This is a genomic window from Pelagibaculum spongiae (assembly GCF_003097315.1).
In the GTDB taxonomy this organism is placed as follows: Bacteria; Pseudomonadota; Gammaproteobacteria; order Enterobacterales; family Pelagibaculaceae; genus Pelagibaculum; species Pelagibaculum spongiae.
Genome location: NZ_QDDL01000002.1, coordinates 288,356 through 403,698 on the forward strand (window position 1 = coordinate 288,356; position 115,343 = coordinate 403,698).

93 protein-coding genes and 2 tRNA genes (1 of these 95 cut by a window edge) are annotated in these 115,343 nt (G+C 43.3%); 45 read left to right on the forward strand and 50 right to left on the reverse strand.

Translation table 11 applies throughout. From position 1 onward, the window contains the following. A protein-coding gene (locus DC094_RS07265) for a hypothetical protein (protein WP_116686460.1) crosses the window boundary here: on the forward strand, positions 1-773 show its 3' end. 1,075 nt of this gene lie to the left of the window's left edge; the window shows 773 of its 1,848 coding nt (coding positions 1,076-1,848); the start codon falls outside the window, past its left edge; it ends in the stop codon at positions 771-773. Positions 774-877: 104 nt separating this feature from the next. On the opposite strand, the gene DC094_RS07270 is transcribed toward DC094_RS07265, so the two are convergent. Next, entirely contained in the window at positions 878-4,774 is a 3,897-nt protein-coding gene (locus tag DC094_RS07270; protein ID WP_116686461.1) for a UvrD-helicase domain-containing protein, read from the reverse strand. A 182-nt stretch (positions 4,775-4,956) separates the two neighbouring features. On the opposite strand from DC094_RS07270, the gene DC094_RS07275 reads away from it, so the two are divergent. Continuing rightward, positions 4,957-6,642 (forward strand): AMP-binding protein, encoded by a 1,686-nt coding sequence (locus DC094_RS07275; RefSeq protein ID WP_116686756.1) that lies wholly within the window; start codon positions 4,957-4,959, stop codon positions 6,640-6,642. Positions 6,643-6,683: 41 nt separating this feature from the next. Here DC094_RS07275 and DC094_RS07280 read toward each other — a convergent pair whose 3' ends face one another. Together DC094_RS07280 and DC094_RS07285 are read right to left on the reverse strand one after the other, a co-directional pair. Then, the gene (locus tag DC094_RS07280) at positions 6,684-7,298 is read right to left on the reverse strand and encodes a hypothetical protein (protein WP_116686462.1); all 615 of its coding nucleotides are present in this window, start codon (positions 7,296-7,298) and stop codon (positions 6,684-6,686) included. A gap of 48 nt (positions 7,299-7,346) precedes the next feature. Beyond that, on the reverse strand, positions 7,347-7,955 hold the full coding sequence (locus DC094_RS07285; protein WP_116686463.1) for an HAD family hydrolase: 609 nt from the start codon (positions 7,953-7,955) through the stop codon (positions 7,347-7,349). 370 nt (positions 7,956-8,325) lie between these two features. On the opposite strand from DC094_RS07285, the gene DC094_RS07290 reads away from it, so the two are divergent. The 7 genes from DC094_RS07290 to DC094_RS07325 all read left to right on the forward strand — a co-directional run bounded on the left by DC094_RS07290 (position 8,326) and on the right by DC094_RS07325 (position 16,608). After that, complete coding sequence (locus tag DC094_RS07290; protein ID WP_116686464.1) at positions 8,326-9,438, forward strand: MBL fold metallo-hydrolase; 1,113 nt, start codon at positions 8,326-8,328, stop codon at positions 9,436-9,438. 350 nt (positions 9,439-9,788) lie between these two features. After that, positions 9,789-10,862, forward strand: coding sequence for a hypothetical protein (locus DC094_RS07300; protein ID WP_133245494.1), 1,074 nt, complete (start codon positions 9,789-9,791; stop codon positions 10,860-10,862). Between the two features lie 750 nt (positions 10,863-11,612). After that, positions 11,613-12,578: a helix-turn-helix transcriptional regulator gene (locus DC094_RS07305; RefSeq protein WP_116686467.1), complete on the forward strand. Its 966-nt coding sequence runs from the start codon at positions 11,613-11,615 to the stop codon at positions 12,576-12,578. A gap of 10 nt (positions 12,579-12,588) precedes the next feature. Then, complete coding sequence (locus DC094_RS07310; RefSeq protein ID WP_116686468.1) at positions 12,589-13,203, forward strand: hypothetical protein; 615 nt, start codon at positions 12,589-12,591, stop codon at positions 13,201-13,203. Positions 13,204-13,212: 9 nt separating this feature from the next. Then, positions 13,213-14,706 carry an AI-2E family transporter gene (locus DC094_RS07315; RefSeq protein WP_116686469.1) on the forward strand — a complete coding sequence of 498 codons (1,494 nt, stop codon included), beginning with the start codon at positions 13,213-13,215 and terminating at the stop codon, positions 14,704-14,706. Positions 14,707-14,805: 99 nt separating this feature from the next. Further along, on the forward strand, positions 14,806-15,882 hold the full coding sequence (locus tag DC094_RS07320; RefSeq protein WP_116686470.1) for an ion transporter: 1,077 nt from the start codon (positions 14,806-14,808) through the stop codon (positions 15,880-15,882). Between the two features lie 303 nt (positions 15,883-16,185). Continuing rightward, the gene (locus DC094_RS07325; protein ID WP_116686471.1) at positions 16,186-16,608 is read left to right on the forward strand and encodes a hypothetical protein; all 423 of its coding nucleotides are present in this window, start codon (positions 16,186-16,188) and stop codon (positions 16,606-16,608) included. 358 nt (positions 16,609-16,966) lie between these two features. Here the strand turns inward: DC094_RS07325 and DC094_RS07330 are convergent. After that, positions 16,967-17,056 (reverse strand) — tRNA-Ser (locus DC094_RS07330). A 402-nt stretch (positions 17,057-17,458) separates the two neighbouring features. Here DC094_RS07330 and DC094_RS07335 point away from each other — a divergent pair. Then, positions 17,459-18,073: a glutaredoxin domain-containing protein gene (locus DC094_RS07335; protein ID WP_116686472.1), complete on the forward strand. Its 615-nt coding sequence runs from the start codon at positions 17,459-17,461 to the stop codon at positions 18,071-18,073. Between the two features lie 251 nt (positions 18,074-18,324). Here DC094_RS07335 and DC094_RS07340 read toward each other — a convergent pair whose 3' ends face one another. The 4 genes from DC094_RS07340 to queG all read right to left on the reverse strand — a co-directional run bounded on the left by DC094_RS07340 (position 18,325) and on the right by queG (position 23,216). Further along, complete coding sequence (locus tag DC094_RS07340) at positions 18,325-18,876, reverse strand: hypothetical protein (RefSeq protein WP_116686473.1); 552 nt, start codon at positions 18,874-18,876, stop codon at positions 18,325-18,327. A 543-nt stretch (positions 18,877-19,419) separates the two neighbouring features. Then, the gene (locus DC094_RS07345) at positions 19,420-19,866 is read right to left on the reverse strand and encodes a serine protease external chaperone (protein WP_116686474.1); all 447 of its coding nucleotides are present in this window, start codon (positions 19,864-19,866) and stop codon (positions 19,420-19,422) included. A gap of 36 nt (positions 19,867-19,902) precedes the next feature. After that, positions 19,903-21,984 (reverse strand): S8 family serine peptidase, encoded by a 2,082-nt coding sequence (locus DC094_RS07350; RefSeq protein ID WP_158527249.1) that lies wholly within the window; start codon positions 21,982-21,984, stop codon positions 19,903-19,905. A gap of 53 nt (positions 21,985-22,037) precedes the next feature. Continuing rightward, positions 22,038-23,216, reverse strand: a complete 1,179-nt coding sequence (queG, locus tag DC094_RS07355) for a tRNA epoxyqueuosine(34) reductase QueG (protein WP_241503988.1) — start codon at positions 23,214-23,216, stop codon at positions 22,038-22,040. A 45-nt stretch (positions 23,217-23,261) separates the two neighbouring features. On the opposite strand from queG, the gene DC094_RS07360 reads away from it, so the two are divergent. The 14 genes from DC094_RS07360 to rlmB all read left to right on the forward strand — a co-directional run bounded on the left by DC094_RS07360 (position 23,262) and on the right by rlmB (position 39,565). Further along, positions 23,262-24,785: an NAD(P)H-hydrate dehydratase gene (locus DC094_RS07360; RefSeq protein WP_158527250.1), complete on the forward strand. Its 1,524-nt coding sequence runs from the start codon at positions 23,262-23,264 to the stop codon at positions 24,783-24,785. Next, positions 24,779-25,252, forward strand: a complete 474-nt coding sequence (gene tsaE, locus DC094_RS07365; protein ID WP_116686477.1) for a tRNA (adenosine(37)-N6)-threonylcarbamoyltransferase complex ATPase subunit type 1 TsaE — start codon at positions 24,779-24,781, stop codon at positions 25,250-25,252. Before DC094_RS07360 ends, tsaE begins: the two co-directional genes overlap by 7 nt. Positions 25,253-25,258: 6 nt before the next feature. After that, the gene (locus DC094_RS07370) at positions 25,259-26,578 is read left to right on the forward strand and encodes an N-acetylmuramoyl-L-alanine amidase (RefSeq protein ID WP_116686478.1); all 1,320 of its coding nucleotides are present in this window, start codon (positions 25,259-25,261) and stop codon (positions 26,576-26,578) included. Positions 26,579-26,617: 39 nt separating this feature from the next. After that, positions 26,618-28,540 (forward strand): DNA mismatch repair endonuclease MutL, encoded by a 1,923-nt coding sequence (mutL, locus tag DC094_RS07375; RefSeq protein WP_116686479.1) that lies wholly within the window; start codon positions 26,618-26,620, stop codon positions 28,538-28,540. A 183-nt stretch (positions 28,541-28,723) separates the two neighbouring features. Continuing rightward, positions 28,724-29,665: a tRNA (adenosine(37)-N6)-dimethylallyltransferase MiaA gene (miaA, locus tag DC094_RS07380; protein WP_206605598.1), complete on the forward strand. Its 942-nt coding sequence runs from the start codon at positions 28,724-28,726 to the stop codon at positions 29,663-29,665. Positions 29,666-29,796: 131 nt separating this feature from the next. Beyond that, positions 29,797-30,051, forward strand: coding sequence for an RNA chaperone Hfq (hfq, locus tag DC094_RS07385; RefSeq protein ID WP_116686480.1), 255 nt, complete (start codon positions 29,797-29,799; stop codon positions 30,049-30,051). 17 nt (positions 30,052-30,068) lie between these two features. Further along, the gene (gene hflX, locus DC094_RS07390) at positions 30,069-31,385 is read left to right on the forward strand and encodes a ribosome rescue GTPase HflX (protein WP_116686481.1); all 1,317 of its coding nucleotides are present in this window, start codon (positions 30,069-30,071) and stop codon (positions 31,383-31,385) included. 178 nt (positions 31,386-31,563) lie between these two features. Then, a complete protein-coding gene (gene hflK, locus DC094_RS07395) occupies positions 31,564-32,760 on the forward strand; it encodes an FtsH protease activity modulator HflK (RefSeq protein ID WP_158527251.1) in 1,197 nt (398 codons plus the stop codon). A gap of 2 nt (positions 32,761-32,762) precedes the next feature. Continuing rightward, positions 32,763-33,641: a protease modulator HflC gene (gene hflC, locus DC094_RS07400; RefSeq protein ID WP_116686483.1), complete on the forward strand. Its 879-nt coding sequence runs from the start codon at positions 32,763-32,765 to the stop codon at positions 33,639-33,641. Between the two features lie 113 nt (positions 33,642-33,754). Continuing rightward, a complete protein-coding gene (locus DC094_RS07405; RefSeq protein WP_116686484.1) occupies positions 33,755-33,937 on the forward strand; it encodes a DUF2065 domain-containing protein in 183 nt (60 codons plus the stop codon). 2 nt (positions 33,938-33,939) lie between these two features. After that, positions 33,940-35,130 carry an ATP phosphoribosyltransferase regulatory subunit gene (locus DC094_RS07410; RefSeq protein ID WP_116686485.1) on the forward strand — a complete coding sequence of 397 codons (1,191 nt, stop codon included), beginning with the start codon at positions 33,940-33,942 and terminating at the stop codon, positions 35,128-35,130. Between the two features lie 15 nt (positions 35,131-35,145). Then, positions 35,146-36,438, forward strand: a complete 1,293-nt coding sequence (locus tag DC094_RS07415; protein WP_116686486.1) for an adenylosuccinate synthase — start codon at positions 35,146-35,148, stop codon at positions 36,436-36,438. Between the two features lie 78 nt (positions 36,439-36,516). Then, positions 36,517-38,766, forward strand: coding sequence for a ribonuclease R (gene rnr, locus DC094_RS07420; protein ID WP_116686487.1), 2,250 nt, complete (start codon positions 36,517-36,519; stop codon positions 38,764-38,766). Between the two features lie 61 nt (positions 38,767-38,827). Further along, on the forward strand, positions 38,828-39,565 hold the full coding sequence (gene rlmB, locus DC094_RS07425; protein ID WP_116686488.1) for a 23S rRNA (guanosine(2251)-2'-O)-methyltransferase RlmB: 738 nt from the start codon (positions 38,828-38,830) through the stop codon (positions 39,563-39,565). Between the two features lie 33 nt (positions 39,566-39,598). Here rlmB and DC094_RS07430 read toward each other — a convergent pair whose 3' ends face one another. The 6 genes from DC094_RS07430 to DC094_RS07455 form a co-directional block, all read right to left on the reverse strand. Beyond that, positions 39,599-40,582, reverse strand: a complete 984-nt coding sequence (locus tag DC094_RS07430; protein ID WP_116686489.1) for a hypothetical protein — start codon at positions 40,580-40,582, stop codon at positions 39,599-39,601. Beyond that, positions 40,579-41,694, reverse strand: coding sequence for a DUF3696 domain-containing protein (locus DC094_RS07435; RefSeq protein WP_116686490.1), 1,116 nt, complete (start codon positions 41,692-41,694; stop codon positions 40,579-40,581). Before DC094_RS07435 ends, DC094_RS07430 begins: the two co-directional genes overlap by 4 nt. Continuing rightward, positions 41,694-42,776 (reverse strand): DUF262 domain-containing protein, encoded by a 1,083-nt coding sequence (locus DC094_RS07440; protein WP_158527252.1) that lies wholly within the window; start codon positions 42,774-42,776, stop codon positions 41,694-41,696. Before DC094_RS07440 ends, DC094_RS07435 begins: the two co-directional genes overlap by 1 nt. Positions 42,777-42,932: 156 nt before the next feature. Further along, complete coding sequence (gene arfB, locus DC094_RS07445; RefSeq protein ID WP_116686492.1) at positions 42,933-43,352, reverse strand: alternative ribosome rescue aminoacyl-tRNA hydrolase ArfB; 420 nt, start codon at positions 43,350-43,352, stop codon at positions 42,933-42,935. Positions 43,353-43,493: 141 nt separating this feature from the next. Continuing rightward, complete coding sequence (locus DC094_RS07450; protein ID WP_116686493.1) at positions 43,494-43,859, reverse strand: DUF2956 domain-containing protein; 366 nt, start codon at positions 43,857-43,859, stop codon at positions 43,494-43,496. Between the two features lie 50 nt (positions 43,860-43,909). Then, complete coding sequence (locus DC094_RS07455) at positions 43,910-45,082, reverse strand: GGDEF domain-containing protein (RefSeq protein ID WP_116686494.1); 1,173 nt, start codon at positions 45,080-45,082, stop codon at positions 43,910-43,912. Positions 45,083-45,385: 303 nt separating this feature from the next. On the opposite strand from DC094_RS07455, the gene DC094_RS07460 reads away from it, so the two are divergent. The 4 genes from DC094_RS07460 to DC094_RS07475 all read left to right on the forward strand — a co-directional run bounded on the left by DC094_RS07460 (position 45,386) and on the right by DC094_RS07475 (position 52,072). Continuing rightward, positions 45,386-45,994, forward strand: a complete 609-nt coding sequence (locus tag DC094_RS07460; RefSeq protein ID WP_133245495.1) for a hypothetical protein — start codon at positions 45,386-45,388, stop codon at positions 45,992-45,994. A gap of 434 nt (positions 45,995-46,428) precedes the next feature. Continuing rightward, positions 46,429-48,921, forward strand: coding sequence for a nitrite reductase large subunit NirB (nirB, locus tag DC094_RS07465; RefSeq protein WP_116686496.1), 2,493 nt, complete (start codon positions 46,429-46,431; stop codon positions 48,919-48,921). 31 nt (positions 48,922-48,952) lie between these two features. Beyond that, positions 48,953-49,303: a nitrite reductase small subunit NirD gene (gene nirD, locus DC094_RS07470; protein ID WP_116686497.1), complete on the forward strand. Its 351-nt coding sequence runs from the start codon at positions 48,953-48,955 to the stop codon at positions 49,301-49,303. A gap of 78 nt (positions 49,304-49,381) precedes the next feature. Further along, positions 49,382-52,072 (forward strand): nitrate reductase, encoded by a 2,691-nt coding sequence (locus DC094_RS07475; protein WP_116686759.1) that lies wholly within the window; start codon positions 49,382-49,384, stop codon positions 52,070-52,072. A gap of 19 nt (positions 52,073-52,091) precedes the next feature. Here the strand turns inward: DC094_RS07475 and DC094_RS07480 are convergent, their stop codons facing one another. The 13 genes from DC094_RS07480 to murJ form a co-directional block, all read right to left on the reverse strand. Further along, positions 52,092-52,523: a type IV pilin protein gene (locus tag DC094_RS07480; RefSeq protein ID WP_116686498.1), complete on the reverse strand. Its 432-nt coding sequence runs from the start codon at positions 52,521-52,523 to the stop codon at positions 52,092-52,094. A 1-nt stretch (position 52,524) separates the two neighbouring features. Continuing rightward, a complete protein-coding gene (locus tag DC094_RS07485; protein WP_116686499.1) occupies positions 52,525-52,968 on the reverse strand; it encodes a type IV pilin protein in 444 nt (147 codons plus the stop codon). Between the two features lie 46 nt (positions 52,969-53,014). Further along, positions 53,015-57,481, reverse strand: coding sequence for a pilus assembly protein (locus tag DC094_RS07490; protein WP_116686500.1), 4,467 nt, complete (start codon positions 57,479-57,481; stop codon positions 53,015-53,017). Between the two features lie 5 nt (positions 57,482-57,486). Next, positions 57,487-58,005 (reverse strand): pilus assembly PilX family protein, encoded by a 519-nt coding sequence (locus DC094_RS07495; RefSeq protein WP_116686501.1) that lies wholly within the window; start codon positions 58,003-58,005, stop codon positions 57,487-57,489. Further along, on the reverse strand, positions 58,005-59,045 hold the full coding sequence (locus DC094_RS07500; RefSeq protein ID WP_116686502.1) for a PilW family protein: 1,041 nt from the start codon (positions 59,043-59,045) through the stop codon (positions 58,005-58,007). Before DC094_RS07500 ends, DC094_RS07495 begins: the two co-directional genes overlap by 1 nt. 6 nt (positions 59,046-59,051) lie before the next feature. Then, positions 59,052-59,588: a type IV pilus modification protein PilV gene (gene pilV, locus DC094_RS07505; protein WP_116686503.1), complete on the reverse strand. Its 537-nt coding sequence runs from the start codon at positions 59,586-59,588 to the stop codon at positions 59,052-59,054. A 21-nt stretch (positions 59,589-59,609) separates the two neighbouring features. After that, positions 59,610-60,122 (reverse strand): GspH/FimT family pseudopilin, encoded by a 513-nt coding sequence (locus DC094_RS22375; RefSeq protein ID WP_206605610.1) that lies wholly within the window; start codon positions 60,120-60,122, stop codon positions 59,610-59,612. A gap of 464 nt (positions 60,123-60,586) precedes the next feature. Further along, on the reverse strand, positions 60,587-61,570 hold the full coding sequence (gene ispH / locus DC094_RS07515; RefSeq protein ID WP_241503989.1) for a 4-hydroxy-3-methylbut-2-enyl diphosphate reductase: 984 nt from the start codon (positions 61,568-61,570) through the stop codon (positions 60,587-60,589). Continuing rightward, positions 61,567-62,028, reverse strand: coding sequence for an FKBP-type peptidyl-prolyl cis-trans isomerase (gene fkpB, locus DC094_RS07520; RefSeq protein WP_116686504.1), 462 nt, complete (start codon positions 62,026-62,028; stop codon positions 61,567-61,569). The genes ispH and fkpB overlap by 4 nt, the downstream gene beginning before the upstream one ends. A 106-nt stretch (positions 62,029-62,134) precedes the next feature. Next, on the reverse strand, positions 62,135-62,617 hold the full coding sequence (gene lspA / locus DC094_RS07525; RefSeq protein WP_116686505.1) for a signal peptidase II: 483 nt from the start codon (positions 62,615-62,617) through the stop codon (positions 62,135-62,137). 290 nt (positions 62,618-62,907) lie between these two features. Further along, complete coding sequence (gene ileS, locus DC094_RS07530) at positions 62,908-65,733, reverse strand: isoleucine--tRNA ligase (RefSeq protein WP_116686506.1); 2,826 nt, start codon at positions 65,731-65,733, stop codon at positions 62,908-62,910. Positions 65,734-65,753: 20 nt separating this feature from the next. Beyond that, the gene (gene ribF, locus DC094_RS07535) at positions 65,754-66,695 is read right to left on the reverse strand and encodes a bifunctional riboflavin kinase/FAD synthetase (RefSeq protein ID WP_116686507.1); all 942 of its coding nucleotides are present in this window, start codon (positions 66,693-66,695) and stop codon (positions 65,754-65,756) included. Positions 66,696-66,764: 69 nt separating this feature from the next. Further along, positions 66,765-68,357, reverse strand: coding sequence for a murein biosynthesis integral membrane protein MurJ (gene murJ / locus DC094_RS07540; protein WP_116686508.1), 1,593 nt, complete (start codon positions 68,355-68,357; stop codon positions 66,765-66,767). A gap of 160 nt (positions 68,358-68,517) precedes the next feature. Between murJ and rpsT the strand changes: the two genes are divergently transcribed. After that, positions 68,518-68,781: a 30S ribosomal protein S20 gene (gene rpsT, locus DC094_RS07545; RefSeq protein ID WP_116686509.1), complete on the forward strand. Its 264-nt coding sequence runs from the start codon at positions 68,518-68,520 to the stop codon at positions 68,779-68,781. An 84-nt stretch (positions 68,782-68,865) separates the two neighbouring features. On the opposite strand, the gene proB is transcribed toward rpsT, so the two are convergent. The 4 genes from proB to rplU all read right to left on the reverse strand — a co-directional run bounded on the left by proB (position 68,866) and on the right by rplU (position 71,826). Next, positions 68,866-69,990, reverse strand: coding sequence for a glutamate 5-kinase (gene proB, locus DC094_RS07550; RefSeq protein WP_116686510.1), 1,125 nt, complete (start codon positions 69,988-69,990; stop codon positions 68,866-68,868). Between the two features lie 168 nt (positions 69,991-70,158). Next, the gene (cgtA, locus tag DC094_RS07555) at positions 70,159-71,178 is read right to left on the reverse strand and encodes an Obg family GTPase CgtA (protein ID WP_116686511.1); all 1,020 of its coding nucleotides are present in this window, start codon (positions 71,176-71,178) and stop codon (positions 70,159-70,161) included. A gap of 63 nt (positions 71,179-71,241) precedes the next feature. Next, positions 71,242-71,499, reverse strand: a complete 258-nt coding sequence (rpmA, locus tag DC094_RS07560) for a 50S ribosomal protein L27 (protein WP_116686512.1) — start codon at positions 71,497-71,499, stop codon at positions 71,242-71,244. Positions 71,500-71,514: 15 nt separating this feature from the next. Continuing rightward, positions 71,515-71,826, reverse strand: a complete 312-nt coding sequence (gene rplU / locus DC094_RS07565) for a 50S ribosomal protein L21 (RefSeq protein ID WP_116686513.1) — start codon at positions 71,824-71,826, stop codon at positions 71,515-71,517. 494 nt (positions 71,827-72,320) lie between these two features. On the opposite strand from rplU, the gene ispB reads away from it, so the two are divergent. Beyond that, positions 72,321-73,289, forward strand: a complete 969-nt coding sequence (gene ispB / locus DC094_RS07570) for an octaprenyl diphosphate synthase (RefSeq protein WP_116686514.1) — start codon at positions 72,321-72,323, stop codon at positions 73,287-73,289. Positions 73,290-73,416: 127 nt separating this feature from the next. Then, positions 73,417-73,740, forward strand: coding sequence for a MarR family transcriptional regulator (locus DC094_RS07575; RefSeq protein WP_116686515.1), 324 nt, complete (start codon positions 73,417-73,419; stop codon positions 73,738-73,740). A 241-nt stretch (positions 73,741-73,981) separates the two neighbouring features. Here DC094_RS07575 and DC094_RS07580 read toward each other — a convergent pair whose 3' ends face one another. The 6 genes from DC094_RS07580 to DC094_RS07605 all read right to left on the reverse strand — a co-directional run bounded on the left by DC094_RS07580 (position 73,982) and on the right by DC094_RS07605 (position 83,768). Further along, a complete protein-coding gene (locus tag DC094_RS07580) occupies positions 73,982-77,494 on the reverse strand; it encodes a pilus assembly protein (RefSeq protein ID WP_116686516.1) in 3,513 nt (1,170 codons plus the stop codon). A 94-nt stretch (positions 77,495-77,588) separates the two neighbouring features. Continuing rightward, on the reverse strand, positions 77,589-81,071 hold the full coding sequence (locus tag DC094_RS07585) for a pilus assembly protein (RefSeq protein WP_116686517.1): 3,483 nt from the start codon (positions 81,069-81,071) through the stop codon (positions 77,589-77,591). 41 nt (positions 81,072-81,112) lie between these two features. Further along, the gene (locus DC094_RS07590) at positions 81,113-81,625 is read right to left on the reverse strand and encodes a pilus assembly PilX family protein (protein WP_116686518.1); all 513 of its coding nucleotides are present in this window, start codon (positions 81,623-81,625) and stop codon (positions 81,113-81,115) included. Next, the gene (locus DC094_RS07595; protein ID WP_116686519.1) at positions 81,622-82,689 is read right to left on the reverse strand and encodes a PilW family protein; all 1,068 of its coding nucleotides are present in this window, start codon (positions 82,687-82,689) and stop codon (positions 81,622-81,624) included. Before DC094_RS07595 ends, DC094_RS07590 begins: the two co-directional genes overlap by 4 nt. A gap of 18 nt (positions 82,690-82,707) precedes the next feature. Then, entirely contained in the window at positions 82,708-83,208 is a 501-nt protein-coding gene (gene pilV / locus DC094_RS07600; protein ID WP_116686520.1) for a type IV pilus modification protein PilV, read from the reverse strand. Then, entirely contained in the window at positions 83,196-83,768 is a 573-nt protein-coding gene (locus DC094_RS07605) for a GspH/FimT family pseudopilin (protein ID WP_116686521.1), read from the reverse strand. The genes pilV (DC094_RS07600) and DC094_RS07605 overlap by 13 nt, the downstream gene beginning before the upstream one ends. Before the next feature lie 222 nt (positions 83,769-83,990). Between DC094_RS07605 and DC094_RS07610 the strand changes: the two genes are divergently transcribed. Continuing rightward, entirely contained in the window at positions 83,991-84,212 is a 222-nt protein-coding gene (locus tag DC094_RS07610) for a hypothetical protein (RefSeq protein ID WP_116686522.1), read from the forward strand. Between the two features lie 16 nt (positions 84,213-84,228). Here the strand turns inward: DC094_RS07610 and DC094_RS22570 are convergent, their stop codons facing one another. Both DC094_RS22570 and DC094_RS07620 read right to left on the reverse strand, forming a co-directional pair. Then, positions 84,229-84,663, reverse strand: a complete 435-nt coding sequence (locus DC094_RS22570) for a type IV pilin protein (RefSeq protein WP_304598349.1) — start codon at positions 84,661-84,663, stop codon at positions 84,229-84,231. A 2-nt stretch (positions 84,664-84,665) separates the two neighbouring features. Then, positions 84,666-88,898, reverse strand: a complete 4,233-nt coding sequence (locus DC094_RS07620; protein ID WP_116686523.1) for a PilC/PilY family type IV pilus protein — start codon at positions 88,896-88,898, stop codon at positions 84,666-84,668. 825 nt (positions 88,899-89,723) lie between these two features. On the opposite strand from DC094_RS07620, the gene folE reads away from it, so the two are divergent. The 3 genes from folE to DC094_RS07635 all read left to right on the forward strand — a co-directional run bounded on the left by folE (position 89,724) and on the right by DC094_RS07635 (position 92,823). Then, a complete protein-coding gene (gene folE, locus DC094_RS07625) occupies positions 89,724-90,278 on the forward strand; it encodes a GTP cyclohydrolase I FolE (protein WP_116686524.1) in 555 nt (184 codons plus the stop codon). Between the two features lie 7 nt (positions 90,279-90,285). Then, positions 90,286-90,642 (forward strand): dihydroneopterin triphosphate 2'-epimerase, encoded by a 357-nt coding sequence (folX, locus tag DC094_RS07630; protein ID WP_116686525.1) that lies wholly within the window; start codon positions 90,286-90,288, stop codon positions 90,640-90,642. Positions 90,643-90,753: 111 nt separating this feature from the next. Continuing rightward, entirely contained in the window at positions 90,754-92,823 is a 2,070-nt protein-coding gene (locus tag DC094_RS07635) for a carboxy terminal-processing peptidase (protein ID WP_116686526.1), read from the forward strand. A 43-nt stretch (positions 92,824-92,866) separates the two neighbouring features. Here the strand turns inward: DC094_RS07635 and DC094_RS07640 are convergent, their stop codons facing one another. The 3 genes from DC094_RS07640 to DC094_RS22690 form a co-directional block, all read right to left on the reverse strand. Beyond that, on the reverse strand, positions 92,867-95,701 hold the full coding sequence (locus DC094_RS07640; protein WP_116686527.1) for a bifunctional diguanylate cyclase/phosphodiesterase: 2,835 nt from the start codon (positions 95,699-95,701) through the stop codon (positions 92,867-92,869). Between the two features lie 10 nt (positions 95,702-95,711). Continuing rightward, positions 95,712-96,185 (reverse strand): hypothetical protein, encoded by a 474-nt coding sequence (locus DC094_RS07645; RefSeq protein WP_133245496.1) that lies wholly within the window; start codon positions 96,183-96,185, stop codon positions 95,712-95,714. A 113-nt stretch (positions 96,186-96,298) separates the two neighbouring features. After that, entirely contained in the window at positions 96,299-96,424 is a 126-nt protein-coding gene (locus DC094_RS22690; protein WP_255420877.1) for a hypothetical protein, read from the reverse strand. On the opposite strand from DC094_RS22690, the gene DC094_RS07650 reads away from it, so the two are divergent. Then, positions 96,410-96,775: a SirB2 family protein gene (locus DC094_RS07650; protein WP_158527253.1), complete on the forward strand. Its 366-nt coding sequence runs from the start codon at positions 96,410-96,412 to the stop codon at positions 96,773-96,775. The two genes, DC094_RS22690 and DC094_RS07650, sit on opposite strands and share 15 nt — an antisense overlap. A 15-nt stretch (positions 96,776-96,790) precedes the next feature. Here the strand turns inward: DC094_RS07650 and DC094_RS07655 are convergent, their stop codons facing one another. The 3 genes from DC094_RS07655 to DC094_RS07665 form a co-directional block, all read right to left on the reverse strand. Continuing rightward, entirely contained in the window at positions 96,791-98,788 is a 1,998-nt protein-coding gene (locus tag DC094_RS07655) for an EAL domain-containing protein (protein ID WP_116686530.1), read from the reverse strand. An 86-nt stretch (positions 98,789-98,874) separates the two neighbouring features. Then, the gene (locus DC094_RS07660; RefSeq protein WP_116686531.1) at positions 98,875-99,648 is read right to left on the reverse strand and encodes an ABC transporter permease; all 774 of its coding nucleotides are present in this window, start codon (positions 99,646-99,648) and stop codon (positions 98,875-98,877) included. Continuing rightward, a complete protein-coding gene (locus DC094_RS07665; protein WP_116686532.1) occupies positions 99,648-100,706 on the reverse strand; it encodes an ABC transporter ATP-binding protein in 1,059 nt (352 codons plus the stop codon). Before DC094_RS07665 ends, DC094_RS07660 begins: the two co-directional genes overlap by 1 nt. A gap of 185 nt (positions 100,707-100,891) precedes the next feature. On the opposite strand from DC094_RS07665, the gene DC094_RS22575 reads away from it, so the two are divergent. Next, entirely contained in the window at positions 100,892-101,179 is a 288-nt protein-coding gene (locus DC094_RS22575) for a winged helix-turn-helix transcriptional regulator (protein WP_241503990.1), read from the forward strand. A gap of 233 nt (positions 101,180-101,412) precedes the next feature. Here the strand turns inward: DC094_RS22575 and DC094_RS07675 are convergent. Next, positions 101,413-101,489: transfer RNA gene (locus tag DC094_RS07675), tRNA-Arg, on the reverse strand. 248 nt (positions 101,490-101,737) lie between these two features. Here DC094_RS07675 and DC094_RS07680 point away from each other — a divergent pair. Then, positions 101,738-102,160: a c-type cytochrome gene (locus DC094_RS07680; protein ID WP_116686533.1), complete on the forward strand. Its 423-nt coding sequence runs from the start codon at positions 101,738-101,740 to the stop codon at positions 102,158-102,160. Positions 102,161-102,413: 253 nt separating this feature from the next. Here the strand turns inward: DC094_RS07680 and crp are convergent, their stop codons facing one another. Together crp and DC094_RS07690 are read right to left on the reverse strand one after the other, a co-directional pair. Then, positions 102,414-103,064 (reverse strand): cAMP-activated global transcriptional regulator CRP, encoded by a 651-nt coding sequence (gene crp / locus DC094_RS07685; protein WP_170114591.1) that lies wholly within the window; start codon positions 103,062-103,064, stop codon positions 102,414-102,416. Between the two features lie 218 nt (positions 103,065-103,282). After that, positions 103,283-103,684 carry a flagellar basal body-associated FliL family protein gene (locus DC094_RS07690; RefSeq protein WP_158527254.1) on the reverse strand — a complete coding sequence of 134 codons (402 nt, stop codon included), beginning with the start codon at positions 103,682-103,684 and terminating at the stop codon, positions 103,283-103,285. A 224-nt stretch (positions 103,685-103,908) separates the two neighbouring features. On the opposite strand from DC094_RS07690, the gene DC094_RS07695 reads away from it, so the two are divergent. The 7 genes from DC094_RS07695 to DC094_RS07725 all read left to right on the forward strand — a co-directional run bounded on the left by DC094_RS07695 (position 103,909) and on the right by DC094_RS07725 (position 112,344). Next, positions 103,909-104,496, forward strand: a complete 588-nt coding sequence (locus tag DC094_RS07695) for a chorismate--pyruvate lyase family protein (protein WP_206605600.1) — start codon at positions 103,909-103,911, stop codon at positions 104,494-104,496. Positions 104,497-104,538: 42 nt separating this feature from the next. Beyond that, a complete protein-coding gene (ubiA, locus tag DC094_RS07700) occupies positions 104,539-105,396 on the forward strand; it encodes a 4-hydroxybenzoate octaprenyltransferase (protein ID WP_116686535.1) in 858 nt (285 codons plus the stop codon). A 39-nt stretch (positions 105,397-105,435) separates the two neighbouring features. Next, entirely contained in the window at positions 105,436-106,629 is a 1,194-nt protein-coding gene (locus tag DC094_RS07705) for a BaiN/RdsA family NAD(P)/FAD-dependent oxidoreductase (protein WP_116686536.1), read from the forward strand. A 161-nt stretch (positions 106,630-106,790) separates the two neighbouring features. Continuing rightward, positions 106,791-107,795 (forward strand): NAD(+) diphosphatase, encoded by a 1,005-nt coding sequence (nudC, locus tag DC094_RS07710; protein ID WP_116686537.1) that lies wholly within the window; start codon positions 106,791-106,793, stop codon positions 107,793-107,795. Continuing rightward, positions 107,792-108,031, forward strand: a complete 240-nt coding sequence (locus tag DC094_RS07715) for a YheU family protein (protein WP_116686538.1) — start codon at positions 107,792-107,794, stop codon at positions 108,029-108,031. The genes nudC and DC094_RS07715 overlap by 4 nt, the downstream gene beginning before the upstream one ends. A gap of 233 nt (positions 108,032-108,264) precedes the next feature. Beyond that, a complete protein-coding gene (locus tag DC094_RS07720) occupies positions 108,265-109,197 on the forward strand; it encodes a transporter substrate-binding domain-containing protein (protein WP_116686539.1) in 933 nt (310 codons plus the stop codon). Positions 109,198-109,392: 195 nt separating this feature from the next. After that, on the forward strand, positions 109,393-112,344 hold the full coding sequence (locus tag DC094_RS07725; protein WP_116686540.1) for a DEAD/DEAH box helicase: 2,952 nt from the start codon (positions 109,393-109,395) through the stop codon (positions 112,342-112,344). A gap of 68 nt (positions 112,345-112,412) precedes the next feature. Here DC094_RS07725 and DC094_RS07730 read toward each other — a convergent pair whose 3' ends face one another. Together DC094_RS07730 and DC094_RS07735 are read right to left on the reverse strand one after the other, a co-directional pair. Further along, positions 112,413-114,686: an FG-GAP-like repeat-containing protein gene (locus tag DC094_RS07730; protein WP_116686541.1), complete on the reverse strand. Its 2,274-nt coding sequence runs from the start codon at positions 114,684-114,686 to the stop codon at positions 112,413-112,415. Between the two features lie 230 nt (positions 114,687-114,916). Next, complete coding sequence (locus DC094_RS07735; RefSeq protein ID WP_116686542.1) at positions 114,917-115,255, reverse strand: hypothetical protein; 339 nt, start codon at positions 115,253-115,255, stop codon at positions 114,917-114,919. Positions 115,256-115,343 lie beyond the last annotated feature (88 nt).

The window sequence follows — 115,343 nt, forward strand, 5'->3', positions numbered from 1 at the left end:
CACTATCAAATGAAACACCTCCTGTAATTGATAGAATACGCTTCGATTTTGAAATTGAAGACAAGGAATCTCTAGATCCAGAAAGATTGCGTGCACTAGGAATATCTCCAGTCGATATTCTTTATCTATATAGAAATGATGAAATCAAAAGCATTCGCGATAAAATGTGCCTTTCGAAAAGAGGTAATCCCCGCCAATTAATACTTGAAAGTTTTGCAAGTGCAAACGATAAATTAATTGAGAACTATGAGTTACTCGCCAGACGAGACTTAGCAGGTTTATCTTCAGCTGGAATAGAAATCAAAGAGGCTGAGATTGGTAGCAAATTTGAAGAAATTACTCGAACTCTTTTAGAACAACTCGGCCTTAATGTAGATGAAGATCTGAGAAAACAAATTAATACTGCCAAAGATAAAACAGATATTATCATTTCACTCGGAAGTGATGACGTCATTATTGGTGAAGCCAAATCTTTCAAAAACGGTCAGTTTTCTAAATATTCGACGACATCAAGACAAGTAAAAGCCTATGCTAGCTGCTGTGAATCAAGCGGCAGTCGAGTTGCACAAGTATTGATTATTGCTCCAGAATTCTCTCAAGATTTTATCGATTCTGCTGAAATGGATACTGATATAAACATTTCTCTACTAGAAGCAGAAGGACTGAAAAAGATTCTTGAAGCATACAAATCAAGAAGAAACCCAAAGTTTTCAGCTAAACTATTTACCAAAGGTGGTTTGCTTAAAGCTGATTTAATTGCCAAAACAATTTAACTTTCTATTTTAATCAAAAATTATAATGAAGGGAGCTTTTTTTCAGCTCCCTTCATTATCTTGATAACAGTTCGACAAAACCTAAAAGCTTTAGCGCTTTAAGGCTATCCCACCAAAATCTGCTCTAAATTCTCCAGTACAACCTTGTCGGTTCGAGCAAAATAAATACCGGTATTTCCGGAGCCATCCATGCCTCTTAAGTAAAGATATAACGCGCCACCAAAGTGCTTGTCATAGTCATAATTCTCACCCAATCGATATTGCAGGTAGCGATTCAAAGCAACGGTATAAACGGTGTACTGCAAGTCATACCCTGCTTCTTGCATCGCAACATGCAAATTATCAGGTAAATAATCACTGACGTTATCACCTAGATAATTGGATTTATAATCGAGAATATACCAGCGTTCTTCATGAACAAAAATCAAATCAATAAAGCCTTTTAAAAAACCATGCAAGCCTTTATTCAATTTATTTTGCAAAGCTTGTCTGTTTTTATTTCCAGTCAATGCCAAATCGAAAATCTCTTTTAATACTTCTGGTTTTTCTAATGGCGTTGGATAAACAAACTCTAATTCGTTAAGCCTTTGCTGGCAGGTCAAGTCTGCCAAACACAGGTTTTCAACGTCTGGCTGTTGATTTAAAAGCGGTGTTGATAGCATGGTGTCAAACCATTGTTCAGCGACGGCTTGCCATTCTGCATCAATGGCAAACTTCTCGAGCTGAATCGGAATTTGTTCTGCTACCGATTGCCGATCTGTGAAGTCACTAAACTCAAAAATTGCGTGCAAACAGCTACCAGGGTTAGCACCGCGTGGAAAGCTGAATTGATCTGCTAGCAACTCTTGTTGTTCTTGTTGGCGCTGGTTAACCGGTTCTGCATCATAATCGGGTGACTCAACATCAACTGCATGCCCACTGCTATGGCTCGTTGCTGCATGCAATGAACTAAATGAATGCAACATGCGCTGGCTTTGTAAATACCGCTTAAATTGCAACGGCGCTAGCAGTTGTTGATTTAAATCTTCACCCAGTGGCAATTCTGTCAGGATTGGCCGATCTTCAATTCTAATTGCCGCTTGAGCATAAGATGAATCACGAGCCGCTGGCGATTGACCTACTAGTTCTTGCAGTCGTAATATTATTTCTGCTTGGGATAGTTCTTTACCTAAAGCTTTTAATTTTTTCACTGGCTCTTCTATTAGTTTTTGTTTTTTCTGCTGATTGGCCAGTGTGTCATCAGCAAAAGCATCATCGGCAAATAACAAACAGCCCAACGCAGTTGCTAGCGAGCTAGTGCTAGCGTTATGCACCCACCCCCACCATAACCAGCAGCCATTAATTGGCCGAGTTAATGCGACATAAAGTAATCGTAAATCTTCTGCCATTGCTTCTGCTTGGCCAATCGCTGCTAACTGCTTTTTACCTACGCCATTTTTATCGGTGCCATCCATCCATATTTTCATTTCACCATCAGGGTCGTGTGCCGATGGAAAATCTGGCTGCATCGCCGATGAAAAACTACTGCTCCATAAAAATGGACAAAATACTAAAGGATATTCCAGACCTTTACTTTTATGGATGGTGACAATTCTTACTAGCGCTTCGTCGCTTTCTAGCCGCAATTGTTGGCTATCTGCCGTTTCGCTATCGAGCCGTTGTTGGCGTAACCAGCTCACCAAGCCACCTGGGCCAAATTTTTGCTCGTGGGCAGTTTGCTGCAGTAATTCACTCAAGTGACGAATGTCGGTTAAGCGCCGTTCACCGTCAGATAATGTGGCGATTCTTGGTAACATTTTTTCCTGCTGCAGACAGAAACGCAGCATTGCTGCAACGCCATCTTTTTGCCAACGATTATGGTAATCAAGAAATCGTTCTTGCAGCTGCTCTAGCATTTGTTCGTCTAACGGATCGAGTTCAGCTGCCGTCAACTGATAAAGTGGCGTTGCCAGCAATGCATAAAGGTTTCTGCTGCGACCGGCATCTAATACCGCCTGCAACAACCATTGAATATCTCTTGCTGCAGCCGATTGAAAAACACTTTGCCTAGATTGAATCACCGAACGAACACCTAAGCGAGATAACGCCTGGCGCATTAATTCTCCCTCTTGGTTTTTGCGCACTAGAATCGCAATATCACCGGCTTTTAATGCCTGAGAGACAAACTTTTTACTAGGTTGTTTTTCATATGTCTGACGAAATTCAGCTCGCCTCGGCGACAATAACCAATGAATTCTTGCGGCAGCTGCCTCGGCAACACCACGGCGGCTTTTATCTGCTTTATGATCAAAGCCATTACCGTCGACTGGGCAGATATTTAATCCACCAGCCGCTTGTCCATCAACAAATAATTGCCAATGGTTTTTGTCGGAAGCTTTTACCGGATGAAATTCAATATCAGAAAACAAAAATGGATTGTTATTGCTGGAGAATAACTGATTAACCCCTTCGATCAATGCCGGTTCAGAACGCCAGTTAGTACCTAACTGCCAGCGATAGGTCGCAGATTGAACGGCTTGTAAATAGGCAAAAATATCAGCATTACGGAAACTGTAAATCGCTTGCTTTGGATCACCAATTAAAAACAGACAGTTTTTATTTTCCACTGACAGCGGCTGATTTTCTGCATCTGATTCTTTTACGACTTCTACAGCGGTTAACTCTGCAATTGAACCTGAGTTTAAAGCTGAATCTAAAGCAGTAGCGTCACCTGAAGCATTTGCGCCGTCTAAATAAATGCGGGAAAAAATTTCAAACTGTACCGGGTCAGTATCTTGAAACTCATCAATCAAAGCTGCTGGATATTGCTGCTTTACTGCTTGAGCTAGCCAGTCACCGGCAATATTTCTGCGTAATCCATCGCGTACTTGAAGTAGCAAATCATCAAAGGTCATTAAATGCTTTTGCGTTTTCAACTGCGGTAATTGCTGCATTGCATGCTGCAATAAGTGCCAACGCAAACCAGATAAGCCTGCTTCTAATTGCTCAATTAACTGATCTGCCAGCAAACTAAATGGGTTATCTGGCCACCAGTCATTTTTATCTGCCGACTTACTACGTGCCTTTATTAATCGAGCTTGGCCAAATGCTTCAAGCGCGGTTAAATCGGAAAATTGGCTTTCGCCGGCATTTTCTAGCAGCCAATGATCTAAGCCTGTTATCCAGCGCTCAACATTGTCGGCTTTGTAGTTATCTTTACTGGCAGATAAGAACTTCTTGCCGGTAGCAAACTGCAACATTTCTAGAACCGAATCTCGCTGCTTAGCCCAGCTGACTGCAAGCTGCTTCGTGTCGATTTTTAGCTGTTCTGGCGCTGGTAAATCTGGCCGGTGAATAATTGCATCTAACCCATGATGGACTGCTCGTGATAGCAATCCGCCAACCGATTTTTGCAATTGATCTGCAGTGACCCTAGGTGAATGGTTAAACAGGTAACCAACAAACAGTGGATGCCACCGCTGATTATGACTTCGCCAGTAGTCATCAATAATCTGCCCCAGCAATGCCCGGTCACTTTCTTCAAGGTTGGCTTCAAATAGCACCCCTGACTCAAAAGCAAAATCTTGCAGTAGCCGGTTACAAAAACCATGAATCGTCGAGATCGCTGCTTGGTCTAATAGCCGAATCGCATGATCCAGCCGAAGTCTGGCCAGCTTGCGTTGCTCCGCTGTGGAAAACTTTTCCGACAAACTTTGTAGTAACGGGTCTACCAGTGTCTGAGCTTTTTCTGGTTCTTCAGATAACAGCTCAAAATAACGCAAGGCACTGGTGATACGGCGGCGAATCCGATCTTTTAGCTCTTGGGTCGCATCTTCAGTAAAGGTCACCACCAAAATCTGCTCAGGCGTCAGCTGGCTTTCCAGCAGCAAACGCAAATAAAGGCCGGTGATGGTCCATGTTTTCCCGGTACCAGCACTGGCTTCAATCAGGTGACTTCCTGTCAGGGAACAGCCCAAGAGATCCAATGGTCGGGAAGAATTAGCAGGCGATATATTATTCATAACGAATAATCTACCCAACTTTGCCTTTGCGAGCTATCCAATAAGGGTGCGAAATATTTATTATGTAGATTTTTGTCGGCAAACTGACACTAACATCAAGCACAATAAATTTGATGCTTTGGGTTTTGCCGCTACTGATTGACCAAGCTAAAACGTTTTCTAACCCTGCCGGGAGATTCAATATGCAAGCAGATTTCTGGAATGGCCGCAGAGCACCTGGTGTTCCTGATCACCTGGAAGCCTCAGAATTCGCTTCGATCACTGAATTATTTGAAGATTCCTGCCGCAAGTTTGCCAATCGGCCTGCCTATTGGAACATCGGCGTAACCATTAGCTATCGCCAGCTCGATCAGCTCAGTAAAGATTTCGCCGCCTGGCTGCAAAATCGCACTGACTTAAAACCAGGCGACCGAATAGCGATTCAAATGCCCAATATGATTCAGTTTCCAATTGCGGTATTTGGTGCTTTACGGGCTGGCTTGGTCATCACTCCCACTAACCCACTCTATACGGCAGCAGAAATGCGCCACCAGTTTAAAGATTCCGGCGCAAAAGCATTGGTATTTATGAATACCTTTGGCCACTCGGTGGAACAGGTGCTTAAGGAAACCGAAATTGAGCAGCTCATTGTTGCTGAATTGGGCGACATGCAGCCATCATTTTTCAAGCGCACTGCCCTTAACTTTGCAGTTAAACACGTTAAAAAGCTGGTTAAGCCTTATAACCTTCCACAAGCAGTTAGTTTTCGAGATGTTTTATCAGCCGGTGAAAACCTGCCATTTACCCCAGTTAAAAATACCGAAAATGATATTGCCATTTTACAATATACCGGCGGAACCACCGGTGTAGCTAAAGGCGCAATGCTAAGCCATGGCAACCTGCTGGCAAATATGCAGCAAATGAAAGCCATGACTTCCCAGCTAGACCAACATGGAAAACCATTACAAATACCCGGCGAAGAGTCAGCCATTTGCCCGTTACCGCTGTACCATATTTTTGCCTTTACTGTGCACTGCCTGTGCATGACCGCAATGGGCAATAAGAATATATTGGTCACCAATCCTCGTGATACTTCTATGTTTATTAAAATTATGTCGCGGCATAAATTTACCGGCATCAGCGGCGTAAATACCTTATATATTTCATTACTCAATCATCCAGATATTCATAAGGTCGACTTTAGCCATTTACGGCTTGCTTTGGCCGGTGGCATGGCTTTGTCTCGCGATACATCAATACGCTTTCATCAATTAACCGGTGCTGAAATTGTCGAAGGCTATGGCCTGACTGAATGCGCACCGATAGTGTCTTGCAATCCTTTGGGTGATTTTTGCCAGCGAGGCACTGTTGGCTTACCAGCACCCGGCACCGAATTAAAAGTAATTGATGAAGATGGGAAAATACTCGAGCTAGGCGAGCGCGGTGAATTATGTGTGCGCGGGCCACAAGTAATGAAAGGGTATTGGAACCGCCCTGAAGCTACCGCTGAAGTCATTGACAGCGAAAGCTGGTTGCATACTGGCGACGTGGGCGTGATTGACCATGATGGTTATATTCGAATTGTTGACCGGATTAAAGATATCATTATTGTCTCAGGTTTTAATGTTTACCCCAATGAAATTGAAGATTTGGTTAATCGTCATCCAAAGGTAGTTTGCTCGGCGGCGGTTGGTGTTAACGATGATTTAACCGGAGAAGCCGTGCAATTATTTGTTCAATCGCAAGATGCATCATTAACAGAAGCGGAATTAAAAACCTGGTGCGCTTCAGAATTAACCGGCTATAAACGGCCAAAGAAGATTAAAATTGTTGATGAATTGCCGATGACACCAGTGGGCAAAGTATTGAGAAGATTGTTGCGGGAGTGACTACTTTAGAAAAACCTGGGATTTTAGAAAAACCTGAAATTTTAGCAAAAACTAAAGTCTGGCTCTTCTCTTCCGGTTTCTTTTTCCATTTGTTCAATTGCGCGTCTTTCTTCGTCACTTTCCCAAATGATTCCATAACAATTATCAAATGGGATTACTATTTTGATAGACGCTATTTCTTTTGTCGTGTCTTCGCATACAATCCAGAGGGTTGCGCCAGGTATTTCTTCCGGATTTAAATAGGTGTGGCAAAACAGAAGAGATTCTCGAATAAACCTATGACTATCAGGATATCGAGAAGGATATTGAATTTCTCTAGCTCTAATGTTTTCAGAGACTGAATTAAATTGATTGCCGGTATAATCAAATGAAAAAACTCGTTTTTTTTCACGCAAACTTATTATTTCTGAATAATAAGCCTTCAAAGAACAGTCAGCTCCGAACTTATGAATATTTAGATCTCGATTAAACGTATCTCTTATCTTTAATCTTGTCGCAATCATTAAAGACCTAGCTCGCTCTCTAAAATAGACTTTCCTCATTCTATCTGGAGTTCCCGGAGGCGATGCAACTCCCAACTCATCACCAAGAGAAAGCGGCCGAGCTTTTAGCTTCGATTTCGACCTAGGCTTCGGCCTTTCACTAGAAAAATCCATACTCCATCCATGAAGTGATAATTATTGGATTGATTCTAGCAGGATAAATTAAGCAGGATAAATCTCACCACAGCGACCTTTATTGATCAGCACGCAATCCATACCACCACTATGAGCTGCCTCACGGCCAATTTCAGTATCTTCAAAAACCAGACATTTTTTTGGTTCAATACCCAGCTTTTCTGCAGCTAACAGGAAAGTATCAGGATGTGGTTTATGGTTTTCAACATCATTGGCAGTCACCACCGCATCCATATACTGCTCAAGCCCGGTATTACGCAGCACACGATCGGCATTAGTTCTTGGAGAACCAGTGCCAATCGCCATGGGTAACTTGCCATGATAATGGCGCACCAGATTCAACATACTGGCAAAGCTGTCAGCACGATTAATGTTTTGCAAGTAATGGGCTCTTTTCGCCTTGGTGGCAGCAAGCGTATCGATACGCAACCCTTGCTCCTTGTTGATGATCGCTGCAATTTTACGAGCAGGTACACCACCCAGCTGATTGAGCCGAACCGGGTCAAACTTAAAACCAAACTCATCGGCAATCGATTGCCAGGCATTTAAGTGCAATGGCATGGAATCAACCAATGTGCCGTCTAGGTCGAAAATCAAAGCATCGTAAGCGGTTAGGTCGAGCGTCAAGGGATCCATCAAAATTACCGTTGATTGGCTACATTCACAGTGTACTGACCCAGAGATTATGCCGTTACTTGCTCCTGTCAGTCAGATTCTATCTTAGCGGATTAATTCGACTGCCTGACGGAAAAAATCTCTGTCGTGAAAGCCAAGCGACCACTAAAGCCAGTTAGCCCTATTAAAATTTCTAGCAAAATGTTTGGCAAAATTACAAGCATCGGCCGCTGATACAAATAAGCAGTAAGAACACCAATCCCCTTGAAATTACTGTGGTAATTGGTTGGAGTGAGCGACTACTTCAAAAAATGTCATAGCAAACATACCGTGACAGCTCGATCGGTTTCTGGCACAAAGTAACTATTCGCTATTCATAAGACTAATAACAATGTTGCGATCATTGGTTAAAGAAACATTTAACAGCAGCGCCCAGCTGCCACGACCTATCCTTTCTGGCATTTTACTCACAGCAATCTTAATAACCGGCTGCGCTAGTCAGGTTAGCCACCTTCCGATATTAAAAAACTCACCAAAACACGCAAAAGTGCTTGCCAGAGCTAATGTAAACGCTCCAACCGAACAAGCCTCAAGCAAGTTGCAAGTTCAGTACCTTGGGGTTAGCGGATTTAAGCTCAGCTACAATGGCAGCTCAATTCTGACTGCACCTTCATTTTCAAATCCGGCATTTTGGGGCTTTCCACCCGCTCCTTTTATGGCATTTCAGCCTGACACCCAACGAATCGACCGGTTAATGCAGCAAGTAGATGCCCAACAAGCCAGCATGATTCTGGTCGGCCATGCCCATTACGACCATTTAATGGATGTGCCCTATATCGCTAATCAGTTTGCCGACAAGGCTATGATCATCGGCTCAAAAACCACCAAGCACAGCATTGCTTCCCAAGTCAGCTCACAGCGAATTATCCCGGTGAATAAAATTGCTGCCAAAGACGATCAACCCGGTCAATGGATTTATAGCCAAGACAAAAAAGTACGGGTGATGGCAATTGAATCAGAACATGCGCCACATATTCTGGGCATTAAATTTCTGCAAGGCAGCTATCAGAAAGATTTACCTCAGCTTCCAAAAACTATTGGCGGATGGGTAGAAGGTAAAACCTACGCTTATTTAATCGATTTTTTAGAGAACAATGGCGAGATAGCCTACCGAGTGCATTTCCAAGATGCCGCCAGCACACCACCTTTAGGTTTTGTTCCCAACTTGCCACAAAGCCAGCAAAAACGTGTTGATGCCGCGATTCATTGCGTCGCCGCCTATGACCAGGTCGATGATTATCCCAACCTGCTGGTACAAAAAATGCAGCCAAAAATCAGTATTCTTGCTCATTGGGAAGATTTTTTTGGCAACCAACCCGATGGTGAACAGCAAGGTGTTCGGCTGACTTCAATAGAAGGCTTTATCGGTGAACTGGAATCGGTTCAGGCAAAAGACGCCAAATGGATTATGCCAAAACCGATGGTGACGTTTGAGGTGGAGTAACATTAACCAGATGATCTTCAAAAGAGCCAACTAATTTATATGAATTAATCGTTGCATTTAATCTTGCATTATTTGACGGATATAGCGCATATAACTCCCTGGTGCGCCCACAGGCTTACCTAGGCTACGAAAACCAATCAGTTTTAATTAATAAATCTCTGATATTTAAATTAATGCTGTACTAAACGTAGGTTGGGTAAGCCTTAAGGCGCACCCAACAATCACTTAAAACAAAGAGCTGTCTTCTACTACCACTATTATATTCTGACAAGCTTACCAAACCGGCAGCTTTCATTTGTAGCAAACAGTTCTTGCTGGTTTTTAAATATAAAATAATAAGGAATAACAAGATGATCAGTAAAGTTCGCGGCTTCAGCAAATACCAAAAAGACATAGTAAAATCGCTCAACAAAGAACTAGGAACCGGCACCCCCTTTAGCTTTGAGAAAACCAACAACAACCATTTAAAAATACTCATCAATGGCATAGCCAAACCGCTATACACTTCTAGCACACCTTCCGATAGAAAAAGTGCCATCAACTTTATGGCTGACGTGAAAACCGCCATTAAAAATGCATCACTCCCCCGACCCAGCCGACCAGCTAATAACGTGCCCCCACCCGGTCAGGCACGAAAACAATTCTATTTCGACAAACTATATGATGCTGCAGTAAAAGCATTACGCAATAAAATTGATGAATTCGCAGAAAATGAATCGAAAATCATTTGTTCAGAAAACGACTTGGAAATGTTAAAGCCCAGCCGGTTGGCATTGGCCGAACAATTACTTTCTTATGCAAAGAACAATGATAAGCGCAGCGCTTACTTAACCAACAAAGATATCAAAGAATTAACCACTAAAATACTTAAGCATATTAATTTCATGCTGCCAAGCGCTGCCTTTTACAGTGAACAACTACAACAGATTCAAGAAAATGAAATGTCAGAAAAACAACCTATCACCGTGCTAGCTAAACCATTAACTAAAAAATCAGCAGAAGTAGTACAAGCAACCGTGCAAACAACAACACAAGCAGCAGCACCGATACTAGCCACAACACCGCCAACCAAACCCAAGAATCTAACCGAGCAGCAAACTAATAATACCGATTTGCAAACAGGCACATTGCCGCAAACTCATGTTCTACAGCCCCACACACAGCAACAACAGGATGACTCAATCGACAACCCAGCAATCCTGCTGGCAGGCAAAAATGCTGAGTCTCAAATACATTGGTTGCAACAGCTAGATATGCTGCAATTACAGCAGTTACAAGAAAACATTCAACAAGCCATTATTCAAAAAACCGAAAAAAATATCGAGCAAGTCGTCGCCTTAATAGAACAAAACGACCTACCGATTGACGTCATCTTACAAAAGCTGGCTGAGCGTAATATTCAACCAGCAAAACTTGAAGATTGAAGATTTTTAGTAACGAAGAAATTTCCATAATCGCTATGAATTTAAAACTATTGACTACTCTCGATATTTCCAGGCCATTACTTGGAAGTATCGAGAGTAACAATACACGAGCAATCCTCTAACAAAATGCTTTCAACACACCGAACACAACTCTTCAGCATCCTTTTCAAAGAAAAACAGTCTCGCCAAAGTTAATATTGTTGTATGCCGCAATAGCTTCATTTAACATGCAACAAAAAAGATTGTCATGTTTATTGATGCGACACAAGTTGTCGCATGGCTTTGCATAATAGGCTTATCAACATTGAGGAGCTGAATATGCACCCTGGAGCACCCTACTTCTTTATCTGTTTGAAATGTAAACATCGTTTTACTCGACCTATCAATTTGGGGATATGCTGCCCAAGCTGCAAATCATGGCGAGTCACAAAAGATCATACTGTTTTCAAATAGCTACTTTGGAGTCGCACCAGAATGCCTGCAAAGATGCTATATGGCGCATATTCGACAAATAGATTAAGCAATACGGTTACAGAAACAAACAGAAGTAGATCAACAAAAATCAGACAACGAAAAAGACACATAACTAGCAAGAATAGGCATTATGAAAAACAGTCAAGGATTAAACAGCTATTCGGAAATTTTGATGCCGCAATTTCTCTTATTATTTTCCTGCCGTCCTTGGTTACTGCAATTTGGCTGCTGCTTATTGCCACTGGCAGGGCTTAATGCTCTAAGGCATAGCCACTAATGGCCGCCAACGAAGATAACCTCGAATTCACCTTGAGCTTACTAGCACAGATTCCCAGTCGCCCAAGCAGAACATCAGTATCTGAGCTACTTGATGCTTTATCGGCAGAATATACGTGTAGCGAAAGAAAAATTCAGCGCAAGTTAAAATTTCTAACCGAGCAGGGTTATATCGAACAAGACAATCGAAGCAAACCCTACGGTTATTGGTTAATCAAAAAACCTGATTTTTTAAGCGCTGCAGGGTTAACCGCTCAACAATCGCTATTGCTTAAATTGGCTGAAGACCACCTAACCAATCTATTACCAGTTAGTGTGATGCGTTCGATGAAACCAATTTTTCAGCAGGCCGAATTGCAAGTTAACCAAATTAATTCTGCTGACAAACCAGAGTCTCAATGGCTCAATAAAGTCCGCCTGGTTAGCGAAACCCAGCCTTTGTTAGCACCAGCCATTGCTGATGGTATTTTCGAAACCATCAGCGAAGCGTTGTATCACGACAAATACCTCGACCTTCGCTACAAAAATGCCAAAGGCCAGCAAAAAGATAAACAAGGCATCATGCCACTTGGTATGGCCCAGCAAGGCAAACGAATTTATTTAGTCTGTCGTTTTCCCGGCTACGACAACGAACGCAGCCTGGCATTACACCGAATAGAAAGCGCTAAAAAATCGACGCTAGGCTTTAAACGCCCAACAGACTTCGATTTAAAAAAATACGACAACGACGGCCGCTTTGGATTTGGAGAAGGCAAAAAATGCCGCCTCAGCTTCCATATCAAAAAAAGCGCCGGGCACCATCTATCAGAAACAAAACTTTCAGAAGATCAAACCATCGAACCCTCTAAAGAACACAAAGATTATTTACACATCACCGCCACCGTCATCGACTCCAAACAGCTACACATGTGGCTGAATAGCTTTGGGGAAGATGTGTGGGGCATTACAACTAAGCAAAAAAGTTAAGGAGAAAATTATGAGTTTTTGGAAAGTACTAGGCGGAGCTGCCGCAGGTGTCGCATGTATAGTCGCTCTACCTGTTGCTGGTCCAATTGGGGCAGTTACTGCTGCCGGTGCTGCCATCGCCGGCACTCTTGGTGCAACAGCTGGCGGTATTGCTGAAGCAATGGATGATAGCGAAGAAGAAGCAGAAAAAAGAGGAGAAGAACGGGCAGCAGCAGAATATGATAAAAAATATGAAAAGCTGTTAGTAGCCTTTGAAGATGCAAAGAGTAGAATTAAAGATACTGAAGGATATTTTAATTTAATTATTGCAATGGAAGCTGTTGGGCTAGCTTGTGCTAATTGTGATGGTGAAATTTCTGAGAATGAACGCTTGGAAATAGATACGTTTATCGCTGGATCCGTTGCAGGAAATTTACCAGAAAATATTAAGAAAAAAATCCAAAGTATTGCTGACAACCCACCAAATATCACTACCGCTTTTCACTATGCAAGTAAAGTTGGTTTAAATTCAACAGAGTTATTTGAAGATATCATTGAAATAGTCATGGAAGCTGATGGATACCGCGCTTCAGAAGAAGAGAAGTTCAAATCTCAGTGGAATCAGCTTGTAGAAATGGCATCATAGGAGCTTATCATGTCAAGTAGACTGGATAGATACAAAAAACAAAAGCAGATTATTGAAGCATCGAGAAAGAAAAAATTTATCAAAGAGCTTCCAACACCTAATGAAGTAACTGAGCTTTTATCTCAAAAAGTTGACTTCGAATCGATAAATAATACTCTGCTTGATGATCTTCCAGTCTACAACTTGGAAGTAAGCGAGAAAGAAATCTCTGATTCACTTAAAGAATTAGACAAACAATTCAACAAGGAAAAATACGACATACTATTTCAGTCTAGCAAAGAAGTTTTAATTGATCAGTTACTTACCCCATTAAAGTTAAGTAGGTCAGATTTAGAGAGCACCGACAGAAATTTCAATTATGACAGAAATGAATATACTAAATCACCCAAAAGTGTTGGAGGTGAAGGTGATTCATTTACTACTCAGAGAGACAAGCTAAAACGATCACAAACAAATAGCGCGGGAGAAATCCAAGATACATATACTGGTAAATCTCATAATGAAAAAGAGATGGATCTCGACCATGTTAAATCTTTAAAAGATTTTCATGACGATGGTGGATATATGCTTTCCGATGCTGAGAAACGACAGTTTGCTGCTGACTCCGGCAATCATGAGTTTACACATTCAAGCATAAACAGGTCTAAAGGAGAGAAAGATCTTAATGAATTCGCTCAAAATAATGACAACATAGATAAACGCCGAACAAATGCTGCTCATGATAGAGCAAGCAAGACATCTGAGAAATATGTTCCTCAAGGAAATATTGATAAAACAATATTCATTGCAAAAAAAGGCGCTCAAGATGGAGTTAAGAGTGGCGCTCATCAAGGTATGCAGCATGGGGTAGCTTCTATTCTATCTGAATTGATTTCATCTGTTTTTTATGAAGTACAAGATATTTTCAATAACGGCTGGAAAGGTGGGAAATACAACAATTCTTGGATTGATGCTCTCAAGGAGAGACTATCTCGTATAAAGGATAAGATTTTATCAAAATGGAAAACATTCGTTAAATCTTTTGCAGACGGTGCATTTTCTGGTTTTATTTCTTCGATATTTACTGCAATACTGAATATGTTTATACGAACAGGTTCCAATATTGTCAGAATTATAAGAGAAAGTTTTTTATCCCTCACCAAAGCCTTAAAAGTTTTACTCTCCCCTCCAGATGGGATGACTACACGGCAAGCCGCACACGAGGCTAGCAAGGTTCTGGCTACAGGAATAGTCATCACCGGTGGCGTTATTGCCGGCGAAGCACTTTCAACTCTTTTAAATGGCATACCTTTTTCCGATATTATTTCGATGGTTTTGACTGGAATGCTGTCTGGCCTCGGTTCTCTGCTAGTTGTCTTTTTACTAGATAAACTTGACTTGTTTGGTATCAATAAATCTGAACGTCACAATTTTATTATAGGAACTCTAGATTCTAAAATATCTTCCCACACTGAAGAAATGGAAAAAATAATTGATGACTTAGGTCTAAGTTATGATGGATAGCTAGCCAAAAAACATTCATTGAGCCAATTTAGATAAATTGGCTCAATTTTAAAAATAAAAACTTTTTTAACATTTCCACCATAAATCATAAGTAATCACATGGATACTCAACCAATAAAAATTCTCACTGAAAGCAAGCTGTTTGAAGTTACGGTGCTTTTAGTAATCATGTTAACTGCTATTATTGTCGGCGCTCAGACCTTTCCTGCAGCCCAGCCTTATATGCCGTTACTCAACTGGCTCGACAATATTGTTACGGTTATTTTGCTTGTTGAAATGGGTATGCGCCTTATTTCATCTCCAAGCAAATCTGCATATATAAAAGACCCTTGGAACATACTTGATCTTTTGATTTTGGCTATCTGCCTTGCACCCATTCCTGATGGCGAAATGTCGATGGTTATGCGGTTGCTTCGAGTCTTTCGTGTTGCTCGAATTATTATTTTAGTACCAGAGCTGAAAGTACTACTGAACTCGCTTATGCGTTCTATTCCGCAAATAGGCTATGTTCTCTGTCTTTTGTTTTTATTCTTTTATATTTATGCAGTTATCGGCACAACTGCTTTTGCCAAGGTTAACCCTGAGTTATGGGGAGATATTTCTCTGTCATTACTGACACTATTTAGAATTATGACGTTAGAAGGCTGGACAGATGTGATGTATCAGACCATGGAGGTATATCCACTTTCCTGGACTTATTATTTATCATTCATATTTTTTACTGCTTTTGCGTTTTTGAATATGATCATTGGTGTTTTAGTAAACAACCTGGAGCAGGAAAGTAATAAAGAATCTGGCATGACAAAAGAAGATTACGACCGCATCGAAAGCAAAATCAATCAACTACTAGAGCAACCTGCCAGCTCACAACCGATAAATACCACTTCTGATGTTTCTTTGGAAAGCCCGTTATCGCAAATTGAGGTCAGCTATAACAGCCTCAAAGAACGTGGTGATCAGGGCGATCTTAATTATGACGAAATACTACTCATGAGTGCGCTGAAATACGCAATTGAAAACTATAAATGCCAATGGAAATCTCCTGAAGGCCGAGCTCTAGAAAAATTGATGCAGCAGTACCCTCCTGAGCCACAATTAAAACCAAGCCAACAAGAATTATCTGCAACGCAGATATCTCAAGGCAGCAATTCGTTGGCTACAGATTCTATTGTTTAGAACCTTTTGGATTACCAATAATACTTCACCTCCATGTGACTGGACCCCGCCATTCCCTCACGGGATGACGGCTCCAGTGACATTCTTTAATTCAGCCGCTCCAAGTACAGCTCTATCCAACAGCTACAACCTCTAAACAAGCAAACCTTTTATTTGAAAGTGATGTAACGTTTGGCAAGACGGTGACCGATGCAAAAAATTTTTACTTCGACCTAAGACTTTAGAACCATTGAAGGCTGCACAACATCAAGAGAGAATACATCCAAAACCAATAACAATTACCGCAGTATTCGAGGTGTCGTCATGGAAAGTATTATCAAGCTATTAGCCTACCCTAGTACGACTTTTGCATCCTGGGTTGAAACGGCTGGCGGCCCAACTAGTGTTGCTGTTTTCACTCTGGTTATCGCCATGTTGCCTGCATTGGCGTGCAACCCATTTAGTAAAAGCATTAAGGGCTATCTGGGCTCTACCCTGCTGCTGGGCGGCATCTATTTTTTGTGGTTTTTGCTGTTAACCGTCATGAAGTCTTATAACGCGGGCGTCGGCAATTTATTTTTTGAAATGGCGGCTTTGATGTCTGTCGGTATTGTCGCCACTGGAATCTACCAAGGGTTGCTGGCAGTGACCATGCCCAGGCGGTTACGGCTGGTGTTATTGCCGCACAGCTTATTGCTGGCTCTGGTGATTGCGATGCGCTTGGGCATGCCTTACCTAGGGAAGTAAACAGTCAGAAGATTGGGAGATTTGAATTGGAGAATGAGTTGAAGGGTTGAGTTGGAGAGTAAGCTGAAGGGTTAAGCGCTTCTCATCGACATCCTGACAGATAATTGCTCCCGGCATGATCTGCATTCCTCACATTCATGTGACATACATTTCTTCCTGGTAAATCGTCACACCGGCATCCTGACAGATAATTGCTCCCGGCATTATTTGCATTCCTCACATCCATGTGAGTTCCTCCTTGTGACATACATTACGTCCTGGTAAATCGTCACACCGGCATCCTGCCTCCTTGTGACATACATTACGTCCCTGTAAATAAAAAAGCCGCTGATTCAATGAATCAGCGGCTTTCAGTATTTGGCGGAGGGATAGGGATTTGAACCCTAGAAGGTCGTTAAACCTTGCCGGTTTTCAAGACCGGTGCTTTCAACCGCTCAGCCATCCCTCCTGAGCGGCAGAAATACTACTTCGGCCACTATTCAATGTAAAGATTTTTTCTGGTATTTGCTTTTCAAACCTTCTGAAAAAACTCTTTCCCTTATTTTGTAAAGGGTTTATCAAAAACTATCCCGACGAGCTGTTGCTTCCAAGATCAATCTTTTTACTGCGCTTCAGAGCTAACAGCAGTAAAACGGGCAACTTGTTTTATCTGACCAAAATATCAAAACAGCTTTACCACCAGTCGCTAAGTTACTCGCCTGAGTTGCCGAACATCAGTAGAACTTAATGTAAGCATTTGATCTTATTAAATCCCGCAAGCCAGAACAACCAATGTTTGAATCGCCAACTGAATTGTCTACTTCTATGCTTGTCATAATTTAATAACAGAAACAACAGGCTCAATATAAGCATGAACAACCCAGTCAAAATTACTGTTTTCCGCTGGGCAGGTGCCTGGGGACCTTTCAAAGTGAATATTCCTTGCGGAGAATGTTCACTTACCAAAGACATTATTACTGATTGTATTGAGACTGATCTGGCAGGAATCGATGTCGAATTAGATATGCGCGACTGGCTCACCGAATGGTGGAAGCCGTTAAGCAAAGGTGGCTGGCATGCGCCCATTGTATTAGTGAATGGCCAGCTGGTTTCCCAAGGCGCTGCATTAAATCGTGGGCTATTGACCCAAGCTGCAATTGAAGCTGCCAAGACTGGCACACCGATGCAAGGCAATCATATTTTTGGCAAGGTCAGTTGCCCTCACTGTGTTCGTGCCAAAGAATATTTAACTCAAGCTGGCGTTGATTTTGAATACCACGATGTAGTGAAATCTGAAAAAGCACTTTATGAAATGTTGGCTCGCGTTAAGCCAATTATTGGTCCAAAAACACCGGTTACTGTTCCACAAATCTGGATTAATGGACAATACATTGGCGGCGCTGACGACTTGAAAAAAGTATTGGGACTGGAAAATATCGAAGCTAACCCGGACCGGGGGCAATGCTCTTTATCTCCGAGTCGTTAACTTTAATCTTCCAGTCTATTTATTCATTTCGACTTATGTTTTATTTTCAGAAAAACTGCAAAATTGAACAAATTTAGGAGCTAAAGAATTTAAAGTTTCCCTGGATATTGTAGGTTTAATGAACACTAGCGAAATCAGACATCTGGCGATAGGTTCCAAAAGTGTCTGATTGCGCCGAAGGCTTATCAAACCTACATACAGCATAATGTTCGGTATCTTGGAAAAGAGGATGTTTATTATATTTCACTGCCTTAACCCGGCCAATTTTCTCCGGCGCTGCAATCTTCAACCAATAATTGATTATTTCTTGAATCATTATCGATAAAAACCTGATTGGTTGCAGATTTGGGGTATTGCCATGATTTACATTGCGCACTTTGTCCAGGGCCTACCACGATTTTTTCACCTGTTTTAATTTCACATTGACTGAGCATATTCAATTCGCTCCATGAAGGGCAAATTCCATTTTTAATTCGGTATTCATCGCGCGTTCCCATCGGCTTTTCAAAAGACCACCAGCGGCCATATTTGCTGTAACTTTTATCGCTATTCCAAACCCGATAAACAATTACTGGTTTGGCTGCCTGATACACCTTGCCCATACATAAACCACCTTTACCCGGCTCACCCATTGCGGCCTGTAATAGTTGCGCGTCTTTTACTTCCACCAACCCTTGCGGCATTGCATCAATCTGACCAACACAATCAGCATTTGTGATAGCTACCGGCTGCAGCACGGCACAACCACTACCAAACGCAGTAATGGTAAATAAAAGTACTGCTCTTAATAAAATGGGGCGCATTAGCATCTCCTTGCTTGAATATACTCCGGCCGCAGTTAACGCTGACGGCATTCTTGCCATAGCATAGACAAAGTTACCTACATCAGAGCAGATTGCTGAAAATTATGTTTTTCACTTAGAAGGATCTGATTGTTTTTTGACCAGAACTAGAATGATCGATTACTTTTTGTTTGGCGTTTGTACGTTTTTTGATCAGATTTTTTACTGCTTGTTAAAACGATAGCCGACAGCAACTTGCGAAGTGACTGGCGACTTGCTGACAAGCTAACCACAAAGTTATCCACAGATACTTGTGATAAGTGCGGCATTCCTAAGTACAACACTCGCTTAGCAATGCAACTATTTTTATTTACTGCAACAACAACCAACCGAGAAATATCTAGTAGTAGCAAAGAGATACCACTACATCATGCGGGGCTGTATATACATACAGTTCGATGTAATCCGAACTATAGCGCTCGCTGGCAACAAAGCGGGAGGGTCACACAGAGAAAATTATACCCAAGCATTATTCGCCCAAATTAATCTGTGATTTTGAAAAAACTAATAAGACATTGGTTGTACCCGGGGCAAGATCATATCCGGTTCTACGCTATTAACACCTGCGGTTACCTTAAGTGCTTCGATTAATTGTTGAAGATCGCTTCCCGGCTCAGTCGCCACAATAAATATACCCGGTGCTACTCGTGCTTTAATGCTTAATCGGCTGTCTTGCAATATCACTTGTTCACTCACATCTCGATGCAGTCGAACAATTAAATCGCCGGTGATTGTCGCAATATTCGGCTGATTCGGTAAAAGAATTTGTTGGCCTTTAAACAAACCATGCACTTGCTCACTGCCGCCATTTTTCTGCTGATATAACGAATTATCTTGCATATGATAGGTCGGCATATTGGCTTTGTGATCATCAACCGTTGCTTGAGCACTTGCACAACCCATATTAAATAATTGCACTATGGTGATACCGATAAAAGTTAGCCTTTTCATTTCGACCTCTTGTAGCTTATTTTAAAGTTTTTGAGCTTAATGCCCAAGAACCCGAATTTTCCAGTTGGTTAAAATTCCAGGGGTACTGTTATCTGATACATTCAAAGTTGAACTGCCTCGAAGGTAACTGATTGTTGCCCCACTGGTATCAACTAACTTGATTTTCCAAATACCATTGGCTGACTCACCATAAAAAGCATGGCTTAACATCAGGGTATCATTATATCCCGTGACATCTTGAACATTCGGTATTTGGTTACCCAGAAAAGAATTATTCGGCGTCATAATAATACTTTCTGTACCCGCAGGACTAATCAAAACAATCGCTAAATCTTGAATTCTTTCATGGGTCGCAGTTAATCGAACTTGAACCATCTCCACGGTCAAACTACTCGTGATAGTAGTTTCATCGAAAGCGCCTGTAGTGCTGTTATTTGGAATACTTTGGGTTAATGCACCGCTGTCTATCCAACCTATATTATTAAAAGTTCCTAGGTCGGTATTCCAAGCCTTCGCTGCTGCGACAGCTGCATCAACATTCACTCGACCAAAACCAAATTTATTATTGTAAGAGTAGCTTGCGTCATTAGGCACCCAACCATCGTGAACCACAAAACTAGAACTGCCAACTGTTAGCTCATCATCGGCATCACCACCTTGACCATCCTGAACTTTCTCTGCAGTAGTCAGTAAAATATGCCGAACTTCACGCCAATCCAGTGCCGGGTTCGCATCAAGAATAAGCGCTATTGCTCCGCTAATAATTGGGGTTGCTGCTGAAGTACCATTCATAACATTGCTGTAATTACACTGAGGATTTAAAGCATGTATGCCAGAAAGGAACGGGTAGCGCGTCACACTAGAAAAACTGGATGATCTACTAATACCTGAATTACAGCCGCTTCTATCGGTAGTAATAATTGCTGGCTCACTTCCTTCTGCCTCATTGTTATTGACTAAAAGCGTATTACTCGTTGCGCTACCATATTCACCACCAGGAGCTGAAATAAAAACATTACTACCCCAAGTTGAGTAGCTAGCGATATCTCCAGCTGCATTTATTGCACTAACAACTGTGGTGTAGCCATAAGCATTAAACGGGCTCTGGTTACTATTTTGAAAGGGTAGTTCAGAAGATGCAGATCTTTGATAGTTTGTTTCGTTGAAATAAATACGATCAAACCCATTACCTGACGCTTTAATATAAAAACGCCCCAACCCATCAAACAAATTAGAATTAATCACCTGATCTTCAATATGAGCAAGCTCAGAGTCGTTATGCCCCCCGCCTTGCGGTTCAATATAATTAACACCATAACTCATGTTGTAAATTCTGGCAGTATTTTCTCCACCACCATGGCTAGCAGTAAAATTAGCTAAACTTTGTGCACTCAAATAATTAAATCCAATTAAATTAGCATTGGGAGCAACGCCTCTACCGCCTAAATCATTCCAGCCTTTCGAAGCAATAATTCCAGCCACCGCAGTGCCATGAAAATCTGAAATGCTCGCTGGCGTAGGATCGCTATCACCCCCAACAAAATCACGAGATCCGCTAACAATATTGGGTTGTAAGTCTTCATGAGCAATTTCCAAACCACCATCAACCACCGCAACGGTAATGCCGCTACCATCGATACCTTCTTTAATTGTTTGGGTAAGATTAATGTCTTCACCAGCGGTACCCGCATAAAAAGCAAAAGCTTTTTGCCCGGTATTTTGCAAATGCCATTGCTGAGAAAACAATGGATCATCTTTCATTTTCAGAGTAATAGTTTTATCGACAAGCTGAGTTTGTGAATCGCTATAACGGTAATTAATCACTTGCTCGCCAGAATTTTCAGTTGAAAAATAACTAAACCTGCCATTAGAAGCATCTAGCAGAGTAAATTCAGCAGGTGCGTTTATAACAGAAAAAATATAAGGCTGATTGCCCGCGATAGCACCTGGCAAAGTGCTGTGAAATGTTTGACCAATTGAAACAGAAAAGTCATCAGCAGGCGTGCTTGATGAACCAGAACTGCCACCACAAGCATTAATCAAAAAAGTAATAACTAAAACAATAGATAATTTGGTATTTTTTTTAATTTGATAATAAATATTATTAAGCCGCTGCACTGTCACTCCTGACAAACTTCTCAAAGTAATCAGCAGTTCATCGCTGATTAGATTTACGAAACCTGCTGCAGCGCCCATTGAATATGTTCGTTCACTACAGCAGTACTATTTATTTCAGCTTCTTTAAGCGCTGAAATAATCTGTGGTTGCTGTTGAATGTCTTTCGCCAACGCATTACCCAGTGCAATTGCCAAATTCCGCTGCCAGCGTTCAAAACCAGCACGACGAATCGGTGAGCCTTCGGTATTTTTCAGAAACTGTGCTTCGTCCCATTGGAACAATTCCAGTAACTGAGCGTTGTCGAGTTTTTGCCTTGGCTGGAAGTCATCTTCAACAGACAATTTAGCGAAGCGATTCCAAGGACAAACTAACTGACAATCATCACAACCATAGATTCGATTTCCCATCATTGAGCGTAGCTCAACTGGGATGGATCCAGGGTGCTCAATTGTCAAATATGAGATACATCTTCGTGCATCTAGTTGATAAGGTCCTGTTATCGCTTGGGTCGGACAAATATCAATGCACGCAGAACATTTGCCGCAGTGGCCTTTAACTGGTTGCTCAGTCGCCAATGGCAAATTAATAAATAACTCAGCAAGGAAAAACCACGAACCATGCTTTCGATTGAGTAATAAAGTGTGCTTACCGATCCAGCCCATACCGCCTTGCTCAGCAATTTGCCGCTCCATCACCGGTGCACTATCAACAAATGGCCGGTAAACTAGCTTAAAATCAGCGTTTAATTCAGACAGTTTATTTTCCAGCTGCTTGCCTAAATTGGTTAAGCGCTTGCGAATCAACTTGTGATAGTCACGGCCCAGTGCATAACGAGAAACATAGGCTTTATCTGGCTGAGACAATAATTGAATCGACTGTTTTTCTGGCAAGTAATCCATAGCAAACGAGACTACTCGACAAGTTTCCGGTAGCAATTTAGCAGGCTCGGCTCGCAAGTCGTGATTACGCGCTAGGTAATCCATTTCCCCGTGCAAGCCTTGATCAACCCATTGTTGAAACTTCTCTGACTCTACTGCTAAATCTGGATTACTCACCACTACTTGAGCAAAACCTAATTCGGCAGCTTGCTGCTTTAACCAGCTTTGGATTTCAGATAGTTGTTGTTCGGTAAATGGATTCATTAATTCGGCCTTTGTCTCAATCTTTAGTGCGGCTTTTGGCTCAGCTTTAGATTTAATGTGTGGGTGATGATCGGAACCTGCGGCTGTCATATACTGCCTTTTCAACTAAATATTTTTATGCCTGAGAAGAAACCAATGGCCCAAAACCGATCGACAACTCAGGCGCTCTACCTGAATCATCAGGTCAGAGATATTGATTATACCGCGATTCATCGACTGCCAGCGCATTTGCGTATCGATGGTTACGCTTTGATGTGCCGGGCCGGGCTGGCAGCTTTCAAGCAATTGCGCCAGCACTGGCCTACCTGCCAATCATTACTAGTGTTTACTGGACCGGGTAATAACGGCGGCGATGCTTGGGTGGTTGCAAAACTAGCGCATCAAGCCGGTATCTCAGTCCAAGTGATTTTTATTTCAGCTCCGACGAGTCAATCCTGCATTCAAGCTGCCGCCGATTATCATGCAGCTGGCGGCACCAGCAAAGCTGTCGATTTTCAAATGCTTGATCAAGATTTGGCAAAGGCTGATTGTTTAGTTGATGGTTTGTTAGGCAGCGGCTTTTCTGGTGTGCTTCGTGGTGATTATCCACAACTGATTCAGATGATAAATGCTGCGAATAAACCCTTATTGGCACTCGACATACCTTCCGGGCTAAATGGCGATAACGGCGTAGCATCAGCCAGCACTATTGTTGCCGATCTGACTATTAGCTTTATCGCCGCGACTTTAGGCTTATTCACTGCCGATGCCAGCCATTTCACTGGAAAAGTGATTGTTGAAGATTTGCAGTTGCCCGCGCAGGCATTCCTTGCTCATGTACCAGTTGGCCACTTGCTAGATAGCCAATTACCAAAAAGTCTTATCCAACCGCGTCATGGCAATAGCTATAAAAACCATCACGGCCATTTGTTATTAGCCGGCGGCAGCCAAAATATGGGCGGTGCAATTTTACTAGCTGCCACCGCAGCAGCTAAAACGGGTGCCGGGCTAGTGAGTAGCTTGGTTAATGATAATTATTGCCCGGCATTTACTGCAGCGCATCCGGGCATTATGTTCGCTGGCTGGAAATCGGCTGATCTGCAATTAATGTTGAATAAAGCCAACGCATTGGTGATTGGCCCGGGCATGGGACAAAGCAGCCAAGCGCAGCAATTAGTTTCAGCCTTGATCGACAATGACTTACCTAAAGTGATCGATGCCGACGCCTTAAATTTACTTGCCAGCCAAGCTGCTCTCACCGACAAATTACAAAAGAATGCACCGCTAGTAATCACTCCGCATCCGGGTGAAGCGGCTAGATTGTTAAATATTTCCACGATTGAAGTGCAATCTGATCGGTTATCTGCGGTTAAATTACTACAACAAAAATTCGGCGGCGTTGCGGTTTTAAAAGGTGCTGGCAGTTTAATTTACGATGGCCAGCAACTATGGTGTTGCCCGTTTGGAAACCCCGGCATGGCGGTTGCTGGTATGGGTGATCTGCTAGCAGGTATCATAGGCAGCTTTTTGGCCCAAGGGCATAGCGCACTCAACAGTGCCTGCCTCGGCGTTTTGATTCATGCGCAAGCTGGCGACATCGCCGCAGATGCCGGCCAAATTGGCTTACAAGCCGTAGATTTACTGCCCAGTTTAAGAGGATTGGTTAACCCGACATGTTAGCAAGCAAAACATTTCCCCAGCTCGACCAAGGTTCGATGCTACAACTCGCTCAACTGTTAGCTGAGCAACTGCAGTGGCCGATGGTTATTTTTCTTGAAGGTGATTTAGGCGCGGGTAAAACCACTTTTAGCCGTGGATTAATTCAGTCGCTTGGCCATAAGGGCAATGTGAAAAGCCCAACTTACACTTTGGTTGAGCCCTATGAAGATTTAATCGCTGGGCCGGTTTATCATTTCGACCTGTATCGATTAGCTGACCCTGAAGAGTTGGAGTTCATGGGAATTCGCGACTATCTCGATCATGCGGTATGTTTGGTGGAATGGTCAGAACGTGGGCAGGGTATTTTGCCGCAAGCGGATTTAATTATTCACCTGACCTATGCAGAAAATGGCAACAGTCGCGATCTGACTATCGAAGGCCTTTCAGTTCAAGGCCAACTTATTATTGAAAACTGGCAGGCAATTTAACTTTTAATGAAGCGTCGCGATATTTTACTTGGCCTGGCCCTACTTCCCCAGTTGATCCAACAAGCAACCGCTAAATCGGTTGCATCAAGCAATTTTGCCAAACTCAAAGGGCTTCGTATCTGGAGCGCACCAGATTCGACTCGTTTGGTGTTGGATCTTTCTCGCCCGGTAAAACATCAGGTGTTTCCATTAACCAATCCCGATCGTTTGGTCATCGATTTACAAGATTGCCAATGGAGCGCTTCACTTCCCAACCCGGCGAAAAGTTATATCAACCAAATTCGTTTTGGCGTTCGGCAAAAGCGTGACTTGCGATTGGTGCTCGATTTAAATCAGACAGTTCAGCCAAGAAGCATTGCTTTACGCCCTTCTGGTGAATACGGCCACCGGCTGTTAATTGAATTGAAAAACGCCGAGAAAAAACAAAAACCACTGACCGCACAACAATATGAACAACCTGGCAAACTTCGTGATGTCGTGGTGGCAATCGATGCCGGCCATGGTGGCGAAGATCCCGGTGCAATCGGCGGTAAAGGTTCGCGGGAAAAACATGTCACTCTGGCAATTGCCAAAGCTTTAGCCACCGAAATTAATCGCCGCAGAGGCATGAAAGCGGTGTTAATTCGTAAAAGTGATTACTACATTCCACTGCGAAAGCGAGTCACATTAGCTCGCAAAGCTCGAGCTGATTTATTTATATCGATTCACGCCGATGCATTTAAAGACAAACGCGCCCGCGGCGCTTCAGTATTTGCCCTGTCTCGCAGAGGGGCTTCAAGCGAACAAGCTCGCTGGTTAGCCAAACAGGAAAACAGCTCTGATTTGATTGGCGGCGTCAGCTTGGACGATAAAGATCAAGTATTGGCTTCGGTATTGCTCGATTTATCACAAAATGAATCAATCCGACAAAGTATGGATTTAGCCAGCGGTGTTTTAGGCAAGCTGGGCAGAGTCGGTCGATTGCATAGTAAAAAAGTCGGTCAGGCTGGTTTTGCTGTTTTAAAATCACCTGATATTCCGTCGATTCTGGTCGAAACCGGTTTTATTACTAACCCAACCGAAGAAAAAAACCTCAATAGCCGTAATCATCGAGCAAAAATTGCTAAGGCAATTGCCAGCGGCTTTGACCAATATTTGCAGCGCAACCCAATTGCTGGCACCCGTTTAGCAGCACCGACAGCGACTCGCAGTCAATATGTAGTGTCTGGTGGTGACACGCTTTCGGGGATTGCGGTTAAATACCGGGTTTCGATCGCTAGCCTGAAACGTCATAATAAGCTTCGCTCAGATCGCCTGCGAGTTGGCCAGGTACTGAGAATTCCATAATCCAATGCTTCGCCAGCAATAACAGAAAAGTAAATTCCTGTGACTGAAACTTCTCGAATTCAAAGACTCGGTGCTCGTCTGGCTAACCAGATTGCCGCCGGTGAAGTGGTTGAACGCCCAGCATCTGTGGTTAAAGAGCTGGTAGAAAACAGCTTGGATGCAGGTGCCAGCCGAGTCGATATTGAAATCGAGCAAGGTGGCATTAAGCTGATCCGGATTCGCGATAACGGCAGCGGCATTCATAAAGACGACTTGGCATTGTCTTTATCCCGTCACGCCACCAGTAAAATTGTTTCGCTAGAAGATTTAGAACAAGTAGAAAGCCTCGGCTTTCGTGGTGAGGCCTTAGCTTCAATCAATTCTGTTTCTCGCATGAAGCTCACTTCACGCACCGAAGCTGACAAAACTGCTTGGGAAGTAGAAGCCGAAGGTCGAGAGATGGAAATCTCAATTAAACCGGCAGCGCATCCCAAAGGCACTACTTTAGAAGTTAAAGACTTGTTCTTTAATACGCCCGCTCGGCGTAAATTCCTCAAAAAAGAAAAAACCGAATTCAATCATCTGGAAGAAGTGGTTAAACGATTGGCGCTCAGTCGTTTTGATATTGCGGTTAATTTAAGTCACAACCGCAAAAATATTTTCTCTCTGCCTGCAGTTAAAAAGCACACTGATCAAAATGCCATGGCCGCCAGAATTGGCCGAGTCTGTGGCAGTAAATTCATTCAGGAATCGGTGTATATCGAGCAGCAAGCGCTGGGTTACAAATTATCTGGGTGGATGGGTTTGCCGACCTTTTCTCGCAGCCAGGCCGACATGCAATATTTCTACGTTAATGGCCGGATGGTGCGTGACCGAGTCGTGGTTCACGCAGTCAAACAGGCGTATCGGGATGTGTTGTACCATGGTCGACATCCGGCGTTTGTTTTGTTTTTTGAGTTGGATCCATCGACGGTTGATGTCAACGCACATCCGACCAAACACGAAGTGCGTTTCCGTGAAAGCCGCAGCGTGCATGACTTTCTGTTTCGCAGTCTGCACAAGGCACTGGCCGCACTGCGGCCGGAAGATCAGCCAGAGCCTGCAGCGACCAGCTTTCAGGCGAATACTTCAGGCGAACTAGTCAATCAGCAAACCTTGCCCGAAGAAATCGCTCCAGTGCAAAACAGTATGGATTTATCGGCTCGCCGGGCCAGTTTTTCTAGCGGTGCAAGTAGTGGTGTTAGCAGCGGGAGTTTTTCTAAAACTAGCGGCCCTTCTGCATCTCGGGTTGCTGAAGAAATGCGCAGCTATGGCGCGTTGCATCCACAAGCAGGAAATGCCGCACCGGCGTTCGTTGAGACTGCTCCAGATCCGCTACTCGCTGTTGAAGCCAGAGATATTCCACCACTCGGTTTTGCAATTGCCCAATTGAAAGGCATTTATATTCTGGCCGAAGATGCCGAAGGTTTGGTGCTAGTCGATATGCATGCCGCCCATGAACGCATTACCTATGAACGCATGAAACACGCTTGGCACAGCGAAGGCTTGAAAGTCACCCCAATGCTGGTGCCAATTGAAGTTTCTGTTAGTGAACGAGAGGCCGCGCTAGCCGAAAGTACTACTGACGAATTGCTACAACTTGGGTTGGAAGTGCAGCGATTGGGGCCTGAATCTTTGGCACTTAGATCGATTCCTGCTTTATTACGCGGCGCCAATGGCGAGCAGCTATTGCGCGATATTCTTTCTGACTTGTCTGAGCACGGGCAGAGTCAGCGAATTAAAAATAATATTAATGAATTGCTGGGCACCATGGCTTGCCATGGTTCAGTGCGTGCCAATCGCCGCCTGACCATTGATGAAATGAATGCTCTGCTGCGAGATATGGAAGCCACGGAAAGAAGTGGTCAATGTAATCATGGAAGACCTACCTGGACGCGTTTATCAATGGTAGCGCTGGATAAATTATTCCTTCGAGGGCAGTAGGTTGGATAAGCGCAGCGCCATCCGACATTTTTGTAATTAACGGTGCAGGCGCTTTTCTTGTGCGGCGTTTCTTCTATTTTGAGATGGCGCTGCAATGAGTAAAACATCAACAGTAACACCTGATTTTAGCGGCCAAAAAGCCATGGCCAAGCAACCAAATTTATTCCTTCGGGGACGTTAGCTTTGAGCGAAAAAAAATTACCACCGGCGATTTTGCTGATGGGCCCGACTGCCAGCGGTAAAACCGACTTGGCAATCGAGCTGGTAAAAACCATGCCAGCAGAAATTATTAGTGTCGATTCAGCGATGGTTTATCGCGGAATGGATATCGGTAGCGCCAAGCCTTCTGCAGAAGAATTGGCCGCAGCACCGCATCGATTAATTGATATTTGTGATCCGTCAGAACCTTATTCTGCAGCTCAGTTTCGAGAAGATGCTTTAAAAGAAATGGCCGAGATTTCCAGCCGAGGGAAAATCCCGCTATTAGTCGGAGGTACCATGATGTACTTCAAAGCGCTAATAGAAGGCTTAGCTGAGCTACCCCAATCAGATCCGGAAATTCGTGATCAATTAAGGAAAGAAGCAGAAGAAAAGGGGTTGCAGGCATTGCATTGTGAACTTTCGGTCATAGATCCCGTCTCAGCTGAGAGGATACATCCCAATGATCCACAGCGACTGTTACGTGCTTTGGAAGTGTTTCGAATTTCGGGACAAACCTTGACGCAACACCAGTCCGTTCAGAAGGAAAATCCGCTACCTTATCGCACCCTCGCGATATCATTGATGCCAGAGTGCCGGGCACAACTGCATGAACGTATTGCATTAAGGTTTAACCAGATGTTGGAGCTAGGTCTACTGGATGAAGTTCGCACGTTATACCAACGTGATGATCTACATCCGGAGCTACCGTCAATTCGGTCAGTAGGCTATCGCCAGTGCTGGGAACATCTTAACGGTGAATTGGATTATCAGCAGATGATTGAACGAGGTGTGATTGCAACAAGGCAATTGGCGAAACGCCAACTGACTTGGCTAAGAAACTGGAAGCATCCGCTACACCAAATAACAGCGGGTGACAAAAGCGCAATAAACCAAATCGAGCAGATGTTAGAAAAAGCAGAGTGATTTGCTTTAGCTAATGGCTGCTACACTGTATGCGAGCCAGGCAGCGGTATTCATTTATCGTTGTTGTTTCACGCCCCGGAGGGCACGGCGAGCGCCGAAAAAAAAACAATTAGTTTGAGGAGATGGACACCATGTCAAAGGGGCAGTCCTTACAAGACCCTTTCCTGAATGCGCTGCGTAAAGAGCGTATTCCTGTATCAATTTACCTGGTTAACGGTATTAAGCTGCAAGGTCAGGTTGAGTCTTTCGATCAGTTCGTGATCCTGTTGAAAAATGCTGTCAGCCAAATGGTTTACAAGCACGCGATATCCACAGTTGTACCCGCTCGAAATGTTCGCATGACCGGTACGACTGATGATGACGAGTTCGATCCTGGCAATGCATAATAACCGGTAGTAGGCCTTTGCTATTTTTTGATCGGCCTGCCAGCGGTGAAAAGGCAATACTGGTGCATCTTGATTTTGCACTGGTATCTGACCTTAAAGATCGCCAGGAATTTGAAGAGCTGGTTATCTCTGCTGGTGCCTGCCCCATGGATGTGGTTGGCGGGCGCCGCAGTGCTCCCCATGCAAAATATTTTGTTGGCTCAGGCAAGGTGGAAGAAATTCGCAGTGCGGTTTCTGCTCACCAAGCTGAAGTAGTCATCTTCAATCACACCCTCTCTCCTGCCCAAGAACGTAACCTTGAATATCACCTCAAGTGCCGCGTTGTTGATCGTACTGGACTGATACTCGACATTTTTGCGCAAAGAGCTCGTACCCATGAAGGTAAACTTCAGGTCGAGTTAGCTCAGCTTCAACACCTGTCTTCACGACTGGTACGCGGCTGGACTCACCTTGAGCGCCAAAAAGGTGGTATCGGTATGAGAGGTCCTGGTGAGACACAGCTGGAAATGGACCGTCGTATGCTTAGCATGCGCGTCAAGGCGATACAGGCCCGCCTAGAAAAAGTGCGTAAACAACGTGCTCAAGGGCGTAAAGCCCGTAACAAAAATGAAATTGCCACGGTATCTTTGGTGGGTTACACCAATGCGGGCAAATCAACCCTCTTTAATCATCTGACGTCTGCTGATGTTTATGTAGCCGATCAGTTGTTTGCCACACTCGATCCAACACTTCGCAAATTGGTATTGCCTCACGCAGGTAGTCTGATTCTTGCCGATACGGTTGGATTTGTTCGAGATTTACCACACGATCTGGTTGCCGCCTTCCGAGCGACTTTGGAAGAAACGCTAGAAGCCAGTTTATTGCTGCAAGTGGTCGATGCTTCGGACGAAAATCGTCAAGAAACCATTCACGAAGTGGATGAAGTACTCGATTATATTGGTGCTGGCGAACTACCTAAATTATTGGTTTATAACAAGATCGATCTGCTAGATGAAAAACCAAGAATCGATCGAGATGCAGAAGGCAATCCACAAAGAGTTTGGGTTTCTGCAAAAACCGGGGAAGGATTCGACGAACTCTATCAGGCGATTGCCGAGCGACTGCAAAGCAATTTAATGCGTTGTGAGATTCTGCTGCCAATTAATGCTGGCCGGTTACGTGCCGAACTTTTTGAGCAAAATGCAGTGATCAATGAGCGTTACAGCGATCAGGGTGAAGCCATCCTGGAGCTGGAATTACCACAACGAGATGTAGAGCGATTGTTGGCCAATGCAGGCGTTCGCCTGATTGGTATTTCTAAAGATTCGCCACTAGAGCTGGTTTCTGCCGAATAAAAAGTTCGGCAGATCCCTTGTCAAAAGGCAATCAACCCCCACTATGGTTTCAACGTTTTATCACAAAATCTGTCTTTAGATGCATGGTGTCTCACCCAATCTGGCTGCTAGAATGCAGCTATTCGGTGTGTTGCACTGGCAATCATCGTGCGAAATAACGCACAGGGGAGAATTATCTATGGCTTGGAATGAACCGGGTGGCGGCGGTAACCGACAAAATCCCTGGGGTAATAACTCCGGTGGTTCTGGTGGTCCTAAAAAAGATCAGGGTCCACCAGACCTAGATGAAGTAGTAAAAAACTTCACCAAGAAGTTCAGCGGCAAAGGCGGCGGATTTGGTGGATTTGGCAGTGCCAAAACGCCTGGCGGCGGAATTAGTACCGTATTTATTCTGGCAGGCCTGACGCTAATCTGGTTCCTGTCTGGCTGGTATAAAGTTGAGCCAGCAGAGCGCGGTTTGATACTTCGCTTGGGTGAATATCACGATACTGTCGGCCCGGGCCCTCATTGGTATCCTCGTTTTATCGATACGGTTGAAATTCATGATATCGGCGTAGTTCGTAACTATCCGTTAACTTCAACCATGCTGACCCAAGATGAAAACATCGTTGATATCGATCTGCGGGTTCAATATGTGATCAAAGATCTGAAAGATTATGTTCTAAAGATCAAAGATCCTGACCGCACCTTAGGTGATATCACTCAAAGCGCATTGCGCGAAGTGATCGGTCAAACCAAGCTAGACGCTATCTTGACTGAAGGCCGTGACGTAGTTGCAGCTGACACTAAAACCAAAATGCAAGAGCTACTCGATTCCTACGGCGCAGGCTTACAGGTTACTCAGTTGAACTTGCAAAAAGCAGATCCACCATCCGCAGTAAAAGCTTCCTTTGATGACGTAATCAAGGCGCGTGAGGATAGGGAACGCTTTAAGAACGAAGCACAAGCTTATGCCAACACCACGGTTCCTCTGGCAGAAGGTCAAGCTAAACGTAAATTGGAAGAAGCTGCCGCTTATAAAGAGCAAGTCGTTCAACAAGCGGAAGGTGAAGCCGATCGTTTTGTTAAGCTGTTAACCGCTTATCAAAAAGCGCCTGAAGTTACCCGTGATCGTCTGTATATCGAGACCATGGAAAGCGTGTTTAGCCGAGTAAACAAGGTTCTGGTTGATGTAGAAGGTGGCAATTCATTAATGTATTTGCCATTAGACCGGATGGGTGTTCAACCACAAGCCGCTTCTGCGCTACAAAATCCAAACATCGAAACCATTGGCGGCTCTAGCCTTTCACAACTGCCATCACGACTTGAAGCGCAGCGTAATACCACCGGTAGCGGTCGTGTAGCGCCAAGAATTCCAAGTCGGGTAGGAGAATAATTATGACCAGATCATCTAGTGGAATTCTGGCCATTTTAGGCCTGATCGGCTTAGTTATTTATGGCAGTGTTTTTGTGGTTTCCGAAAAGCAGCGCGCGATGGTGCTGTTCTTGGGTCAGATCAGCCAAAGCAACGTGCAGCCAGGCATACATTTCAAATGGCCAATTGTTAATGAAGTTCGTACATTCGAACGCCGCATCATTACATTGGATGCGCCACCGGCGAGCTTTTTGACTGCTGAGAAAAAAGCAGTTGAAGTCGATTCATTTGTTGAGTGGAAAATCAGCCCATCTGAAGGCGCTTTGCTGAATTACTTCACCACCACTCGTGGTGATGAATTACAGGCAGCACGTCTATTGACCGATATCATCAACAAGGATCTACGTGACGAATTTGCACGCAGAACTTTGCAAGAAGTCATCTCGGAAGATCGTTCAGAGATTATGCGATTAATGGTTGCTGCGGCAAACGCAAAGGTGCTGGAACTCGGTATCGAAGTGGTTGACGTTCGAATCAAACGTATTGAGTTACCGAGCAAAGTAACCGAATCGGTTTATCGTCGGATGCGTACAGAGCGTAATCGTATTGCTCGTGAGTTCCGTTCTAACGGTGAGAAAGACGCTGAAATCATTCGCGCACAAGCAGACCGCCAGCGTACTGAAATCGCTGCAACTGCTTACCGTGATTCTGAAATCATTCGCGGTAATGGCGATGCAACAGCAACCACTATTTATGCGGATGCTTATAGTCAGGACCGTGAGTTCTACGGCTTTGTCAGAAGCCTGCAAGCTTATCAGCTCAGCCTGAACAGCAAGCAAGATACTCTGATACTCAAGCCTGATAGTGAATTCTTCCGCTATTTCAACAAACAAGCTAAATAATCTTAGTGCTGCCTACTTAACATAGGCAGCACACAAGGTTACAATCTTGCTTTAGGGCCGGGATTATCCCGGCCTTTTTGCGCCTTTCTTTATGCGCTAATGTAGTGTGACTCATGAATGATTTGTGGTCTGCACTGGCTTTGGTACTGGTGATTGAAGGTATTTTGCCTTTTATTGCACCCGCTCGCTGGAAAGCAGCGATGACCCAAGCAGCCAGTCAGAATAATCGTTTTTTGCAGTTGATGGGTTTAGCCAGTATGACTGGTGGCCTGATGCTGCTTTACATGGTTAGATAACGATGCAAGATAATACTCGGTGGTTGCTCCCCGAGGGAATTGATGAACTCTTGCCACCCCAGGCAGCCAAGGTTGAAGCTCTCAGGCGACAGCTACTGGATCTCTACAACCTCTGGGGCTACCAATTGGTATACCCTCCGCTTGTAGAACACCTTAATTCCCTGCTTACCGGTGCCGGTAGCGATCTTGAACTCCAGACTTTCAAACTCACCGATAGCCTAAGTGGTAAACTGCTCGGTATTCGTGCCGACACCACACCACAAGTTGCCCGAATCGATGCCCACAAGTTAGGTGGCACAGGCGTTAATCGTCTTTGTTATCACGGCACGGTTTTGCGCACCAACCCGCAAGGACTCAGTAATGGTCGAGCACCGGCGCAAATCGGTATCGAACTGTTTGGTCATGGCGGCATTGAAAGTGACGCTGAAATTCTCGAGTTGATGTTGGAAACCCTGGCACAATCCGGTCTGAAAAACGCATGCCTCGAACTCGGCCATGTTGGCATTTTCCGGGCACTGGTTGAGCATGCTCAACTAGACCAAAGCCAGGAACAACAGCTGATGGAAATCCTTCAGCGCAAGGCAGTTACCGAACTAAAAGATCTCCTGCAAAGCTGGCAGCTCACTGAACAAACCCAGCAAATGCTGGCGAGTTTGGTCGACCTTTATGGTGATCAGTCGGTGATCGACAAAGCCAGAAAGTCTCTGGCGGCAGCGCCGGAATCTTTGCATGTAGCACTCGATCAACTAGAAGCAATCGTCGCGCTACTGCGCCGTCGCCATCCAAATGCACAGGTGATTTTCGACCTCGGTGAGTTGCGCGGATATCACTACCATACCGGTGTGGTATTTAGTGCCTATCTGCCAGGTGCCGGTCAAGCCGTCGCCCAAGGCGGCCGCTATGACGATATCGGCAAGGCGTTTGGTTGTGAAAGCAGGCCCGCCACCGGCTTTAGTACTTGTTTGAAAACTCTGATGACCCTAGGTCAGACAGAAATGCCACAACAGCAAACAATTCTCGCCCCGGTTGAGGGAGAGAACGCTGCACTTGAAGCTGCAGTAAAGCAATTCCGGCAAGCCGGTCACGTAGTGATCAGATTGTTACCGGATCAGGACATGCAGCAAGCCGAAGCAGGCTGTAGTCATCAACTTGTCAGCGCCGATGATGGCTGGCAAGTAAAACCCTTGAATTAGCGAGCTGGAACCGAAATGGGCAAAAATCTTGTAGTGCTGGGCACCCAATGGGGTGATGAAGGCAAGGGCAAACTGGTTGATCTGCTGACTGAGCAGGTAGCTGGCGTAGTACGTTACCAAGGTGGCCATAATGCTGGCCATACACTGGTCATCGACGGTGTCAAAACTGTGTTGCACCTTATTCCATCAGGAATTTTGCATAAAAACGTCAACTGCTATATCGGCAATGGTGTTGTACTGTCGCCTGAAGCTTTGATGACAGAGATTCACCAGCTTGAAATAACCGATTCCGCGGTTCGAAAGCGCTTATTCCTGTCTGAGGCTTGCCCTCTGATCCTGCCGTATCACGTTGCATTGGATCAGGCGCGCGAATTGGCCCGTGGCAAAAAAGCCATTGGCACAACTGGCCGTGGTATTGGCCCAGCTTATGAAGACAAGGTTGCTCGCCGCGCATTGCGTTTAGGTGACTTGTTTGATCAAGCAAGACTGGAAGAAAAGCTGCGTGAAGTAATGGAATACCACAACTTCGCACTGACCCAATACTACAAGGTTGATGCGGTCAGCTTTGATGAAGTGTTTGCACTTTGTCAGGAAATGGCGAAAGAACTTGCACCTATGGTGGCTGATGTTACTCAGATGTTGCATCAACATCGCCGTAACGGTGACAAGTTATTATTTGAAGGCGCACAAGGTACGTTGCTCGATATTGATCAGGGCACCTATCCTTACGTGACTTCTTCGAACACCACAGCTGGCGGCGTTGCAACCGGCAGCGGCTTTGGCCCTTGTTACATCGATTATGTACTGGGTATCACCAAGGCTTACACCACCCGGGTTGGCGCAGGTCCATTCCCAACCGAACTGTTTGATGAAGTGGGTAATCATCTGGGCACCAAAGGCAATGAATTTGGTGCCACCACCGGTCGTAGTCGGCGTTGTGGCTGGTTTGATGCCGTTGTTTTAGCCCGTTCAATCGAGGCTAACAGCGTCACTGGCATCTGCCTGACCAAACTAGACGTTCTCGATGGACTAGAAACCATCAAGATTTGTACTGGCTACAAGTACCAGGGCGAAATTATCGATCGCCCACCCATCGGCGCCGAAGCATTTGAAGCTTGCGAGCCGGTTTATGAAGAAGTTGCAGGCTGGAGTGAAACCACATACGGCACAACTTCAATTGATTTACTTCCGGAAAATGCCCGAGCTTATATTCGTCGGTTAGAAGAAATTCTCGAAACACCGATTGATATCGTCTCCACCGGGCCAGACCGGAAGGAAACCATAATTTTGAGAGATCCGCTGGAATAACAGCGATCCTCAAAAAAGGGTTTCTCTCTCGGCCTTAAAACCAGAAGAAACCCTTTTTGTATTTTCAAGAGAGTATGAATGACAAAGAAAAGGAAAAATAACCTCAAGGATCCACAGGCGGCAAGAGAAGCCAGCCACTACAGCAATCCAATTGCCAGTCGTGAAATGATACTGGAATTGCTGGAGAAACAAGGTGCCTTGCTGAACATCGATAGCGTTGGCGAGCTGTTGGAAATTTCTGGTGAATCGCCACAAGAAGCGCTGCGTCGACGTTTGCGTGCAATGGTGCGCGATGGTCAACTGGTTTGTAATCGCAAGGGCGAATATGGTCTGGTAACCAAAATGGATCTGATCAAGGGTCGGGTTCATGCACACAAAGAAGGCTTTGGCTTTCTGATTCCTGAAGACACTTCCGATGATTTATTTCTCAATACCCACCAGATGAGCTCATTGCTTCATGGTGATCGGGTATTGGCTCGGATTGAAGGCCTTGATAGCCGAGGTCGCCGTGAAGGTGCGGTGGTTGAAATCCTTGAGCGCGGAATGGTAAGGCTGGTCGGCCGCTACTTTGAAGAACATGGCGTTGGCTATGTGGTGCCCGACAGCAACCGAATTCATAAAGATGTTCTGATCCCTCCGGGACAAAGCAATGGCGCAGCCAAAGGCCAGATCGTTTCAGTTGAATTGATCGTTCCGCCAACTAGCCGCACCAATGCGATGGGTAAGGTTATCGAAGTATTGGGTAACCATATGCAGGCGGGTTTGGAAACTGAACTGGCAATTCGCAATCACGATCTGCCCCATGTATTTGACGACGCAGTCGTCGCTGAAGCCGACAAGTTCGGTGCTAAGGTCAAGCCTGCGCAGTTCAAAGGCCGGGAAGATATTCGTCATCTGCCATTAGTCACTATTGATGGTGAAGATGCCCGTGACTTTGACGATGCGGTTTTTGCTGAACGTAAAAAGTCAGGTGGCTGGCGCTTAGTAGTAGCGATTGCTGATGTCAGCAGTTATGTGCCCGTTGGCGGCGCACTGGATGCCTCTGCCTATGAACGCGGCAACTCGGTATATTTCCCGGGTCGGGTCATTCCGATGCTGCCTGAGCAGTTATCCAATGGCTTGTGCTCACTGAACCCAGACGTTGATCGTTTGTGTATGGTGTGTGACATGAGCATCAGCGCCAACGGTAAGCTGACGCGCTATAAGTTCTACGACGCAGTCATGCAGTCCAAAGCACGCTTGACCTATACCAAGGTCTCGAAAATGCTGCAGCACAAAGACAAAGAACTTTGCCAAGAATACGGTGAAGTGCTGCCGCATCTGCAAGAACTGTATCGGATGTATCACGCCTTAATCGGCCAGCGTATGGCACGCGGTGCAATTGACTTCGAAACAACCGAAACCCGGATTGTTTTCGATGATAATCGCCGGATCGAAAAGATCGAGCCATACGAACGCAACGATGCACACCGGATTATCGAAGAGTGCATGCTGAGCGCCAACGTGGCGACAGCTCGCTTTTTGGCCAAGAACAAGATCCCAACTTTGTATCGCTCCCATATGGGCCCGAAAGAAGGCAAGATCGAAGACGTTCGCAGCTTTTTGTCCGAATTAGGCCTCGGTCTTGGCGGCGGCGACAAGCCAGAGCCACAAGATTACGCTCAGTTAATTTGGGCCATTAAAGGCCGTCCGGATGCACCATTAATCCAGACTGTTTTATTGCGCTCGCTGTCTCAGGCAGTCTATTCGCCGAAAAACGATGGTCACTTTGGCTTGGCATTTAATGCCTACGCCCACTTTACTTCGCCAATTCGTCGCTATCCTGATTTGCTGGTTCATCGTGCGATTCGCCATTTAATTAATGGTGAAAAAGCCAGCACTTTTGAATACAGCGAAAAGAAGATGCAAGACCTCGGCGAGCATTGCTCATCAACCGAACGCCGTGCAGATGAAGCCACTCGCGAAGTCACCAACTGGCTGAAGTGCGAGTACATGCAAGATAAAATCGGCATGGACTTTGAAGGCTCGGTATCTGGCGTAACCGGTTTTGGTTTGTTTGTTCAGCTTGACGATATTTACGTCGACGGCTTGGTACACGTTACTTCGCTGGGCAATGACTATTTCCACTTTGATTCTGCCAAACACCGCATGAGCGGTGAACGTACTGGTAAGAGTTATCGCTTGGGTGATCGCCTAACGGTAAAAGTGGTTAAAGTAAGCCTCGACGATAAGAAAATCGACTTTGAATTATCTGGTGAAATGGCGGTAGAAGGCCGAGCACCAGTGAAGAAAAAGCCGCGTCGTAAAACATTCCGCAAGCGTAAGTAATTCATTCTTCACATCACCCCTAAACCGGTCTGCGGGCCGGTTTCGATTTTTCGAGCAGTCAATGAAAAACGAACTTGTTTATGGATTGCACGCAGTGCAATCTTTATTAAAAACCAATAATGATCGATTGCTGTCACTGGCTATTCAAGGTGGCCGCAGTAATGACAAGGCTAATTTATTAGCGGATGAAGCACGCAAATTGGGTTGTAAAGTTGAGCAAAAATCCCGCAAGGATCTCGACACTTTAACCAATAATGCACACCACCAAGGCGTGGTTGCTTACGTCAAAGCATCGGGCGAGCAGAATGAACAATCGCTAGAAATCATGCTTGAGCAATTAGAAGAAGCGCCTTTCTTACTGGTTCTTGATGGCGTCACCGACCCGCATAATTTGGGCGCTTGCTTGCGAAGCGCCAATGCCGCCGGTGTTCACGGTGTGATTGTGCCAAAAGATAAAGCGGTTGGTTTAAATGCTACGGTGCGTAAAGTTGCCTGTGGTGCCGCCGAAGCAACGCCTTTATATGTGGTCACCAACCTTGCTCGCTGCTTGGACAATTTGAAAAAGCACGGCATTTGGTTAACTGGCACTGCAGGCGAAGCCGAACAGTCGGTTTATCAGCAAGATTTAAAAGGCCCAATGGCGATTGTCATGGGCGCTGAAGGTTCAGGCTTACGCCGCTTAACCCGCGAAGCCTGTGACTTTTTGGTTAATCTGCCAATGGCCGGTGAAGTTTCTAGCTTAAATGTATCTGTTGCAACAGGCGTATGTTTGTTTGAAGCAGTTAGGCAGCGGCAGTAAAGATTGAACCAGCAAGCATCTGTAAGGTGCTTGCTATTTCAGTTTGAGATGTGGCCCAAGGTAAGCAATATAGATTTTTTTATTGGTAGTGTCCGGATAAAAATGCATCCGAAAGCCTGCGGGTAATTTTATGTGATTTTCACAATAAACCTTGGTTCCTGAAGGCAGTCGATATTCCCTTTGGCTTCGTAACTTTGGATCATCAGCCACAGTGGATGATTCACCAGAAACCTCCATATTCAAGCCAGAATCTCGTAGATATTCATGTCGATACTCTGAAAACTTTTCTTCTTTCCAGTCATCACAGAATTGATTCAAAACCAACAAAGCATCTTTGGATTTATCTAAAATATCCGCGCGAAAACCACCTCTGCGAAGATCGCTACTGAAGCTATCCAAGAACTCAATACACGGGAACAGACTTTGCCGACGCTGTAAAATATCATTAGCCGTTTGGAGTTTCTGATCCCTTATTGTTTTAAGATTTAACTCATGATTACTAAGCGATGCAATGGAGAATATATTTTTTAACTCGGCTGACGCTTGCTCAATCTCCCCACTTTCTTCATCTAACTTTTTAATCCATATGGCCAGCTCTGGTTTCGTCCATTTTTTCTGAGAAGGGAAACTCAGCAAAAATGCCTCAAAGTAAAAGCTTGCCAGAAGTGCAATGCTGCTTTGATCTTCTCCGGCAAGGCCAGCGTCCAATTCTGTACTTTGTTTAAGTTCATCAGCATCAAATAGTGGCTGCCTAGTTGCAATGCTTCGAAAAGCTCGAACAAGGTCTTTTTGTTGCGGATCTTGATTGGCTTGGACGAACCAGTCTCTGAGAAAATAATCTTTAGCTAATTCCAGACCATACCAAGATTGATCAATTTCTTCGTCCAATAGGATGGCATCATAACCAAAGGTTCGACAGCGGATAGCTATCTTCAGGAATTCAGCAATATCTTCTTTGGCTTGGGCGGCATGTTGATATGGCAAGCTATGGTGGTTAAACACCAAATTTTGGCTCATAGCAAACGATCCAGCTGCTTATCCCATTCGTCAAAGAAGCCATTAGGCCATTGATCAATTCTGCCTTGCTCATCAATTTTCGGGCGAAGAATATGCGACGCATGCTGTTGATCTGTTGATTCTCGTTCCAAAAAATACAACCGCACATCATCAGGAGTAGCTAGTTGCTCTTTAACCGCTACCCGAACACCATTTAAAAAATGATCCGAATGTGATTCAACAATTAACTGTATTCCATGGTGCGCAGCCAATGCACATAAACGCCCCATGACTGCTTGCCCGGCAGGGTGTAAATGAGATTCTGGATTTTCAATAATTAATAAATCACCAGGTTTCGCTGATAAAATACTGGTTACTACCGGCAAAACATAACTCAAACCAAAACCGACATTCTGCGGTTTGAATTCGTTGGTTACCTGGTTACCTTGAACAAATGAAAAACCTAAAGTGGCAGCATTAAAGTGAGGCACTGCTTGTGTCCTCACCCTCAAGCCTGGAGCAATCTCAGACATCCATGCGTTGATATTGGTGAGCAAGTCACTAGAAGCAGCCTCTTTATGAATCAAAGGGTGGTTACTTACAGCCTGATCAGCATATTCAGCAATATAATGCACTGTATACTCGCCACGAATACCTAAAGAGTTCAGTTCTTTAATATGGAATTCAGAAAGCTGATGATGGCTGGTTGGTGCAACTCGGTCAGCACTTAGGTAACGAAAGTTATTGTTAAATAAGCTAAGCCTTTCAGCATGTTCGATAATTGCTGGATTGAGTTTCTGCATAGGCTGCAAGTCTGAAGTATCAGCGTAATCAAATGAAAATTCTGTTGCGAAAGAACTGTTTGTCCACTTCACAATAAAACTAAATTCATCTTCTTGGCTTTCTTGCGACAGAACATCCCTTCCAGTTCCAAGAGATACATAGTCTCCCTGAAGCAGTAAACCTTTATCCACAAGCAAGTTTCGTTCGTAAGATTGCCGAAGGAGTAATAAAGTCTGAATTAATGAGGATTTCCCCATGCCATTTAACCCAGAAAAAATATTTAAACCTGAAAGTTCAAAACCACCAGCTAGTATTGTCTTGAAGTTTTTTATATGAAGATATTCAAGCATTAGGTTTCTCTTAATATTATTTTAACTAAATGGTGGGTTACTGCATGCCGGTACTCAATATTCTGAATAGCTTGTGTGTTGGTAGATAGTGACCGGATAAAATCTTGATTATCAGTTAACGTCTCGTCCAGTTCATGTAAAAGCCTATCCCTTTTAGCACAAAGCTTAGAAAAATCGCTTTCACTTAATTTTGAAAGCTGCCTCATCCAGACTTCGAATAAAGCTACACTTTTCCTTTTTTTGCTTCCTTCTTGAAATAGATGTTTTACGAAAGCTTCAGAACCAAAAAGCGCCTTGGATCTTTCAAGAGACAAGGCAAAAAGTCGGGCAAGACGATCCAGTTCATCACGATCAGCTCTGCGTAACCGTTCTACCGCTTCATTGAGCAGAACAACAAGGTTTCGTGCGGTTTCTCTCGAATTAAATATTTCATAAGCGACAAACCTGAGCACAAGTTCTTGATCTTTCATTCTTCGAGACCGGTCGCCCATCAACTCAATAAAATCTGGATATTCTGAACATCTCGCCAAAAATTCTCGCACGTGAGTTGGTGCCAATGCGTGCCTAATTTCTTGAGAATTTAAAGGTGTCCCGCCAGTATTCACTCGCATGAAAATACTATACTTGATATTTAACGGCGTTGAAGGTCGAACCTGATGGGTGATTATCTGAAACTCTCTAAACCTTCGCTGCATAGGCCTAGGTAAATCATCATAGGTCGCCCCATTTAACTCTGCAGACAAAAACTCCAACCCTTTAAGTTTCAAAGGCCGCTCTTTGTCTAAAACAAATCTTTTAATTGCATTCAATCGCTGCAGCCCATCGATAATTTGCCAGTTGTACTCGGAGGAAACATCGAAGTAAAACACCGGCAATGGCAATTGAATCAAAATCGACTCGATCAATCTACTCATTTGAACAACCGTCCAAATTTCCGCACGCCTTTGAAAATCTGTATTTAAGTCAATTTCATCACACTGCATGCGCTCAATCACACTATCTAGAGACAGCGTGACGCTAGCCACATCAATTTCACTTGAGTTAAAGGGTGAAGAATCGGAGACACCATCCCAATAGCTCATTTCATCTTCTTGAGCTAAGTAGCATGAATCTTTCCTGCCATTCGGCATGAGTCTCTCCTTGAGCATGGGGCTAACTAAATTTTCGAGCAGTATTATCTCACAGCTTATAGCTTATAAAAGCACTAGCGAACAAAACTGATTGAGGTTCTCAGCAGGTCACTCAAACGACTTTTTATTTCTCAAAACCTTGGTCTGTCCGCGCTTAGTCTTACTATCCATGCGGCGTCTTTGTGAGCCTTTGGTTGGCTTAGTCGGGCGACGCTTTTTTTCGACTTTGGTGGCATTTTTAATCAATTCCAGCAATCGGTCTAATGCATCTTGCCGGTTGAGCTCTTGGGTACGATAACGATCGGCCTTGATCACCACCACTCCTTCGGCAGTAATTCTTTGATCCGATAATTTCAGCAGCCGTTCTTTATAAAAATCCGGCAAACTGGAATGTTTAATATCGAACCGAAGGTGAATCGCGCTCGACACCTTGTTGACGTTTTGTCCACCCGGGCCGCTGGCACGAATTGCCGTAAAATCCATTTCCCAATCGGCAATCGATACCGCTTGACTAATTTGTAGTGGCATTAAGTTGTCACCCTAGCCGGTAAAAATATCGGTAATGCCCAATCGGCAATCGACACCGCTTGACTAATTAGTAGTGGCATTAATTTCTCGCACAATCGGCAATCGTCATACCGTTCTGGCTAATTTGTAGTGGCATCTGGCTTACGCCTGCCCGCTAAATAAACCGGGAAATGCCCAGACTGCGAAACCAATCCAGCTGGCAGCAAGTAAAAGCCAAGGTAGCCAATTGGGTTGGTATTGAGCTGCCGTTTCAATGGGTGAATTATCATTTTCAGCAACCTCAGCTGTCGCAACAGGCTGCTTGGCTTGACGTAATCGCTTATCTAGCTCACGCGCTTTGGCCTTATTACGCTTTTTATATTCTTCTATGCCCTTTTGAATACCTTGGGCAACCAATCGAGTTTGCTCTTTAGTTTGCCCTGGCTTTTGCACAGCCTTGGCCATGCTATGGGCTTCCTTGATTGTTTCAGGGGAAGGCGCTTGCTGGTTTTTGCTATATCTGGCCATAACTACTCAGTCAAAAGATTGATCGAAACAATGTGCTGAAACATCTGCGCTTACTCTACCGGAGATGCTTGCTTATTATGCGGTTCGATCCACTTATTCATCAAACGATCTGGTAAAATTTCTTGCGCCTGCTCATAAGTGAGGCAAACACAGCAATTACGCTTTTTCTTGGCAATGTATAACGCTCGATCGGCCATTTCCATTAGCGAACGACGCTCCCTACCTAGCACTGCATCCGACCAAACCATACCCAAACTCATAGTAATAAATGAATCAGTGTCTGAACCCCAATGGTCGATCTGCTTATTTTTTATCGCCTGAATTAGCTTGATCATCTTTAACTTAGCGTGTTCAAAGTCCATGCCATGCAATAGCAAAATAAACTCTTCACCACCCATTCGAGCAACCAAACCATGCTCACCGATTTGTTCTTTAAGTAGATTGGCAATTTGAACCAAGCACTGGTCACCTTCCATATGCCCATAACAATCGTTATAGGATTTGAAATGGTCCAGATCGGCAATCGCCAAAGCGACACCTTGCGCACTACCGACTGCCGCCAAAGCTTCAAAACGTCGCTCAAAACTATAGCGATTATCTAAACCGGTTAGTGGATCAGTCTCAGCCAATTGCTCTAGCTTTAACTGAATATCTAGATTATGCAGCCCCATTCGCTGGCTCGCCATCGCACTAACCGTGCCCATCATATTGACCAAAACCAGATAAACCATGTCATAAACTAACTGGTCTTTGCCGAGCTCAGCAACTAGATCGAACCACGCGGTTAGTCCAATTAACGGCCAGCAAATTAGTATTTTTTCTTTCCAAGTCAAACTAGTAAAGAAATAACCAAACAAGGTTACTAGCATTATCGGCTGCATAATGCTGCCATAGCCGTAATCCAGCCCGATGAGATTACTAGCGGCAATGCCAGCAGAGCAAAGAACAATGGTTAACTGGCTCAGTCGATTAAAGCAACCAGAAGCACAACTGGTGAAAATCACGGCAATTAATACCGCAAGGGGTAACAAGGCAGTCAAACAGCGATAAATCAGAATATCTAATAAAATTTTTGGTTGGCTTTGTAGCCACAACCAATCCCAGATCGTACAGATCAACACCACAGAAATCGCGGTCAGCAAGCATGCTAGCTTCAACAAACGATTATTGTGTTGCAGCTTTCTGTAGTAAAGCTGGTAAAGCTCTGTTGCAGGTAATGCCATAGCGAGTCTTAAACAAATATTTTGTTCATTCTATGGAATAGTCGGTAAGCGCGTATTGCAAACTGTGACAGATCAGCACGATTAATGACTTTGATCAAAAATATGACATACCACTTTAACTAATTAGCTATAACACCATTAATGACTAAAATATCAATAATATATTTTCGTGATTATTTTCACCCTACAGTTCTTGCAAAGTATTATTTCAACTTCGGCACTTTATGAGATTTGCTTTGGCGGTTAAAATGTCAAAATCAATATTGAATTACGAGCGCTCACTTCTTTGTTATGAATAAAATTTTGCTGATTATAATCTTTGCGCTTGGCTTGTTAGCTAACGGCCTGCTGTACTTTTTTGCTGTGCAAAATAATGCCGAGTGGCTGTATAGCGAAAACGCTTTAATGGAAAACATACAAGCAGTAGTGGCATTGATTGCAGCGATAATTGGCCTGATTACTTGCATTCGCTATCAAGGACTCACTTCAGCGGTAGCTTTTGCTTGCGCAGTTTTAGGTTGGTCAATTTTTCTTCGTGAAGTCGATGTCGAGCGGCTGCATTACAACATTCCCCAGGCGCTAGTTTGGTTAGGTCATGGCATCGGTAGAAACAGCATGCTACTGATTTTATGGATCGGTGTGTTCTGGCAGATTAAGAAACAATTTGCATCCATCAAGCAGAATTTTCGTTCACTGGTATTCAGTCCTAGCGGTAAGTTACTTCTAATTTCTTTTGGATTATTGATTCTTAGTGACTTATTTGAAAAGCATATTTTGGGCGGTTTACATCATGTGTTCTATGAAGAGTTGATGGAGTTAGATGCTTTCTTGCTTTTCCTATTAGCGGCACTGTTAATAAAAATTTCAGTGGCAAAAGCAACCAATCAATCGGATCGGCACAGCACTCAATAGATACTCTTCTATTATTTAATACCCATCTGGCAAGCTTAATGCTTGCTAGGTGTTAATCCTCACTAACACCTCTTTTCTCTTCGCATGGCTGTTATTTCTGACTGCTATTTATCAAATTTCAGTATCCCTACGAAACATGACAGCTCGACGCTTAATAGTGCGAAGTAAAAAACTATTGCACTTATATTGGGCTATCTTGCAATCCAAAAGCATCCTGCCAGCCCTGATAAACGTCAACAATTATAATTAAAAACCGACAGTTAGCGATTTTAAAATTTCTGGCACGCCCTCTGCAATAACAATGATGTGCCCACAAGGTACGCTCTCCCGTTAGGCTGATAGCACCTGCCAACTTGGCATCGGCAGGTGCTGTTTTTCTTACCAGTCCAGCGGAATAACAAAAAAGAAATCATCATTGCAGCACGGGTAGCGTTATGGACAAGCAAAATCTGGTCATTATTGGTAATGGAATGGTGGGCCACCATTTAGTGGAGCAACTGGTTCAGCATAACCTGCACCAGCAATTCAATCTGACAGTGGTTGGTGAAGAAGTCCGACCTGCCTATGATCGGGTTCATCTATCAGCACTATTCGATGGTAAAACCGCCGATGACTTAGCGCTCACCACCGCAGATTATTACCAGAAAAATAATATCCAGCTGATTTTGGGTAATCCAGTTATCAGCATCCAACGCGATAAACGATTATTAGTCTGTGAAAGCGGTGGCTTAATTGCTTGGGATAAGTTGGTCATGGCTACCGGCTCCGCTCCCTTTGTTCCGCCGGTTCCTGGTAGAGAAAATCCTGGTTGTTTGGTTTATCGAACCATCGAAGACTTGCAATCGATTCAAGAGGCAGCAGAAACCGCAACTGTCGGTGTAGTGGTCGGTGGCGGTTTGCTTGGGTTGGAAGCGGCCAATGCCATCAAAAACCTTGGCCTGGAAACCCATGTCGTTGAGTTCGCCCCTCAGTTAATGCCAGCGCAGCTCGATAGCACTGCCGGTAAATTATTGGAGCGAAAAATTACCGAGCTGGGCGTTAAGGTTCACACCAATAAAAACACCAAAGAAATTGTTAATGGCAGCCAGTCATTGCTGCAAATGAATTTCACTGACGAGACACAACTGTCTACTGATCTCATTGTGTTCTCGGCAGGTATTCGACCCCGCGACCAACTAGCAAGAGATTGCGATTTAACGGTTGGACCACGCGGCGGTATTGAAGTTGACCAACAACTCACCACCAGTGATTCGAATATTTATGCAATTGGTGAATGTGCATTATTCGATGGAAAAATCTTCGGACTGGTCGCACCGGGTTACACCATGGCGCGTACCTTGGCCAGCCATCTTGCCGGTGAAACTGCTGCATTTACCGGTGCAGACATGAGTACCAAATTAAAATTACTCGGTGTAGATGTTGCCGCAATTGGTGATGGTAAAGGTATCGATGCCCAGCTTAATTACAAGCTGATTGATGACCCAGCAGGCGTTTATAAAAAGTTGGTGATTAGCGATGATCAGAAAAAATTAAACGGTGCATTATTAATTGGTAATGTTGAAAACTACGATACTCTTTTAGCGCAATATTTAAATCAAATCGATCTGCCAAAAGATCCTGTTCAATTAATTACCCCAGCGAAAGATGGAGAACAACAAGCCATAGAGCTACCTGGAAACAGCATTATTTGCTCTTGTCATAATGTCAGCCGTGATGCCATTAATCAGGCAATGGATGATGGCCTTTTAACTCTCGATGAAGTTAAAGATGAAACCCGGGCATCAACCGGTTGTGGTGGTTGTTCTGCAGCAGTGAAAACTTTCGTCGATCAGCAACTGGCTAAGCGTGGCATGGAAGTATCAGTAGATATTTGCCCGCACTTTTCTTACAGCCGCCAACAGTTATTTCACTTGGCAAAAGTCGGCGACATTCAAGACTTCGATAATTTAATTGCTCAACATGGAACCGGTGCCGGTTGCGATATTTGCAAGCCAACCGCCGCTTCAATTTTTGCCAGTCTAGAAAATCAATACATTCTCGATCGGCCACACAGAACACTGCAAGATACTAACGACCGTTTTTTGGCCAACATTCAAAAAAATGGTAGTTACTCAGTCGTTCCAAGAATTCCCGGCGGGGAAATCACTCCCGATAAATTAATTGTCATTGGTCAGGTAGCTAAAAAATTCGATTTATATACCAAAATTACTGGCGGTCAGAGAATCGATTTATTTGGCGCTCGATTAGAGCAGTTACCAGAAATTTGGCAACAATTAATCAATGCCGGCTTTGAATCGGGTCACGCTTATGGCAAATCGCTACGCACGGTTAAATCTTGTGTCGGTTCTGACTGGTGCCGCTATGGCGTGCAAGACAGCATGGGCATGGCGATTGAATTAGAAAATCGTTACAAGGGTCTGCGTTCGCCACACAAAATTAAATTCGCCGTGTCTGGCTGCACCCGAGAATGCGCTGAAGCACAGAGCAAAGATATCGGTGTAATTGCCACAGAAAATGGTTGGAACTTATATGTATGCGGTAACGGCGGCATGAAACCACGCCATGCCGAGTTATTTGCTACCGACCTAGATGACCAACAATTAATTAAATTAATTGACCGCGTATTAATGTTTTATATCGAGACGGCAGAACGCTTACAGCGCACTTCGGTATGGCGCGAACAACTAGATGGCGGCTTGGGTTATTTAAAATCAGTCGTCATTGAAGATAGCTTGGGCATTGCCGAACAATTAGAACAACAAATGCAAAAAGTAGTTGGCAGCTACCAGTGCGAATGGGAGGCAACACTCAATGACCAAGAACGACTCAAGCAGTTTCAACCCTTTGTTAACAGTAAGCAAGCGGATCCAAGTATTCAGTTTGATCGCAAGCGCGAGCAAATTATTCCGCTCAAAGAAATCTCGTAACAGCCAACCTACGATTAAAAAGAGTACTGAAATGCCAAATAAATCATGGATCGATATTTGCTCAACTGAAGATTTAGAGCCAAACGGCGGCGTATCTGCTTTGGTGGGCGACGTTCAAATTGCACTGTTTACCTTGGCTGATGGCCAAGTATTTGCTTTAGACAACTACGATCCTTTTAGTAGAGCAATGGTACTTTCTCGTGGCATTATCGGTGATATAAAAGGTACTGCAATCGTTGCATCACCTATTTACAAGCAATATTTTTGTTTAAAAACGGGCCAATGCCTCGATGACCAAGATGTCATGGTGCGTAGCTGGCCAGTTAAAATTGAAAATCAGCGGGTTTTACTAAAAAACGAACAGCAAAAAATAGCGGCTTAAATAAAACAGCCGATCTAAAAAATAAAAGCAAAATTGAAATAAAACTCTGAAGTAACATGAGTGGGTGAGCCCGTGGATATGGATAATCATAACAACAACAAAATCAAAACCACCTGTCCGTATTGTGGCGTCGGTTGCGGTCTGATTGCAGAATCTAAAAACCGTATCTACGGCGATATCACTCACCCAGCCAACTTTGGAGAGTTATGCGCCAAAGGCAGTAATTTGGCCGCTTCATTAAATAATAATCAGCGCTTGCCCACTGCTCAAGTTAACCAACAACCAGCAAGCCTAGAGCACGCACTCGATGCGATTGCCGAAAAAATTAGCCATTGCATTAATGAGTACGGCCCAGAGTCTGTTGCATTTTACGGTTCTGGTCAGTTATTAACTGAAGATTATTATGTCGCCAACAAATTAATGAAGGGCTTTATCGGCAGCAGTAATATTGATACCAACTCACGACTTTGCATGGCTTCTGCGGTAGTGGCACATCAGCGCGCGTTTGGTGAAGACTGCGTTCCAGGTTGCTATCAAGATTTCGATATGGCTGATTTGGTGATACTGGTTGGCTCCAATGCAGCTTGGACTCACCCGATTATTTACCGTCGAATCAGCGAAGCGAAGCAGAAAAACCCCAACATGAAACTGGTGGTGATCGACCCAAGAAAGACCGCCAGCTGCGCTTATGCCGATTTACATTTAGCGATTAATCCGGATAGCGACATTGCATTGTTTAATGGATTGCTGCGCTATTTGGAGCAAACCGACAAAACTGATAAAGATTATATCGAGCAACATACCGAAGGTTTTTCTAAGGCATTAGAAGCCGCAAGCGCTAAACAAGCTCCGTTGTCAGAACTTTGCGGCGTACCTGAGCAGCAGTTAAATACTTTTTTCCACTGGTTTTCCGATACCGATAAAACCGTTACCGCCTACTGCATGGGCGTCAACCAAAGCCGCTGCGGCAGTGACAAAGCCAATGCAATTATTAATTGCCATTTAGCTACCGGTAGAATTGGAAAACCCGGTGCTTCACCCTTTTCCCTTACCGGCCAGCCCAATGCCATGGGTGGCCGAGAAGTAGGCGGATTAGCTACCCAGTTAGCTGCTCATATGGGTTTTGAAACTGATTCAATTGACCGAGTAAAACGATTTTGGTCTGCACCAAACATTACAACCAAACCTGGGTTAAAAGCGGTCGATTTATTTCAGGCGATTAATGCTGGAAAAATTAAATTCCTTTGGGTGATGGCTACTAACCCAGCTGTCAGCATGCCTGAACTGGCATCGGTTCAATCTGCTTTGGAAAAAATTCCTCACTTGGTGGTGTCAGATAAGTTTCCGACCGAAACCTCACATTATGCCGATATTATTTTACCCGCAGCAGGCTGGGGCGAAAAAGACGGTACAGTCACCAATTCAGAACGCACTATTTCTCGCCAGAGAAGTTTTTTACCGCTGACTGATTTAATAAAACCGGACTGGTGGGCGATATGCCAAGTAGCGAAACGGCTTGGTTTTTCTGATGCTTTTAACTTTGAATCTTCAGCGGATATTTTTCGTGAGCATGCTGCATTATCTGCTTTTGAAAACAATGACAATAATACAAGCAGCCAAAGCAAACGAATATTTAACTTGGCAGAATTGTCTGAACTCTCTGACGACCAATACAATGAACTGCCACCGACACAATGGCCACTAAAAATGGATTCAATCAGCCAATTCACCAGCAGCAGATTATTTAGCGATGGTCAGTTTGCAACCCACAATAAAAAAGCACAATTTATTGCAATACCTTCCAACACATCACGTCGGTTAGATAAGCCGCAGGCGTCATCTGACGTTGTAAATAAACCTCATGCTACTGAACTTATGCTTATTTTAAATACTGGCCGTGAGCGAGACCAATGGCACACTCGAAGCATTACCGGAAAAATTGCCAAACTTAATTTACACAGCTGGCAACCCACCGCCAAATTACACCCAGATGATTTAGCCAGTCTTGGTAACCCATCGCATATCGAAGCAAATAATCTTCAGCAGACTTTAATCATAAAATGCCAAGCTGACGTACAACAAAAGTTAGGCGAAGTATTTATTCCAATGCATTGGGGATTTACTTCAAGTAATCAGGGGCAAGTTAATAAACTAGTCACCGCAGAAGCTGACCCCTATTCCGGGCAACCTTCCTGCAAACTGACTCAAATTACCGTTAAAACCGCCACCATTAATTGGACCGGATGGTTGGCCAGCTTGAATAAAATAGATAGTTTTCCTAAGTCTTCTTTATGGACGGAAATTAAACAAAATAACCAGTATTTATATCACCTGTCAGCTGCTGATGATATTTCAACCTCCAGTAATTTATTGCTAGATAGCTTAACCAAGGGTGCATTACTGGCAAAAGAAGACAGCCAACAGCAACAGTTCACTTACGCATTGGCTGCTGAAAAAGGTGGCTTTGATTGGTGGTTACAACTGTCTGAAAAAAACAGCTCAAATAATTTAATCGAACAAGAAACCCAGCCATCTGATTTTGAAAATATTCTGCAGCGAGCCAGTTTGAATAGTGATAAAAAAAGCAGCTCCAGAATAATCTGTAGCTGCTATTCAATATCACAAAATCAAATTTCTCAAGCAATCGATGGCGGTTGTAACAGTGTTAATTCACTTTCTCGAAAGCTGGGTTGTGGTAATAACTGCGGTGTTTGTAAGCCCGAGCTTAAGGCGATGCTTTGCGACAAACAATCCATAGAGTTGAGCTGAATTTTATAACTCAAATCATTTACAGTTCAACTTTCCAGCAATTTTTTCCGGTCGATTTCTGTGAAGTAGTTTTATAACCTGGCACTTCAAACTCCAAATAACCACACAATTCATCTTTGTGATTATTAATCGGAACCGCCCTCACTTTAAATTTATTGTTTTTATTGTCAGGATGGCTGAGTGTGTATTCATAATAGTCATCTTGATAGGTTGTACTCACTGCATTACCGAAACCCAGTTCTTTAAAATCTTTGGTGTACGCCCGATTATCTTGCATAAATTTTGATTGTGCTTGGACAATATCAAGGAAGATAAATTCGCGTGCAGTTTCTCTTCGCCCAGCTTGTATATATCCTTGATATGATGGATAAGCCACTGAAGCCAGAATACCAACAATCGCAACCACGATCATTAATTCAATTAATGTAACGCCAATAATTTTATTTTTCATTTTATTTTGCCCAACATCTTGAGGTTGGTAAAGCAGAATCAGCTGTTGTACCTGTACTCGCTAATCGTTTCTGTCCCAAACTATTCAACAAATAGCGTTTACAATGGTCTGATACTTGGCTCAATTTAGGAATTGCGACTATAGAATAGCTGGTATTATCCGCAGTTAACTGAATTTCATAACGTCCGTCAGCAGCAGTTATTGAACTTGTTGAAACTGTACTCATTCCCAAATCTAAAAAATCATTGGTATATTTTTTAGCATTGGAATGAAAGCGTTCTTGCCCTGCTTGAATATCACCTAACAGCGTCATTGCTTGAGTGCGAAAACCACGTTGCAGCGAGCTTTGATATGACGGCCATGCAATCGCTGCCAAAATCGCCACTATCGCAATAACAATCATTAACTCAATTAACGTTATGCCTTTTTTATTTTTTTTATTCATGGTTTACACCAAAAACGGCCGCAAGCGGCCGTTGGATCAAGGATTATTAAAAGAGATAATCTTTTAGTTCTTTATAAGCTTCAGATAACTCACTACCTATCAATTGCTGCCAAAATGATGAAGTTGTTGGTGGGGGCAGTGCTAAGCCTGGAACTTTGGTAGTCGCACCCAGAATTGATATCCCATCCTGACCAACATAAGCAACCGGGGTAGGTAACAAGGTCTGTATGCTATCGCTAGAGGTTCGGCGATTATCTGATTCAGAAAACTTCGTTTTTAACGAAACATTATTCAAAATAAAATCACTTGCCCTGCCGTCATTTAAATCAATAGCATAAGTATTTGCATGGCCAATACCAAGATCGTCTCCCACGATACAACTCGAAGGCTGAGTCATTGGTGGTGAAACAAAAGTATTCACAAACACCGTACCGTTAACAACATACGGACGGCCAGTAGCTCTCTCTCCTGTCGTCGTAGCAACAGCATCAGATCCTGTCGGTGCTTCTATTTGATCTGTAAGCCTTAGGGCCCAGCCTAATTTTTGATTAGAGCTGTTTAATAGAGGGCTACCACCAGCAATTGGCCAATTGGAAGTATCAACGATTCCTGTTGCAATGGAGCGATCTTTTACCATAAAGATAAAGTTTGACGTATTTCTATCTGCTGTTGCTGGAATGTTCCCTGAGCTATTTAAATACTCTTTTGTCCGCTCCGGGTTACCTGTTGCCAAAATCAGGCCATCATAGGGACCGTATTCATCTTGTGAACGAACAACATCTAAACCAAACATAAAGGAACGTCTACCACTACTCCCCCATGAAGAACTTCCAAAGTACGCAACCTTATTCACTTGCCAACTATTTAACACCGTTGAAGCTGGAATTGCATTACCCGGCATATCAATTCGCCATACTTCTGCACCTGAATCTGCAACATAGAGTCGGTCAACAATACCGTCTCCATTACTATCCATTGCACTAATACGACCCGGTATACTGTGCTTCATTTCTGTAACTTGCTGACCAACTTCTGTATTGTCTGTCGCAGATTTAGCCATTGGAAAATCTGCTCCAAAGCCCCAAACTAAATCGCCAGTTTCCGCATCTGCAATATAAATATTGCGACCAAATGCATCCGGCCCCCACACAGTATCTTTACTTTGATCGTAACCACCGCCAAAAATGATAACTGGTGCTGGCACCCCATCTTTCAAATAACCAGGAATTCGAGCAAGTACAGGCTCAGACCAGCTCTGCTGAATCATTGGATATTTTTTAAACCAAAGGTATTTAGGTGTATCTGGATTGGTAATATCTAGCGCGTAATACCCTCCCATACCATACTGCCCACCACCTCGACCGGTTCCAAAGAACAACCAAGCTTTATCGCCTTGACTTGCATCAACACCATCTCTCGCTAAATCTGAAATATAAGCAACAGGCTGTGCATTAATTCCATATTTTTTTATCCCTTCCTCATCAGCGAAAAGCGTTTGTAGCTGTCCGCCAAGTTCAAGCGGTAAAAAAGCCCACTTTTCTATCTGATTTATATTTTTTGGATAACCAGTTTCAGCTGTGACATCAAATGCATGCACAAGACCTTGACTAGAAGCCAGGTATGCAACTTTTGACACTGAATTGATATTTTGTTTGTAATTAACAATAACAGGCTTGTTATTTTGCACACCACCAATAGGCCATCGGTTATAGTCAGATTCGACATAACCTTGATGATATTCTTCACGCTCCAAATCACTTAAAGCATCTTTAGAACCAATAAAGAGATGGTAATATTTTCCGGCGCTTTCCACACATTCTTCAATGAGGTTTGCTTTAATGGCCCTACTGGCTGGATCATCTAATCTATAATTATTATTTACACTTTCTGTACACTTACCAACCAAATCAATAAACGACACACGCTTTTCTCTTGCAACACCTTTACCTTTAATTCTTTGGATCAAATCAACCAAAGTATTTTGAGGTTCGACAAGGAAAAAATCTTTGATTTGGTCTTCATCAGAAACTGCTCTACCAGTATCAACATACCTTTCAACATCATCGATATTAGCTATATTCAAAGGAACTAAAGCATCACCTAAATCTTTTGGCCGAACCATTATTTTCCGATTTACCCAAATATTTGTAGAAGAATGGCTGCTCTCATTATATTCAGGAATACTGATAATTTTTTGCATTCCAGAAAGTATGTTAGTTGTTAGCTGGTGATCTTTATCTGCAAGGTACAAATTGCCATCAAACTTTCCATTATTTACTTCAAAAGCAGAAACGATTACTTTTCCTGTATGAGAATTACCATTTTGCCCAGAAGCATATCCAGCTATACCTTTTCCAGAACTAATAAATTTGTCTTCTTCAAGAAAAGATAACTGTCGCAGCATTTCTTCACCAGATCGAACAAAATGATAAGCACCTTGTCCTTTTATTGCAGTCTCGATTGACTGGCTTGCAAACAATGGAGCTTTTGCACCAAATACATGCGTTACCATATTTTGGCGCTCATCATCACCGGGATACAAGTCAACCTTTGAAAACCATTCAGCCATTTCGTCCTGAGAGCTTTTATTCCAAAACTCAATTGAACTTAAATTTTTATTTGAATCATCACTCCAAAGACTTGTACGAAAAAGCCTTGGAATTAAATCTCCAACATACGTGTTGTTATTAAGAATACCTCGACCATCTACTCGACCAAGTACATTCCGCTTGAACCTTCCATTATGATAACGAGTATCTTTATATGTGGCTCCTTGATAAGTATCATCTCCACCAAATAAAAATAAATAATTTTCACCGCACTGACCCAATGGAAGATTAGCTACATCTGACGTGCTTCCTGGATATTTATACGATCCGTAAATATTAAGATCATTGTAATATGGCTGTGCATGATAAGGCATTGAACTTACTTTGTTACCCGGCCACGGAAATATCAGAACATCATTTTTTGTTTGACCACCTTCTGCCCAATTTGCAAACCCGTCATACTCAAAATAAAAATCACGACCTGATTTTGCCCAAGCAAAATCTTTTATTTTGTCATATTGCAGACCTTTTGCTAGATCCTTAATACTGTTATCCATGGCTGGATATTGCGGGTAAGATTTAAAATTCCCATTTTCATCAACATTGAAAATCATAGAACCTATATAGCCTGCAGGGTTAGCAGCTTTAATTCTAAAGCCATTAGCCCACGGACTCATATAACCACCTGTAAGATATTGAGCTACCTCATACATGGTTTCTCCAGGAGCCGCGCCTTCTGACTGAGCCTCATTTTTTAATGATAAAATCTTCTCTTTCCGTTGATTGACAGAATGAGGCTCAAACATACTCCAAACTTTATTTGTTATAGCTGCTTTATTTTCTGCGGCAGTTCTATTTTTTATTACACTAGAAATCCTTCCACCATGATTTATACCTAAAACTGTGCTGTAGTCTTTTCTATCTCTAAAAACAATTGGTAACCTTTGAATTAAATTACCTATTCCGCTTCCCCAGTTACAATCACGGAAAAAATTATCTCCATCAGGCCAATCGGCTGTTGGATAACAAAGCCAGCCTCCATCACCTCCATTTTCATTAAATGTCGCTAAGCCATACTCATAACTTGGATACTCTTTAACCATTGCATCAATGGCTTCTGCATAAATTTGTGCATGTGTAGCAGAACGATGACTTTCACCTCGACCTTTTAAATCACGATTATGCCAATAAAAATTCAAATAATTACCAGTCCATAAATAACGGTTAGGTCGTAAAATACTATCATCTTCTTTATATTGTGGATCGTCAGTATATCCTGTGGGAAAATGCTGTCCGCCTAGAATATCGTCAGCCATATACAGAGCATCACCTGATGTAGTTGATGCATTACTATTTACAACGCTTATGCCTGAGTCATTAGGCAAATCATCACTGTCGACTGAATCAACATGATCTTCAAGGCAATCAATTCTTCCATAAGTCAGTTGATTATTAACAGCTGCCGTCGCACCATTATAATTATAATTCAACCCTAGATATAGCTCCCAATTTCCCAATAAAAGTGTTGCAGCATCACCATCGTCATTAGCATCAACCGCAAATTTAAAGCGATAGCGCCTAATTTTTCCTTTCCATTTTCCGTCACTAATTAATGACGGTGCAGAGTTCAAACAGTAGTTAGTATCCGCATTAAATTCTTGAATCCAGCCATTAGGAACATTCTTTGTCGTTGGTGTCGGCGGTAATGGGAATGCAGTCCAGTAAAGTTGATCTCTTTCAAAATCAGCAGGCGAATTTTCATCATAAATATTATATTTTACAGCATGGTCGTAAGTTGATGGTACTTGCGTTTCTTTATCAGATTCTGAAGAATTATCAAAAACGACCATAATTCTCTTTGGGATATTTGCTTCATCATTCGCATAAATATCTAAAGAGTCTGAGTAAGCCACAGAGCTTACCAGAAGGGTAAGTACAGCGGTCAAAAAAGTATTAATCCTCATGGCTTTCACCCTCCTTGCTTTAAGACATTTCGGACCAGACCCACTCTGGCACCACCCACGCCACTACACCGACTACTGGTATTTATTGCTGTCACTTCTACATAATCACAGCTCCACAATTCAATACTTGATGCTCCAGCCATTCTAGGGCAGCTAGTCCCTTTCGATGTTAGGCGGCTGTATACTTCTATGTTCTCCAAGTTATCCATTTCAGAAGTAATTTCTGTGGTTGCTTTTGCTAACAATTTACTTTTGTCAGAAATATAAAGCTCTGCTATTCCAGATTCTAACGCAGCGGAAAAACCATCAAACAAAGCTGAAACACTTCCGGCATCTTTCTGCGCCACACTCACCGCACCATCTACCGAGTTAAAACACTCGCTCATGGTTTCAGCGTTATTAGAAACTCGGGAATTTAACGACATATTCGACAGCGCAGTAACGCCAAGCCCGGTCATAATAAACAACAAAATTAGCGCTATGGCTAATATGTAACCTTGCTGGTTTTTATTATTGTTTTTCATTAACCCGCTCCCTGCTGAATGGCTAAATTCCTTAACACTACTGTGGTGCCCAAAGAATTTGAGACAGCATTGGTAGCATCAGAAACATTCGCTTTAACCTTTACCACCATGCTTCGCACATCATTCCAATAATCAATTGCACTTGCGTCTGCTGTAGCTGCAACCACCATATTTCCTGATTCTTTATACTCATCGAGCACTGAGTCGCCATCGGTATCGACACCAAACTTGAATTCAAATTCCGTCACATTCTCTACCAAAGTTTCTGCGGTGAAAGTAAAGCCGGTTAATGTTGCAGCAGTACCCGATCCAGAAGCCACTGGTTTTAATGAATATTGAATTAAAGATGGAGTATTTGTGTTGGCATCATTTTCAATGGTGTAAATAAAAGTTTGATACTGATATAGCCTACCACCTGGAATATCGGAACCGACTGGCATCACCAAAGGGGATGTAGTGTCACCTGAAGTTCTATTTTCTGCACTGTCAGTTGGTTTAGCAGCAGCACCGCTCGAATAAACTTGAGCGGTAAATGGGTTGGCAAGAATATATAAGGCATGGGGTGTTGTGATTTCATCTTTATCTAAAGACAAACCACCAGACAGTGCTTGCTTAACCACCAATCCATTAATATCTTTACTAGAAAAATCACTTAGCCCGGTACTTTTTAAATTTCCGTACCAAACGAAATTATTAAAATTTGCGGGGTCTGCATATTTACTATTGTCTTTGGTTCTGTCTGCAAAAAGCGCTGCTGTTTTATTAGTTAAATCGGTAGTGGCTGACACATTGGATGGCTGGGTATTACCCATAAAACCCGCCATGGTAATATTTCGAGATAACACATCAAGGCTATATCGAAGGTTTTCACCGGCTTCTGCACTGGTTTCGTTATCTCGAAAAACGGCTGCGTTTGATGCCACCATGGTGACCATGCCCGCCATTAACAACGAACTAATCGCCAAACTGATTAACAGCTCGACGATGGTTAAGCCTTTAAATTGAGCAAGGCCTTTGATGTTTGTTATTTTTATTTTCATCGACCTTTATCCAATATATGTATTGACTACTACCGCTTGGCGAAACTGATTTATTTTATTTCCATTGTTATATTTTCCATTTCCACAAGCATCTGCTTTTCCGACCATGCTTTTTGCTGAAGAAGCTGAATAGCGCTTTTTAATATTGCTAATAGCATCACCTAACGGCGCGTCTGACTGCCATGCAACGGCTACCAAAACTTTTCCATCTTCTTCATAAATACAGCCAGTCCCAGCAACTAACCGACTTTCGACTTCGCTTTTCCAGCTACCGAGATCGTCATCAACAATACTGGCATTACCATCAGGGTCAGGATTAGCACCTACTGTCGTGCCAACATAATCGGAAGCATTATCTGAATTCGCCCGCATCCGATTAACAATATCGTTGGCTAAATACAGGGCTTCGTTTTTTTGGGCATTTTCAATATTTAGAAAGCTGGCTTTCAGGCTCATACCGGCAACGCCGAGCATACCCACCGCAATAATCACTAAAGTAATCATTACTTCCAGCAGAGAAAAACCTTTATTTTTTTTATTCATGGTTTTTATCCTTATCAAGATTTATGGGGTTGTAGCTACCACATGTTTTTCAACATGAGTTCTACCGCGAGGCGTAATTGTGAAATCTCTACAGGCAATATTTTTTTTATCGCACAACTTAAAAGCTCGGGTTTTAGTCCGTCCTTGTAAGTCCAAAATAATGGTGTCGCCCAGATTTGTACTAGTTGCATTAATTACACTCAGCCCTTGAACAACAGCCAGAGTTTCAAATGTTGCCGCACCTTGTTTTTTAGCAACCACTGCAACGTCACCGTTCCAGCTATTACCATCATCGGGACATTCATTATCGGTAGTGAGCTTTGCCACATCACAAATGCGAACTTCACTGGCACGCACTAGCGCTTCAGATCGGGCAAGCCGAACCAAACTCGCCATTTCGTAACCGGCAGTTTCGGAATGTTTTCTGTAGATAGAGTTTTGAAAGGAAGGAATGGCCACTGTGGCGAGAATCGCCAACAGGGCCATAGTGATCATCAATTCTACGAGGGTGAACCCCTTCTTATATTTCTGCATATCAGGCCTTTCTTCTTATTGTCGATTGCAGTGGTTTTTCTTGTTTTTCGATTCGAATCAATCAGGGCTCTTTTTGTTATTTTTGACGCCTTGATTAACTCTACTGCATCGAACTTTATGCTTTGATTCTATTGACCCAAATCATTTAACACAACCTCTGGTATATGACACAACTTTTTTAAAATGTGAGAAATAGGGTGTCAATTACTATTTTGTCACCCAACTCATAACTAGATAATTTTGATGAAAAGTTGAAGTTAAAAATGCGATAAAACAATCAGTTAGATACGCGATGAAGTGTTATCTCTGATGACAATACTGTTACAAAGATATAAAACTGCAAAAACCAGACGGTTGAAACGTGTCTTTTTGTCGCGTTTTAAGTGGCTCTGAAAGATGATAAGTGGTCAGACCAGAGATTTGGGCGGCATTTAAGCTGACCGCCCAGTCAGGAAAGGATTGTTCTATGAGTCGTTCTGTAACTCTTTAGGCAGAGTAAATACAATATTCTCAGCACGACCTTCAAGCTCAGTCGGCAAACTACCGCCCCAAGTTTGAAGTTTTCGAATCACTCGCTGCACTAATATTTCCGGTGCAGAAGCGCCCGCAGTAACGCCGACTGAGGTCACGCCATCTAGCCAGCTTTGTTGGATATCTTGCTCACCATCAACCAAATAGGCCGGCGTGCCGAGCTTTTCAGACAGTTCTCGCAGACGATTTGAATTGGAGCTATTCACTGAGCCGACCACTAGCAACATATCTGAATTACGCGCCAAATCTTTTACTGCGTCTTGGCGGTTTTGAGTGGCATAGCAAATATCATTTTTCTTTGGTCCGCGAACTTCAGGAAAGCGTGCTTTTAAAGCATCGATTACTTTGGCGGTATCATCCATCGAAAGCGTGGTCTGGGTAACGTAAGCCAGTTTTTCTGGCTGCTTAATATCTAACTCAGCAACTTCTTGCTCATCTTCTACCACCTGCATCTGGCCGCCATGGCTCCAGTCGAACTGGCCCATAGTACCTTCGACTTCCGGGTGGCCTCTATGACCAATCAACAAGCAGTCATAACCATCTTTGGCGTAACGCGCGACTTCCAAGTGAACCTTGGTGACTAGCGGGCAGGTTGCATCAAAAACCTTTAAACCACGGCGAGCCGCTTCTTGGCGTACCGCTTGCGAAACACCGTGCGCCGAAAAAATTACGATGGCGTCATCTGGCACTTCATGCAATTCATCAACAAAAACTGCGCCACGATCTCGCAAATCGCCCACCACAAACTTGTTATGAACCACTTCATGGCGGACATAAATGGGGGCGTCGAATAACTCAAGCGCACGATTAACAATATCAATCGCTCGGTCGACACCGGCACAAAAGCCGCGTGGATTGGCTAACTGGATTTTAATGTTATTGCGCTTTCCACTATTCGAGTTCACACCGCTATTCATGCCACCTCCAGAATTTCCACTTCAAAAATCACCGGAACACCAGCTAAAGGATGGTTGAAATCGATCAACACTTCTGCCCCTTCAAAGCTGCGCACGATACCTGGCCGTTCTGAGCCATCTGGCGCTGAAAAACCAACAATTACCCCTTCTTCCAATTCGAGGTCTGCTGGGAAATTGGCCAGAGGAAAGTGACGAATAAACTCTGGATTCGGTTGACCAAAAGCCTCATCTGCCGAGAGCTCTAGGCTTTTGTTTTCGCCCGCACTCAAGCCCATCATCGCCTGTTCAAACGCAGGGCCCATATTGCCGTCACCCACGGTAAACCTGGCAGGTGTGTCATTCACCTTGGTGCTGTCTGCTACCGAGCCATCTTTTAATTTAATCGTGAAATGTAACGTCACCTGACTTTCAGGCCCGATTATTCCAGCGGCTACTTCAGGATTTGCAGCGTCGCTCATGGCGAACCCTCTTCTGATCGTAAAACAGATAATAAAAACGGATGCTCAAAATTGATGCATCCGTTGCAAAATTCAATAGGTCAGCAAGATTACATTGCTCGGGTGGTTATTTGCTTTCTTTATTAATGAAGCCATCTAACAGCATCAAAATTACACCACAAACAATCGCAACATCGGCAACATTAAATGCTGGCCAGTGACTGTTTTGGTAATAGAAATCCAAAAAATCGACCACATGACCCAAGCGAACCCGGTCAATCAGGTTGCCAACTGCACCACCTAAAACACAAGATAAAGCAAAACCGTTTAGCTTCTCGTGCTGCGGTAATTTCCACAACCAAACAGCAATTACCACTGAAACAGTACCGGCTAATATCGAGAAGAACCAACGTTGCCAGCCACCCGCATCACTTAAAAAGCTGAAGGCTGCACCTTCGTTATAAAGCAGCGTCCAGTTAAAGAAGGGAAAAACTTCTATCGGGCGCGCAAACTCAAGCAACAGTTCTGCATAGTATTTACTGGTTTGATCAAAAATGATCCAGAACGCAGCAATTAGCATCCATACCCAAAAAGACTTCCTGCCTACCATCAAGTTCTCCTGCAAAGTGATGTCTCTTTTTATATCAACCGCTCAGCTCGATACAACGCATTGGATTGATAACGCATCGTCATTCTCGCCAGAGATTGGCGAGGACCCAGAGACATGGGGTTTCACAACCGTCGTAGTACTGAATTTGCGGCCATCAATTGGAAAAGCAACCAGACTGAACTGATCGTTTTTACACAATACAGCATTATTTCCCTGTAACTGGATCCCGCCATTCCCTGGGCGGAATGGCGGGCCCAGCTAAATTTTGCGAAAGGTGGCGCTTAAATCATTTATCCGTAATGACGCACTTCACCATCACCGGCAACGTTATCAATACAGCGACCACATAACTCAGGATGCTCACTGTGGCTGCCAACATCTGGGCGACGGTGCCAGCAACGCACGCATTTTTCAGCCGTGGCGTTGGCAACTAACGAGTAAAGACCTTCAACGTCAGTTTGCTGTGCGGCATCAGTTTTCTCAGATAACGGCAAAACACGCGCTTCAGAAGTAATGAAGATGAAACGTAACTCTTCACCCAGCTGGCTTAACGCCGCTTGCAATTTGTCATCAGCATAAAGCGTTAAATCTGCTTCCAGACTGCCGCCAATCACATTTTCTTTGCGGGCATTTTCCAACAGTTTGTTCACTGCAGAACGAATGTGCAAGATCTGATCCCAGTAGTCAGCATCCATTGCTTCGCCTTCTGGCAAACGCGCCAACTGGTCGTAGAATTCAGCAACAAATACTGTCTCTTCACGCTCACCTGGAATAAAGCTCCAGATTTCTTCAGCGGTGAAGCTAAGAATCGGCGCCATCCAACGAACCATTGCTTCGGTCACATGGAATAAAGCGGTCTGACATGAACGACGGCCTAGGCTATCTGCTTGAGTGGTGTACTGGCGATCTTTAATAATATCCAGATAAAAACCACCCAACTCAACCGAACAGAAGTTATGCAATTTCTGGTAGATCAAATGGAATTGATAATCTTCATAAGCCGCTTTAATTTCATCTTGCAGGCGTGCTGCACGATCAACCACCCAGCGGTCTAGCGCTAGCATGTTTTCTGGCTCAACCATGTGTGCTTTTGGATCAAAGCCGCTCATGTTGGCCAATAGGAAGCGCGAGGTGTTGCGGATTCGACGATAAGAGTCTGAAGTCCGCTTGAGGATTTCATCCGATACCGTCATTTCTGCACGGTAATCAGTGGAAGCTACCCACAAACGCAGCACGTCTGCACCCATGTTATCGGCAACTTTCTGCGGTGAAATCACATTGCCCAATGACTTGGACATTTTGCGACCTTTACCATCTACCGCGAAGCCATGCGTCAGCACTTGCTTGTAGGGTGCGCAATCGTTGATCGCCATAGAAGTCATCAATGATGACATAAACCAACCGCGATGCTGGTCAGAACCTTCCAAATATAAATCAGCTGGGAACTGCAATTGTTCGCGCTGTTTTAATACCGAGAAGTGAGTCACACCAGAATCAATCCATACGTCCAAGGTGTCGCTCACCTTGTCGTAGTCAGCCGCTTCAGCGCCTAGTAATTCTTCAGTTTCTAGCGCGAACCAAGCTTCAATGCCGCCTTGCTCAATTTTCGCAGCAACCTGCTCAATTAGCTCGGCAGTTCTTGGGTGCAACTCGCTGGTTTCTTTATGCACAAACAAAGCAATTGGCACGCCCCAAGTACGCTGGCGTGAAATACACCAGTCTGGACGGCCTTCAACCATGTTAGAAATGCGAAGTTCGCCCCATTCAGGCAACCAATCAACACCTTTAATGGCTTCCATTGCTTTTTGACGTAAGCCTTCCTTATCCATAGAGATAAACCACTGGGCAGTGGCACGGAAGATAATGGGCGTTTTGTGGCGCCAGCAATGTGGATAACTGTGTTTGATATTTTTGGCATTTACCAAACGGCCTTTCTCGGTTAATAAATCGAGAACCGGCTGATTGGCTTTAAATACGTGCATGCCCGGGAAGTTTTCAGCATCGGAGTTGTAACAACCATTCGATGCCACCGGATTATTCACCGGCAAGTTATAGCGACCGCCAACAACATAGTCATCTTGACCGTGAGCAGGCGCGGTGTGTACACAACCGGTTCCACCTTCAGTGGTTACGTGATCACCTAGAATCACGATCACTTGACGATCCTGGAATGGATGACGCAGCTTAACCAACTCCAGCGCAGCACCTTTACAGCGCGCAACAATCTTGAAGTTTTCTACGCCATAGCGTTCCATGGCTTCTTGATACAGGTCTTCAACGATCAGCAGGCGTTTTTGCTCACCATGAATTTCTGCCTGAACCAGCACATATTCAAAATCAGCATGCAAAGAAACCGCTTCGTTGGCTGGCAAGGTCCAAGGCGTAGTGGTCCAGATCACCACATTGATTTCGCCTTCGCCTGCAGAGTCTTCTGTGGTCATTCGCTCAATAAACGCAGCTTCATCAACAACCGAGAAAGCAACATCAATCGATGGCGAAACCTTATCTTCGTATTCGACTTCCGCTTCAGCCAAAGCCGAACCGCAGTCAGTACACCAATGAACTGGCTTGTAGCCTTTCGCTAAGTGACCGTTTTCTACAATTTTGCCCAAGGCACGGACAATATTGGCTTCAGTGTCGAAGTTCATCGTTAGGTAAGGGTTTTCCCACTCACCTAAAATGCCCAAACGTACAAAACCAGCTTTCTGACCTTCTACCTGAGTCGCTGCATATTCGCGGCACTTCTTGCGGAAGTCATTTTCTGAAATCTTAATACCAGGTTTGCCAACTTTCTTTTCTACCTTGTGCTCAATTGGTAGTCCGTGGCAGTCCCAACCTGGAACGTAAGGCGCGTCAAAGCCAGCCACGGTACGTGACTTAACAATAATGTCCTTGAGAATTTTATTTACTGCGTGACCGATATGAATATCGCCGTTGGCATAAGGAGGGCCGTCATGCAGGATGAACTTTTCGCGTCCAGCACGGGCATTACGAATCTTCTGGTAAATTTCCTGAGTCTGCCAGCGCTTGATAAAATCTGGCTCCCGCTTCGGCAAATTGCCACGCATCGGGAAATCTGTTTCAGGCAGATTCAGCGTATCTTTATACTCACTCATATCGGTCGTCTTTAACCCGGTTAATGGCTGTTGGCCGTATATTCGGCCAGGAAATCTAGCGCCTGCAATTTGTCGATAGCTAATTGTTGCTTCAACTCTTCAGGTCCAGAAAAACGTTGTTCCGGTCGCAGCCGGTGAATAAATTCGACACTGGCATAGCACCCATAAAGGTCGCCATCATAGTCAAATAGATGTGTTTCAAGCCGCTGTTCTCGCCCATCAACGGTTGGCCTGAAACCTGCGTTGGCCATGCCGTACCAGCTTTGCCCTTTGGCAAAAAAGCGCACAACATAAACCCCCTGAACACCCAGTTTTCTTTTACCTGGGATCAGGTTTGCTGTGGGGAATCCTAACTGGCGCCCCAGTTGATCGCCATAAGCGACCCGACTGCTGATGCGATATTTACGCCCCAGCAAGTCTTCCACAGCGGATAAATCAGATTGCTTTAACATGGTGCGAATTCGAGTGCTGCTGACTCGGCAATCATTCATGGCATAGGTTTGGGTATCGATGACCTGAAAACCATGATCACGGCCAGTTTGCCGCAATAAATTGAAATTGCCTTCGCGATTATGTCCAAAGCGGAAATCATCGCCGACCACTAAAAATTTCACACCTAACCCATCGATTAGAACCTGACGGACAAAATCTGTCGCCAGTAAATCAGATAGTTTTCGGTTAAATGGCAAGCACAATAAGCGTTCGACACCTAACTCGGCCATCGCTAGGTATTTTTCGCGCAAGCTGGCCAAACGCGCCGGCGCACCTTGAGGTGAAAAATATTCTCTTGGCTGAGGTTCAAACAGAATCACCGTTGAAGGTAATCCCATTTTTTCAGCTTGCCGCATCAATTTGGATAAAACCGCCTGATGCCCCAGATGCACCCCATCGAAATTTCCAATGGTGGCGACACATCCGTGGTGTCGGGGTTTCAGATTGTGCAGGCCGCGAATTAACTCCATCGCACGACAAATCCTAGCTAAGCGAATCCGGCATTATATAAAGCGATTACTCGCCACGCTACAAAGAAACTACATTGGAGCGCGGATATGTCGTACTCGCAAGCCACTGATCAATAAAACACAGAAATATCCGAGTGCTCCGCCACCGATCAATCCAGTCAGCCACAGCCCACGGTTCAAGGCATTTTGCGCCAGCCACCAACCGGATTCCGGGGTAAACCAAAGCAAAATAAATCCCATGGTAAAAAGCGCCAGCAGTAGACGAAGGATAAAAACACCCCAGCCAGCGGCAGCCTTCCAAACACCTGACTTGGCCAAACCATGCCATAACAAACCGGCATTAACGATTGCCGACAATGAAGTCGCCAAGGCGAGACCGGCATGTTGTAGCGGGAAAATTAGTGCCAAGTTAAACGCCATGTTGACCACCATCGCGATAATAGCGATACGTACTGGAGTTTTCATATCTTGTCTGGCATAGAAACCATTGGCCAACACTTTCACCAGAATAAATACCAGCAAACCAAGCGAATAGGCCCGCAAGCTTCTGGCTGCCATCAAAACATCATGATCAGTAAAAGCACCGTACTGGAATAATGTCGCCAGCATCGGTTCCGCCAATAAGCCCAGCCCGAGCGCTGCAGGTAGCCCAATCAAAAACACCATCCGTAATGACCAATCGATACTGGCAGAAAACTTTACCGTATCACCGCTGGTATGAGTTCGAGATAAGTGCGGCAGGACTACAGTCGCTAACGCAACACCGAAAACACCCAGAGGGAATTCCATCAAGCGATCAGAAAAATACAGCCAACTAATAGAACCGTCTTGTAGAAAGGAAGCGAGCAAGGTATCTAGCAATAGATTTATTTGGCCAACCGAAACACCAAACAGCGCCGGTATCATCAGCGTTAAAATTTGCTTAACGCCTTTATGTTGGCCACCCCATTTTAGCTTTGGCAACAAGCCTAATTTCCAGACGAACGGCAACTGAAATAGAAGCTGAGCGATTCCAGCAACAAAAACACCCCACGCCAAAGCAACTACCGGCTGCTCCATGCCTGGTGCAAAAACCAGCGCAGCAATAATTAGCGAGATATTCAACAGCACTGGAGTAAATGCTGGAATACCAAACTTACCCCAGGTGTTAAGAATCGCGCCACAAAAAGCGGTCAGCGATATCAGCATCAGATAGGGAAAGGTCACTCGCAATAACTGACCGGCCAATTCAAATTTTTCTGGCTGATCAATAAAGCCCGGCGCAAAAACAGTGACTAATAAAGGAGCGGCAATCACCGCGATTAGATTGACGACAAAAAGAATTAGCGCCAGCGTGCCACCACTGTGAGCAACTAGGTCACGTACCGCAGCTTTACCACCTTCCTCTCGCCATTGTGACAACACAGGAACAAATGCTTGAGAAAACGCACCCTCTGCAAACAAACGACGCATGAAATTGGGAATTTTGAAGGCAACAAAAAAAGCATCTGCTGCCGGTGAGCCGCCTAACAGTCGGGCTAAAATAATGTCTCTGGCGAACCCCATCACTCTTGATAACATTGTCATACTACTGACGAGCAGCGTCGAACTTAAGAGCCCTTTAGACTCGGCCTTTGAAGCCGGCGGCCTTACCGGTTGAGATTGTTGTTGTGAGCTTTGCATATCACCATTGATTCTATTCAAGCATCCATTTACCGGCAAAATCCTGCCCGCACCGTTACTTGCAGCCTAAACCGCATCGAAAAAGATTGACAATCCTTCTTCAAGGCGGCATATTCTCGCGCCTTGTTATACCCTAAATTTAATTACCGGGAGTTAAAACGTGGCTAACTCTGCACAAGCCAGAAAGCGTGCCCGTCAGTCCGAGAAGCGGCGCCAGCACAATGCAAGCCGACGCTCCATGATGCGTACATTCATCAAGAAAGTTCTCAGCGCGATTGAGAGCGGAGACAAAGCAGCAGCTGAAAGCGCCTATCAGGCGGTAGTACCTGTTCTGGATCGTGCGGCTAACAAAGGCCTGATCCACAAGAACAAGGCTGCACGCCACAAGTCTCGTTTGGCAGCGCACGTTAAAGCAATTGCTTAATAACTGCTGACAAGACATCCCAAAAAAACCAGCTTTTAAGCTGGTTTTTTTGTATCTGCTATTTGCTTTAAAGTCTTTTGGCACTTAAAGCAATACCAGATTATCGCGATGAATCAGTTCTTCATCTGACATAAAACCTAGCACTTTAGAAATATCACTACTGGCTTTACCCTGAATTTTCTTAACGTCTTCTGAACTGTAATTGACCAATCCTCTAGCGACTTCTCGCCCTTGAGTATCAACACAAGCTACTAGCTCACCACGACGAAAAACACCTTCCACACCGCGAACACCTACGGCCAACAAACTTCGACCAGATTGTTTCAGCACTTTCACCGCGCCATCATCTAGCTGCAGCTTGCCATTCATTCGCAGCTGACCCGCCAGCCATTGCTTACGAGCCACTTCCCGCTCTCGACCTGACCACAACAAGGTTCCTTGTCGCTGGCCCTGCGAGAGCTGTTCGATAATCTTATCTTGCTTACCACAGGCGATCACTGTGGTTGCACCAGAACGCGCCGCTAAACGTGCAGCACGCAACTTGGTAATCATTCCGCCACGACCCAAACGCCCAGCATCACCCACCATTGCATCTAACGTATTATCGTCAGCGGCAGCTTGTTGGATTAATTCTGCATTGGGGTTTTTACGGGGGTCTTCTTTGAATAAGCCAGTTTGGTCGGTCAGAATCACCAGCAAATCTGCATCAAGCAAATTAGCGACCAGCGCAGCCAAGGTGTCGTTATCGCCAAAACGGATTTCATCGGTGACTACCGTGTCATTCTCGTTAATGATTGGCACGACTTTATGAGACAGCAAAGCTCGTAAAGTGCTTCGACCATTAAGGTAACGACCACGATCGGAAAGATCTTCATGGGTCAGCAACACCTGAGCGGTCTGACTACCAAAAATTTGAAAGATATCTTCCCAAGCCTGGGCTAAACGCATTTGACCGACAGCGGCGGCAGCCTGCTGCTGATCTAACGATTCAGGCCGCTCTTGCCAGCCCAAAGATTCCATTCCGGCAGCGATTGCGCCGGAAGAAACTAACACCAGCTCGATGCCCTGCTCACGCAATGCTTCGAACTGGGTTACCCAACGGGCCATCGCCTTGCGGCTAAGACCTTTTCCGTCTTCTGTTAACAAGGAGCTGCCTATCTTTACCACCCAGCGTCGAGCCTTAGGTATGGCAGCGTGCTCCCTTATCATCATTCATTACCGTCAATGTCATCGATACATGGTGCAAGATCGTACACCATCATCATTCGTTAGCGTCAATTCAATCGACAGAAAACAGTAGATCGTAAACCACCATCATTCGATAGCTTTAATACAATCCTTGTCAATCAACAGAAAACAGCAGATCGCAGGCAAAGATTATTCGTTGCCGTCAATCTCATCGATACGTTTCATCAGATCGTAGACCAATTGCTTGGTACCTTGACGCTGTAATCCAGACATTTTATAGAACTTGCCAGTCCAACCCAGCTTTTCAACGATCGCATCGCATACCGCGTCGCCTTCTTCTTCTGGCAAAATATCTAGCTTGTTCAAAACCAACCAGCGCTCACGATCCAGCAACTCAGGAGAGAATTTCTCCAACTCTGCAATGATCATCGCGGCATTATCTGCTGGGTCTGAACCATCAAACGGCGCAATATCAACCATGTGCAACAAGATGCGAGTACGCGACAAGTGCTTGAGGAAACGAATCCCCAGACCTGCGCCTTCTGCAGCACCTTCGATAACACCTGGGATATCGGCAACCACAAAGCTTTTGTAATCCGAAACGCGAACCACACCCAAGTTTGGATGCAAGGTAGTAAACGGATAGCCAGCAACTTTAGGTCTTGCAGCTGAAATTGAAGTAATCAGTGTCGATTTACCGGCATTCGGCAAACCAAGCAAACCAACATCAGCCATTACTCGTAATTCCAAACGCAAGCGGCGACGCTCACCCGGATTACCAGCAGTTGCTATGCGAGGCGCACGGTTAGTAGAGCTCTTGAAGTGGGCATTGCCCATTCCATGAAAACCACCACGGGCCACCATCATTGTTTGGTTAGCTTCAGTCAAATCACCTAAAACTTCATCAGTATCGATATCGATAACTGCGGTGCCAATTGGCACGTCTAGGTAAAGATCTTCACCGCGGGCACCAGTACAGTCTTTACTTGCACCATTCTGGCCACGACTTGCTTCATAGGTTCGGGTGAAACGGAAATCCACCAGGGTGTTGACCGCATCATTGGCACGAAGCCAAACATGACCGCCATCACCACCGTCGCCGCCATCTGGGCCGCCTTTGGGGATGTATTTTTCGCGACGGAAACTGACGATACCTCGTCCACCGTCGCCCGCTATCACCTGAACCGGTGCTTCATCAACGAACTTCATAGGAAACCCACATACAAAAAAGCCCCGGCGAAGCGGGGCTTTTTAGAGTCTTCAAACTGTTAATTAACTAGCGACAACGCTAATGAACTGACGATTCTTAGGACCCTTAACTTCAAATTTTACCTGGCCATCCGCTACTGCGAATAAAGTATGATCGCGACCAACGCGAACATTCGTGCCAGCGTGGAAACGAGTTCCGCGTTGACGAACCAGAATATTACCTGATGATACGTTCTCGCCACCGTAACGCTTAACACCTAATCGTTTCGACTCGGAATCGCGACCGTTACGAGTACTACCACCTGCTTTTTTGTGTGCCATGGTTAGGACTCCTAGTTAGGCGCTGATACCAGTGATTTTCACTTCTGTGAACCACTGACGATGACCCATCTGCTTACGATGGTGCTTGCGACGCTGAAACTTGATGATCTTCACTTTCTTAGCACGGCCATGGGCTACTACAGAAGCAGTAACTTTAGCGCCTTCAACTACAGGCTTGCCAATCTTGATATCTTCATCGTTGCAAACCAGTAACACCTGGTCAAACTCAACGTCAGCGTCGGTTGCAACTTCCAGCTTTTCTAGCTTAAGGGTCTGACCTTCGGTGACCCGGTATTGCTTGCCGCCGCTTACGATAACCGCGTACATAATATTGAACTCCAGTCTTTTCGTTGCCCGGAAGCAGGCAAACCTGGGAAAATCTGTTTGTAAGGGCGCGGATTCTACGGGATAACTCACATGCTGGCAACCGCAACTTAGACCGGTTGTCTGTATGCGGTTGAGAATAGCGATCGACAGAAATCCTGTCGCTGTGTGTCCGGGGCCATTGATCCCGGCGAGCAGCTTTCACTGCTTGCGCCCTTTCCCGGCGGCGGCATTATAACGACAGTTTTTATGGTTGGCTAGTACCTGATTTCTATTGTTGTTCCTAGAGTTAGTATTTATATGTTCAATTCGCCAGCAAAGGCTGGCCCAGCTTGAATTGGCTATGAAATTAAAACAACTAGAACAAAGTAAATTAGATCGATCTCTATCTCTTATATAAAAGTTGCGCCTTAGCTACTCCTTTCTATTGCTTGATTAATCGTTCGCTACTCCCTAGCATCTGCGCCATCTATATATGCGCGGCACCCGGAGTGGTCATGGATTTCGCACAAGTTCTCGAGCTGATAAAAGAAGAGAAGCAACAAGTTGATCAGCTGATTCTGGATCGACTGCAATCTGATGTGGTTTTAGTGAACCAGGTAGGTCATTACATTGTAAATAGTGGTGGCAAACGACTTCGGCCGATCTTGGTGCTCTTGGCAGCTAATGCACTTGCATATAAAGGAAGGGATCATCTCGAGCTAGCAGCAGTCGTCGAGTTCATCCATACCGCAACTTTATTGCATGATGATGTGGTCGATGCTTCGGATTTACGTCGCGGACGTGAAACTGCGAATGCGCTGTTCGGAAATGAAGCCAGCGTATTAGTTGGTGACTTTCTTTACTCGCGAGCATTCCAAATGATGGTTTCGGTAAAGCAGATGCGGGTAATGGAAATTCTGTCTGATGCAACCAACATTATTGCCGAAGGCGAGGTACTCCAACTACTAAACTGCAACGAACCTGATTTAAGCGAAGCCGATTACCTGGAAGTGATTCGTCGCAAAACAGCCAAACTATTTGAAGCAGCCACCCGACTAGGCGCGGTACTTTCTGGAGCGAGTCAGCAGCAAGAAGATGCTTTGGCCGAATACGGTAATTTGCTGGGTACTGCCTTTCAGATTATTGATGATGTCATGGATTACAGTGCCAGCGCTGAGGAAATGGGGAAAAATGTTGGTGATGATTTAGCAGAAGGCAAAACAACGCTGCCATTAATCCAGGCAATGAAAACTGGTTCCGCCGAACAAGCGGCAGTTATTCGCGCCGCTATTGAAGCAGGCTCTCTTGAGCAAATTGATTCTGTGACTAATATCATTAAAGAGACGGGAGCGTTGGAATACTCTAAGCAAAGAGCACAGCAACTAGCTGACGAGGCATGCGCCGTTATCAGCATACTTCCAGAAAGTAATTACCGCTCTGCACTTGAGGCTCTGGCGAGAATTGCCGTTGATCGCAACAAATAAGGATTGACGCTTCTGGCCGCATAGGATTCTCATTAAACCGCCTAACGCACAAATTCATCTAAAGCGTGACTTTTTCGTCATACCTGCTATCTATTAAAGTGGGTTTACACGACGGGAGCACACACAAATGAGCGTTAGCAAAGAATCGCTTATAGGCACACTAGACTATATACGTGACAAAGCAGGGAATCTTTCTATTGATGAGATTCTCATTTTACTAGCAGTATCCGATAGTAAGGGTATGAGACTCGGTGATATCTCTGAGAAATCAGGCGCAACTCGCCACCAAGTTTCACGCTTTGTTAACCTTTATAGCCGACACGGTTATAGAGGCGCATCATTAAGTCCAAAGCTGTTTTTAATCAAAGAAGATACCGGAAATGGGCCTGGCCGACCAAGACTTGTATCTTTAACAGCTCAAAGTAAGAAGATTGTAGCTGGTATCAAGTAATTGATAACCATTAAAAAAGGGAAGGCATGCTGCCTTCCCTTTTTTTGTTTTAAATAATGACACTGCGAGCTAATTTATCAAGGCAATACTGCAAAACCACTAACAACCAAAACAGAATTAATAATTACTAAGAACAAAAAAATACAATTAAGAATCAGCGGCAATTTAAATAAAATCACTTACTCTGATTTCCATTCAAATTATAAGCTGACAAAAGAATGCACTTTTAATCAAATGATTATTAATTGCTGCCTGATCTATCTAAATGAAAAGTTCGACCGATTTGGTTTTGTATTAAAAATCCTTCAAACCCTCGCTCTAATCCAAAATAAAACTCTGGATAACCTTGTTCAGGTAAAACAACCTGAGGCTGTGATGGCAATAATGATGAAACTAGTGGCGCCTGACGGTCATCAGCATTCAAAACATTATCAGAATTCACATCATAGACGGGGAAAGCATATTTCAAATCTAGTAAATAGGAAGCAGTTGCCCCCTGTGCAACTCTAACGCAAGGATCGGCGATATCTAGGGCTGGCTTATATGTGGTAAACAATACCTTTCCATCAAGTGTCAAAGATTCACTTACAACCTTCTCACCTTGCCCTTGCATTCTTAGGAACCAACCATTATCTCGAGCGTTCGCTGCAACCTTACTATTTGCTGCCAATGATTCAAACAACTGGTTCGAAGTTGCGTCATACAAATCAGATTCTGACAACTGTCTATAATTAGTCTTCTGTGGAGAAAGCTGATCTTTAAATAAATAAAACCGATCACCTACTTCACCATCCAAAGGATGAGACGCCCAACCACTTCCAATAGCTACATTAATTTTGTTCGCCGCCGAGTCTAACGAAGCATCCGGTGCTGCAAAAAAACGACGATAGTTATCGCTAGAAGCCCCAGAAACTGATGCAATTACACCGCCGGTGATATTTGGAGTTGATCGCGTACTATTGTGAACATCAAATCGCCATAACTGGCCACCTAAATCTCCTACATAGATTCTGTCAGCGTTGCCATTCTGATTAAGATCCAAAACTTTAGGTGTCGCAGGAATGCTAAATTCCATCGAATTAAACTGCAATGATGCTTGAGTATTAGTACCTCCCGCATGCCATAAAATCTGCCCAGTATCTAGACTTAGCAAAGCGATAGTATTGCCCGAAGCATTGCCTGGCGTTCTACTTTCATCATTGCTTGCATCATAGCCACCAGAAACTAAAACTACCTTTTGTGAAATATTATTGATTGGAATAGACATTACCTGAGGCTTTGACCAGCTTTGTCCAAAATATGTCAGCCCTGCATTTATTGGGTCAAAGTTCCACAAGAGTTCTGGCTGATTTCTATTGGTAATATCCAAAGCATAATAACTAGATCCTGACCTTCTCAAGCCAAAAAATAATATTATTCGACCTTGGCCATTTTCATTGTAATCTCCACCTGCACTTTTATTTGAATACCAAATAGACAGCTGACCATCTAACCCATGAGGCCTATTATCACCAACAGAATCTATTCTCACGGTATTTAATTGAGAGAGCAGCTCATTGGGAATGAAAGAAAAAACTTCAACTCCTGTTGCTTCATCAAAAGCGTGCAAGTAACCGTCTGATGTTGCAGCAAACAGCAGCGCATTGGCAGTCGCTTTCGTCACACCGTAGTTCGCTACAACTAAATTGCTATGAACAATAGCCCCCATAGTCTGATGCGCTTCAGATAGATTATTATCTTCATCATAATCTTGAGTATCTTTACCAAGCACCCAGTCAACTAAAGTGTTTCTATCTTCGTCAGAAACACTCAGCAATGAAGTTGTTAACAGCGGGTTATTTCTTGAAATTCGATTCGCAGGTGCAGTCAGGGGGCTAGAACTAAGGTTAGAATAAACTATCCGATTATTTGACAGCTTACTGCCAACGCCTCCATTCGAAATATCTGAACCTGCGCTTGTTGTGGATAGTAAATCAATCACTGCAGGGTTGATGCTTCCAGAAACAAACGCTGGGACATTATTTTTTCCAACAATACCAGCTGGTGTACGTTGATATTTTCTTATATTACCCAACCACCTCGATGCGAGTGTTGGTTGAAACAAAGATAAGTAAATATTATCATTACTAGTAAGCCTATCGAAAGCATTTGCCTGAATTTCAACTCCAACAGCATTACCATTATTTATTAATAATTTTTCAGTAATTGTTGTCAGTGCATCAAGAATTTCTTCAGTAGACTGCACATGATAAAAATCTCCACCACTTTGTGCCATCACTTCATCAATTTGTCGTGGATAGACATTAAAACCTATGACATCTGTTTGGACGGACTGCACCCCAGGTAACTCGGGAAATAAGTCATTTTTAGCCATATGCCCCACCAGCCTGGCCATGCACTGCGTCCCTAAACTTTGTGCATTCGTTGTAGGGCAATATGGTTGACCACTTGAGCCTGTAATTTCTTTAATTAATCGAGCGGCATCATCTGTCACTTGATAAAATTCGCCATCAGTAATCAATACATGACGGGCTTTATGGCACTGATGAGTAATCACTGGTTTATATACCGCATTACCCGTTATATTCTCATTAACACAGTCACTATTATTTAAATCAAAATCATGGCACTCTGCTGATCGAGAAAGGTTGCCTCCGTTGTAACTAGCTGAGTGCGCAATTCTCGAATGAATAGGTTGTCGCGAATCACGATCTTTACCTTCTCTAAATCGACCTTTTCGAACAGCCTCACCTGAAATATATAACAGCGTTTCTAGCGTAGATTCAATGCTTGGTGTGTAATCATAGTAATCACTCAGCATGTAACTCGATATTTCTTTTTTTAATTCTTCTTTTACCGTAAGTTTGCTTAATTGTTGTGCAACTGATCCTTTACCATTATCAACACCGTAATTAACTGCTGGACACGAACTTTTTGATCTACTTGTCGGGATCAGACCTACTTCTAATTGTGCAGGATGATATGATGGGTGCTCAGAGGCTGCTATGCTAATTGCAGATTTGTTTTTAATTATTACAGCCAAATCTTGACCGCCACACCATTCGCTACGCGAAAGAAGCTCATTGATCAATCCTATAATGGATATTTTAATTTCAGTACCAACCGATACATAACCACTCGCAGAAACTTTGGTGGTTGAACTGCTCCAGCGATTAGAAATATCTGAATTTTCTTCTTTTACTTCTCTAGCGCTATTACTCGACAATAGCTTTACTTCAAAATTATAATATCCTGAATTAGTTGCGATTAAATTTAAATCAGCTTGATCTGCTTCTATCTCTGATGGCGCATTAAACTGAGGAAATCTAAGCAAAGTATAACTTTCTGTGCCACTACCCAATGAAGATGATTGAGTTAAAACCTGTGAAAAAGAGTTTTCATACCCATCATGATCATTTGAAGCTACTTCGCGACGAACAACAATCGAACAACCAACAGCATTACAATATGAGTCATCGATATCAGCCACAGGGAACCCTACAGCCAAAGAACTGAAGCCACCGCCATAAAATCCAACCATTCCAACACGAATGCCTGACAAGCTATCAATTAACCGGTTGATACTATTAAGAAGTGGGATTCTATTTTCCCGAAGCGATGCTGAGTTATCAAGTGTCATGATTAATGAATTTTTCTGACCACCATTATCCACTTGAGAAAAATAAATTTCACTATCATCAGAAAAAGCTAACGATGAAAAAAATAATAAAATAATAATTACAAAAAAACGCATACCAACCTCATTAATCTAAATCACATAGAAATACCACCCTGCATAACTGACTTCTTATATAAAACAGAGAGATGTTTTGTCACAGCCAGTTCATTTAGTTTCCGAAAGAATCACTATGAAACGTTCTATTCACCGCATTCGGAGAAAATTCAATATCGTCGAATATTTTTTCTGTCCCAAGATACAATTGAGGCTCACCCTTCCCTGGAAGTAAAAGCTGTGGCTGGCTTGGTAGCAATGATGATTGAAGCTGTTGAAATCTATCAGATAAATCCACAATATTATCATCATTAATATCATAAATTGGATTCGCAAAGCTTGTACTAACCAAGTAAGTTTTAGCACTACCAAGAGCAACACTGCTACAAGCATTTTCAGCATCAACAGAAGGAATATAAGTACCAAAAATAACATTACCATCAGCAGTTAATGATTCACCAACTACTTTTTCACCGGAATTACTAAACCCCAGATACCAGCCATTATTCTTCGCTTTATTGAGATTTACATTACCGATGTTACTAGAAAGTGCTATTTTACTTGTCGCATCATATAAATCAGATTCAATTACTTGTGTATACGAAGCTGATTTAGGAGATATATCATCTCTAATCAGGTAAAACTTATCATTAACATCTTGATCCAAAGGATGAGAAGCCCAACCACTGCCAATAGCAATATTAATCATTTGACCACCAGCCTCTATTGATACATCTGGTGTTGAGAAAAAACGACGCCTCTGATGTTTTGTATCTGGGTCAGCAACAGCGGCGATCACTCCTCCTGTAATTAAGCTTCCAACAGTTTGCCCATTATGAATATCAAATCGCCATAGCTGGCCACCTAAATCTCCAACATAAAATCGATCAATAAAACCATCTGAATTTAAGTCAAGAACTCGTGGTGTAGCAGGAATACTATATTTCATTTGATCAAATTCTGACAACGCCCCTACACCATATCCACCTGCACTCCAAACAACGTTACCTGATTTAATATCAATCAAAGCTAACCCCGCACCTTTTGATTTTTCAGTAGTTAGCACAGTATCATTGGCAGGGTCATAGCCACCTGAAACCAAAACCAAAGATCTATCTTCATTATTAATTTTAATGTTTAAAACTTGTGGTTTTGACCAGCTTTGACCGAAATAACCAAGCCCTGATTCTTTTGGAGAAAATTTCCAATGCAGACTGGGCTGTCCGTGCGTGCTAATATCTAAAGCATAATAGGTTTCACCGGAGCGCCTTAATCCAAACAATAGATATAAATCACTAGCGTCACCCTTATTGAAATATCCATTGCCATCTAGATCAGAATACCATGTAGTTAATTGGCCATCGATTCCATGTGGCCTTTCGTCGCTCTCTTGATTTTCACGAACAGTATTTACCTGAGGTAAAAGTTCTTTTGGTATAAATACATATTCTTCTTGGCCAGTTACCGCGTTAAACGCATGCAAAAAACCGTCGCTTGTTGCCGAAAATAGAATTGGTTTTGCGTTTTGAATATTTGCTCCATAATTGGCAACGACCAGATTACTATGGACGATGCCCCCCATAGTTTGATGAAGTTCTTCTACATCTTTATCCTGATCATAATCTTCTGTATCTTTACCTAAAATCCAATCAATTTGCTTTTCTCGCAAACGACTACTCACACCTAATAAATCAGCAGTAAGGTTTTTGTTATCCGCCTTAATACTATTTGATGCATGGTTTAATGGCTGCGATGGGTCAAGGTCAACAAAAACCTTTCTGTCTTTAGTAAAGTTACTTGTTGCTCCGCCTGACAACGTACTTGACGAAGCACTACCTGATGCCCAAAAATCTTTTGCCGAGACGTTATAGCCATTAATACCAACAGCTAAGGCATTATTCTGACCAACAATATTGTTATTTTTATATTGATACTTTTTAATATTACCCTGCCATCTTGAACCAAGAGCGGGCTGAAAGAGAGCAAAGTAAATATTATCGTCAGTAGTCAATTGATTGTAAGCATTGACCTGTACGTTAAAAGCAACATTACTATCATCAATTAATAGCTGATTAGAAATACTATCAAAAGCCGCAGTCAAACCAGCAACAGATTGGGCAAAGTAGAAATTGCCACCACCAGCCTCTGCTACTTGTCTCATCGCAGTTGTTTCTATATCTAAGCCAATAATATCTGTCGGTATAAACTGATCACCAGGAATACGAGGAAACTGATCAACACTACCCATATATGTTGTGAGCGCTCTTAACTGACACGCAGCTCTTTGCCCAAATGAACCAGTGCAGGAAGCAGCACCCGGAATATAACTAGGAAAATCGTAAACCCCTGAGTAAAGTTCGCCATCCGTTACAACAACAGCCCTGACTTTCGAGCATTGGCCTATAGATGCCGCTTTATAAACAGCGCGTCCACTAATTTTCTCAGGTATACACGCTGAGTTACTCAAGTGAGCATCATCACAAGCAGCATTTCTCGTTAAATCCCCTCCCACATAAGAATCAGTGTGAGAAATTCTGTTTAGCGTTTGATTTGCCAGAAAATCTGAGCGAAATCGCCCATACTCGACACTTCGTCCCGTAAGGTAAAAAAATGCTTCCAACGCGGCATCTACCGTATATGTACCCCTAGATGAGCCATGATAAATATAGTTATCTACCTCGTCAGAAAAAACCTTTTCCACTAAATCTTCACCATAACTTCGGTATGCTGTTTTGGGGCAAGTCCCTGCCACACTTCGATCAAGTTTGATTTCGAACCTTGGTGGCGTCGACTGATTATTTTCAAAAGAAGCAATGCTTCCTGTGTTTATTTTTACCAAAACTGTAAGCGCTTGCCCTGCACACCAGTCATTTCTATTTAAATGGTTTTGGATTAAATTATGAACATTGAAATATTTATCTTCTGCTTGCTCTGCAACACCAGAAAAGCTTAATGTAGGCTGCTCATCATTCCACCGATTACTAATATTTCGATGCGTTTCTTGTATAGCATCGGTACTTTTTGAGTCTTGAATCTGAATGTCAATTGAATAGTTTCCTGGCTGAAGTTCGAAAGACAATTCACCAGAATTTACAAGCGTCGATTGAGGCGCCTGAAAGTTAGAAAAGTGAATACCTACGTAATGCTCACCTTCTCCTCCCATTAACTTACTGGAAATAGAAACATCTCCGGTAGAACTCTCAACAGCATCAGAGTCACCTTTAACTACTTCTCTGCGTATAACAACATCACACTCTACTTCATCACAGTAGCGCTCTCCAACGCGTGCGCGTGGAAACACCACCGCACCTTTCGGATATCGTCCACCATGAAATCCAGTAAAGGCTACCGTAACGCCTTTGATATCATCAACAAGGTTCCGAACTGACTCGCTAAGTACGTCCCTTCTAGTTGGGCACCTTAACAAATATTGGTCTTCGCATTTAACACGACCATTTAGTGAAATGGAATTATCTATACTAAACATCAACACACCCTGTGAAGGGTCGGGATTTCCAGAAAAATAAATTTCGCTATCATCAGCAAGTAAATTTAGAGGGAGCAAAATTGATAAGAAAATGATTAATGTTTTTTTCATGATTTCCTTAATGCTACGATACTGGTTTTTATTTTAAAAAATTAAAAACCAAGTCTCGCTAAACCTTGAGTAACGGTTGTTTCAGCGACCACTGTATCATCAGCTCCGGTCTCAATTGCACCTCTGCTGACAATTTCGAAACGATGTAATTTAAACCCGCCATTGACGCCCAAAGAGTATCCCTCAGGAATACCTTCACCAACATAGGACACATCAACATCAGTAGCTGCTGATGCAGCTGAAGATGAAGTCCATTCAGTAATTGATGCACTACTTAGGTTTATTGATGGTGTTACGTCTTTAGAAACATCAATACCACTGATAAGCCCAGACAATTGATTAGGCGAACTTTCAATACTCGCTAACGCTAGCGACGCAGCACTCTCTGCAATATTTAAACTACTTTGAAGACTAAGGGTATTAGAGGCTACTTTTCCTTCTAGGTTGGATGTTCTAACCGAAGAGACACCTAGAATTGTTAAAACTAATAACCATATCAGGCAAACTACTAAAACAATGCCCGATTGGTTTGATTTAATTAAACCCCACTTCATCCTCTATTCTCCCGGTTGCGAATAGATAAAACTGTTTGAAAAATTCGCCTACTTCTTAAATCTTCAGATTGATAATCTGTTGGGCTAAAACTACTTCCTAACAAATCATATGAGTTTCCGTCTTGCCGGTTACGGGATCGCTCTGCCGTTTGAACCAACATTGCAATTTGCACACCAACAACATTACCTAAATCAGCAGATGAAAGGTCATCAGTCAATACTTTTAACCCCCCTCCAGCGATTCTTTCTGATAAGCCTACCCTTAAAAATTCAACACCTTCAGATAACTCGGAAGTATCTCCAGACTCATGTTGATACAGAGAATATCCCGCATAACCCGAGCGGTTTGTTTTTCCATTGTTTTTTGTATAGTAAGTCCGGCTAATTAACTGCATGACACGAGCATTATTAGTATAAATTTTACTAAAATTGTTTCTATCTGGAGTTGCTGAATTTGTAGTAAACGTAACTTCTACCTGAGGTGCTGTAGTTACTGTTACAGAGCCAATTTCAAAAATATCCACTGTTTCACAATCAGAAATTATGACAATATCATTAGCAACTAACCCCAAGTTATTGTTAGCTAGCGTGACAACTCCTGTTGCAGATACCATATCAATGGCCAATTGGCTAAAGCGTGCAGATGCTCTTTGAATGCTAATCACATCGCTATTATTTCGCGGCGCATTTGCAGATACCAAACTGTTTAAATCTGTAGGCCTACTTGGGGACCAATCTCCTGTGCTATCAACCCGAAAAGCTCTAACTGCTTCATCAAAAGGATTAACTGTATCCGCTACATTGGACATTCTATTTGGCTCAATTAAATTTGGATCAGCACAGCCCTGATAGCCCGCTAAACGCACATCTCTTGATATGGCTTCAACTGAAAACCTCCCACTGTCTTGCAGCCTAATTTCTTCATTACTTTTGCGATAGGTTGGATTTGCACCAAAAAAAATCTGACCAGCTCCAGCTAATAACAACAAGCTTAAAGTTACCGCGATCAAAAGCTCTACAAGCGTTAATCCTGATTGAATCTGTTTAAAGCTATTTAATTTCATCCCAATAATCCTATGGCGCTATGGAATAACCGGCAAACTATATTCATGAAGCTCGGCACCATCATTGTTGGCATCGTCTGAATTTGAAGATGATCGATCTTGGAGTACCTGTTCAGTCCACTGCAATCTGACCACATTGATCCCATTCACTAAATGGATCGAACCTATTGCACCCGGCAAGCCTGCAATAACATGACTCCTCCAATGGAATAAATCATTTGCGGCTATATCTTCTGCTGACGAACAATCGCTATCTACAGCACATGGCGTACTTAGCCAATCATCCCAACTGTCAGCCCGGTAACTTCCACCCACCACACCATCACTATTTCCTCTCATGCGTTCTGCTAATTCCACAGCTAAAATTGCAGCTTGGGATCGCTGATAAGCACCGTGCCCTGTTTGCAATGAAATTAATTGCAATTGCGCCATTCCCAACAAACCAATTACCATTATAAATAATGAAATTAGCACCTCAAGAAGCGAAAAACCGGAATGTTTTTTATTTATAAAGGACATGTTACATCCCCCATATTATTTACAATTCCATTATTGTCGGTATCTCTGGCAGATTCAGCTCGACCGCTAGCAGTTATATTTACTGCTCTGGCGAAATTGGCACCTCGAGGGTCACAAATCACTAGCGAACCAGTATCAAGCCCTTTTAAACGACCTCGCTGATCATAGCTAATATAATCATTTGCAAAGCCAGCACCCTGAATCGTCAAAGTGGCGTCTGGTTCATCGCCAGTGTGGAGTAAAGTTTCTCCATTTGCCGGGGCTGTTGCTCGTGCGCCATCGCCATTCTCATCAATAAAAATAATCCAACCTCTATTCCATTGGTTAGCTGCATTACATGTACTGCCGTTAGCTGAAGCACACAATGTGACATCTTTCCTTCGAGTCACTGCTTCGGAGCGAGCAAACATCAAGCTTCCCGATAATTCATTGCTATATGAAATTAATGAATTATTCAGTATGATGTTTCTAAAAGATGGGACTGCCCATACGGCTAAGATACCTAGCACAGCAATCGTCATCATAATTTCTGTCAGCGTAAATCCCCGCATTTGTTTCATAGGTCTGCTTCCTAGCGTAACAATGCAACAAAAAATAACCTGCTAATGCAAATATTAGAAAAGGCTAGTGAAATAGATAGCCAATAAATGGAGAACTTTTCACGGTTTAAGTCGCTACAGTGCGTTATTCAGACAACTGGCGGCGGTGCAGAAACAAACGGATCAATTTGTAAAGATATTTTTTTCTGACCCCATAAAAAAAACTATTCACAGGGAAATGTGATGAATAAAACTGCTTATCCCGCTACGGGCATATATTTAAGCGAAGTCATGCCGGGTATTGAAGTTAATATCAAAAAACTGTCTAGAAGCCCTTCTAGGGGGTTTTTAATATTCCTGGAAATATCAGATAGGGATGAAGCTATGGAAATGGATCGTGAGGAGTGGCAAGCGCTTGTCGATGACTGGATGCTCTATAAGACAGGGAGCCTAGCTGAAGCATAAAAACTGCAGAGTGCTATTACCAGCACTCTGCAACTGAACCTGTACCACTGATCCCTCGAGTTCGTGCCTGATTCAAGGTAAAATTGGCACATATCGTATCGCTTGTTTGCGTCCCTTGGGGGGTTGCCGTCAGAGTATAAGCTGTAGCTGTTGCATTAACCGTAACTCTATACAGCTTTTCAGCAGAATCATACGGGAAAAAACCGGTACAATTTGCGTGATTAAACGCATAATAATCAGAGTAGCAACGCTGCAAAAACTGAGCCGCTTCATTAATTCCAGTTATTGCATCAGTTCTGCGTGTCTGCATAACTTGGCGATTATATGATGGATAAGCAATTGCGGCCAAAATTCCAACAATTGCAATCACAATCATTAGCTCAACTAAAGTGAATCCTTTTGAGCGACGGGATCTGTTGCCAAGCATCCCACTTACTGTTTTCTGCTCCACGCTTATTCTCCTTCAATCCAGAAGGTTCTCTGGCCAAGAGGTCCAAAATCAAGATCATCAAGTACTTTCTCACCACCGACAAGCACTACAGGGTCACCCCCATCAGGAAACAAGACAGTCGGCGCCGGAGGGATTACTTGACTAGCTAACGACAGCCGACGATCATCAGTATCCGGTGCGATAGATAGATCTCCATCTACATCGATAACTGGCGCCCCGGTATCAACACTAAAGGCATAGATTCTTGATGTACCACTTCCAGCAGAGCAACTAATTGCTGAGGCAGATGGTTCATAGGTAGTAAATAATACTTGGTTATTGACAGTTCTTGCTTGTGACAGCGCCTTCTCCCCATCGTCTTCAAGCTGAATATAAAAACCTTTTGTAGTGGCAGCATTTAAGTTTGCACTGCTGCTTTCTGTTCCTTTTCCGATCAAATTATCTGTTGCATCATACAGAGTAGATTCAGTTAAAGTTGCCGGATATGTTGAAGGAATATTAGAAACATTATTATCGCGAATAATATATAACCGGTCATTTACCACATCATCCAAAGGATGGCTTCTCCAACCAGAACCGATCGAAAGTGTTAATCGATTATTGTTCAAAGAAACATCTGGCGCATAAAAGAATCTACGGTTATTTGCTGCTGTAGTGCCCGATACACTTGCCATTATATGACCCGTTACCAACGTTGACGCTGGCTGGCCATTTTTAATATCAAACCGCCAAACCTGCCCCCCCATATCACCAAAATAAATTCGGTCAGCTAAACCATCAGCAGAAGTGTCTAACACTGATAATTTAGATGGTATAGAATAATCCATTCCAGTGAACGTTTGCGTCATACCAGCCGCACTAGCAGAACCACCAGCCCAAAGCTTATCTCCAGTTTCAGCATCCACAATATAAATTGCACGCCCTTGACCATCAGCTGACTTAGTTGTCGCAGTATCTTGAGAAGTGTCGTAACCCGCGCCAAAAATTAATACATCTTTAGTTTCTGTACCAATAAGGATTTTGGTAATAATCGGCTGCGACCAACTCTGTCCTATTTCAGTATAATCACCAACGCCGCCTGAAATCCGCCACATATGAGCAGGAGCAGATCTATTAGTCACATCCAGTGCGTAGTAGTCATTACCACCACGCCGTAACCCGAAATATAAATAAGCCCTATCAGCTGCCCCGGAAATTACTCCATTATTATTTCCATCTACAACCCAACTAGTAATCTGACCATCTACACCGTATGGAATAGAATCTCCTATCTGGTTTTCTTTTAATATTTTTAATTTAGAGAGTAATCCATTAGGTAAATATGAAAAATGCTCGGTACCGTCGTCTGCATCAAATGCATGCAATAAACCATCATTAGTTCCGACAAAAATTGATTCGTCATTTTCACCATAACTAATTACGACTGGCTCGCCATGCAACGGTGCACCTATATAAGGCCTGATATCGCTAGTAGACGTGTCACTATCAGCATCATTAACATCAATACCTCTAGCCCAGCGAAGAATATCTGATCTATCCGCAGCGTCATCTGCTCCTAATGCTGCGATAGTAATCGTCGAATTATTTTCAGAAATAGTATTACTAGCATCAGAAAGAGCATCGCTAGAAATCCTAGAGTAAACCTTCCTTCCAGTTAGTGATAACTCACCACTTGCACCGCCTAAAGTTACTTCATTGCCATCAACGCTATCGCTCCAATAACTTTTACTGGTCGCTCTGAAAAAACCTGTCGATGCATCCATTGCTTCATTGCCATTAGCATCCGCTATCTCACCAGTAGCTGAATCAACTCGATATTTTTTTAAATTTCCTAGCCATTGAGGGCGGTCATCCGGGCGGAATAAACTGAAGTACAAATCTTCATTATGAGAAAGGCGACTAAATTGATTAACTGAAATACCTGCGCCGGCAAATGCTGCGCCAGTAGTAGCAACTCCACCGATGATCTGTTCAAATACATCAACTAATGCATCCGCTTCTGATTCAGCAAAATAAGAACCTAATCCAGCTGCAGCTAAACCACTTAAATAAGTACTGCTAAAATCAAACCCAACGGTAAAAGTTCGAACAACCTGCATACCAGTTTCGCTAGATGATTGGTCAGTTGTTGCCATATACGAAAGCAATTGGCTGCCACATACACCACCACCAGATCCGGTACAAGCATTACCCCCGCCAACCAAGGCCTGTATATCAGCTTGGCTATTATTTATCCCTGTTGGTGCTCCATCGGTAATTAAAACGTTATAGCTTTGCTGGCATTGATGTGCGATAGGTGAAATGTACGCTGGACTTCCAGAAATTAATTCATTAGCACAAGCAATATTATTTAAATCATCTGCAGAGCAGCCTGCAGGCTGGGTTAATGTACCGCCAGTATATGACGCAGGATGCGACACCCGGAAGAAGCGTTTCTCATCTGCTATTGCAGGTGTTCCTTCTTCAGTCTCACTATTACGCGTTTTACCAAAACCTACAGGGCCACCAGACCAATATTGCTGCGCTTCATAAAACGTTTCAACAATTGGTGTGCCTTCATTTAAATTATCTGAATTAATATTACTAACAATTTGTTTTAATCTTTGTCGAACTGTTGTCGTTTCAGGATCATTCGTTCCTTTAAAACGTACAGTTAATCTAGGCCTTACTGCAGCGCTTACCGAACTGTAAATACGATTTCCTGTTGTAACATTTGGAGATAATATCAAGGATAAACTGTTTCCACTTGCCCAGCCAGATCGAGAAACAACCGCTTCAACGACACTCTCTAAATCAGGACTTACATGACTTTCACCACCTACTGTTTGGTTAGGAAGATCCCAGGTCACGCTACTACTCGTTGTTGAACGGTTAGAAATAGTGGCTATGGATGCATTAATAAATCCTGCTGAATTATCGGTATTTTCCCCCTTAATTATTACCGATGCAGCTGAAGTACCTTTAGAGGGGCATGCAGAAGGATCAATAATAACGCATTCAATTCCATAGTTTGGATCAATCGCCTGCTCATCAACTGGCAAAGCATCAAAACTGGTCACCAACCTTAAATCACTGGATACAATATCAGTACCCTGGGGAATTGTTACATTTTGAAATCTAAAGCCCAATATCGAATTTGTGTTTCTACCTTCATCTCTGGGTGTATTCAAGCTGCCATCTGAAGAATGAACATAACCATTAGCTTCGGATGCATTAGAAGAGCTAACATATTCTTCAGCGTCATCAGGTTCATTTACACCATAAAAGACCCTTTCAATTTCCTGGCAACCCGTAGCCCCAGATCGGTCATAGGTTATATCCAAGCTAGGCTCAAAAGCATCATTCGCGTTAAATGAAATCAATTCTCTTAAATCTGATCCCGCATCAATTTTTATAAATACCGCAATATCATTTCCACCACACCAACCCGAATCATTAATTAACGACTGAATATTGGTGGTAATTGAGGGTGACGTGACCGCTTGTGTAGTAGACCATTCTTCTGTTGACGGCACAGACCAATCAGGGCCTGACCCTGATGCCCAGCGCGTAGCCATTGCTGTACCTCCCTGCGAACCATCAGGAAGATCATCAGGCGTTGGATCTTGCTCAATACGAATTTGGTAAGTAGTTTCTACGCTGGTTGTTGTTGATGTGCCAGCATGAAAAACTAGCTCTGCTGCATTGATTGTAGCTCCCTGAGGAACCGCAACATTTCTGAAAACCAGACCAATTTGCCGCTCATATTGCGTAAGCCCAGGAGCTCGAGCTAATGTTGTTGAAGAACTCGATGCGAAATTTGATGCGATTATAAATGCTTCAGTGTCGTCAGCACCGGTCTGAATAGGCGTTGTAACAAGTTGGCCACCAGACCCACCACCACAATTCCCTTCTATATCACAAGCCAGCGCATCAACATCTGCCACCGGAAACAATATAGCCCCACCAGGATTGGTAAAGCGCATTATCCCCATATTAACGTCAGCAGATGCATCCAAGATGGTATCAAGTGCGTCTTTAAGTATATTTAAGCGGGATCTCATCAATGAATCGGTAACAACCGTTTCAGTCATGGATTTTGATGTGTCCAGAATAATTAATACATTAGGATTTACCGAAGAGCTACTTTGAGTAAAAACTTCAGTATCATCTGCCATTACTGCCGAAATCAGCAACGCTGTCAGTAGAAAACTTGCAGCGGTAGATCTGGATAATTTTAGAATAACCTGCAACATCAGCCTTCCTCCGTGACGGCAAAAAGATGTCCCTAATCACCGAAAGCATAGAAGTGCTGCAAGCAAAATGACTCTGTCTGACCATTTTTTTTTATGTTTGCCGTCATTCGGTGTTAAAACACCGATCAACGAAGAAGCCATTGAAAAATAAGCAATAAAAAAGCCGCAGTGCGGCTTGATTAGATTACTTCGAACTTAAATTGCAGCTAGCCCATCCTTGGGCACTTTGTTTAAAAGTTCTGCATCCTGCAGATACTGCTTCTGGCCAATGTGCACATCCTGTGCTGCGGCATCCTGCCGATTTGTCCAAGAACATCCTGTCCCAAGCATCCTGCTGTTAGCGCTTCCTGCGCCTATGGTCTTCCTGTTCTTCCTTGATAGTACATCCTGTACCTAGTAAACCAGTCGCTTCATGCGAAACACTTCCTGTGTTTATGCTTCCTGCACTCAGACTTACTATTTCTTCCCTGACGGCTAGCGTCCTGCCAACCGCTATTGATGAATTTAGCAAAGAACTGGATTACAACAAGCTGTCATAATTTAGAAACTTTCCAGCAAGGTAGTACAGATCATTCAGCTAGCACACAAAAAATCATAAATAACAACAGGTTAAATAATAACCTTCAATAAAAAGACAACCGAGATGACTTTAAAATTTATGATATTTATCACAAACAGGGTGCAATGACTGGCAAACACAATGGTCAATGTCGCAAGCCACCTTTTAGCCCATCTTAAACTGGCCAAAAGTTCCTGTTGCGGTGCTTTATGTTAGTCTTGGCGCAAAAGAACACCGCTTAGACCCTTCTGCTTAAGGAATTAGAAATGACCGACCAAATTGCTGATCACTACCTGAAAATCCTTTCAGCCATTGGAGAAGATACAACTCGCGATGGATTAAAGGATACTCCCCAGCGTGCTGCAAAGGCCTTTAAGTATTTAACCAAGGGTTATGATCAATCACTGGATGAAGTGGTAAATGGTGCTATTTTCGAATCTGACAATGATGAAATGGTAATTGTCAGAGATATCGAACTCTATTCGATGTGTGAACACCACCTATTACCATTCATTGGCAAGGCTCATGTTGCCTATATACCCACGGGTAAAGTAATTGGTCTTTCCAAGATTGCTCGAATCGTTGACATGTTTGCCCGTCGCCTGCAAATTCAAGAACAGTTAACCAAACAAATTGCTGACAGCATTATGTCAGTGACTGGTGCCAGGGGCGTTGGTGTCATAGTCGAAGCTAAACACATGTGCATGATGATGCGTGGCGTTGAAAAACAGAACTCATCCATGACTACATCTATGATGACCGGATTATTCAGAACCGACCCACGCACCCGCTCGGAGTTCTTAAAACTAACTAACCGGTAAAATAATAATGATCAGGGTTAAAATTCAAAATTTGCGACTGCGTACTTATATTGGATTCAATGAAGCCGAACAAAAAAACCGGCAAGATGTAGTTATTAATATTGAATTTTGTTACCCGAAGAATGATGCTCGTTTTAGCGATGACGTAACCGATGCGGTCAATTATCGAACCATTAGTAAACAGGTGATTACACTGGTAGAAGATGGTCGCTTTATGCTGCTGGAAAAGCTATGCCAGAGTATTCTTGATCAGGTTCAGGACAATCCTGGTATCACCAGCGCCCGAGTTGAAGTTGAAAAGCCTCATGCTCTCAGGTTTGCTGATTCCGTATCAGTTGCCCTTGAATACCAGAATCAGGCTTGACAGCCAGCGACTGCCGGGCAAGATTGAATTCTTTGCCCGGCATGCAGTCTTACAGTTTCATCCAGCCTTGCTATCCTGTAACTCAGGCTCTGAAGCTCAGGAACCCTTTCTATGATAAAACGCTCTCTGCTCCTCGCAGCTGTAATCTTTTCCAGCTTGCCTGTATTAAGCCAGGCCAAGCCGCTTGATATCGATGACTGGGTCAGCGATTTAAAGCCAAACCAGCGCTATTCTCAGTCCAGCCGGGAAGTGCTCCAGCTATTACGTCGCAATCATTTTGTAAATTTTGATCTTGATGACAAACTTTCTCAGCAAGCATTCGACGCTTACATCAAATCACTCGATGGCAGCCGTTCGTACTTTCATCAGAATGACATCAAGCAATTGTCAGCCTGGAGAAGCGAGCTAGATAATCAGCTCAGTCGAGGAAAGCTCGAACCCGCCTTTGAAATATTTAACCGTTATCGCAGACGCGTTGCTGAAAGACTGATTTTTTCGATTGATCTATTAGAAAACCAGTTCGATAAAATCGATTTCAAAAAAGATGAATCTTTAGTCATCGACCGATCAGAAGCCCCATGGGTTGCCAATAAATCTGAACTGCAAGATATCTGGCGCAAGCTGATTAAAAATGACATTTTGAGCTTGAAGCTATCTGGAAAGAAAAATAGTGAAATTCCAGAGCTATTAACCAAGCGCTATAAAAATCAATTAAAAAATAACAAACAATATCGAAGCGACGACGTCTTCGGCACTTTTATCAATGCCGTTACTCAAAGTGTCGATCCCCACACCAGCTATATGTCACCACGGCAATCAGAGCAATTCGACATCAGCATGAGTCGATCGCTGGAAGGCATTGGTGCCGTTCTTCAAAAAGACAACGAATTCACTAAGGTTATCCGGCTAGTTACTGGCGGTCCTGCAGATAAAGCCGGTGAATTAAAGCCAGGCGATAAAATCATTGCTGTCGGCCAAGGTAACGACGGTAAATTAATCGACGTAATTGGCTGGAGATTGGATGACGTTGTTCAGTTAATTCGTGGCAAGCGAAATACCATTGTTAGCCTACAAGTTACTGGCAGTGATACTACCCAGCCTCCCAAGCAAATTAATATTACGCGTAAAAAAGTTGAACTCGCAGACCAGATAGCCAAGAAAAAAATTATCACCGTCACTGGCGATGATAATCAGCAATACAAAATTGGCGTGATCGACGTTCCCACCTTTTATCACGATTTTGAAGCTTATAGAAAGGGTGACCCAAACTACCGAAGCACCACCCGCGATGTTCGCCGTCTACTCAACGAACTAAAGAAAGAAAAGGTTGATGGTTTAATTGTTGATCTTCGAAATAACGGCGGCGGATCACTAAACGAAGCCAACAGTCTTACCGGTTTGTTTATCCCTAAAGGCCCGACCGTTCAAATCAAAACCGAAAATGGTCGCGTGGAACAGCTACAAGATAACGATCGCAATGAAATCGCTTGGCGCAATGGCATGGCAGTATTAGTTAATCGGTTAAGTGCTTCTGCTTCTGAAATATTTGCCGGTGCGATTCAAGATTACAATCGCGGCTTGATTATTGGTGGCCAAACATTTGGCAAGGGCACCGTTCAACGGCTTGAACCATTAAAGAGCGGTACTTTGGGTCGGTTAAAACTCACCAATGCAAAGTTCTATCGTATCTCTGGTGATAGCACTCAGCACCGAGGCGTTTTACCTGACATAGCTTTCCCATCATTGTTTGATAAAACTGAAGTCGGTGAAAGCTCTCTGCCTTACGCACTGCCTTGGGATAGAATTAATCATTTATATTATATAAAACAGCCTCCACTGAAGCCTTTATATAGCCTGCTAAATAAAAAACATGAATCTCGAGTCAATGACGACCCAGATTTTCAGTATGTAGTTAACTTCATAGAATATGATCACAAACAGCGTAATCGGAAAGTATTATCACTAAATGAAAGCCAGCGGCAGACTGAAAGTGATTCTCGTACCGACTTCCAGCTTGAGTTAGAAAATACTCGACGCTCTGCTTTAGGTTTGAAAACACTAAAAACTATTGATGACATTGATAAAGATGATGACCGAGATCCTTACTTAAAAGAAACCGGTAATATTTTGGTCGACATGATTATTTTACAACGGCAACAATTCGCTGCGACCAATTCGTAAATATTTCATGTTAAAATAAAAACCCGCTAATTAGCGGGTTTTTTTATGCAATATTAGCGTCATCTGCAATTAACGATTGAAGACTATATCGGCATATAGGTGTTGGCTGAGGCCTACCGATATAATAGCCCTGCACATAATCTACTCCAATCTGTCGAAGCAACTCTAATGTTGCTTTATCTTCAACATATTCAGCGACTGTTTTCTTGCCGAAACCTCTGGCCACTTCCACCAACGCTCTTACCAAAGCCTGATCTTCTCGACTTGATGTGAGCTGGCGAATAAATGCCCCATCAATTTTTACATAATCTAGTGGAAGCTGCTTGAAGTAATAAAATGAAGAAAAACCAACTCCGAAGTCATCTAGCGCGAACTGACAACCAAGCGCGTTGATCGCTTCCATCATTTCTCTTGCAGATTCGATATTAGCTACTGCAGCAGTTTCTGTTAATTCAAAAATTAAACGCGAAGGATTTATCGATAACCGTGCCATTTCTTTTTTTAACAACGGCAGTAATTCAGGGTCTTGAATTGAATGCGCAGATAAATTAAGCGCAAGCCGTTTCGGCTCATCATATTTTCCTAGCCAATCTAGCGCTAGCTTTAACATATAATGATCCAGTTTACTGATCAGGCCACTTTGCTCTGCAGCAATAATTAAAGGCCCCGGAGGAAGAATTTGCCCATTTTCATCTTTAACTCGCATGAGTGCTTCGTAATGCAAAGGCAAATGACTAGCCAACGGCAGTATCGGTTGGAAATACAACATGATCCGATTTTGTTCCATCGCATTATGTAGTTTTTCTTTCCAAAACATTCTTTGTTGAATTTGTTCACGGCCCTGCTCACGGTGGTCAAATAAATGCCAGCGACCTCGCCCATTATGCTTAGCCTGATACATTGCAATATCAGCATGCGACATTAAATCTTGCACCGTTTCCCCATGCTGAGGAAACATCACAACACCAAGGCTACAAGACACTCTCAATTGAGGCCCCGCTTCAATCTGCTCGATGCCTTTAAGTATTTCTTCTGCAGTTTGCCCAGCGGCAGCGATTGTTGTTTCTTGAATAACTAAAGCAAATTCATCGCCACCGAGACGAGCAATTAAATCACTTTTTTTCGATTTACTCTTTAATAAATCTGCAACCTGACGCAGCAACAAATCACCTGTGTGATGACCGCAACTATCATTAATTTCCTTAAACTGGTCTAAATCAAAAACCAGTAAAGCGCCAATATGGTTATAACGCAGTGCGATTGCTAAACATCGCTCTAACTCTTCTTCAAAACGCCGCCGATTCATTAAGCCCGTTAAACTATCGTGACTGGCTAACCAGGCAATTTCTTCGCGAGCTTGTTTGCTTTCGGTAACATCGCGGCCAATTGATAATAACTGAGCACCATCCGCCATCGCCCAGGACAACCGAACATGTTGCCAAGAGATTAAACGGTTACCCAATTGAGGATGTATTACCTGACATTCATGTTCATATTGGCTACTTTGGTCTCGTAATAAGCGTTGTAATTTACCTGGCAACATTGAATCTGGCTGAGCCATTAATTCAATAAACAAGCGCCCTTCAATCTCTTTGCTCGACAATCCTGATAGTCGCTCAACAAAATGATTCGCTTGGATAATTCGCCCTGAAGCATCTTGCGCCAGTATCGCGAAAGGTGCTGAGTCCAATATCCCGTTAATAAAACGTTTTTGTCGCTTGAATCTTTGCCTTTGCTTGGAAGCTCTGGAAACATGCCGATACAACCGGCCATGCAACAGATTCATTCGATTAGTCAACTCGTTGGCAGCACCTAACAATAGATCTGATTCATCTTTAAAAGCCCCTTGATTGGCTCGACTTTCAGTGACTCGATCTAGCAGTTCGGTTTTTCCTTTAGTTAAATCGGTAATCAGTAGCGATATTTCCGAAATTCTGGCTAAAGGCCGCCATAACAGCAAAACCAACAAAATAAGTGAAATAGATCCCGCAGCAAGAACTGTTAACAGACTCACTAGCAAGTTTTGCTTTAAGCGACCAAATTGTTCAGTGACATCGTCGATGAGCAACAACCAGCCTTCACCTTTTTCAAAGCCAGGCAGCGGGAAACGGTGGATGTTATAGGTACGATTATCTTTCCAGTAATAGCTGCCTTTATCCAAATTAGATGCTTGCGGCCATTGATGACTGACTTCCAACAATAATGGCAGGGTGTGATGCTGGTGGGTCAAGCCAATTACTGACGCTTTCCAGCTAGAGAGTTCTCGACCAGTTGCTGCAGTGTCATCTACTAGCAGCACTAAATCTTCACTGAGTGTTTGCTGTAATTCCAACACCATCGACGTTAATGGCGAACCTAATAACATGACAATTTGCCGACCATCAGGCAATAAAAGTGGTATGGCTCCATAACGAAAACAACTGGCCTGACAAGCAATCCGACTCACTACCGATTCGCTTTCAGCCGCTTGATTGAGTATTTTTTCCAATTGCTGGTTAGCCATAGAATGGCTTTCTCCGGTCCATGCGAGCAGCTGGTTTTTCCGGTCATAGACAGATAACCAACTCAGCCCCATATGAAGCTGTAGATCCATCCAGTTATTCTGCAATACATCATTTGCCGCAGAAACATCTTTGCCTAATAAATTGGAGAGGCCATCAATTTTGGCGACTAGCGGGGCAAGCTGTTGAAAATCATTTGCCGGTGCTTTAAAAATTCGCTCAGCTTGTCGCCAGCTAGCAATTAGCTTTTGTCTTTGGCTGCTATGTACTTGCTCTGACAACCGCTGATTGTGGTGATACCCCAGCACCGATGCCAAACAGAGCATCAAAACACCAGTAATAATTAAGGCCTTCCATTTGAGACTAAAAATTGGCATTAGCTAATCATCAATCCTCAGGTAGGCCGGCGAAATCGAGACTTAATACCAGCACATTCAATTCAGTTCGCTTAAGATCCTGATAACGCGCATACCCAAGTGCACCAGGCGTTTCGCTGACAAACTTCAACAATTCTTGCGGAGAAACCAGTTTTAAAGGTGGTAAACGACTGCCAGAAAGTAGCTGCCGGTCTTGTAAAAATTTCAGCTGCTGAGGATACAACCGCAGCAATCGCTTACTAAAATCTGAGTGCATCTGGCTACGATAATTCAACATAGCCAATTTAACTGGCAAACCATTCGGCCAATGACTTCGCTGCAATCCAAAAAGAGAACGAGCAGCCGGAAGGGATAGCTGAATAACTTGAGTAGATGGGTGCGCAATTACTGCTACGGGGTCTTGCGCTTGCACATATTCTTCAGCACAAACAACCAGTGGAAGCCACAGCAATGCTGCAATAAAGAGAAAGCTAGGTTTCTTCAATGCGAATTCATTATTTTTGTAATAATTAAATAAAACTTAACACAAATACATCAATAAACGAACCTTCAGCAGCATATCCGATTAGCTAGATTAACGATTATTAAACATTGATATTAATAGCCACCTACCCCTTTTGCACCAACAATCAGTTCTTTCACCGCATTATATTCATGGATATAATACGGCAAACTAACAACAAAGGCAGATTTCAAATGCAGAACATCATGCTTAGCTTCCATCTTGTTACCGTTGTACTCGCATTGTTTTTCTTATTATCTGCAACTCTGATTGCCAACAAGAAACCCGCTTGGCTAGACAACTCGCTAATGATCAAACTACCCATGCTAAATAATGGACTAGTGTTATTATCAGCGATTTTCTTATTTTTCATCTTTAAACAATATCCCTTCGTAAACGATTGGGTCACTGCAAAGCTGATTGCCCTGATATTGTTCATTGCACTTGCTGCCATTTTAATGCGCAAGAAAATTTCTGGTAAACCGGGAATGATTGTTGCAGGTTGCGCCGTCGCTTGCTGGCTATATTTATACGCCGTTGGCAAAACAATGAATCCTTGGGTTTTCTTTTAGTAATACGAAAACTCATTATTGCGAAGTTGAAGTCTGATCAAAATCGCTAATCGAACGTTCAATGCACTCGGTTAGCGGCTTTGGTTTGGCAAACAAATACCCTTGTCCACCACCCACACCGATATTCTTTAATGTTCTCCATTCGGTTTCAGTTTCTACTCGTTCACCAATAAGCGTAACGCCGAGCCCTTGGGCAATATCTACCAAGGCCTGGATAAAAAACTGGTTATCTCGATTACTCTGAATATCTTTTATATAGCTACTATCCAGTTTTAAGTAATCGACTTGAATACTGTTTAAGTAGCCAAATGGTGTAAAACCTTGACCAAAATGATCCAACGAAAAACCAACCATTGCAGAATCTATTTGCCGTTCAGTCTCTCTAAGCTCTTCAATAAAATGTCCCGCAGCATATTCTGTCAATTCAAGAAGAATACGCGGCATATTCACTCTACGCTGCAACTGTCGCTTCAGCCAATCAACAAAGCAACGATCTGCCAAGGTTTGCCCAGAAATATTAACTACAATTGGAATACTTTTATCCCAATGAACCTGCTCCAGTGTTTGTAGCAATTGGCTTATAATCAATCGATCTACTTCTGATACCAACCCCATTCGAACTGCCATCGGCATAAATACTGCTGCAGATGCCAGCTTTTCGCTGCCATCCTCTAATACCAATGGCATTCGCGCAAAAACTTCATAATGCAAAACGCTTTGTTTATTAGCAGCAATTACTGGTTGAGCCACAATCTGCAAGTTTTTCTGTTCCAGCACTCGAAGTAGTGCACTTCTCCATTGACTACTACCTTGAACTAGACTGGAATCCAGTGTTTTGGCATCGTAACTAAACCAGCCGGAAATACCTTTTAGTTGGGCAGCTCGCATTGCCATGTCGGCTTCAGACATGATTTGCGTTTCATCAGCACCTTGATTGAACCAGGCTAAGCCTATATGCAATATTTCCTGAATATCAAACCCTTCTTTAGGTTCAATAATCGAACTATTTCGAATAATTCTTTCAGCAGTTTTTGCTGCATCATCCGCACTAATATCGACCAGTAATATGGCAAATTCTGAGCCACCTAAACGTGCAGTCACTGAACGTTCTTGTGGCTTAACTGACTCTGAAATCTGGTCAGCAAGTGCAATCAATAACTGATCGCCTGCTTCCCGGCCATGGGTTTGGTTGTAGGTTGCTAACTGGTCTAATTGAATCAATAAAACACAGCCACCATCGATGGTTTCTTGTGAACCAATCACGGCAGATAATCGACTTTCCCAAAAATTAACATTACCTAAACCAGTGAGTACATCTCGATAAGCTAGCTCGCGCAGTTTCTCTGTCATTCGCACTTCTTCAGAAAGCATCTTGCGTACTTTCTGAGCCAGCATATTCATCGCACGTACAATTTGTTTAAGGTCAATGTTGTTTGGCATGTCACTACATGGAGTAAAGTCACGATCAGCAATAGCAGCAGCTTGTGCCGCAACCATTCTTAATGCTTTTAGCGATCGGTATAGCAGCAATCCTGCTAGCACACTGCCACCAATCCATAGCACCAAAAAACTAATTAGCTGCCATCTCAATAATCGCCATAACTCTGCTCTTTCCGCCACGGGCTCAAATAAAAGCTCCAGCGTTTCACCCGAAGAAAGTAAGAGCTGCTGGCTAATTTGTGGCAATCCTAGGTAGTCCCACCACCATTCTAACTGGCCAACGCCGGGACGAAGATCAACCTCTGCTAAGACCGTGCTATCTGCCTGATAAAGGCGAACACGGCTGCCGGTTAACATAGGTTCGCTGATATCAACTAACCGAGGGAGCATCGCGACGGGATCAGAGCGATGATTTAGATAACCATTTAACCACTCTAATGCCTGGTGGTCTCTTTGATAGGCTTGCTGCTGAAGAAGGGTACGTTCCAAGCGAAAATTTAATACGCCACCGATTACCAAACATAGTGCCAAGAGCATGGTAAATAACAGCGTTAACTGGCGGGACAACGACATGGCTCCTCCATGAGCCGTAACATTTCCCTAAGTGTTAACGCTAAAAGCGCCGCTGTCTAAGTTGAGCATCAATCAAAGCACTAAAACTAGCTTCGAATACCAATCCCACGATTCAGCATCCATAAACACAAGCAAAACATTAATACCGTCAGAAGCGCAATTAATGACAAAGCCAGATAAGCATTAATATCACTTACCCCTAAAATGCCAAATCGAAATGCATTGACGATATATAACATTGGATTGAAGTGCGATACGGTTTGCCAAAAATCCGGCAGCATCTTAATCGAATAGAACACGCCACCCAAGTAGGTTAGTGGCGTCAAAATGAAGGTCGGAACAATCGATATATCATCAAATTTGTTAGCAAAGGTGGCATTTACAAAGCCACCTAATGAAAACAACATCGATGTCAGCAATAACACCGAAAATGTAATCCCCAGATTATGCACTTGCAGGTCGGTAAAAAACATTGATACGCCGGTTACAATCAAACCAACCAACAAACCTCGAAAGCAACCACCGGCCATATAGCCCAATAAAATTAAGTAGGCTGGCATAGGAGAGACAATCAACTCTTCAATATGTTTACCAAACTTGGCACCAAAAAATGACGACACCACATTGGCATATGAGTTGGTTACTACCGACATCATAATCAAACCAGGCACAATATATTCGATATATGAAAAACCATCCATTTGACCAATTCTGCTGCCTATCAAATTGCCAAAAATGACAAAATACAGACTCATGGTAATCACTGGCGGCAACAAGGTTTGTGGCCATATCCTTGTAATTCGATCAATTTCCTTGCGTAACAAGGTTAAAAATGCAGTTAAATTATCTTTAGCATTCATCAGATTACTTCCTGCCCTTTACCAGAACCATTATCAGAAGTAACCGGCAATGATTCTGCAGCATATTGCTCAGCATCTAGCCCCACCGTGTTATCTACGCCCTTCTCTACCAATCGTACAAATAATTCTTCCAATCGATTTGCCTTGTTACGCATACTTAAAATTTCGACACCAGCACGATTCAATTGCTCAAACAGTGGATTCAATCCGTCTTGCTTTTGAATCTCAACTTCAATGCCATGATCTACTTCAGACCAATTAAAGCCTTTTAATTCAAAGTTATTAGGCAGCGGCGACTTGCAGTCGAGTAAAAATACTTCACTATTTAATTTCGAAAGCAGTGTTCTCATTGAAGTGTTTTCAATAATTTCACCCTTGTCGATAATCGCAATATTGCGACAGAGAGATTCTGCTTCTTCTAAGTAATGAGTGGTCAAAATAATTGTGACACCTTGAGCATTAATACTCTCAAGAAAGCTCCACATCGAACGGCGCAATTCAATATCGACACCTGCTGTTGGCTCATCGAGTATCAATAGCTTTGGTTCATGAACTAAAGCTCTAGCAATCATCAAGCGGCGTTTCATACCACCGGATAATGCTCTAGAAATATCATCGCGCTTTTCCCACAAACCCAGTTGACGTAAATATTTTTCAGCGTTTTTTAGTGCTTTTTTTCGTGGTAACCCATAATAACCAGCCTGGTTAGTGACGATATCGATCACTTTTTCAAACTGATTGAAGTTAAATTCCTGAGGCACTAAACCGAGGCATTTTTTTGCTTTGGACAATTCGCTATCGATGCTATGTCCAAAGATTGAAACGCTACCAGCACTTTTATTTACCAGCGAGCTAGTAATACCAATCGTGGTCGATTTACCCGCACCATTAGGTCCCAGCAAAGCAAAGAAATCCCCTTGGCGTACTACAAGGTCTAGCCCTCGCAAAGCAACAAAGCCATTGGAATAGGTTTTATGTAATCCAGAAATTGATAATGCAGCAATATCATCCTGGTTAATTTCGGTCTGGTTGGCAGAACCAGAAACAGCAACGGTCATAAGCACTCCTACAAGCAGAAGCGGAATTATACGCTGTGTAGTGACAATTGTTCATAGATTCGCTGATCCACACCTGAAAAGCATTATTGCAGATTTGCAAACAACAACGACAAACTGCTCAAAGCCATGTTTTATCATTAACCCTGTATCACACTCGACTAATGCCCCAAATTGAGGTTCAGTGAATGCCCAAACACGCTCAGCTTGGTAACTTTGATCGAAAGATCTTGCAGATAATGCAGCAATCCAACCGGACAACTTCAAATCAAATCAACTTATCTCCAGCCTCGGTTCAATGGCGAATTAAGCGACTACGTGATCAAAAAGCAATTACGGCGGATGTCTCGGCTATCAATCGAAAGATGATTGGTCACGAAGTGACCTTCATTGCTCAGGTCACTCTAGAGCGAGAGTGGGCAGATTTGATTGATTGCTTCAAAAAAGAAATGAAAGCTAATGCCTGTGTACAGTGATGTTATTGCGTCGCTGGCAGATCAGCTTTTATTCTAATTGTTACTGCAGCAAATATGGCTGGTTAGGAAGCCTTCACCCAAGAAGCCTTCTTTGGCGACACCAATATTAGAGGCTTTCAAACTAACGTAGTGATCGAACCGATCAAGGTAGGGCTGTCAGTACCGATTGATTTGCTGGAAGATTAGCAAAAAAAAATCGCTCTACCTCGAAAAGGTAAAGCGATTTTAGAATATGGTGCACCCGGCGCGATTCGAACGCGCGACCCTCGGCTTCGGAGGCCGATACTCTATCCAGCTGAGCTACGGGTGCAAGCGCGTACAGCAGTACGCGGGCGCTGATAATACTGATCCTGCCCTGTTCTGTCCAGTGAGCAGACCCTTACCTAAAAGATATTTACCGCTAACATATTCAAGCCCAGCTTTTTAATGGTTATACTCGCACCCCTCAAACTTGACGCCTGTCAAACGAAAAGGTCTGCGAACGGGGGAGATCCGCGTCGCAACTTACTGATTCACTCAAAGACCAGGCCGTGTGCCAAGTCATTAAAAGGTAGCGTGATGAAAGCCAGACTGCTGTATATCCTTGCCGGTTCCCTTGCTATTTCGACTGCGGCATTTGCCGATAACTATCGTGATATGTCTGAAGAAGCTATCAATGCTCGAATCAAGCCTGTGGGAGAAGTCTACATTGCAGGCGAAAGTGAGCCAGCAGCACCTGTAGTTGCAGCCCCCGCAGCCGCTCGTTCTGGTGATGCTGTCTATAACGCAAGTTGCTTTGCCTGTCACGGCACAGGCGTAGCGGGTGCACCTAAATTAGGTGATGTTGCAGCATGGGCTCCGCGCATTGAGAAAGGGCTTGAGACCCTGACAACCAATGCGATTAACGGTATCAATGCCATGCCGCCTCGCGGCACCTGCGCTGATTGTTCAGATGACGAGATTCTAGCGGCTATCGAGCATATGGTTTCTCAAAGCCAGTAAGTAAAAAAATAATTGTGTTCTGTGCAAGTTATTTGGGTAAATCGTCATTCCCGCTAGAAAGTGCATGGATGCACTCAGTAAAGCGAATCAGGAGCCAAAGTCGAGAATGGCTGAACCCAGAGATAGGGAAGTTAAGCTGAGTCCCTTCCTCTCAATACGGGATGACCGCACTCAGCAACAAACCTTGCAGAATAAAAAAACGCCGCGACTTCATTAGAAGCCGCGGCGTTTTTTTATTTACAGGACAATGCGGTTAACGAGTACCGAAAACCACGATCGTCTTGCCCTTTACTGAAATCAAACCTTCTTGTTCCAGTGCCTTGAGCATTCGGCCAGCTGTTTCACGAGTACAGCCAACAATCTTGCCCAACTCTTGACGGGTAATTGAAATTTGCATCCCATCGGGGTGTGTCATTGCATCGGGTTCTTTACATAAATCGAGCAAAGTACGTGCAATTTGACCGGCAATATCTAAAAACGCCAATCGCCCAACTTTTCTACTAGCATGGGTTAATCGCTTACTAACTTGAGCACCTAGGTAGAGCAACATATCTTTCTGCTCAGCTAACAACTGCCCTTCCAACAAATTATGTAAATGCTTGTAACTGATGGATGCGATCACACATGGACTACGAGTTCGAACAGTGACATTGCGCTCTTCATTTTCAATGAAAACACCTGTTTCACCTATGTACTCACCTGCATTGATATAAGTAAGAATAAGTTCATTGCCATCATCATCCTCCAACACTACTGCCACTGAGCCTTCTACCACATAAAACAAGGTGTCGGCTGAATCTCCTGGGCAGATAATATTGGTCTTGTTTGGATACTTACGCTGATGACAAAAGCTGAGAAACTTCTCCAGCCAGTATTCTTGCTGCTTGAATTGCAACTTTATCATTTTGATTCCGGTCCCGTTTTGCTTCTCTCTCCGGTGTCTGGCCATCCCCGGGGAGCTCCTGATGTCAGTTTAGTTATAAATCCTGACCTCTCAAATGAATATTCTGATGAGAGCATCAATATTTTTTGTTATAGCACCCCCGATTTTTTAAAAACGGGCATGAGATTGGGCTTTAGAGCGAATCAACTAGAAAGTTAGCCAAACATATTGATCGCAAATTATTGAATAATAAATCGAGTAAATAGAATTTCTTCTACTCCGTAAGCTAATCCAGTTTCTTTTGTAAGCAGCTGTCGAACTTCTGCCAACGCTTGCTTACGCAAAATTTCCTTGCTGCCGGATTGCCTTAGTACGTCTTCACTCTGACCAAAGAGAAAGAACGCCAACTGATTTCGAACTAATGGTTTGTTGTCATATACCGTTTGTCTGGCAATTTCTCCTCGAGTCATCAGCGTTACCTGAATCTGCAGGAAATGCAGTCTGCCATCACCACCCATGTAGTTAGTGGTAAACGGTTCGGTCAATTCAACATAATCAATCTGATCAGTACCCGATTGTTGAGCCGTGACAGGAAGCGCCAAAGCAATTAGCATTAAGAAAGTCAGCAGTTTTTGCAGCATGAAAACCTCTAGGGACATCACAATAAAATCTATCAGGAAAAACTTACCTGATCTCCGTTCAGTCGCAATTTTAAAACTGCATTAGCAGATAAAAATTTGCCCACCGAATCACAACTTCACAAAGGCTATTAACACGCAATCGCCCAACTATATCTCTTTCGGATCGCAGGAAAAGCTCAGGCGCGGTGTTATAATCGCCAAACCTTATCTGATTGAGAAAATTTGTGACGCTGAATTGCCCTTCGCTGCACCTTGGGCACAGCCCTGCTGACTGGCGAACTGCAGGTTGCTGGAGCCAGCAGCAACTCCCTGCTCCATTACGAAGCTGGTTGCTGGATAAAGGGTCATTAACCCGGAGACTACAAGCTTATTCTGCCTGTGGTTTTAAGGTAATTCTGCTCAGCCAGGCCTGGCAGGGCATACTACAAGATGAGCGGCAAATTCTTGATATTCCACCGCGAAAGCGGGCTATGGTTCGAGAAGTACTTCTATGTGATGGAGAAAAGCCTTTGGTATACGCCAGAAGCATTATTCCAGATGCAACTTTTCGCGGCCCTGGCCGTTTTTTAACCAGATTGGGGAGTCGACCTTTAGGTGAAAAATTATTTTCAGATCACTCGGTAATACGCGGCCCTCTATCAGTGACTCGGTGCGATTCACGGCACAAACAATTTTGGCAAGCATGCTCAGCTGCACCAATTGACTTATGGCCTTCAGAGCTTTGGGGGCGCCGCTCGGTATTTAAATTAAACAATCAGCCATTACTTGTCAGTGAATTTTTTCTACCTGAGTTATTAAAAAACCAGGCGTAAATCGATTTATTTATCGATGTATATCCAGGAGATTTAACAAAAGTGCTTGCAAAGCGAATTATTGCGTATGGTCAGTTAATGCGTTTAGATCGGCCAGTTGGCAGTTTACTTTTATTATGGCCAACTCTGTGGGCACTGTGGATTGCCGGTAATGGAATGCCAAAAGCCTCAGTAGTTGCGGTATTTATTGCAGGCGTATTTCTGATGCGCTCAGCGGGTTGCGTAATTAATGATTACGCCGACAGAAAAGTAGACGGCCATGTCGAACGGACCAAAAACCGACCACTTGCTAGTGGTAGAGTGACTGGTACTGAGGCCTTAGTTTTATTCGGTCTGCTTGGATTGTTGGCATTAATTTTAGTATTTACTCAAAATACGCTAACCATCATTATGGCTTTTGCTGGTGCTGTTTTTGCCACGGTTTATCCATTTTTAAAACGCTACACCAACTTGCCACAGCTTGGCCTTGGCATTGCTTTTAGTTGGAGTGTTCCTATGGCCTTTGCTGCAGAAACCGCCACCGTTCCAATGATTGCTTGGTTAGTCTTTGTGTTAAATCTTATCTGGACCATTGCCTACGACACTCAATATGCCATGGTCGATCGCCCTGACGATTTAAAAATTGGCATTAAATCTACTGCGATCCTCTTTGGTAATTATGACCGGTTAATTGTGGGTATTTTACAAGCATTAACCCTTGCTGGTTTTTGGTTACTTGGCTGGTTGGAAGGATACGGCATTTATTACAACAGCAGCCTATTGCTTGCCAGCACCATGGTGCTATGGCAACAATGGCTAACCCGTCATTGTGAACCCGCTGACTGCTTTCGAGCATTTTTGAATAATAGCTGGCTTGGCGGTGTTATTTTCTGTGGCTTGATGCTGCAATATCTCGCTTGATTTTAAAAGATTAAAGTTTTAGTTATTAGTGAATAAATAATGGTCAATAAAAAACAGATGTACGATGTGATAGTAATTGGCGCAGGCGCAGCAGGTATGATGTGTGCTGCTACAGCAGCAGAACGCGGCAAAAAAGTTTTAATGATTGAACAATCAAAAAAACCTGGCCGAAAAATATTAATGTCCGGCGGGGGGCGTTGTAATTTTACTAACTTGTATACCACCCATGAAAATTTCCTCTGCTCTAACCCACACTTTGTTAAATCTGCATTATCACAATTTAATCAATGGGATTTTCAAGCGTTAGTGATTGAAGCAGGAATCAATTGGCACGAACGCGAGCATGGCCAATTGTTTTGCGACGATACCGCAGCAGATATCGTCAAACTATTGCTAGACCGTTGTGATAAAAGCGGTGTTGAACTGCTCAAAAACTGCACGCTAGAAAATGTCTCCGGCCAGCAACCTTTTGTACTTGATACCAACCAAGGTCAGCTAAATGCAAAATCGGTGGTAATTGCTACCGGCGGTTTAACTGTCCCCAGCATGGATTCAACTGATATCGGCCATCGTATTTTCCGCCAATACGGCCATAAAGTTATTCCACTGCGCCCGGCACTGGTTCCCTTTATTCTGCAAGAAGTTTCCAACGGCCCATTAAAAATCTTGGCCGGCATTAGCTTGCCAGTAGCGATTAGCTGCAATAAAAAAAGCTTTTCAGAAGCTCTGCTATTTACCCATAAAGGTATTAGTGGCCCTTCAGTACTGCAGATATCTAACTATTGGAACAAAGGAGATAGTATTTCCATTGATTTATTACCAGACGAAAATGCTGCCGATTGGCTAATGAATGCCAGAGAAACCCACCCTAACCGGATGATCTCCACTCAACTGGCCAAGCAATTTCCCAAGCGATTAGTCGAAGCATTAATGCCGCTGTGGAAAATCAGCGATGGGCCACTAGGGCAAATGAAAAAGCAGCTACAACAGCAATTAATTGATTGCCTGCAAAGCTGGGAATTAACGCCTACTGGCACCGAGGGCTACCGCACCGCAGAAGTCACCATTGGTGGTGTCGATACCGACGGCTTCTCTTCAAAAACCATGCAAAGCAAAAAAGCTCCCGGATTATACGTGGTTGGTGAAGTACTCGATGTCACCGGTCACCTTGGTGGGTTCAATTTTCAATGGGCCTGGAGTAGCGGCTATGCGGCGGGCATGGCGATCAAATAATGGTTCGCTCGAAACAAAAGTAATCCAAGCGACTTCTTTTTCTACCATGCAATGTTCATAGATATTTTCTGGTTCAGTCTTTAGATAAAAATTCTGATATAACAGACCTATCTTTTGCTGTTGCATAGCAAGTGCAGCCCATTTCAGGGGATAGATTCACGATGAACCAAGCCAATTTTTTTTCTCGTGTTTCACTCGATCGTACTGGAGAGAAACGCCATAACCAGCAATGGCTGGTCAAAAAATTACTCGATGAGAAAAGCCTCTTCTATTTATGCCACGGTGAACAATGGCTCGGCATACCTGAAAAAGGTTTGGTTGCCTGCTTTCATCAGCAAGTAGCTAAATTACTTAAGCATTTAGATAGCTGGGTATTTCTAGGCACCGTTCCTTGTAGCTCTGAAACAGACTGCTGCCAAGAAGGCGCGCTGAGCAAAGGGGAAATTGCAGAGTTTGCGTTAGACATTTCACATTTAGACCTAAGCGACAGTGAACTGGAAAAACTACCGGGAGAGTGGTGTTATCCCAGAGAGCTAGCTATGGTCAGCAGCGAACGCCAGGGCAGTTTGCTGGCAATGGCGTCCACGCTTTTACATTGGCACAGACGGCATCAATTTTGTGGCTGTTGCGGCAACAAAACAACGCTTGAAGCCGGTGGCCATGAAATCCTCTGTAGCAATTTGGACTGCCAACACAAAACCTATCCCAGAATTGATCCATCGGTAATTATGTTGGTGCATGATCAAACCAGTTGCTTACTTGGTAGACAAGAACAATGGCAAGCAGGTAGGTTTTCGACCTTAGCAGGTTATGTAGAGCCAGCAGAAAGTCTAGAGCAAGCGGTTGCTAGAGAGGTGATGGAAGAATCTGGAATAAAAATCATCGATCCGATTTATCATTCTTCTCAACCTTGGCCATTTCCTAATTCTTTGATGCTCGCCTTTACCGCTACACCGGTTAGCAGGGATATTACTTTGCATGATCAGGAATTAGCAGAAGCTCGCTGGTTCACCCGCCAAGAAATCGTCGATCAATTAAACAGCGGTGAATTAAAATTGCCGCCCACCATAGCAGTAGCCCGCCAGCTTATCGAAGATTGGTTTAATCAAGGCTGGGATACTTCTCTTTCAAATATTATCCAATCGGTAGAAGCTGAAAAATCATGATTCAGATACCTTTGTCACAGATTCCAAAGGAAAATTTATCCAGAATGCTAGAAGAATTTGTCACGCGCAACGGGACAGATTATGGTATGCAAGAATGGTCACTTATGCAAAAAGTACAGCAAATTGAACACCAGCTACAAACTGGCCTTGCTGGTATCGTTTTTGACCAAGAAAGCGGCGAAGTTGATATATGGCCAGCGGAACGAATTCCAGCTGAATGGAAGCTGGCTGATTGAGCAATCTACCAAGTAAAATGTAAATTCTAAAAATCAGTAGAATTAAGCTTGCTCGATTAAGAAGTGGCGACTAGTTTTAAAAGTCGCTACTCAGTGTGTTTTATACGAATATTGCTTGAGCGGTATTAAATCTGATGTGCTCATGACGTCAGACAGCAGTAATTCCAGCTTGATCAGTTGCTATTGAGTACTTTTGTAGCGATACAAAAATAATAATTAAAAGAATAACAATAATGAAACTAAAAAATTTCGCTGTTGTTGGCTTATTTTTCGGCATGTCGCTTGGGGTTCTGCTGTCACCTCAACCTGCCATTGCTGGCCAACCCATCATGATCAACAATCCAAGCGATGCTGCTTGTTGGTATAGCGATACTGCTGAAAAAATATTACGACTGGCACTGGAAAAAAGCATCAGTGAATACGGCGAACCTAACATCCAATACACCCGGGTTTCCTTACCTTTGTCTCGGGCAATGCTTGAGCTGCAATTTAGTGACAAGCTAGATATTCAGGCAGCTCCAGCTGCAGACCAATGGCCTGCTAGTAGCATCCCGATTCCTATCCCGGTATTTCAAGGGCTCTCTGGCTATCAAAAAATCTATCGCAACAACATTGGTCCTTCTCTGTCGTGGGTGGATCGTGCTGAACAATTACGTTTAAAAACTACCGCCATGCAAAGTGGTTGTGGAAAATTACTCGGCGATTTATTGGTCAGAAATGGGCTAAAAGTGCGGCGAGTTTCTGCTGGTGCTTCACTCAAATCAATGGTTGAGCTACAAAGAGTAGATTTAGTTGTCAGCCCTGCCATTGTTCCAGCTATGACTACAAAAGTAGATATAACCCATACATCGCAGGTGATTGCCGACCCTAAAATTATGCTTTATCTGCCTATGCCCATTTATTTTTATGTCAGCCAAGAAAAACCTGAACTAGCTAAACGTGTCGCACTAGGCATGCAGCGAGCATTGCAAGATGGATCAATGGATCGATTATTATCGCCATTACGCCAACAAATCATTAAAGATTTAAATGGCCGAAGATTGATTTCCATGAAGAATATAAATGCACCTGAAAACTTACAAATAACTGGTTCTGCGCTACCCGGCTTAAAACCAGAAAAAAGCCAAAGCGGATATTCACAATATGCGCACTATGACAAAATGTAATTAAATTTTTTAATCTAAAATAAATAAATTTGTAATCGACTTATCTGACTAAAGAAATTTTAACACTAAAAATTTCAACAGATTTCTAACTATACGGCCCGCCAAACCATTATTAGAAGATAAAACAGACCCACGACGATCTCATTGATTTCTGCTACTCTGCTGCCTTTGCTTTAGCCAGTCAATTACCTGTTTATGAAGCCTTCAATACTTGATTCCGACCTCACTCGCTACGCCGGTAAGCCCCGGTTAGATCACGCTCGCCGTGAAGCCCCTAATCTAACAATTCAACTAGATGAGTGGGATGATGAAGAACAGCTTATGCTGTCGGAAGTGGTCGAGAAGGGACAAACTTTTGAACAGGATATCCGTTTTATCAAGGTTCCAGACGGCTGGCATTTTGAAGCAGAGTGCAGTTGCCCAATAGAGGTTAAATGCCTGCACATTGTGGCGGCCATTCTCGCTTTTTCCGGTGATAGCAAACCAGCACCAGTGACTAGCTCAGCAGCCGAGCCATCAACACCAGAAACTGCCATCGTAGAAAAGCCTGCACCGACCATGCAGCTTAAGGCTAGGCCGAGCGAAGTCGAACCTGATTGGGTAGCGCTATGGAAGCAAAATCTTCAACAACGTAAGCCAGATGGCGGGCTAGATAACCAGCCCAGAACCGCAGAATCAATTGTTTATATCTTGCACCAGCAGCGAGACCGAAACGGACGCAGCCTAGAATTTAAATGTTATAGCGCCAAAAGAATGAAAGCAGGTGGCTTCGGCAAGCCACGTCCATTCGATTTAAGCTCGATTATTGCTCGACCCAACCATATGGCAACGCCATTAGATTATCGAATTGCCCGCTGTGCATTATTACTCGATAAGAATATGACCATCGCAGGCCATCAAGGCCGCGAGCTGATTCGGCTGATGTTATTAAGCCAGCGGTTACATTTGGAAAACCCGCTCAATCCCTGCTTACAGCAAGGCGGCTCAATTATCGGCAAGCTGGCATGGCAAACCAACCCCCAGGGAAAAGTCGCGCTAGTTCCTGAGCACAAACCTGCTAGTTTTGTGTTGCCGACTGAACCACCGATTTATATCGACCAGCAAAATTTAACCTGCGGAGAAATGATCTCAGCACCCGGTTCAGCTGAAGCAGAACAATTGGAAGGTGATTTAATTGCGCTATTAACTAATTTACCGCCAGTTCCAGCTAGCCATCAGCCAGCATTAGAAAAAATGCTGCAATCACAATTAGCTGAAAAATATTCTCGCTTATTTTCTAAGCAGCAAGCATCGCGCAAGAAAATCGACCGGATTCAATTTCAGTTATTCGATGGTGATGACGCTGCTCCGAACACTTTTGATTTAGCATTAATTGCAGAGTTAGATGGACAACAACAAGATTTATTGCCAGCGATTCAGTCATGGATTGAAAATGAAGAAGTCAACGGCCAACCACTTGTGCTGGATATGGGGCAAGGCAATCTGGCAGAAATTGCACTGGATATGGTTGAGCCGTTAGCCGCAACGCTAGTCGAGCTGTACAGTCGAAATGGCGACTACTCGACCACCAACCGGCTTTCGATGGATTCCCGTGATGCGGGCCGACTCGCCGATTTACAAAATCTGGCGCAGCAAAATAACCTGGCAATTGATTTACCTGAAAATCATTCAATGTTTGATTTAGCAAACAAATTGAAAGATTTTACAAAAATCCAGCCGACCAAAAAACCTAAAGGTTTATTAGCAGATTTACGTGATTATCAGCAGCAAGGTTTAAACTGGCTACAGTTTATCCGACAAAATGGGTTTTGCGCTATTTTGGCTGACGATATGGGCTTAGGTAAAACCTTACAAACCCTATCACACTTACTCATAGAACATTGGGCTAAACGATTAAAGCAACCTGCATTAATTGTTGCACCCGCCAGTTTGTTACAAAACTGGAAGCGAGAAGCTGAAAAATTTAGTCCTGATTTATCAGTGTTAGTCTGGCATGGCGCGAATCGTGAAAAACAACGACAAAAATTAAAATCTCAACAAATCATTGTCACCACCTACGCCACCCTTACTCGCGATATCGATAGCTTCTCAGCAGAGCAATTTAGCTGGCTAATTCTTGATGAAGCACAGAACATTAGAAACCCTGACGCTCAAATGACACGAGCGATTAAATCATTAGGAATTAAAAATAAACTTTGTTTGACCGGCACTCCAATGGAAAACCATTTAGGTGAATTATGGAGTTTATTCGACTTCTTAATGCCTGGCTTTTTATATTCCAGAACACAGTTTGATCAGTTGTATCGTCAACCGATCGAGAAAGCCGCCGATCAAGTTCGATTCAACGCTCTGACTAAACGAATTGCACCTTTTATGCTGCGTCGTACCAAGCAACAGGTAGCAACAGAGCTTCCACCAAAAACAGAAATATTGCGCTCGGTTCCTTTAGAGCCAGAACAGCAGAAACTCTATTCGGCATTACGCGCCAGTACCGAAAAGCAAGTAGGCGAATTGCTACAAAGCCTTGGCTTAGGCCGTAGTAAAATTCAAGTGTTAGATGCCTTAATGAAACTGCGCCAAGTTTGCTGCGACCCTAGATTATTAAAAAATGCTGCAGTCACTACCAGCCAATCTGCCAAGATGACCATGCTATTAGAAATGCTGGATGAAATGCTAGCGGAGGGACGCAAAGTTCTACTGTTTTCCCAGTTCACATCAATGCTTGATTTAATCGAACAAGCACTAGAAGCACGCAAAATTCGCATGTGTAAACTAACCGGTGCCACCCGTGACCGACAGGGCCAAGTAGATAAATTCCAAAATGGTGAAGCAGAAGTATTCTTGATCAGCCTAAAAGCCGGTGGTACAGGATTAAACCTAATTGCCGCTGATACGGTAATTCATTACGATCCATGGTGGAACCCAGCGGCAGAAGCACAAGCCACCGACCGAGCCTATCGAATTGGCCAAGACAAACCGGTGTTTGTTTATAAGTTGATTACCGAAGGTACAGTAGAAGAACGGATTGTTGCACTTCAACAACAAAAGCAGCAACTGGCAGAAGGCGTACTGGCCGGCGGTGAATTAGCCGCTAAAGGCTTGGCAGGCAGCCTTGATCAACAAACCATCCAAGACTTACTTGCTTAAATTAGATCCAATTAAAAAGGCTTCAGTATTGCTACAGAAGCCTTTTTAACCAACTTATTTTAAAAATATCAATCTTTCTGTGAACGCTGTTGGTAAATTTTAAACCAAACAAAGACTCCAAAAATAAAAATAAATAGCAACATCATATTTCCTCCACCTGAACTGGTATGTGCGTCAACCTGCGTGTTTTCATCAGGATTTAGAGGCAACGGTGTTCCTTGTGGATTGATAAAACTAGACAAACCGTCAGCTTCTGTTGATGCTGCGATAATATCGGGATACCCATCAGCATTGATATCTGCAACGGTGAACTTGCTTTTTTCAGGTAATAAAAAAGCGAAATCACTAAATGCTAAAGAACCAGAATTATTAGTAAATACAAACGCCATATCTTCGGTTGTTGAAATGATTATATCGCTGTCAGTATCGGTATCAAAATCTGCTATTTCAATACCGGTGATTGGTTGAGTTTCAATCATCAAACTCGGTGTTGCGGCCAACCAAGGGTTAGCACCGACATTAGTAAATAGATTAATGCGGCCAGACTGATGAATATCAGCAGAATCAGAATCTAGCCCATGAATCGGATCAGTAGTGGCACTTGTAATAATTAGATCTGAATAAATATCACCATTCAGATTTGCAGCAATTGCAAACTGGTCAATTCCCGATGCATTTAATGTCAAAGGCTCTGCTGCCAAAGATGTTAAAGCATTGCTATTTCCATTATTAAACAACACTTCTGGCGTATCAAAACGACGTGGGAAAACAGCGTCAATTTGATTGTCATTATTAAAATCAGCTAAGGCGACTGAATAACTATCTAGTTGAGAAGTTATGGTCGATGAGGCTGCTTGCAATACACCGTTCTGATTTTCGAAAATAACCCCTCGAGCAAAAAAACCTGCAGCGGTTACTAATTCAGGATAATTGTCATTATTTAAATCAGCCAATTGAGCATTTCGAATCGTATTCGATATTGCGACCCCGACGCCCCACTCTGCAATTGAGCTTTGCAAAATATAGCGATTATTCTGTCGCTGATATTGTTGAACAGCACCATCATCAGCAACCAATAATATTTCAGCAATATCATCATTATTCAGATCGCCAACAACAATTTTTTGAGTTTTTTGATAGCCAGCCAGAGGTTCTCCCTGCGTCAAAATGCCCTGCCCATTATTGATATACCAAGTTGCTTGCCCGAAACCTTCAGGTGCCACAAGAATATCTAGGTCACCATCCCCATCGGCATCCGCACTAGCAATACTCGATGCCGCTGTTCGGGTAATTTGTTGCGAAGCAGTCTGTGCTGCAGCCGCAATCACATGAATTATTTTTTGGTTTTGATTGTTACTAGAAAGCGCTTCTCCTGAAACATTTGGGATCACCAGAGAGCTTTCAATCGGACCCGTTGAAGCAGGTGTTATTGTGATCGTTACCGGATCTGAACCAAGCGTCTCGGCAGGCGTACAGCGAATAGTTACTTGACCAGACTGTTGCCAAATGTGATCAGGAAGAACGGGGAGACAACCACCTGCAATACTAGTGATACTAAAATCACCTTTAAGCGTAATTTGTAATTGCTGGGTAGTCACGCTAGTAGATCCGTACAATTCACTTTGCGGATATTGATAACTTAAGCGAACAGGTTGGCCGCTTGCTGCATAGGCTGGAACAGTTTGGATAGCAATTCGATCTGCTACTGCGCCATGACTATCTACATAAAATGGATAATTCCTACCAATCCCTAAAGAGCCGTCCAGAAATAATACATTTCCTCTATGTCGACCCACTGAATTGTTGGTAAATGTCAACTCATAACCAGACACTGAAGAAGTAGAAAAACCATCTATCGCTTGGAATATTAGTGGTCTCGGGTTTTCTCCATCAGCATCATTTGCCGCAAGGATATAGCTTGCTTCAACATTTTGCTGTGTAATGAATACTGGCAATGATTCCGTCAAAATAACCGGGTCATCGACGGCATTTACAGTAACCTGAACTGTACCATTACCAGTATTCCCGCTTGAGTCTGAAATTTGATAGGTCAGCGTATCATTGCCATTAAAATTTTGATTCGCTTGGTAAACGATCTTCCCATTCTCGATAGCAGCGTAGCCACTACCCGGTGCATCTAAAATAGAGAGAGTTGCTGTTATCAGTGATGAGCCAGCTTGTGGCACATCATTCTCTAACACGTCTAGAATTGCGGGCGTATCTTCAAAGACTATAACTTGATCTGCAGTAACTGATATTGCATAGCTATGGGTTGATGCTGCAGCTAAAAGCAGCACTAACAACTTGGTAGTACTGATGTTTTTTGAAAAAAACTGAAACATACCGATTTCCTGAAATATTGTTAAATTTTGAGCCTTGATAGATAAGCTAGCTCAGTTTATCCAGGAAGATGGCATTAGATTTTGTATTTGTGCTATTAGCCACATTGAATATTAATTGTTTTTTTAGTCTGTGCGCAAAGAACATTTAACGGCAGTTTAGCCTTGCTTCAGATGCAAGAGATTTTAGATAAAAAACTATCATTAAGAAACAATAAGCTTAACTTGCTAAATTAATGATTTTTTCTTTTATTACTGATTAATTTTATAAACACCATCACAGTTAGCATTAAAATAAAAAACAACAAAACATTACCTATCACGCCACCACCAGTTATTGGCCCATTCTTCTTTTGAACTACACCTTGATTTTTCTGCTTTTCTCTCAAAGTTTGGGCAGTTTGTTCTAGAATCGCTTGATCGTTTTCTGCGCTAGCATCACCCGGATATGCCTGACTCAAAGCCTCGGGAGCAGCTTGGGCGTGAACACTGAACGACAATCCAAGGTTGATTGTTAGTGAGAACATAATCAAACAGGCTAGCGCCATGTCAGTCAACTTGCTTCCATGCATAGTTAATGTCTGTTGAATTGAAGTTAATAGCAATATAGCCAAAGTAATTTCAGATGCAGCATCTTCAAGTGATCAAACACAAAAACGG

What these genes read in the sequence shown, in the direction of transcription:
- DC094_RS07270 (WP_116686461.1), bottom strand. Translation starts at nt 4,774, where the DNA reads ATGAATAATATATCGCCTGCTAATTCTTCCCGACCATTGGATCTCTTG.
- DC094_RS07275 (WP_116686756.1), top strand. Translation starts at nt 4,957, where the DNA reads ATGCAAGCAGATTTCTGGAATGGCCGCAGAGCACCTGGTGTTCCTGAT.
- DC094_RS07280 (WP_116686462.1), bottom strand. Translation starts at nt 7,298, where the DNA reads ATGGATTTTTCTAGTGAAAGGCCGAAGCCTAGGTCGAAATCGAAGCTA.
- DC094_RS07285 (WP_116686463.1), bottom strand. Translation starts at nt 7,955, where the DNA reads ATGGATCCCTTGACGCTCGACCTAACCGCTTACGATGCTTTGATTTTC.
- DC094_RS07290 (WP_116686464.1), top strand. Translation starts at nt 8,326, where the DNA reads ATGTTGCGATCATTGGTTAAAGAAACATTTAACAGCAGCGCCCAGCTG.
- DC094_RS07300 (WP_133245494.1), top strand. Translation starts at nt 9,789, where the DNA reads ATGATCAGTAAAGTTCGCGGCTTCAGCAAATACCAAAAAGACATAGTA.
- DC094_RS07305 (WP_116686467.1), top strand. Translation starts at nt 11,613, where the DNA reads ATGGCCGCCAACGAAGATAACCTCGAATTCACCTTGAGCTTACTAGCA.
- DC094_RS07310 (WP_116686468.1), top strand. Translation starts at nt 12,589, where the DNA reads ATGAGTTTTTGGAAAGTACTAGGCGGAGCTGCCGCAGGTGTCGCATGT.
- DC094_RS07315 (WP_116686469.1), top strand. Translation starts at nt 13,213, where the DNA reads ATGTCAAGTAGACTGGATAGATACAAAAAACAAAAGCAGATTATTGAA.
- DC094_RS07320 (WP_116686470.1), top strand. Translation starts at nt 14,806, where the DNA reads ATGGATACTCAACCAATAAAAATTCTCACTGAAAGCAAGCTGTTTGAA.
- DC094_RS07325 (WP_116686471.1), top strand. Translation starts at nt 16,186, where the DNA reads ATGGAAAGTATTATCAAGCTATTAGCCTACCCTAGTACGACTTTTGCA.
- DC094_RS07335 (WP_116686472.1), top strand. Translation starts at nt 17,459, where the DNA reads ATGAACAACCCAGTCAAAATTACTGTTTTCCGCTGGGCAGGTGCCTGG.
- DC094_RS07340 (WP_116686473.1), bottom strand. Translation starts at nt 18,876, where the DNA reads ATGCGCCCCATTTTATTAAGAGCAGTACTTTTATTTACCATTACTGCG.
- DC094_RS07345 (WP_116686474.1), bottom strand. Translation starts at nt 19,866, where the DNA reads ATGAAAAGGCTAACTTTTATCGGTATCACCATAGTGCAATTATTTAAT.
- queG (WP_241503988.1), bottom strand. Translation starts at nt 23,216, where the DNA reads ATGACAGCCGCAGGTTCCGATCATCACCCACACATTAAATCTAAAGCT.
- DC094_RS07360 (WP_158527250.1), top strand. Translation starts at nt 23,262, where the DNA reads ATGGCCCAAAACCGATCGACAACTCAGGCGCTCTACCTGAATCATCAG.
- tsaE (WP_116686477.1), top strand. Translation starts at nt 24,779, where the DNA reads ATGTTAGCAAGCAAAACATTTCCCCAGCTCGACCAAGGTTCGATGCTA.
- DC094_RS07370 (WP_116686478.1), top strand. Translation starts at nt 25,259, where the DNA reads ATGAAGCGTCGCGATATTTTACTTGGCCTGGCCCTACTTCCCCAGTTG.
- hfq (WP_116686480.1), top strand. Translation starts at nt 29,797, where the DNA reads ATGTCAAAGGGGCAGTCCTTACAAGACCCTTTCCTGAATGCGCTGCGT.
- hflK (WP_158527251.1), top strand. Translation starts at nt 31,564, where the DNA reads ATGGCTTGGAATGAACCGGGTGGCGGCGGTAACCGACAAAATCCCTGG.
- hflC (WP_116686483.1), top strand. Translation starts at nt 32,763, where the DNA reads ATGACCAGATCATCTAGTGGAATTCTGGCCATTTTAGGCCTGATCGGC.
- DC094_RS07405 (WP_116686484.1), top strand. Translation starts at nt 33,755, where the DNA reads ATGAATGATTTGTGGTCTGCACTGGCTTTGGTACTGGTGATTGAAGGT.
- DC094_RS07410 (WP_116686485.1), top strand. Translation starts at nt 33,940, where the DNA reads ATGCAAGATAATACTCGGTGGTTGCTCCCCGAGGGAATTGATGAACTC.
- DC094_RS07415 (WP_116686486.1), top strand. Translation starts at nt 35,146, where the DNA reads ATGGGCAAAAATCTTGTAGTGCTGGGCACCCAATGGGGTGATGAAGGC.
- rnr (WP_116686487.1), top strand. Translation starts at nt 36,517, where the DNA reads ATGACAAAGAAAAGGAAAAATAACCTCAAGGATCCACAGGCGGCAAGA.
- rlmB (WP_116686488.1), top strand. Translation starts at nt 38,828, where the DNA reads ATGAAAAACGAACTTGTTTATGGATTGCACGCAGTGCAATCTTTATTA.
- DC094_RS07430 (WP_116686489.1), bottom strand. Translation starts at nt 40,582, where the DNA reads ATGAGCCAAAATTTGGTGTTTAACCACCATAGCTTGCCATATCAACAT.
- DC094_RS07435 (WP_116686490.1), bottom strand. Translation starts at nt 41,694, where the DNA reads ATGCTTGAATATCTTCATATAAAAAACTTCAAGACAATACTAGCTGGT.
- DC094_RS07440 (WP_158527252.1), bottom strand. Translation starts at nt 42,776, where the DNA reads ATGAGCTATTGGGATGGTGTCTCCGATTCTTCACCCTTTAACTCAAGT.
- arfB (WP_116686492.1), bottom strand. Translation starts at nt 43,352, where the DNA reads ATGCCACTACAAATTAGTCAAGCGGTATCGATTGCCGATTGGGAAATG.
- DC094_RS07450 (WP_116686493.1), bottom strand. Translation starts at nt 43,859, where the DNA reads ATGGCCAGATATAGCAAAAACCAGCAAGCGCCTTCCCCTGAAACAATC.
- DC094_RS07455 (WP_116686494.1), bottom strand. Translation starts at nt 45,082, where the DNA reads ATGGCATTACCTGCAACAGAGCTTTACCAGCTTTACTACAGAAAGCTG.
- nirB (WP_116686496.1), top strand. Translation starts at nt 46,429, where the DNA reads ATGGACAAGCAAAATCTGGTCATTATTGGTAATGGAATGGTGGGCCAC.
- nirD (WP_116686497.1), top strand. Translation starts at nt 48,953, where the DNA reads ATGCCAAATAAATCATGGATCGATATTTGCTCAACTGAAGATTTAGAG.
- DC094_RS07475 (WP_116686759.1), top strand. Translation starts at nt 49,382, where the DNA reads ATGGATAATCATAACAACAACAAAATCAAAACCACCTGTCCGTATTGT.
- DC094_RS07480 (WP_116686498.1), bottom strand. Translation starts at nt 52,523, where the DNA reads ATGAAAAATAAAATTATTGGCGTTACATTAATTGAATTAATGATCGTG.
- DC094_RS07485 (WP_116686499.1), bottom strand. Translation starts at nt 52,968, where the DNA reads ATGAATAAAAAAAATAAAAAAGGCATAACGTTAATTGAGTTAATGATT.
- DC094_RS07490 (WP_116686500.1), bottom strand. Translation starts at nt 57,481, where the DNA reads ATGAGGATTAATACTTTTTTGACCGCTGTACTTACCCTTCTGGTAAGC.
- DC094_RS07495 (WP_116686501.1), bottom strand. Translation starts at nt 58,005, where the DNA reads ATGAAAAACAATAATAAAAACCAGCAAGGTTACATATTAGCCATAGCG.
- DC094_RS07500 (WP_116686502.1), bottom strand. Translation starts at nt 59,045, where the DNA reads ATGAAAATAAAAATAACAAACATCAAAGGCCTTGCTCAATTTAAAGGC.
- pilV (WP_116686503.1), bottom strand. Translation starts at nt 59,588, where the DNA reads ATGAATAAAAAAAATAAAGGTTTTTCTCTGCTGGAAGTAATGATTACT.
- DC094_RS22375 (WP_206605610.1), bottom strand. Translation starts at nt 60,122, where the DNA reads ATGCAGAAATATAAGAAGGGGTTCACCCTCGTAGAATTGATGATCACT.
- ispH (WP_241503989.1), bottom strand. Translation starts at nt 61,570, where the DNA reads ATGAATAGCGGTGTGAACTCGAATAGTGGAAAGCGCAATAACATTAAA.
- fkpB (WP_116686504.1), bottom strand. Translation starts at nt 62,028, where the DNA reads ATGAGCGACGCTGCAAATCCTGAAGTAGCCGCTGGAATAATCGGGCCT.
- lspA (WP_116686505.1), bottom strand. Translation starts at nt 62,617, where the DNA reads ATGGTAGGCAGGAAGTCTTTTTGGGTATGGATGCTAATTGCTGCGTTC.
- ileS (WP_116686506.1), bottom strand. Translation starts at nt 65,733, where the DNA reads ATGAGTGAGTATAAAGATACGCTGAATCTGCCTGAAACAGATTTCCCG.
- ribF (WP_116686507.1), bottom strand. Translation starts at nt 66,695, where the DNA reads ATGGAGTTAATTCGCGGCCTGCACAATCTGAAACCCCGACACCACGGA.
- murJ (WP_116686508.1), bottom strand. Translation starts at nt 68,357, where the DNA reads ATGCAAAGCTCACAACAACAATCTCAACCGGTAAGGCCGCCGGCTTCA.
- proB (WP_116686510.1), bottom strand. Translation starts at nt 69,990, where the DNA reads ATGATAAGGGAGCACGCTGCCATACCTAAGGCTCGACGCTGGGTGGTA.
- cgtA (WP_116686511.1), bottom strand. Translation starts at nt 71,178, where the DNA reads ATGAAGTTCGTTGATGAAGCACCGGTTCAGGTGATAGCGGGCGACGGT.
- rpmA (WP_116686512.1), bottom strand. Translation starts at nt 71,499, where the DNA reads ATGGCACACAAAAAAGCAGGTGGTAGTACTCGTAACGGTCGCGATTCC.
- rplU (WP_116686513.1), bottom strand. Translation starts at nt 71,826, where the DNA reads ATGTACGCGGTTATCGTAAGCGGCGGCAAGCAATACCGGGTCACCGAA.
- ispB (WP_116686514.1), top strand. Translation starts at nt 72,321, where the DNA reads ATGGATTTCGCACAAGTTCTCGAGCTGATAAAAGAAGAGAAGCAACAA.
- DC094_RS07575 (WP_116686515.1), top strand. Translation starts at nt 73,417, where the DNA reads ATGAGCGTTAGCAAAGAATCGCTTATAGGCACACTAGACTATATACGT.
- DC094_RS07580 (WP_116686516.1), bottom strand. Translation starts at nt 77,494, where the DNA reads ATGCGTTTTTTTGTAATTATTATTTTATTATTTTTTTCATCGTTAGCT.
- DC094_RS07585 (WP_116686517.1), bottom strand. Translation starts at nt 81,071, where the DNA reads ATGAAAAAAACATTAATCATTTTCTTATCAATTTTGCTCCCTCTAAAT.
- DC094_RS07590 (WP_116686518.1), bottom strand. Translation starts at nt 81,625, where the DNA reads ATGAAGTGGGGTTTAATTAAATCAAACCAATCGGGCATTGTTTTAGTA.
- DC094_RS07595 (WP_116686519.1), bottom strand. Translation starts at nt 82,689, where the DNA reads ATGAAATTAAATAGCTTTAAACAGATTCAATCAGGATTAACGCTTGTA.
- pilV (WP_116686520.1), bottom strand. Translation starts at nt 83,208, where the DNA reads ATGTCCTTTATAAATAAAAAACATTCCGGTTTTTCGCTTCTTGAGGTG.
- DC094_RS07605 (WP_116686521.1), bottom strand. Translation starts at nt 83,768, where the DNA reads ATGAAACAAATGCGGGGATTTACGCTGACAGAAATTATGATGACGATT.
- DC094_RS07610 (WP_116686522.1), top strand. Translation starts at nt 83,991, where the DNA reads ATGAATAAAACTGCTTATCCCGCTACGGGCATATATTTAAGCGAAGTC.
- DC094_RS07620 (WP_116686523.1), bottom strand. Translation starts at nt 88,898, where the DNA reads ATGTTGCAGGTTATTCTAAAATTATCCAGATCTACCGCTGCAAGTTTT.
- folE (WP_116686524.1), top strand. Translation starts at nt 89,724, where the DNA reads ATGACCGACCAAATTGCTGATCACTACCTGAAAATCCTTTCAGCCATT.
- folX (WP_116686525.1), top strand. Translation starts at nt 90,286, where the DNA reads ATGATCAGGGTTAAAATTCAAAATTTGCGACTGCGTACTTATATTGGA.
- DC094_RS07635 (WP_116686526.1), top strand. Translation starts at nt 90,754, where the DNA reads ATGATAAAACGCTCTCTGCTCCTCGCAGCTGTAATCTTTTCCAGCTTG.
- DC094_RS07640 (WP_116686527.1), bottom strand. Translation starts at nt 95,701, where the DNA reads ATGCCAATTTTTAGTCTCAAATGGAAGGCCTTAATTATTACTGGTGTT.
- DC094_RS07650 (WP_158527253.1), top strand. Translation starts at nt 96,410, where the DNA reads ATGCTTAGCTTCCATCTTGTTACCGTTGTACTCGCATTGTTTTTCTTA.
- DC094_RS22690 (WP_255420877.1), bottom strand. Translation starts at nt 96,424, where the DNA reads ATGGAAGCTAAGCATGATGTTCTGCATTTGAAATCTGCCTTTGTTGTT.
- DC094_RS07655 (WP_116686530.1), bottom strand. Translation starts at nt 98,788, where the DNA reads ATGTCGTTGTCCCGCCAGTTAACGCTGTTATTTACCATGCTCTTGGCA.
- DC094_RS07660 (WP_116686531.1), bottom strand. Translation starts at nt 99,648, where the DNA reads ATGAATGCTAAAGATAATTTAACTGCATTTTTAACCTTGTTACGCAAG.
- DC094_RS07665 (WP_116686532.1), bottom strand. Translation starts at nt 100,706, where the DNA reads ATGACCGTTGCTGTTTCTGGTTCTGCCAACCAGACCGAAATTAACCAG.
- DC094_RS22575 (WP_241503990.1), top strand. Translation starts at nt 100,892, where the DNA reads ATGCCCAAACACGCTCAGCTTGGTAACTTTGATCGAAAGATCTTGCAG.
- DC094_RS07680 (WP_116686533.1), top strand. Translation starts at nt 101,738, where the DNA reads ATGAAAGCCAGACTGCTGTATATCCTTGCCGGTTCCCTTGCTATTTCG.
- crp (WP_170114591.1), bottom strand. Translation starts at nt 103,064, where the DNA reads ATGATAAAGTTGCAATTCAAGCAGCAAGAATACTGGCTGGAGAAGTTT.
- DC094_RS07690 (WP_158527254.1), bottom strand. Translation starts at nt 103,684, where the DNA reads ATGCTGCAAAAACTGCTGACTTTCTTAATGCTAATTGCTTTGGCGCTT.
- DC094_RS07705 (WP_116686536.1), top strand. Translation starts at nt 105,436, where the DNA reads ATGGTCAATAAAAAACAGATGTACGATGTGATAGTAATTGGCGCAGGC.
- nudC (WP_116686537.1), top strand. Translation starts at nt 106,791, where the DNA reads ATGAACCAAGCCAATTTTTTTTCTCGTGTTTCACTCGATCGTACTGGA.
- DC094_RS07715 (WP_116686538.1), top strand. Translation starts at nt 107,792, where the DNA reads ATGATTCAGATACCTTTGTCACAGATTCCAAAGGAAAATTTATCCAGA.
- DC094_RS07720 (WP_116686539.1), top strand. Translation starts at nt 108,265, where the DNA reads ATGAAACTAAAAAATTTCGCTGTTGTTGGCTTATTTTTCGGCATGTCG.
- DC094_RS07725 (WP_116686540.1), top strand. Translation starts at nt 109,393, where the DNA reads ATGAAGCCTTCAATACTTGATTCCGACCTCACTCGCTACGCCGGTAAG.
- DC094_RS07730 (WP_116686541.1), bottom strand. Translation starts at nt 114,686, where the DNA reads ATGTTTCAGTTTTTTTCAAAAAACATCAGTACTACCAAGTTGTTAGTG.
- DC094_RS07735 (WP_116686542.1), bottom strand. Translation starts at nt 115,255, where the DNA reads ATGCATGGAAGCAAGTTGACTGACATGGCGCTAGCCTGTTTGATTATG.